The sequence below is a fragment of the Gemmatimonas sp. genome, assembly GCF_031426495.1.
GTDB lineage: Bacteria > Gemmatimonadota > Gemmatimonadetes > Gemmatimonadales > Gemmatimonadaceae > Gemmatimonas.
Map to the genome: position 1 here is coordinate 57,672 of NZ_JANPLK010000049.1, position 115,343 is coordinate 173,014.

The following is a 115,343-nucleotide window of genomic DNA, read 5'->3' on the forward strand; positions in this document are numbered from 1 at the left end:
CCGCTCTTCGCGGTGGGCGGCATGTACGTGGCGTGGCTGGGCGAGATCATGCCGGTCATGCTCGTGACCGCCGGGGCACCACCCAATCGGGTGCCGACCCCGCTCACGAATCCCGCCGAGACGAATGACCCGCGGCGACTGGCCCGCTATGCCGTGCGCGATGCGTACGGTGTGGGCTTCGCGCCGTTGGGGGCGGAGGCCGCGTTTTCCTTGGGCGAAAAGACCCAATTCTTGTTCAACGTGACGTCAGGCGTGGCGTGGTTTTCGCGGGTGGTGCCGTACGGCAAGGCGACGCAGGCCAACTTCACCGTGGCGCCAGGGCTGTTCCTTGAACGCCGTATCGGGGGCCGACAGGCGTTGGCGGTAGGGTATCAGCTGCACCATTTGTCGAATGCCAGCATGGGCGGCGCGAACCCGGGCATGAACTCGCACATCTTCTCGGTGCGCGTGTCGAAGCTGCGGTGAACACGCGGGCCCGGAGATTGCTCCGGGCCCCGCTGTGTTTACGGAACGATCACCTTCGGCTTCGCCGGCTTCGTGCCGTTCAACCGCGGTCGTGGACCATTGCCCACTTCCACCACGAGATCCTTGATGTAGTTCGCGATCTTCGCGTAGTGCGGGTAGTCGATGAACTCGGGCTCGTCGCTGCGCTGGTGGTAGTCTCCGTGCAGTCCCGTAAAGAAGAACGCGATCGGCACGCCCTGCTGCGCGTAATTGAAGTGATCGCTTCGGCCGTAGATGTTGTTGTAGCCGCTCCACGCGATCGGCTCGTCGAACTTGTAGTCGAAGGTCAGCGGCTTGCTCTGCTTGCTGTTCACCGCCTTCACGGTTTCGCCCAGATCCTTCGAGTCGAAGAACGAGCCGACCACGCCCACATAGTCAGGGCCACCACCAGGCAGGTCTTCGGCGCGGCCACGACCGATCATGTCCACGTTGAGCTGTGCCACGACCGAGTCGATGGGCACGGTGGGATTGCGCGTGAAGTACGCCGATCCTACCAGTCCGCCTTCCTCGCCGGTGTGCCAGATGAACAACGTGGAGCGCTTGGGCTTCACCGGCATGGCCATCATCGCTTCCGCGATCTCCAGCACGCCCATCGAGCCCGATCCATCGTCGTCGGCGCCGTTGTTGATGGAATCGAGCCGCGCCTTGGGATGCACCTTGCGGATGCTGTCCATATTCACGCGAATCGTCGTGAGCACTTCGGGGCCGAGGCCCTGCATGTTGTTCGCCAGCAGGCGCTTGTTCTTCTCGATGTTGAAGGCGCGAATGGAGTCCTTGTCCACCGGCGTCGTCATGCCCACGTGATCGTTGTGGGCGCCGATCGCGACGTACTGGTGTTTGAGCACAGGATCACTGCCCGGCACGACCGCCACCACGTTGCGCGCCCAGTCGGTGGGCGTATCCACGAAATCCAGCGACGCGGTCACAGTGCCACCCTTCTGGCCGGCCGAGAGTCCGTCGATGTTGCTTCGCTTGAACAAGCGCGCGGCGGCATCGCGCGTGAGACGGATCGTCGCCTGCGGCTGCAGCGTGGCGATCTGCGCTTTGAGCAGCGCAATGGAGTCCACCGGACCGCGGGTGGCACCGGCGGGCGCACCGCGTCCGGGCGCGCTCGACGTGGCCACGATCGGCTCGTTGAGGGCCACGCGCTGGGCCGGCGTAAGGGCGTCGAGATCGATCGTGGCGATAGCCACCGCATCATCGAAGCGCGAGCGGGCCGGCGCGGCCCCGCCGCGCACGGCGAAGGCTTGTCCCTGCCCCCCACGCGGGCCGTTGGGATTGGGCAGCAAGACCACGAACTTGCCCGCGGCGTCAGCGGCCGAGATCTGCGTGGTGGAGTCGCCCTGCGTGCCACCAAACACCACCTCGGCGCCGGCAATCGGGCGCGGCGCACGCTGGCCCGGCACGGCCACGAAGTCCGTGTTCCACGCGACGGGATTCCCGTCCACCGTCAGGCGCGAGTGGTCGGTGAACTTCCGCAGATGGTAGGGCAACGCCTGGAAATAGGTGCCGTTGTCACCGGCCGGCAGCAGCCCCAAACGCTTCACCTCGGCGGCGATCATGTCGGTGCCCTTCTTGTTGCCGACGCGGCCGACCTGACGGCCGAGCATGGAGTCGTCGGCGAACTGGTAGAGACGGATCTGCAAATCGCGCACGTCGATGGCCGCCTTGGTCGGCGCCGGCTTGAGCGTGGCGGGATTGCCGTATTGGTTCGTCTTGGCGGTACCCTGCGCGGAAAGCAGCGCGGGAAGGGTGACCAGGCCGCACACGGACGCAGCGAGGGACAAGCGGGCGAGCCCGAAGGATCGCATGGTTGCTCCAGGGGAGAATTGAGAGAGGGCGGGATGTCCTGAAGCATACGTAAGCCGACCACGCAGTGTTCAGCGAATCACAGCGGAAGAGGCGTGGGGGCTGACGGCGGGCCATATTGGGCGTCGACCCCTTCCCGGACATCTGTATGCGGCTGTTGGTCCCGATCCTTCTGTTGGCGGCAGGCGTTGAGGTGAGCGCGCAGACAAGCGCGCAGATAAGCGCGCAGGCACCCATTCCCGCGACGACCTACGAGCTACTCCGCGCCGAACACGCCCGTGGCACGGATATGCGGAGTATCGACGCCGCGTTGCTGAGTGGCGATTCGGTGCGGCAGCGCCTGGCCGTTCGTGCGATCGGCCGCTTCGAACAGTCTCCGCTGGAGTCGAAGATCACGCCGTTGCTGACCGCACGCGCCGCCTCGGTGCGACGGGAAGCGGTGAATGCGCTGGGGCAGATGCGCTCGCGCTACGACGTGGCCGCGCTGCTCGCCAGCGAGAACGACCCGGCCGTTCGCGCCATGATCTACGAAACGCTCGGCCGGAACCCCGACGCCGCCGCCACCAACGCGCAAACACTCACCGATGGATTGCGCGACAGCAGTGCGGTGGTGAGGTCGGGTGCCGCCCGCGGCATGGAGTCCCTGTTACGGCGCACGGCACGCACCACGGCGCCGAGCGCGGCAACGCTGCGGACCATTCGCGACGCGGTGAAGAGCAACCGGGCATCGGACACCCGCCAGTTGTTGTTGCTCGCCATGACGGCGGCGAACGATCGCGATTCGGCAACGGTCGCCGTGGCGCTCCGCGACACGAGCCCGGAGGTACGGCGGGTGGCGGTGGCGCTCGGACGCACATGGGTGAGCGACCCCGCGCCGATGGTGCGGTGGCAGGCACTCCGCGTGGCCGGCACCTGTGCCCGCGCCACCGCGCACGTCCGCGACAGCAGCGAGCATGTCGCGTTGCTGGCGATCGACCTACTTGGCGATCAGAAGTGCGCGGACGCGGCAGCGCTGGCGGCGCTCGACCGCGAGAGCCGTGCCAACGCTGCGTGGCGGCACCAGGCGCATGCCGCGGTATCGTTGGCCAAGGTGGCACCGGCCCGTGCGGCAGCGATGGTGCGGCGGCTGGCCTCGTCGACCACGTGGCAGGCCCGCGTGTACGCCGCCAACGCCGCCAAGCTGCTGAAGGACAGCACGACGCTGCGCGCGTTAGCGATGGACAAGGAGCCGAACGTCGTGATCGCGGCGATGACCACGCGCGAGCAGGCATTGCGTGCACTCACGAGCGATCATGCGGGCCTCGCGCTCGCCGCAGCGACGCGGCTCAAAGGCGACAAGGATCTCGTGAGCGCGCTGCCGCAGTTGCGGGCTGCCTTCGATCGCTTCACCGCCACGCATCGCGTGAGCCTGCGCGATCCACGCGCGGCGCTGCTGGAGCGTATCGGCGAAGCCGCCGATGGTCCAAGTACGATCTGGCTGCGTGAGCGACTGAAGGACCCGGATCCGGCGATCGCCAGTGCAGCGGCGCAGTATCTCACGAAGCGCACCGGCAGCACGGTGGCACCCACTACCGCGCGCTACGAACCCGCCGCGTTTCCAACCGTCGACGAGCTGGCGGGTCTCGACGGCGCGACCGCCACCATGCGCCTGCGCGGCATCGGCGATGTCGAACTGTCGCTGCGCTTCGACGAGGCCCCGATGGCAGTGCATACGTTCGTGACGCTCGCGAGCGCGGGGAAGTTCAACGGACTCACGTTTCATCGCATCGTGCCCAACTTCGTGATTCAAGGCGGCAGCCCCGGCGCCGACGAGTACGATCCGATCACCGACAGCTTCATGCGCGATGAAGTCGGCCTGGCTCGCAACGCGCGGGGCAGTTTCGGCATCAGCACGCGTGGCCGCGACACCGGCGACGGACAGATCTATGTGAACCTCGTGAATAACTTCCGGCTCGATCACGATTACACCGTGTTCGCCAGCGTCACGGGTGGCCTCGACCTCATCGACCGTGTGCAGGAAGGCGACGTGATCGAGTCGATCACCGTGCGCCGCGCCAAAACCTCTGCCCCTCGCCGTCCGTGATGACTATGTCTGTGCTCTCTCCGTTGCTCCTCGCGGCCACGCTCGCCTCACAAGGCGCTGTGCAGCCTGACACGGCGGCATTGCGCGGTGCGCGGCAGCCGGCCACCTCAGCGAATGGGGCGGTGGTCTTCGCGCACGACGGCCAGCTGTATCTGCAGCGTAGCATCGGCGGCGCGGCGGTGCGCATCACCAGCAGCACGGCCTGGCATCGCGATCCCGCCTTTACCGCCGACGGCAGCGCCATCGTGTACGCCTCCGACTCCCTGGGCAACTACGACCTGTGGCAGATGCCGGTGAACACGACCGGCAGCGGCACCGGCAGCGTGCAGAATGGCGCGATCACGCGCCTCACCAGCAGTGCCGCGCATGAAACGTCGCCGAGTGTCGGCCCGGACGCGCGCATGGCCTTCGTGCGCGGCAGCGGCGGCGCCACGCGCGTGTGGATCCGCAACGCCGATGGTACGGAGCGGCGACTGTCCAGCACTGAGCAAACCGAGCGCGCGCCGCGGCTATCACCCAACGGCAAGCGTATTGCCTTCATCGTGATCAACGAAGCGGGTCGACGCGTGATGGTGCACCCCGTCGAAGGCGGTGCATCGTCAACCGCCGGCACAACGGCTAGCAGCGACGCGACGGTGGAATCGCTGGATTGGTCGCCCGACGGACGGCTCGCGGTATCCACGCGAAGCGGCGTGTACGCCGTCGCCACCGATGGGTCGTACAGCGCGCTGGTGTCGAAGTCACACGGTGATGTGGACTGGTCGGCCGACGGCTTGTTCATCACGATTGCCGAGTACTCGGAGGTCGTGGTGGGCTACAACGGCGATCCCGATCGCGGTCTCGATCGCAGCGCCGTCGAGCGGTTCAGTGGTGCCACCGCCGCGCCGGCGAAAGGCGATGCGATGATCCGCGTACTCGCACCGGCGGCCCCCGATGCGGGACGCATGGCGGCGGTGACTTCGTTGCCCGACGGCCGCGCGGTGCGCAACGCGGCGGCCTTCGATCGGCTGTGGGATCGACTCGCGCGCACGTACTTCAGCGGCGCCGACGCCACGGCACGCCGCGCGCAATGGGACGCGGTGCGCGCCACGCAGCGCCCGCGTGCACTCGCCGCCGCCAACGACAGCGTGCTGCAACAGGTGCTGTATGACACGCAGCAAGCGCGCCCGCCGCTGCGCGCCGACGCGACGGGGCGCGCTGCCGTCTCGAGCGCGCATCCGGTGGCGACCGAGGCCGGCCTTGAAATGATGCGTCGCGGCGGCAATGTGATCGACGCCGCCGTGGCCGTGAGCTTCGCCCTCGGTGTGGTGGAGCCCGATGCGAGTGGCATCGCCGGCTACGGCGAGATGGTCATCGCACTCAAGGGTCGCGTCACGCCCACGGTGATCGAGTTCATGAGCCGCGTGCCGGAAGAAGGCGGCCTGAGCAACACCGCGCTGCTCGTGAACGGTCGCTACCCGATCGACGGTCCGGTGCTGGTGAATGTGCCGGGCACCGTGGCCGGCATGTATACCGCTTGGCAGAAATACGGCAGCAAGAAGGTGCCGTGGGCTGATTTGCTGGCGCCGGCCATCCGTGCGGCGCGCAACGGCTACGAAGTGAGTCAGGGACTCGCCACCACACTCGCCACGGAACGCGAACACTTCGCGAAGTACGAGGGCAGTCGCACCCTCTTCTTCCGCAACGGGCAGCCACTCGTAGCCGGCGACACGCTCAAGAATCCTGATCTCGCCTGGGTGCTCGAGCAGATCGCGGCCAAGGGGGCCGATGGCTTCTACAAGGGCGAGGTGGCCACCAAATGGGTGACCGACCTGCGCGGCAAGGGCAACGCCATGAAGCTCTCCGATCTCGCGCGCTATTTCGCACCCGAGCGTGAGTCAATCAGCGGCACCTATCGCAACTACACGATCTACTCCAGCGCACCACCGGTGAGCGGCGGCGCGGAACTGGTGGCGCGGCTCAATCTGCTCGAGCAGTCCCCTGCCCCGTCGCGCACAGGCAAACGGTACACCGACGATCCGGCGTCGCTGCATGCCGCACTGTCGGCGTGGTTCTTGGTCCCGTCGTCGCGCAATCGCATCGCCGATCCGGCCATGTGGCCCATCGACATCGCGCCCATCGTGGACAAGGACACGGCGCGCCTGCGCTGGCGCTGCTTCGATGCGAACAAGGCGCTCACGCCGGCGTCGGTGCGCGGCGATACGCTGCCGTGCTTGCCGAAGACCGCACCCGCAACCGTACCGACGAAGCCGGCCGACGCTGCGGATGTCGCCGTAACGGATGTGACCGCGGCCGCGTCACCATGCGGCGATGAACATGCGGCCGAGATGACCGTCTGCCATGCCGCCGGCACCACGTCGTTTGCCGTCGCCGACAACGACGGCAATGCGGTGTCCGTCACGCAAACGCTCGGCACGTGGGGCGGCAACTTCTATGTCACACCAGGGCTCGGCTTCCTGAGCAACGATAAACTCACGAGCTACGGCACCGACCCCACGCAGTACGGATCGCGCCTTCCCTTCGCGCGTCATGGCAGCACGCTCGCGCCCACAATTGCCTACAAGAACGGTAAGCCGTTCTTCGCGGTGGGTGCCGCCGGCAATGCCTGGATCACTTCGGCCGTGTACCAAACGTTGCTCGGCGCGCTCGACTACAACCTCGGCCCGCAGGCAGCGCTCGAACTGCCGCGGTATCTACCCGGCGGGGGATTCGGCGGCGTACCGGGAGCGGCTGCAGGAACACCGGTCCCATACACGCTGCAACTCGAAGACGGATTCTCACCAACGGTCATCGCCCGCCTTCGCGCGTTGGGGTACGACATCAACTTCGTGTCGCTCCCGGGAGAACTGCGCGAAGGTTATGGCGCCGCGGTGCGCATGGATGGCAAGGTGGTCACCGCCGGTGCCGATCCACGACGGACCGGCGCGGCGGGCGCCATCACGGGAGCCAAGAAGTAGCGCTACTGCTTCATGCTCGGCGCCTTCTCCTTGTTCCACACGAACCGCTTGAGGAATACGCCCATGCGGTCGAACGTGTCGATCCAATTGCTATGCAGCATCGACTCGTGCAGGTCATCCGGCACCACGATCAGCTCGTGATACACATCGCGGGCCCGGAGGAGCTGCACGAGTCCAACCGTTTGTGCGAAGTCCACGTTGCGGTCGTCGTCGCCGTGCACCAGGAACACCGGTGACTTCCAGCCGTCGATGGCGCCGACCGCGCTGGACTTGAAGGCGAGATTCGTCGTGTCGATCACGTTGCCGTACAGGTGCACGCCAGCAAGGTCGGCACCGGCCACGAAGATATCGGAGTTGCGCGCCAGCGCCTGCGACGTAAGCAGGCCGCCGTACGACAATCCCCAGATGCCCACGCGCGTGGGATCGACGTCAGCGCGTCCTTGCAGATACTTGGCGCCGGCCACCACATCCTGATACTCGGAGTTGCCGCGTCCCTGCGTATTCGGCGCATTGGCAAAACTCTTCCCGTAGCCGACGCCGCTGCGGTAGTTGATGGAGAGCACCACGTAGCCCTGATCGGCCAGCCACTGGTTCACGGCGTACGCCCAGTGGTAGAACTGCATGTAGTGGTAGCCGGGCATCATCTGCCGACGCGGTCCACCGTGCACGAAGATCAGGGCGGGCCGCTTCTCGCCCGGCTTCATGTCCTTCGGCATGAACAGCGTATTGCTGATCTCGAGCCCGTCGGCCGCCTTCGTTTTCACGATCTCCGGCACGACGTGCGCCGCCGTCGGAAAGCTCGACGCGAGCGTTGGGAATACGCGCTTCGGCGCGCCACCGGCAGTAGGCACGATCGCAATCGACGCCGGCGTCTTCGCGTCGAAGTAGATCACCGCCAGCGACTTGCCGCTGGCAAGCGGCTGCGGATGCGTCTCGATGCCCTCACCACTCGAGACACGACGCGGCGTACCACCCGACGTGGGCACCGCCCAGACGTGCCGACGTTCGATATCCGTGGCGTTCGTGCAGTAGTACAGTGTGCTGCCGCCATCCTTCGATAACGCCACCGACGTGGCATCCTCGATCATGCCGTCGGTCGTGGTGAGCAAGGTGGGTTCGCCACCGCTCACGGGAATCGAGTACCAACGATCCCACTCATCCTTCGGCACGTTCACCGGGAAGATCACGCTCGTGCCGGCCCACGCCATGTTGTTGAGCGACGTGAATACACTGTCGCGCGGGGCATTGCGCCAGACGCGCTTCGCCTCGCCCGTGGTGACATCAGCGATCATGAGTTCGAGCGTGTGACCTGCGGCGAAGGTGGCCGTGTAGAAGCCGGGCGAGCGACGCAGGCCGACGCGTGTCGTATCCTGTCGCGCTTCGGCGCCGGCGCGCGCGGCCGCACCACCACTGCCAGGTCCCGCCGCGCAACCACCCGCTGGATTTCCGACCAACGGTGCGTTCAGGTTCGCCGCGGCTCCCGACGGATTGCCGATACCACCCGTGCCGCGTTGCTGCTGCATGCCGAACGGCGTGCCTGGCCGGCGATAGAACGCAATGCGCTTGCTGTCGGGTGACCACGTGGGTCCGCCGTCGCAGTCCACACTTGGCGCGATGTACTTCACCGTGCGCGTGGCCACGTCGTACACGGCGATGAAGGCGTGATTCTCGCGGTCGCTCACGAACGCGATACGCTTCCCGTCAGGCGACCATTTGGGTACGCCGTTGCGGCCCCACGCTTGAATGAACGGCACTCCGCCCGTATCCATGGCAGTGACCGTTGCACCGCGCATGACGCGCGCGCGATAGATCTGTCCGTCGCGCGTAAAGAGCACCGTACGGCCATCGGGGGACAATTCGGGCGCCGAGCCGACGGCCACGCGCCACGCCGGGCCGCCGGTGGATCGCACCGCCCAGATCGCGCGCTCGGCGCCGTTCGGATCATGCGACGGATTGGCGACCCAGCCATACCGATTCGGCGCCGAGCCACGCACGAACACGATGATGCTGCCGTCGTCCGACAGCTCGAGGTCACTCAGGTCGGTGCCGTCGTCTTTCAGAAAGTTCGTCACACGCACCGCGCGGAAGTTCGGTGCGGCGGCCGTGTACACATTGCGGAGTCCGCGGTCGTACACCATCCACGCCATGCGATCGGCCTTCCGCGCGGAGGCCAACGTAAGCGGCGAAGCCGGCGACATGAATTGTTCGATGGTCGCCTTGCCAGCTCCCTGCGCCTGCGCGCGGGACGGCCACGCCAACACGAAGCTCGTCAACACGAAGCTCGCCAACACGGAGCTCGCCAGCGCGCCGATGGTGAGCGCACAACGCAGCACGCGAACCTGCAAACTCGCGAATGTCATGGACGGATGGGTAAGAGGTCTACCCGAAACTACGTCCCGCCGCTGCGCATCGCTGACGCTCGCCCCACCGACAGCACGATCGACTGTTCGGCCTTCTGCACACGCGTCACGACTTGCACGCGCACCCGCAGCGTGACGCGTCCACTGTCGGGCGACGTGATCGCGGCCTCGGGAACCGCTTCGCGCATGGCGGGCGGAGTCGCGGCGGGCGGCGCTTCGTCAAAGGAAAGCTGTACCGTCCCCTCGCCGAGCAACGCGCGCGCACGAACACGATCACCACGCTGCACGGGGACACGCAGCTTCTGATCGATGCGCGCCAGCACGGGCAGCAGTACGGTGGCCTGTGGACAGGCGTTACTCAGCAAGAACGGCTGGTCGGGGAAGTCGCGAACGAGGGGCATTGCCATCGCCCGCGCCGAGTCAGCGGGCGGCAGCGCGCTCAGGTCACGGCTCGTGGCTCCGCTCCCGAGCCGCATACTGCGCATGGCGCTGTCGAGCATGTACGGATTGGGAGTGATCGCCGCCTCGATCAGCGAATCCGACGCACTAGCCGGAATGGGCCGTGTCGGATCTGAAGTCACCGGCCACCGCACGCTGATGCGGCGTGATCCGTCCCGACTCACGCCTTCGAACAGATAGTATCCCTGCGCACCTGGCACGAGATAGCGCAGCCCCGTCACGCTGTCCCCGTCCACTAGGCGGATGGCCAGCGGCGGCATGGTCGTGTCGATCGGCAACCCAAACGGGATTGCGACGGCGGCCACGCTGCGGGTCACCACGTGCCCACAGAGGCGCGCGGTCATTTGATCGTCGCGGCGCGGCACCACCAGCACGCGAACAGCGCTGTCGCCGGCGACGCGGGCCTCCCAGCGTTCATCCGCGGGCACGACGGTGAGCGCCAGGGTTGACGGCATGTGCGGTACGGATCGCAAAGGCTGCTGGGCTCGTGACGTAACCGGTGCGCGGTCCCCACACGCGGTGATGGACGCACCGCACGCCAGCGCCGCGGCGAACCGGATGGAGTGCGAGCGGCAACGGAGAGAGATCGAGAGCGCCATGCGCCAAAGAAACCAACAAGAGGCCGAAATAACCAGAGAGGCCGAACGCATGTGCGCTCGGCCTCTCTGTACTCACCACCTGATCACGAGAGAGTGATCGGACGTACCCGACGCATCACGGCGGGGTCGGGCTGTTGGCGAGTCCCGTGCCGCCGAACGTGTAGAACTCCTGGTTCTTCACGGCGAGTTCCTTGGCGGGTACCGGCATTTCGCGCGGTGTACCGACCAGCAGGCCGCCGGTGACACGGCGACGCTGGTAGTAGGGTGCTGCGCCCAGGCCGAGCAGTTCGATTTCCTGCTCGTAAATGAGCTTCGTGACCAGGGACGCCTGACCTTCACCCGCCGTCGCGGCCGAGAGGCCGCCGCGATCGACGCGCGTGTTGTTGATGAGGTTCGCCGCCGTGGTCAGGTTGCCGCCCGAACGACGCAGCTCGGCTTCCGCCCAGAGCAGATCGTTCTGGTTGCGGCTGATGACCGGCGCCACACCGAAGCCGCCGTAAATGCCGTTCGGCGACTGCTCACCGGACTTGTCGTACCTGATGTGGCCGATGTTCGACTGGTGGTACATGCCGCGATCCGGACGGAAGATCTCTCCGGTGGAGTACACAAAGTCGGTGCCGGCGTTCGCGGTTCTTGGGATCACGCCGAACTCTCTGGAAAAGTCCGGATCATTCGGGCCGAACGATCCGTCACCGAGGCGCTTGTCGGGCGAATTCGGACGGGCATTGCCGCCGGCCGGATACGGCGTACGCTGGGTGGCCGGATCGAGCAGGTTGGCGACGCGCGTGCTCACACGACCGCCATCGAAACCGTTGAACCAGTACAGCATTTCGTGACACCAGGATGAGCAGCCGTCGCCAGTGAAGTTGAAATCGAACTTCGCTCCCGACGAGATACCACCGGCCGCGAGCGCTGACACAGCCGCCCAATCAACCGTCGTGTTTTCTTCCGGCGTGCGCGGATAGTACGCCAGCGTCATCGCGGCCATGGTCCTTGCCAACTGCGCGACTTGTACATTCGTGTACGACGTGCCGTTGGTCCACGCACTTGGCGTGGTGAAGGTATTCGCCGCGGCCAACGTAGCCGCTTCGGCGAGCGATGCAACGGCGGCATCTCTGACCTGCTTGCGCGTTTTATACTCGAGCGTGGTGAGGTCCGTGTTCTCGTCGATCACGTACCCCTTGTCGTAGTTGAGCGCGATGCCCATCAGCGAGGCCCCGCGCATCAGCTGCGCAATTGTTTCTGCTCGCTTCGTGTTGGCCGGGCTGGTGATGACAAGGTTGTTCTTGCGGATGGCCGTCAGCACGTCTACGGCGGACGACATCGTGCTGTAGTAGCCCTGCCAGTAGCCGATCATGGTGGAGCGACCGGCCGAGGCCAGATCGTTCTGATATGGCCGCGAGTTGCGCGTCCCATCAGCGTCGATCGACGAGTAGAAGTTCATGTTGAAGTTGTTCCACGAGGCCGAGTAGGTACGAGCCATCGTGCTGAGCGGACCGCCCCCTTCCATGCCGTCGTAAGTGTTGAACCACGACCGCAGGGTGCCACCCGCCACCGCTTCAATGGCAGCCGGATCGGCGAGCGCGCGCTTGGAGTCGGGCGCGTTGGGGTTTTCCACATCGAGGGTGTTGCAGCCGGCGAGGAACAACGCCCCCATGCCGACCGCGAGTGTGCGATGTCGCATGAATTCATAACCCCGGTTGACGGCGCTCACAGTCCGAGCTCCAGCATGAACGTGAACGTCTTGAAAATTGGATACGTGAAGTAGTCGACGCGATACGCGAACGGGTTGGAACCGCCGCCCGACACATCCGGATCATAACCGGAGTACTTGGTGGAGGTGAACAGATTACGACCGACGATGCCAAGGCGTGCCGTGCGTCCATCACCCATGCCTACGCGCTTCACGAGCGAGGCCGGCAATTCGTAGTTCACGGCGAGTTCACGCAGACGCACGTAGCTGCCGCCTTCCACGAAGTAGTCGTTGGCGTCGAAGTTGTTGTAGAACGTGGCGTAGTACGTGGTCGGCTTCTTTTCGACTTCTGGCTTGCCGCGCTGGTCGAAAGCGGGGTCGCGCTGGTCGAAGAACGGCCACTGACGCGTGTAATTGTAGATGTCACCGCCCTGCACCCAGTTCACCACCGCCGTGACCGCGAACTTCTTCCAGTTCATCTGGGTATTGAAGTTCAGATTGAAGTCGGGATTGACGTCGCCGATCTCAAACAGCGTGTTGCCCTTGGCGTCGGCGAACTTGAGCGGACGCTCTGCTGACGTGCGCCAGCCGGTCTTGGCGACGTAATAGCCTTCTTCGTTCTGCACGTAATCGGCCGCTGTGCCCGAGAGTCGCTTCGACGCGATCATCTCGTTGACCTGCTCGGCCGAGCGGAGCCACCGGCTGCCGTACACGATACCGAACGGCTGTCCGGCGGCGAGACGGAAGATGGTGGTGTTGGCCACCGGTCCCACCAAGTACGGCGGCACGTCGAGGCTGCGCACGATCTGACGTGTGCGGTCACCGGCGACGTTCACACGCCACAGGAAGTCCTTCTTGCTGGCCAGCACCGCGCCGAGCAGGACTTCATGCGTCTTGCCGCCGAGCGAGCCGGCGTTGAGCCACTGACTCCGGAACCCTGTTGCCGCCGACACGGGCACGTTCAGGATCTGGTCGTCGGTGATCTTGCTGGAGTAGCTGTATTCGAAGGTGAAATTCTTGAGGAAGTTCACGTTCAAGCCGGCTTCGATCTCACGCGAGAACGCCGGACGGAGATTCGGGTTGCCAAGCGTGATCTTGACCGGGCTGCCCCCTTGAATGGCGAACTGCTCGTATTGCGCGTCGAACACTGGGCGAAGTCCTGCCTCACCGTAGGACATGCGGAGCTTGAGTTCGTCGACACCGGGAAGCTTGAAATCTTCCGATACGCGATAGGCGCCAGACAGACGTTTGAAGAGCCTCGAGCGCTGATCGGCCCCGAACAGCGAAGACTCGTCGCGACGAATGAGACCATCGACGATGAACTTGTCCTTGATGTCGAACGTGGTGATGGCGAAGAAGTTCTGGTTACGAATCGGCTGCGTATACGAGTCCGGGATGATCGGACTGTCGGGATCGCGCGAGGCGGCCGAGAACTCGGTCACGCGCGGCACCGTCAGCGACGAGGCGACGATACTCGTGCCGGTATTGTTCTGATCTTCATACACCCACGCCAACTTGGTGGTGTTGGTGAACCAGGACGTGGCCTTGGTGGCCGTCAGCGTGCTGCCGAGGTTGTAGGCCTTGGTCTGGTCGACATCGCTGGAAATGTTGCCCTTGTTGACCGTGCCCGTGGAGCCGATGTAGCCGAGCGGCGTGTAGCGGCGTAGTTCACGCGAGCCGCGATCGAAGTTCGTGTTGGCTTCGTACGTGAGCCACTGGAACGGGCGGTAGCGCACCTTGAGCGTGCCCGTAAAGCGGTTGCGGTCGTTCAGGTTCTGGATGTTCGACCAGTTGTACAGCGGGTTGGACACGTTGCCCGATGCCGGCGTTTGACGAATGGCGGCTTTGTACGGCGACCCGTTCGGGTTGTTCTCCAGCAGGTTGATGTTCGGCTCGAGGAAGCGGAGTCCGAAGAAGGCGTCGCCCGAGCTGTCATCGGCCGCGTCGGCCTTCGACTGGCCGAAGAACGCGCCCGTCTGCAGGTCGAGCTTGGGGTGCAGTTCGAGATCGAGGTTCATGCGAAAGTTCTGGCGGTTGAAGCCGCTGAGCAGATTCGCAATACCCTGATCCTTGGAGTTTTGAAACGATGCGTTGAAGTTCGACTTCTCGTTGCGCTGGCCGACCGAGATGTAGTTCGTCATGAACTGTCCCGAGCGGAACACTTCGCCGAGCTGGTCGAAGACCACCGGGTACGAATTGTCGGAAATCCGGTCGTCTTCTTGGATGCGATTGCCGTTCCCGTCGCGCGCGAACTCGCCTGACGCGGTGACTTTATACGGGTGCGAGAAGTTGTTCGGGATGGTTTTGCGGAGATCGTTGCTGCCGATCTCGTTGCGCACCGTCACGCTGGTCTGACCGGCGGCCAGGGTCGCGCCACGCTTGGTGAAGATCTGCACCACGCCGTTGGCCGCGTCGGAGCCATACAGCGAGCTCGCGGCCGCGCCCTTGATGACTTCGATGCGCTCGATGTCTTCGGAGTTGATGTCCGCGAGCGACAAGCGCGAGATCGTGCCGTCGACAATGATGAGCGGATCCTGGCTGCCCGTGAGCGACGTCGGACCACGGAGGCGGATACGCGGCGCGGAACCTGGCTCACCGTTCACCGCGGTCACGCTGGCGCCGGCCACGCGGCCGCTGAGTGCGCCGAGCGGAGAGGAGGCCGGCGCTTCTTTGATCTGTGCATTGTCGACAGCCGCCACGGCGAACGTGGTCTTCTTCTGCGACGTCGCTTCCGACACACCGGTCGTGACGATCGTTTCCAGATTGAGCACGTCCTTCTCGAGCTCGAAGTTCTGCTCACTGCGTCCGGCCGCGAGCGTGATCGAGCGGCGGATCGGCCGATAGCCGATAGTCCGCGCGAGGAGACTGACCGGTCTGCTGGCACGCGCAGGATCGACCGTGAAGGAGTAACGTCCTTGCTGATCGGTGACGGCCCCGGCCGACAGCTCTGTAATGCCGACCTGCGTCCCACCCAACGGTTGACCGTTCGAGGTGACGCGACCCGTGATGGTCATCGTCGCCTGTGCTTGCGCGGCGTCGGGTTTCAGTAAGAAGATCAATGAGGCGGCGGCGGCGGCGATGAACCGACGCGAAACATGTTGCATTCGTGCTCCTGGCCTTGGGAGTTTGTCCCGGTGGAGTGCGGCTTGTCGCCGTACCAAGTCGCTTGGACCCATGTTGCTATGTTAACCACGAACGTCACACTCTCGTCACCATTTGTCGACCTTTTTGTGGGACCAAGTGTATAAACTTGGTTCGACACCCCAATCTGGGACCAACTATGTCGGCTTTCCGACCCGCTTCCGCCCGTCGCACGCTATGGTTGTGCTCGCTTCGCTGCCCACGCGTGATCACGTGCTGCGTGGCGCTCGCCCTCCTGTCGACGCCCCTCGTCGCGCAGACCGGCAACCAAGCGGCAACCCTGCGCGGCCGGATCCTTGATGCCGTCTCCGGCGCGCCGCTTGTCGGAGCCACCGTGGCGGCGACCACCACCGGCGCGAGCGTGCAGACGGACTCAGCCGGACGGTATCGGATCGATGGCTTGAAAGTTGGAATTCACCGTTTTTTGGTGAGCGCGGCGGGGTACAGCCGGGGGTCGGTCACGCTCGCGTTCGCGCCACGCGAAGTAATGGAGCGCGATCTCGAGCTCGATCCGGTGGGACGCACGCTCTCGGCGGAGGACAGCGCCAAGGCGCAGGTGCTTCCCACGGTTCCCGTCACGGCGCCGATGTCGGCCGGACGGCGGTTCGACGACTTCGAGCGCCGTCGCACCACGGGGCGTGGGCAGTACCTCACACGCACTCAGCTCGAAGAGGGGCATTTCAGCACCCTGCAAGATGCCATGCGACCGCTGCGCGGCGTGCGCTACTCCTGCGCCGGTTCGACCTGCCTTGTGCAGATGGCCCGTGCCCCGTTGGGCTGCTCACCCGACTACGTGGTGGACGAGCGCGTGGACAACATGTTCGGGCCACTGGTGCCGGTGCGCGACATTCAGGCGATCGAGGTCTACACGGGCGCGAGTGACGTGCCGGGCGAGTTCGCCGGCACCAACGCCGGTTGCGGCGTGATCGTCATCTGGACCGCGAACGGTCGCGCGGCGAAGCGGAAGTAGGGTGCCGCGCCGCGTCATCGTGCTCGTGGCGGCCGTACTCACGGCGAGCATCGCGGCGGTCACCCCGCTGCTCGCGCAGCGCACGGCTCAGGCGCCAGGAAGAGCGTCCGTTGCCGCCGACAGCCTCGGCATCGACCAGTTCGCCGCCCTCGTTCGTCGACTCTCCGACAGCGGTGGCTACTTCGACACCGACAACTTGATCTCGAACGAATCGAGCTATCTGCATCCGCTCACCACGCTCGAGCGGCTCGGCGTGCGCGGCGGTGCCTACATCGGCGTCGGCCCCGATCAGAACTTCAGTGTCATCGCGCGCGTGACCCCGCACATCGTGTTCATCACCGATATCCGGCGCGACAACCTGCTGCATCACCTGTTGTTCAAAGCGCTGTTCGAGCAGGCGCGCAACCGCACCGAATACGTGGCGCGCTGGCTGGGTCGCACTGTCCCTTCCAACGTCGACGCGCTGCGCGACCAGCCGATTGATTCCATCGTCGCGTGGGCGGCACGCACGCCGGCCACGTCGGCCAGTGCCGATGCCGCCGTGCGCGACGTACGGACGCGCGTCATGCGCTATGACCTGGCCCTCTCCAGCGGCGACCTGGCCACGATCGAACGGTTTCATCGTGCGTTCATTGCACAGGGGCCGGCCCTGCGCTTCACCAGCACCGGCCGCGCGCCCCGCGAGTACTATCCCACGCTCGGTCAATTGATGCTGGAGCGGGATTTGAGCGGTCGGCAGGCCAGCTATCTCGCCAGCGACCGCCACTTTCAGGTGGTGAAATCACTCGAACGTCGCAATCTGATCGTCCCTGTGGTGGGTGATCTGTCCGATGCGAACACCCTGCCGCGCATCGGCACCGTGCTGCGCGAGCGTGGGGATTCACTCGCGGTGCTGTATGCCTCGAACGTCGAGGACTACCTCATTCGCGATGGCCGCTTCGCGGCGTATGCGGAGCATGTGGCGCTTCTGCCGCGCCGCGCCAACAGCGTGATCATCCGCAGCTGGTTCGGCGGTCCCGGGTCGCATCCGGCGTCGGTCCGCGGCTACTACACCACGCAGCTCGTGCAAACCGTCGCGTCATTCGCCGCCGACAGCATGGTGGCCCGTGTACGCAGCTATCGCGAACTGGTGCAGCGAAAATGGGAGCGATAGTCTCGCGCGGGTCGTACGGTGAATGATTTTGCGTTCACAGAGTCCCGCAGAGTCCGTCACACACCGCCGGTCTCAGCTTTGAGCGGAGCGAGCATTGTATACCCCAATCTTGCGATTCCGCACATTTGACGTAGCGTCTAAAGCTTCGCTCCCTCAGTTCGCCCACCTGTGGATGTAGTGGAGGATTTATGACGACTAGCACTCGATCCCCGGCTCACTGGTTTTTCTTGGTGGGCGCCGCACTCTCAATCACCGCATCGTGTTCACCGGCGGATCCGGCGGCGCCGAGCGTGGATGACGCCGCATCGGCCACCGACGTTGCGCCAGCTGCCTCGCGCCTCGGCGCCGACGTGTCCAAGTCGCTCGCAGCACTGCGTAGCGCCACGGCGGGCTTTCACGACGTGAACGTGGCCATCGCGGCTGGATACGCAAACCCCTCAGGTATTCCCTGCGTAGACAGTCCGCAAGGCACGATGGGCGTGCATGTCGTGAAGGCATCGCTACTGGATCAGGCAGTGACACCGAATGCACCGGAACTCCTGCTCTACCTACCGAAAGCCAACGGCGGCTTCAAGCTCGTCGCCGTCGAATATCTGGTACCAGTGCTCGTGCGCAACCTTTCGACCGGGGTCGTGTCGCCGTGGTTTGCGATGACTCCGTGGGGCGCCGGCTACGCGGTAGTTACACCGCGGCCATCGGTGTTCGGCGAGGCGTTCGAGGGTCCCATGCCGGGCCATGAACCTGGGATGCCGTGGCACTACGACAAGCATGTGTGGCTCTGGAACACGAATCCCAATGGGATGTTCAGCCAGTGGAATCCGTCGATTGCCTGCCCCTGACGCACGATGTCTTTTGCTCGCGACTTGAGCGGGACAATGTCTTCACGCGGGAAGGAACACCGGTCGTCGTGAGCAGGACTCACGCCGACCGGTGATTCTTCGTCGAGAACTCGACAAACACATTATTTCACCGAAGGTTCGAGGTTGTGTCCGTCACCTCGATCGCTTTCCACTTGCCCTGTTCGAAACGCCACACGCTGAGCGCACATCGCAGTGCGTGGCCCAGCACGATCGCCAACCAGATGTCGCGGGGCAGCAACGGCCGCGTGGCCTGCAGCGCCGTGAGCATGCCGATCGGAAGCGCGAACTGCGACACGAGCGTGATGAACAGCGGACTACGCGTATCGCCCGTGCCCTGGAGTCCGCCCGTGAAGGTGAGCGCAACGGTGATGAAGAGGCCCGACACGCTCAGATACGCCAACAGCTCGGTGCCGATCCGCACGGTGTCGGGCTGCGTGAGGCCGAACAGTCCGAGCAGCACCCCTGGAATCGTGAGGAACAGGATCCCCACCACCACGGCGATCACGAGCCCCATGCGGGCCGCCTGCCACACCGCCTGTCGGCTGCGCTCCGGCTGCTTGGCACCAAGATTCTGCCCCGCAATGGCCGCCGCCGCGCCCATGAGTCCGACCGAAGTCCAGGTGACGAGGGAGAACAGCTGTGAGTATCCGACGGCGTACGACGCCTGTGCTTCGGCGCTCATGCTAGTGGCGCCGATAAAGCGCAGCAGCATCACGCCGGCGATGTTCATGGCGATGCCCTGCAACCCGGTGGGCAATCCGAAGCGGAAGAGCGCGCGGATGATCTCCCAGTCGGGCTTCCAGCTCACGTGGCGGAAGTCGATGACCCAGCTGCCGTTGAACAGCTTGTAGATCGCGTACGCCCCCACGAGGCCGCTCGACAACACCGTGCCCATCGCGGCCCCGCGCGTGCCGAAGGCCGGCACGGGTCCAAAGCCGCGAATGAACAGCACGTTGAAGACGATGTTGCCGATGGTGACGGCGAGACCAAGCTTGAGCGGCGTGCGCGAGTCACCGGCCGAGCGCAGCGCGCCACCCAGCATGAAGAACAGCATCATGCCGAAGCCGAACACGAACATGATGCGCAGGAACGGCAGCGACTCCTTGAGCACCGCCGGCGTGGCGTTCACGAGACCAAGCAACCACGGCGCGGCGAAGTACCCGATGGGCGCCAGCACCCCGACGGACATGACCACCGCCAGCAGGAACGCCTGCGACGCGGCGCGATTCACACCAGCCTCATCTCCGGCACCGGCAAAGCGCGCAATGAGCACCCCCATGCCGCTGAACAACGACGCCAGAAAGACCATCACCACGAGAAAGATTTGCAGACCAACACCAATACCCGCGTTGCCGGCGAAGCCCACGAAGTGACCGACCATGGCGTGGTCGATCATGCCTTGCAGTCCGCCGATCATGTTCTGCAACACGGTCGGCCAGGCCATGCGCCACATAGCCGGGCCGATCGGTCCATCGATGATGGACCGATCCAGCTTACGCGCGGACGTGGTGGAACTAGCCAACGAGCGCCGGCTCACTCCGGCGCACGAGCGTGAGGATCGAGTATACCGCGACCGCCTCGCTCTCCTGATTCATCACCTCCACATCCCACTCCACGACGCCCTGCGGAATGGTGCCCTCCGGCGTGTCCTTCGCCGTCTTCTGCTTCACCGTGAGGCGCACGTGAATGGTGTCTCCCGGATACACCGGCTTGGTAAAGCGCAGCTTTTCCATGCCGTAGTTCGCCAGTACGGGGCCCAACGCCGGCTCCACAAACAAGCCGGCCGCCGCCGATACGATGAAGTACCCGTGCGCCACCCGCCCTTCGAAGACGCCGTTGCTGCGCGCGTCATCGTCGTTCATGTGCGCGTAGAACGTGTCGCCGCTGAGATTGGCGAACGCTTCGATGTCACCGAGCGTGATCGTGCGCGATTTCGTGATCAGGGTGTCGCCGATCTCGAGCTCGTCGAACGTCTTGCGGAACGGATGCACCGTGTCGGCATGCTCGTCCGCGCCCTTCGTCCACTCGCGCGTGATCGCCGTGATCATGCTGGGGCTGCCCTGCAACGCCACGCGCTGCATGTAGTGCGTCACGCCGCGCGCGCCGCCCATTTCCTCGCCACCACCCGCCCGTCCCGGTCCGCCGTGCACCAGCTGCGGCAGCGGTGATCCGTGCCCAGTGCTTTCCTTTGCGCTCGTGCGATCGAGCACGAGCATGCGGCCGTGAAAGGCAGCCGCTCCGAGAATGATGTCGCGCGCCACCTTCGGATCGGCGGTCACCAGCGAGCCCACCAGCGAGCCCTTGCCCAGGCGCGCCAACTGCACGGCTTCCTCGATCGAGTGATACGGCATGACCGTGTTCACTGGACCGAACGCTTCGATGTCGTGCGCTTCGAGACGCGTGAGCGGATTGTCGCACACCATCAGCATCGGCGCGAAGAATGCGCCCTTCTCACGGTCAGCACCGACCACGTCGAAGTCGCCGCCACCGAACACCAACTCCGCGCCATGCCGAATCATCTCGGCGGCGGAACGCACCGCATTGACCTGCGCGCGACTAGCGAGCGGGCCCATGCGCACCCCCTCGGCCGTCGGTGCGCCAATGGTCGTAGACGCGAGCCGCTTCGAGAGGGCCTTGATCACGTCTTCCTCCAGACCGGCGGGCACGATCGACCGACGGATCGCGGTGCACTTCTGACCCGCCTTCGTGGTCATTTCGCGCGTGACTTCCTTGATGAACAGGTCGAACTCTTCGGTGCCCGGTACCGCATCGGGGCCAAGAATCGAGCAGTTGAGCGAGTCGGCTTCCATGTTGAAGCGCACGGAATTCTTCACCACCGCCGCGCCGCTCTTGAGCTTCTGGCCAGTAGCCGCCGACCCGGTAAACGCGACGACGTCCTGCTCTTCGAGATGATCGAGCATGTCGCCGGCACTGCCGCACACGAGCTGAATGGCACCATCAGGGAGAATGCCGGTGTCCACGATGGTGCGGAACACCGCTTCGGCCAGATGACTGCCCGCCGTGGCCGGCTTCACGATGCACGGCACACCGGCCAACAGCGCTGGGGCGAGCTTCTCGAGCATGCCCCACACCGGGAAGTTGAACGCGTTGATGTGCACCGCCACGCCTTCGATGGGCACCAAGATGTGCCGCCCCACGAACGTGCCGTTTTTCGACAGCGGCTCGGTGGGGCCTTCCACGTGGAAGCACTCGTTGGGAAACTCGCGGCGTCCACGACTGGAATAGGCGAAGAAGGTGCCGATGCCACCTTCGATATCGACCCACGAATCGGTCTTCGTCGCACCGGTGAGATACGACAGCGCGTAGAAGTCGTCCTTGCGCTCCATCAGCACCTTGGCGATCGCCTTCAGCATCGCCGCGCGCTGATGGAACGTGAGCGCGCGCATCTTCGGGCCGCCCACCGAGCGGGCGTAGTGCATCATGGCCTTGAAATCGAGGCCGTCGCTGGACGACTCGCCGATCTTCTCACCGGTCACGGCGTCGAACAGGTCCGCCTTGCGGCCGGTGCCTTCGACCCACTGACCCATCGCATAGTTCTTGAGCAGGTACATCACGTAGTTCCTCCCTCGCGGGTGTCCTTCCAGTTCTTCAACACGCTCGATTGCGTGGGGCGATCAACGGGGATTTCGCGGAGCGGCTCGACCGCGCGCCAACTCGCGCGCATCGCCGCCGGCAACTGCTGATACAACTGTGTGCCCGACGTCTTCCACTCCAGCATGTCGTCGGTCACGTCCTTCACGATCTTGGCCGGATTCCCCACCACCACTTTGCGCGGCGGAATCTCCATGCCGGTCGGCACGAAGCAGAGCGCACCGACCACGCACCCCGCACCAACCACGGCGTTGTCCATGATCACCGCGTTCATGCCGATCAGGGCGTTCGCACCGATGTGCGCGCCATGCACGATGGCGCCATGTCCGATGTGCGCGCTGGCCTCGAGCCGCACGACCACACCCGGGAACATGTGAATCGTGCAATTCTCCTGCACGTTGCAGCCGTCCTCGATCACGATGCCGCCCCAGTCGCCACGAATGGCGGCACCGGGTCCGACATATACGTCACGACCGATGGTCACGTTGCCGGTAACCGACGCCTGCGGATGCACGAATGCCGATTCATGCACCACCGGGATGAAGCCGTCAAACGCGTAAATCACGGCGGTTAGACCCGCTCGATGATCATGGCGAAGCCCTGCCCCACGCCGATGCACATCGTGCACAGCGCATAGCGCCCGTTGCGACGCTGCAGCTCGCGCGCGGCGGTGAGCGCCAGGCGGGCGCCGCTCATGCCGAGCGGGTGACCGAGGGCGATCGCACCGCCATTGGGGTTCACCCGCGCATCGTCGTCGGCGACACCGAGTTCTCGAAGACAGGCCAGCCCCTGCGCGGCGAAGGCTTCGTTCAGTTCGATCAGGTCGATCTGATCGAGCCGGAGCCCCGCTCTCGACAACGCCAATCGCGTGGAGGGCACCGGGCCCATCCCCATGATGCGCGGCTCCACGCCGGCCGCCGCACTCGACACGATCCGCGCCATCGGCGTGAGGCCGTACTGCGACGCCGCCACGCCCGACGCGATCAGCAACGCCGCGGCGCCGTCGTTGAGGCCGCTGGCGTTACCCGCCGTGACCGAGCCCATGCCGTCGTGGCGGAACGCCGGCTTGAGCTTGGCGAGCGTCTGCATCGAGGTATCGGGGCGCAGGAACTCGTCCTGGGACACCACGACCGCATCGCCCTTCCGCTGCGGGATCGACACCGACACGATCTCCTCGGCTAACCGTCCCTCGCGCTGTGCCGCCGCGGCTTTTTGCTGCGACCGTACGGCGAAGGCATCCTGATCATCGCGCGACACGCCGTACTGCGCCGCCACGTTCTCGGCCGTCTCACCCATCGAGTCGGTGCCGTGCAGCTGCTTCATCTTCGGATTCACGAAGCGCCAGCCGAGGCTCGTGTCGAACAGCTGTACGTCGCGGGCGAAGGGCGTAGCGCCCTTCGACATCACGTACGGCGCGCGCGTCATGCTCTCCACACCTCCGGCGACATAAAGATCGCCTTCGCCGGCCTTGATGGCACGAGCCGCGCTCGCCACCGCGTTCAGCCCCGATGCGCACAATCGGTTCACCGTCTCACCGGGCACCGTGACCGGCAATCCGGCCAACAGCGACGCCATGCGCGCCACATTGCGGTTATCTTCGCCGGCCTGATTGGCGCAGCCGAGAATGACATCGGCGATCTGCGCCGGATCGAAGCTCGCCGAGGTCGCACTCACGCGCGCGAGCAGCGACACGATCGCGTGCGCCGCCAGATCGTCGGCGCGCACGGAACTGAGCGCACCGCCAATGTTGCCGATGGGCGTACGTAGGCCTTCAATGATGAATGCGTCGTTCATGAGGTCCGGGTCACAGCTGATGAGGAGTCGCCGTACGGTACACCGTGCCGCGAAAGTGTCCGACCAGTACGTCGGCCTGATTGCGAACGCTGACGTCGCAGAACGCCAGACGCTTCGTGGTGCTCTGTTCGACAGCGGTAGCGGTCAGCACATCACCCGGCCGCACGGCGACGGGAAAGCTGATGGAACAGTCGACGGCCACGCTTAGCATGCCACAGGCATTGGTGGCAAAGGCGAGCGCGCTATCGGCGAGCGAAAACATGATGCCGCCATGCGACGTGCCGAACCCGTTCACCATCTCGTCGCGAATGGTCATGCGCAGCACCGACGTGCCCACCTTGGACTCGACGACCTCGATGCCGAGCCACTGCGAGTACAGATCTCGCGCCATCAACGTGTTGACGACGTCGACGGCTGAGGGCGTGCTCACGAGTACCGCCGCGGGTCGAGCAGTGACGCGCCGGCCTGAACGGCGCGGCGCAAGCGGATGCTCGGGCGATAGCGATCGTCGCCGGTTTCCGACTGCAGCACCTGCAACTGGGCCAGCACGTTGGGGGCACCGATCTCATCGCCCCACTGCAGCAGGCCACGGGGATAGTTCACGCCGGTGGTCATGGCGAGTTCGATATCCTGCACCGACGCGAGCTGCAGATGCACCGCATCCACGGCTTCGTTCACGAGCATCGCCAGCACGCGATCCACGATGCGTTGCCCGAGGGCGGGATCGTCGTGAGGCGCCGGCGCCACCGCACCGTCGCGGTAGTCGTAGAACCCACGCTGGGTTTTCCGGCCCAGCCAACCGGCTTCCACCAGGCGCTGTTGGGCGTGCGACGGCCGATAGCGCGGATCGAGGAACATGCCTTCGAACACCGATCGTGTGACGGCGAAATTCACGTCGAGCCCGATGAAGTCCATGAGTTCGAACGGCCCCATGCGGAAGCCACCGATCGTACGCAGTGCCCAGTCGATGGTGGCGCAGTCGGCGATGCCTTCTTCGCGAATGCGCAGCGATTCACCGTAGAACGAGCGCGCCACCCGATTCACCAGAAACCCGGGCGTGTCGGCGGCGAGAACCGTGGTCTTGTCCCACGCCGTCGCGAGTGCGCGCGCCTCGGCGATCACCGTGTCCGCCGTGGTGATCGCCGGAATGATCTCCACCAGCGGCATGATCGGCGCCGGGTTGAAGAAGTGGACGCCCACGACGCGCTTCGAGTGCGTACACGATCCGGCCAGGGCCGCAATCGACAGCGACGACGTATTCGACGCCAGGATGGCCGTCGGGGCCACGATCGCTTCGAGTGCGCGCAACAGCTGCTGCTTGGCCGCGAGCTGCTCGATGATCGCTTCGATCACGAATCCGCAGGGAGCGAAAGCGGAAAGCTGCTCCGGGCTCACACCATCCACGTACGAGATGCGCGCCAGCACGGCGTCGGCCTGCTCGCGCGTCATGCGCCCCTTCTCCACCTCGCGGCTCAACGCTTTCGTATGGCCCGACCGCGCGCGCGCGGTCGACGCGGCCTGGGCATCGGCGAGCACCACGCTGTGTCCGTGTATGGCCGCGACCTGCGCGATCCCCGCGCCCATGGCGCCGGCACCGACCACGCCGACGACGGACTTCACCGTGTCCGTTGTCATGTCGCTCATGCGCCGCGGTACAGAGGCGCCCGCTTGTCGAGAAAGGCGCGCACGCCTTCTTCGTAGTCGGCCGTACGACCGGCTTCATGCATCGCGTTCGCCTCGACCTCGAGCTGTTCGTCGAGCGTATGCGAGAAGCTGGTCAGCATCGCGCGCTTGGTGAGACCGAAGCCGCGCGTGGCCTGCGTGGCCATCGAGGCGGCCATCGCCTGCACCGTCGCCATCAGCTCGGCCTTCGGCGCCACGTCCCAGATGAGTCCCCACTCTTTCGCCTTGAGGGCGGGAATCTTCTCGGCGAGGAAGAACATGCCCGTGGCGCGCTGCGTGCCCACCAGTCGCGGCACGAAGAATGTGCCACTGGTGTCAGGGATGAGACCGAGTTTTGCAAAGCTCTCCACGAAGCTGGTGTCGTCGGCCGCGATCGTGAGATCACAGGCGAAGGCCAGATTCGCGCCGGCGCCGGCGGCAATGCCGTTCACGGCGCACAACACCGGCTTCTCGATGGTGCGAATGGCACGGATGATCGGGTTGTAGCAGGTCCGCACGATCTCGCCGATATCCGGCATCGGTCCGTCGCCCTGCGGCAGCGCTTCGGCGAGATCCTGACCGGCGCAGAAGCCACGACCGGAACCAGTCAGCACGATGGCGCGCACGGCGCTGTCGCTCGACGCATCGGTGAGCGCCGCATGCAACGCAGCCGCCATCTCGCGGTTGAAGCTGTTGAGGACGTCGGGGCGATTCAGCGTCAGGGTGAGGACACCTTCACGCTGGTCGATCAGGAGGGAGGGAGTGGGTGAGGACATCTCTAAAAATACCATTCTCCCCGCGCGCGGGGGCCTCGAACGCGATTCACGGCTCCGTCCTCGAAATTGAACGTCCTGCACTCGCCAAGTGGGCTTCCTCGCGGTAGGATTGCCGTCAGCGACACGTTCGGGACCAACATCGGCCTGGAGTTCACGCATGGACGTCACCGTTTTGAGCTGGCTACAGAGCATCGGCTGGAGCGCGTTCACTTGGGCGCTCGGCGGCGTGCTGCTGGTGAACGGCGTGGCCTTGCTCGCCTTCATCTGGAAGGGCGAGCGCTCGCTGGTGAACGCCTGGACCGGCCCGGTGCTCGCCATCAACATCGTGCTCGTCGCGATCGGCATCGGCGTACCGATGGTCACGTCGGTGGCGCGGCTGGCAATTATCGGGATGCGCGGCGTGATCCCCGGCATCTCGATGTCTTCGCAATGATGGCGGCTCCGCTCCCGATCTGGGGGCCTGTTCGGCAGATTAATAGGCTATGCCTGCCAAGCCCGCTGTCCGGCCAGTCACCCGCGCCTCGTCTGCTTCACTGACGACTCCCCGCGCCGGGTTCGACTGGCGTCGCATCGCCTACGACACACTCGTGTCGCGCTCGCTCGACGAGGTCGAAGAGTCGACGAACAAGCTGCGCAATTCTGTGCCGCGTGAGCATCTGGTGCTCTACCAGTTCTCGGCGCGCGGCCACGACATGGCGCAAGTGATTCTGGGGTCGCTGATCGACGGCGTACACGACGGTGCCGGTGCGTATTACCGCTCGCGTCCGTTCCTGCTGTCGGTCGGCCTCTCGATTCCGGATGCGTTCGGCAGTCCACTCGGGCGCGCGGGCGGCTTCAGTGACGGTCGCGATATCGGGGTGGTGTGCAACCTGCCCAATCGCGCCGGGTGCACCGTCCTCCCGATGTCGGGCGACGTCGGCTCGCAGTACACGCCGGCCGCCGGATGGGCGCAGTCGATCACGTATCATCGCGACAGCTTGGGCGACGCGAGCTACGCCGGCTGCATGAGTGTCGCACTTGGCGGCGACGCGTCGGTGGCGACGAGCGGCTTCTGGGCATCGCTCACGATGGCGACCACGCTCAAGCTGCCGATGTTGTTCTACATCGAAGACAACGACCTCGGCATCAGTGTGCGTGGCGACATGCAGACGCCTGGTGGCGACATCGCGCGCAATCTCGCGTCATTCACGAATCTGTTTATCCGAAACGGTAGCGGCACCGACCCGCACGAAGCGGCCGGTCTGCTGCAGGAAGCGGTGGCGCACGTGCGCAGCGGCGAGGGGCCGGCACTGGTGCGGCTCACGGTTCCGCGCCTCTGCAGCCACTCGGGACCCGACAACCAGAAGGGCTATCGCACCGACGCCGAGCTCGCAGCCGATCAGGCGCGCGATCCACTGCCGAAGCTGCACGACTATCTCGTGCCCGCGTTCATGTCTGTGGCCGAGTGGGCGGAGCTTGAAGCGGAAGTGGCGCGTGACATCGCCGCCGGTCTCGATGAAGCGCGGGCGCGGGCCATCCCGAATCCCGCCACGATCGCACAGCACGTGATGGCCGACGAATCGCCCGATGTGGCGGAGGCGATGGGTGGATTGTCGCGCGCCGAGCGTGCCGCGCTGCCCAGCACCGAGATACCGAGCGACGACGGCGAATTGCTGCGTTACGCCGAAGCGATCCGTCGGACGTTGCGCCACGAGCTTGCCGTCAACCCAAAGGTCGTGGTGTTCGGCGAGGATGTTGGTCGCAAGGGTGGCGTTCACCTCGTAACGGAAGGGCTGCAGAAACAGTTTGGCAACGCACGGGTGTTCGACACGAGCCTGTCGGAAGAAGGCATCATTGGTCGCGCGGTGGCGATGGCGATCAGTGGCTTGATGCCGGTGGCCGAGATTCAGTTCCGGAAGTACGCCGATCCGGCCACAGAACAGCTGAACAACACCGGCACGATGCGGTGGCGTACGGCCAACCGATTTGCCGCGCCGATCGTGGTCCGTATGCCGGGCGGATTCGGTAAGGATGTTGGCGATCCGTGGCACAGCCTCAGCGACGAAGTGCGCTTTGCGCACGCGTATGGCTGGCAGGTGGCGATGCCCTCGAACGCGGCCGATGCGGTGGGTTTGCTGCGCGCCGCGATGCGGAGCCCCAACCCGACCATTTTCTTCGAGCACCGGTCGTTGCTGATGACCGGCGACGGCAGCGCCCGCTATCCGGGCGACGACTACGTGGTGCCTTTCGGCAAGGCGCGCATGGTCCGGGAAGGCACCGACCTCACGGTGGTGTCGTGGAGTGCCATGGTGCACCGATGCAACGAGGCGGCGGAATCGTTCGGTGATCGGGTCGAGTTAATTGATCTTCGTACCATCTCGCCGTGGGACCGGCAGTCGGTGCTTGCCTCGGTGCGGAAGACGGGCCGCTGCCTGATCGTGCACGAAGACAACATCACGGCCGGCTTTGGCGCCGAGATCGCCAGCGTGCTCGCGCAGGAGGCGTTCTGGCATCTCGACGCGCCGGTACGTCGGCTCGCCCCAATGGATATCCCGGTCCCGTATCACACGGTGCTACTGGACGCCGTCGTCCCCGGTGTGGAGTCGATCCAGGCCGAGATCGAGTCGCTGCTGGGCGTGTAATGGCTCATGGGGGTCGCCTGACGACCCCGACCATATCACCGCTGGTCCCGGTCCCAATGACCGCCGGGACCAACTGTGACGTATCGCACCGCTCCCATATGTCTTACGATTCAGTCGCCCTGCCCGGACAATTCCCTGGCGGGCGACCGGGCTATTGCTGTTCCCGTTCTTTGGCACTTACCACAGGATTCTATGACAAAACGACTGATCGGTCTCTCGCTGCTGACGGCGATGGCGGCGGTCCCCACGGCCCAGGCGCAAAACCTCGGCGAACGCATCGAAGTGGGTGTGTTCGGGCAGTACACCAAGATCGACGACAAGCTTCGCATCGATAACGTGGCCGGTATCGGCGCGCGCGCGGGTCTCTCCGTCTACAAGTGGTTGGGTGTCGAAGGTGACATTCAGGTCGGCAGCACGAAGGCCAACCGTGCCCCGAACGAAGACATCACCTATCGCCCGTTCCGCGGTCTGGCCACCATGACCGTTCCGTTCGTCCCGTCCAAGAAAGCGGCCCTGGTGCTCGGTGCCGGCTACGTGAACTCGGTGTACGCGGGCCGGAGCACGGCGAACGAATACGAGGAGGGCTTCTCGGCGCTCGTCGGTTTGAAGCTGTGCGGCAGCGGAAAGTGGGGCGCTCGTCTGGACGGCATCATGGACAACAATCCGTCGCCGAACGAGCAGAACCTCGAGGGCACGTCGCGCAACTTCGGCATCCGTGCCGGCGTGACGTATGCGCTGCGCGGCGGCTGCGCGTCGGTCGAGCAGTTCGACTGGGCGCTCAAGATCGATCCGGCCACGGCCACGATCAATCGCGGCAGCAATCGTCAGTTCGCGCTGTCGGCCGCCGACATGAAGGCGCGTCCGATTGAGATGCGGAAGGTGATGAACCTGACGTGCTCGTCGAGCGATGCGTCGGTGGCAACGGTGGACAACACTGCGAAGGTGACGGCCGTGAAGAACGGCACCGCCACCATCACGTGCAAGGGCATCGTCAAGAAGATCGAGCGTTCGGCCTCGAGCACGGTCACGGTTCCGGCGCCGGCGTGGAATCTCACGCTCACGCCGACCAGCGGTTCGACGGATGTCGGCAAGACGCTCTCGTTCGCGTCGAAGGCCACCGACGCCGATAACGTCGATCTCGGCGCGATCACGTGGAGCTCGGCCAACGCGTCGATCGCGTCGGTCAGCAACGGCACGGTGACGTGTAACGCCGCCGGCAGCACGACCATCACGGTCACCAAGACCGCCTACGGCACCACGCAGACGCAGTCGGCGACGGTGGCATGCAAGGCGCTTCCGGCGGCGCGTGTCGCGCTCGACGAGACGCTGTTCAACTTCGACAAGGCCGTCGTGCTGAAGTCGGGTATGGACACGCTCAAGGTCGTGCTCGACGCCATGAAGCGCATCCCGACGCTCCGTATTTCGGTGGAAGGACACACCGACTGGTACGGCGACGAAGGGTATAACAACAATCTCGCCAAGACGCGCGCCGCCGCCGTGATGGCGACGCTGCTCAAGCTCGCCGGCCCTGACGCCGCGTCGATCAAAGATCGCATTGTGTCGTCGAGCTTCGGCGAACAGTGCATCATCGCGCCGAATGGCGACGCCGATCCCGGCCCGCCGCGTCCGCGTGTCTCGGCGGCCAACAAGACCGCCCAGGCGCCGAACCGTCGCGTGGAGATCTGGCAGCTCCTGGACGGCAAGGGTGCGCCGAGCGCCTGCCGCTCAGCCGACGAGCGCGCGGGTCACGTGCCGTTTGGTGACCTGAAGTAGACGAACAACAACTGCAACCTCCCTAGTGAGCAGGGGGGAGGGTATCAGGAAGGAGGGTGCAGGAACCGCGAGCGGTTCACCTGCTTCCTGCCCCCTGATACCCTCCCCCCTGCTCACTAGGGAGTTTTCAGTCCAGAGATTTCAGTTCAGAGTGCCTTGAACTCGTCAAACGGCTGCCGACACGAATGACATACGTGAATCGCCTTGCACGCCGTGCTGCCGAACTCACTTTGCAGGCGCGTGTCATTCGAGCGGCAGAACGGACACTGCACCGCCACGCGTGAGCGTGTGAGCGTAATCAGTCCCTGCGGTTCGGCGCGCCCTGGCGGCGCGATGCCGTAGGCGCGGAGCTTTTCGCGCGCGTCGGGGCCGATCCAATCGGTGGTCCACGCCGGCGAGAGCACGAGCTTCACGTGCACATCGTGCACACCGCGAGCGACCAACGCCGTGCGGATGTCGGCTTCGATTTCGCGCATGGCCGGACATCCCGAGTACGTCGGCGTGATCGTGATCGTGACCGCGTCGTTCTGAATGGCGACGTCACGCACGATGCCCAGCTCAACAACGCTGATGACCGGGACCTCGGGGTCCATCACCGTGTTGAGGACCCCGTATATCTCGTTGGGACTCAGCATGCGTGGCGGCCTACCAGGAGGCGCCAGGATGCGAGCGCGCCACGATCTGCATGGCCGCCAGCATATGTCCCAGAGATTCGGTGTGAAAGCCGCGACGTCCGCCGCGACGCATGGCCGGGTCGGTCGGCAACGTGAGCGTAGCGCGCTGCACGACGTCCTTCACCATCGTGAGCCACAACGAATGCAGTGCGTCGTGATCGATAGCGATGAACGCCTCGGCGGCCACGGCGTCATCGACCGCGTCGTGGTCGAAGAGTTCGCCCGTGTAACGCCAGAGCGAGTCAAGCGCCTGCTGCGCGCGCTGATGACTCTCTTCGGTGCCGTCACCCAATCGCACCACCCACTCGCTACTGTGGCGCAGGTGGTACTTGTCTTCCTTGAGCGACTTGGCGGCGATGGCGGCGAGCCCTTCGTGTTCGCAGCGCGACAGCGCGTCCCACAGCAGCACGCTGTAGGCATCGAACAGGAACTGCCGCACCATCGTCACGGCGAAGTCGCCGTTCGGGATCTCCACCAGCAACGCATTGCGGTATGCCACGGCGTCGCGGAAGTACGCGAGCTTGTCGGCATCGCGGCCCTGCCTTTCGATTTCACCGGCGAGCGCCAGCAACGACGTGGCGTGTCCGATCAGATCGAGCGCCATGTTGGAAAGCGCGATGTCCTCCTCGAGGATCGGCCCGTGACCGCACCACTCCGACAGCCGATGCCCGAGCACCAGACGATCATCGCCGAGACGCAGCAGGTACTCGAACAGCGGGTTGGCAATCGGCGTACTGCGCGGAGCGGCCACCTGGAACGACGGTTCGGTCATCAGCGACTCAGAAGATGCGCACGCCACGCGGCGCGATATAGAACTGCGGATGGCGATACGGCTTGTCGTTACCCGGGTCGAAGAACGGACCGGCATCCGACGGCGCCGAGGCCACGATCGCAGCACTGGGCACCACCCACAGATTCACCGCTTCACCGCGACGCGCGTACACGTCGCGGGCGTTCTGCAGCGCGAGCTCGCCGTCGGGCGCATGCACGCTGCCCGCGTGTTCGAACGGCTCACCCTTGTTGGGCTGCGTGAAGACTTCCCAGAGGGGCCACTGACTGTCTGACATGGTCGAAATCCTCGGGTCAGGCCGCAGCCGTGGACGAACGCGCCTTCTGCTTGTCGGCGTAGGCCAATGCCGCGGCCCGCACCCAGGCACCGTCTTCGTGCGCCTTGCGACGCGCGTCGAGGCGTTCACGGTTGCACGGACCATTGCCCTTCAGCACTTCGAAGAACTCGCTCCAGTCGATCTCACCGAACTCCCAGTTGCCGGTCTCGGCATCGAGATGCAGATCAGGATCGGGCACGGTGATGCCGATCGCGATCGCCTGCGGCACCGTGAGATTCACGAAGCGCTGGCGCAGTTCATCGTTGGTCTTTCGCTTCACGCGCCACTTCAGCAGTTCGGCGCTGTTCGGCGAGTCGGTATCGCTCGGACCGAACATCATGAGCGATGGCCACCAGAAGCGGTTGAACGCTTCCTGCACCATGGCCTTCTGGTCCGGCGTGCCGTTGGCCAGCACCGAGCAGATCTCGTAGCCCTGACGCTTGTGGAAGTTCTCTTCCTTGCAGATGCGGACCATCGCGCGGGCATACGGACCATACGATGCCTTCGCCAGCACGGTCTGGTTCACGATCGCGGCGCCGTCGACCAACCACCCGATCACGCCCATGTCCGCCCACGACAGCGTGGGATAGTTGAAGATACTGGAATATTTCGCACGACCATCGAGCAACGCTTCGACGAGGTCGTGACGATCGACGCCGAGCGTCTCCGTGCCGCAGTAGATGTACAACCCATGCCCGGCTTCGTCCTGCACCTTGGCAATGAGCGACATCTTGCGACGCAGCGACGGCGCGCGCGTGATCCAGTTGCCTTCGGGCAACATGCCGACGATTTCGGAGTGCGCATGTTGCGACATCATCCGCGTCAGCTGCTTACGATAGCGCTCCGGCATCCAGTCCTTCGGCTCGATGCTTTCGCCAGCGGCGATGCGAGCTTCGAAGGCAGCCAGGAGGGCCGGATCCTCGGTGGGGGCGATCGGTTTCTGGTCCATACTTGGAATCTACCCACCGTAAACAGGGTTCGACAATCGGAGCGCGACGCTATTTTCCCTGTATGACGACAGACGCTCCCCGCCCCGCCAACAGTCCGGACGGTTACGTTCGTACCGCCATCGCCGACGGCATCGCCCGTATCGAATTCTTTCACCCGAAGAGCAACGCGCTGCCGAGTGCCATTCTGCGTGATCTCGCGGCCGCCGTCACGGCGGCCGGCGCGGATTCGTCGGCACGCGTGATCGTGTTGCAGAGCGGTGGCACTGGTCCCTTCTGCGCCGGCGCATCGTTCGACGAGCTCACCGCGATCGCCAGTCCGGAACAGGGTCAGGAGTTCTTCAGTGGGTTCGCCCGTGTGATCCTCGCCATGATCCGTGCGCCGAAGTTCGTGATCAGCCGTGTGCATGGCAAAGCGGCCGGCGGCGCCGTCGGCCTCATAGCCGCCTCCGATTTCAGTATGGCGGTCACCAAAGCGTCGGCCAAGCTCAGTGAACTGGCCGTCGGGATCGGTCCGTTCGTGGTCGGTCCCGTGATCGAAAAAAAGATCGGACTGGCCGCTTTCGGCGCGATGTCGGTCGATGCTGACTGGCGCGACGCCGCGTGGGGCGAGCGGCATGGCCTCTACGCCAAGCTGTTCGACGACGTGGCTGCCATGGATGACGCCGTCACCGCGCTGGCCACCACGCTCGCTGCCTCGAACCCCGAAGCGATGGCGATGCTCAAGCGGGTGTTCTGGGCAGGCACGGAGCAGTGGGAAACGCTGCTGGCCGAACGCGCGGGCATGAGCGGTACGCTGGTGCTGTCCGAGTTCACGCGGAACGCGATTGGCGCCTTCAAGACGCGGTGATCTCGTGACGAGACCACCGATTGTCGTCCTGCACGGCGCGTTAGGCAGCGCCGCGCAGATGCAGCCGATGGCCGACGCGCTGTCGGCGATCGGCGAGGTGCACTGTCTCGAGTTGCCGGGCCACGGTGACACGCAGCTGCCGGACGCCGCCACCTTCTCCATGGCGACCTTCGCGAACGCGTTGCGCGATGCGATCACATTGCGTGGATGGCATCAGCCGTTGGTGTTCGGCTACTCGATGGGTGGCTATGTGGCGCTGCTGCTCGAATCGCTGTCGCCCGGCACACTCGGCGGCATCGTGACGTTGGGCACGAAGTTCGAGTGGACGCCCGACGTAGCCGCCGGCGCAGCCGCGCGTCTCGACGCCGCGGTGTTGCAGTCCAAGGCGCCAGCGTTCGCCGAACAGTTGCGCGTGCGGCATGCGGGCGCTGGCGGATGGGAGCAGATGATGGTCCGAACCGCCGCACTGCTCGTCGCGCTCGGCGCCACGCCGCTGCTCACCGCAGAGACGTTGGCCTCGGTGCAGATCCCGCTACGCGTGGCCGCCGGGTCGCGCGATGACACGCTCGCGGAGGGGGAAGCCGGGCGCTTGGCGGCGCTGTTGCCGAACGCCACGTGTACGCCGCTGCCCGATGTGCCGCATCCGATCGAACGCGTCCCGACGGCCCTCGTCGTGGATCTGGTTGGTGGTCTCCTGCGCGACCTTTCCCGGAGCTGACGGTGTTTCGTTCCTTTCGCGTTCCCGAGAAGCTGTTTGCGCTGGCGATGTGGGCCGTTTCGATCACGTTCGCCGGCTTTCTGATCGGATTGGGCGGCAAGATCGTCGGAGAACTGCCCGGCGTCGATCAGCAGATCTCGCTGTCGGAGTTCGTCGATCCGCTCAAGCGCGTGCCGTTGATCAGCGCCCGCGATTCGCTGGTTGCGCTGCAGCGCTCCACGCAGGACGAGCGCGAGCGCGCTTCGCAGAGTCACCTGGTAGCGCGCAATGCGTATTCGTCGCAGCGCGAAACGTTCGACACCTGGATCGCCACGCGAACGGCTACTACCGATCCGTCGCAAGATCCCGAAGTGGTGTCGCGCACGCGTTTGCTCGACTCGCTCAAGCGCAGTGAGCGGGATGCCGAGTCGGCGGTCGAGCAACTCGACGAGCGACTGCTTGCCATCGCGCAAACGATCGAGAACAATCGGGAACGTGAGATGGAACTCGAACTTGCCGCTCGCGGGCAGTTCGAGACCGCACGCTTCTCGCAGGAATTGCGGGTGTTCGGCGTGCGACTGGCGCTCACGTTGCCGCTGCTCCTGATCGCCGGCTGGCTGGTGGCCCGCAAGCGACGCAGTGAGTACTGGCCGCTGCTACGTGGTTTCGTGCTGTTCGCCGTGTTCGCGTTTTTCGTGGAGCTCGTGCCGTACCTGCCGAGTTACGGCGGGTATGTGCGCTACGGCGTGGGCATCATTGCCAGTGCGGTGGCCGGCGTGTACGTAATCCGCGCGATGCGCCGCTATCTGGCGCAGCGGCAGCGCGTCGAGCAGCAGAGCGAGGGGGAACGCCGTCGGGCGCTGCCGTACGAAGAGGCGCTGCGCCGTATCGGCGCGGGTGTCTGCCCGGGATGCGAACGATCCATCGCCGGCGGACCGGCGAACCCCAGCAACTTCTGCGTGCACTGCGGCCTGCGCCTGTACGACCATTGCGCCAGCTGTCACACGCGGAAGAATGCGTTCTACCCGTATTGCCCCACCTGCGGTGTGCCGGCCGTCGATGTCGACTCGCCGACACCGACCAGCACCGCCTCCATTTCCCGCTGACATGATGCCCCTCCGCACCTCTCCGACGCGATCGTCGCTGCACGGTCTTCGCGCGCTGGCACTGCTGGCACTGGCGCTGCCCACGTGGACATCACCGCTCGCGGCCCAGCGCAACGCCACGCGCAACGCCAAGCGGCCTGCCGCGAATGCCGCACCCGCGGCCCCGGCACTCACCGCCGAAGCCATGCAAGGCATTCAGTTCCGCTCGATCGGTCCGGGCCTCGTGACGGGGCGCATCGCCGACATCAAGATCGATCCGAAGCATCCGAGCACGTGGTACATCGCTACCGCATTCGGCGGCATCTGGAAGACCACGAATCGCGGCGCCTCGTTCACGCCGATCTTCGACAACGGCGGCACGCACAACTCGTGCTGCATCGTGATCGATCCGAAGAACAGCGATGTACTGTGGCTCGGCACCGGTGAGAATCACAGTCAGCGCAGTGCACACTTCGGCGATGGCCTGTACAAGTCGACCGACGCCGGCAAGACGTGGACGCGCAGCGGGCTGGCGCAGTCGGAGCACATCGGACAGATCGTGGTCGATCCGCGCAACTCCGACGTGGTCTATGTCGCGTCGCAGGGACCGCTCTTCTCGGCCGGCGGCGAACGTGGCCTGTACAAGACCACCGACGGCGGCGCGACCTGGACGCGCAGCCTGTTCATCAGTGAGAACACTGGCATCACCGATGTCGTACTCGACCCGAAGAACCCGGACGTGGTGTATGCCGCGGCGTATCCGCGTCGCCGGCACGTGGGTCAGGCCATCGGCGGCAGTCCGGAAGGTGGCCTGCACAAGTCGACCGATGGCGGCAAGACGTGGACGAAGCTCGTGAACGGCTTGCCCACGGGCGACGTGGGACGCGCGGCGCTGGCCGTGGAAGGGCGCACCTCGCCGACGCAACTGTTCGCGTTCATCGAGGCCTCGGGCACACAGTCAGGCCTGTACCGCTCAACCGATGACGGCGCGACATGGGCGCGTTTCGGCAAGAATGCGGCGGCGGCCGGTGGCCGTGGCCCGGCGGCTGGAGGTGCGGGCGCTGCCGGTGGCCGTCCGGGCGCCCCGGTAGACAGTGCGCGGGCGGCGGCGGTGCGCGAGAACTGGTTCACGAGCGGACTCGGACAGTACTACAGCGAATTGTTCATCGATCCGCATCGCGTGGGGCACATCTACGAAGTGGCGACGAATCTGGCGCGCAGCACAGACGGCGGCGCCACGTGGGCCAACACGAACTGGGAGAACAAGGGCGTGCACGTGGATCATCACGCGCTCGAGTTCGATCCGCTCGACAAGAACCACATGCTGCTGGGCAACGATGGTGGCTTGTATGAAACGTACGACGCGGGCGAGACGTGGAAATTCCACGCCACGCTGCCGATCACACAGTACTATCGCGTCGGCATCAACAACGCGAAGCCGTTCTACTACGTGTGCGGTGGTACGCAGGACAACTTCTCGCAGTGCGGCCCGTCGCGCACCACGAACAGCTGGGGCATCCGCAACAGCGACTGGTTCAACATCGTGGGCGGCGACGGCTTCCAGGCGCGCGGCGACATGGAAGACCAGAATATTTTCTATGGCGAGTCGCAGAACGGCGGCCTGTCGCGCTTCGACATGCGCACCGGCCGTGGCCAGGCCATCCGCCCCACCACGGCGTCGGCCGGCGGAGACGATGCGGGCGCGGCCGCCACGCCGGATTCCACGCGCGCGGCGCCGACAGCGCGCATTCGCGACCGCACCAACTGGGATGCGCCGTTCGTGATGAGCCCGCACAATGCGGCGCGCATCTATTTCGCGAGCCAGTTCGTGTATCGCAGCGATGATCGCGGCGACACCTGGACGCGCATCAGCCCTGACCTGTCGCGCAATCTGAGTCGCGATTCACTGCCGATCATGGGCAAAGTGTGGCCGCGTGGATCGGTGGCGCTGAACGTGTCGACCACGGAGCTCAGTAACGCGGTCGCGGTGGATGAATCGCCGGTGATGGAAGGGCTGTTGTGGGTGGGCACCGACGACGGCCTGGTGCAGGTCAGCGAAGACGGCGGTAAGAACTGGCGCCGTATCGACGCCTTCCCGGGCGTGCCCAAGTTCACGTACGTGAGCGATGTGCATGCCTCGCCGCGCGATGCCAACACGGTGTTCGTCACGCTCAACAACTGGCAGCGCGGTGACTATGCGCCGTACATCGTGAAGAGCAGTGATCGCGGTCGCACCTGGACCAACATCTCGGCCAATCTACCGGCGCGTCATGACGTGTGGGCCATAGCGCAGGACCACGTGAATGGCGACCTGCTGTTCGTGGGCACCGAGTTCGGTTTGTTCACCAGCGTGGACGGCGGCAGGAGCTACGTGCAGCTCAAGGGCGGGTTGCCGATCACGCAGGTGCGCGACCTCACGCTGCACAAGCGCGAGAACGACGTCGTGCTGGCCACGTTCGGCCGCGGCTTCTATGTGCTCGACGACTATTCGTCGCTGCGCGAGATCACGCCGGCCTCGATGACGGAGGAGGCGCGCCTCTACCCCATGCGTCACGCGTACGCGTTCACGCCGGGTGGCTTGGCGCCGGCCGGCGCCGCCGGCGTACTGGCGATCAGCGGCAACTACAGCACGCCGAATCCGCCGGTGGGCGCGTGGGTGACCTACCACGTGAAGGAGGCGCTGCCCGCCGATGCGAAGCTGGTGCTTGCGATCAGCGACAACGCCGGCAAGGTGTGGCGCCGCTGTGAGCTCGACCGAACGGCCGGACTGCGCCGGTTCACGTGGAATCTGAATGGAGATCCAGTGGCACCGGCGGCGGCCGCTGCAGCCGTTCCGGCCGGCTCGCAACGGCCGGCGGGCGCGCCGGTGCCTGCCGACAGCAGCGCACGCGCGCCGCGCCCCGCACAAAACACGCTGCCGCTGTGCGTTCCGCCGGCGCCGCTTGGACCGGGCGGCTTCGTGTTCGCCGGTGGATTCGGCGGCCGCGGTGGCCAGGCCCAGCGGGTGCCCATGGGCGTGTATAAGGCGATCATTTCCAAGTTGGTGGGTACGACCAGCATACCGATCGGACCGAGCCAGTCGTTCGCGGTACTTTCGCTCCTCCAATAATCGCGTTGCTCAACAACATCGCTGGTCTTCGTGCGTCCATGTTGCTTGCGCTCGGGCTGCTGCTGCCCGGGCGCGAGTTGGCCGTCGGCCGGTCCGCGATAGCGCATACGCCGGCGCCGGCGCCGGGAGAACGGCGCGTGGCGGTGGCGCCGGCTGAGACGCTAAGTGTGAGCGGCGGCGCCGTGGGCATGTCGCGCGGCGATGTGGTGGTGCTGCTGCTTCCCGGCCCCGTCGGTTCGGCCTTCTCCATGCGCAGCGTGATGCGGGAGCTGCAGGCCCGCGGCATCCAACCCCTGGTGGTCGATGCCTTGGGTATGGGTGCGTCTACGCGACCCAAGGGCGCCGACTACACACTCAGCGCGCAAGCGGCCCGCATCGCGCGCGTTCTCGAGGCGGAACTGCCGCCAGGCGTGGCGGTCGTCGTGGCCGCGCAGGGTACCAGTGCCACGATTGCGTTGCATCTCGCCGCCACCGATACCGCGCGCGTTCGCGGCGTGGTGTCGATGGCGGGCGGCCCGATCGATAAGCAGGGCACCTCGGGCATACGCACGGCCCTCACCTTTGCGGCGTTGCTCGACAACCCGATCGGACGTGGATTCGCCAAGCGACGGTTCGTGTCGGCGCTGCGCGATCAGAGCGCCGATGACCGGTGGCTCACCAGCGATGTCGTGAAGCAGTATGTCGCGCCCATCGAAAATGACCTGCGCGGCCTGCTGCGCACGCTGGGCGCCATGCAGGCGGCCGTCGAGCAGTTTCCGATCGAATCACGACTCGCGCGGATCACGGTGCCAGTGCGGCTGCTGGTCGGCGACAAGCCGTCGCCCAGCGCGCCGAGTGCGGCGCAGGTGGCCCTGCTGCAGACGCACGTGAAGCGGTTCGCCGTCGACACGTTGCGGCCCGGCGGCACGATGCTGCACGAGGAGCGCGCGGCTGACGTGGCCCGCGCGATCGACGAGATGGTGCGCGGCGCGCGAAAGTAGCGCGGCGCTGGCGTTACTTCTTGCGCGTGCCGTTGAACGTCGCGCCGCCCTGACCGCCGAAGTCCAGATCGCCCTTGAGATGATCGGCATCGACGATGGAGCCGCTGAACGTGAACGTCGCTCCGCCTGACGTGTTGGCGGCGAACGTGAACGTCTGTCCCTTCACGATGCCCTTGAACGGCAGCGTGCCCATCCGGCCCGACGTGTAGGTGCCGGACAGCGAATCGCCCTGCTGCGTCATCGCGACGGCCGATACGCCGGTCCCGTTTTCGGTGACGACTTCAAAGGTCCAGCTGCCGGTGAGATCGACCGCAAGGCGCTGCGCAGCAGCCGCGACCGACGTGGATACGGCGATGAGCGAGGCGGTGGCGACGGCAATGACGCGCGAAGAAAACTGCATAACAGGTTCCGTGAGGAGAGTGAATCGAAGCGCGGATTGATCAGCGACGCAGGCCGGCGCCGAAGGGCGCCACGCCGGGAATCGTGATCGGCAACTGGCCGGTGATCGGCGCCTTGCCGAGCAGTGCACGCGCCGCCGCCCGTTGCGAGAGCGACCACGGGCTCCAGGCAAGCAGATGCGCTTCGGTGAGGGGCAAACCGAGCTGCAGGTACGGATTGTTGAACGACACCAGCACGACTTTCGTGTTCGCCGCGCGCAAGCCGTTCAGCAGCTCCGGCAACCCACGTGTAGGAACCATCGACGCGGTGTTGGTACTCGCTCCGATGTAGCTCGACACGATCACGAGATCGGCGCCACGCGCGATGGCCAGCGCGTTGTCGACCGACGCCGGCAACAGCGCCGGTTCCGGATTGATCTTGTACGTTCCGGTGCCGCCGGCGGCCGCGCCCGCGGTGTTGTCCGCCACCGTTTCCGGGCTGAGCGTGAGCGACAAGAGATTGGCGAAGGTGCCCTTCAGCTCCGCATCGAAGATGCGACCGGCGCTGAGATCCACTCGCGGCGTGACCGTGATGCTGACCACGCGGCTGGCGGCCGGCATCTTGAAGGGCACCAGCGCCATGGAGTCGCGCACGAGCGTGATCGCCTTTTCGGCGGCGACGCGAGCCGGCGCCGTATTGGCCGCGACACCGACGCGAGCCCGCACGCCTTCCACACTCACGAAGCGCTCGCGGTCGAGTCCGAATTCGTGCTTGGCCATGAGCAGCTTCTTCACCGAGGCATCGATGCGCGCTTCGGTGAACCGCCCCGACGCCACACCGTCCACCACCGCCTGAATCGAGACTTTGGCATCACTGGGCATCAGCAACACATCGTTGCCCGCCACCACGGCGCGCTGTGTGGCTTCCGCCATCGTCATGTTGCCGAGCACGCCATTCATATCGAGCGCGTCGGTCACCAGCAGGCCGGTGAAGCCCATCTTGGTGCGCAACAGATCGGTCATCACCGTCGCGCTCAGCGTGGCCGCCGTATGCGTGGTGTCGAGCGCCGGCAGGTCGCCATGAAACGTCATCATGCCGCGCACGCCGGCGTTGATGGCCGCCTGAAACGGCCGCAGCTCCACGCTGTCGAGCCGCGCGCGCGACACGTTCACGCGCGAGAGTTCGAGGTGCGAGTTCTGCTCGGTGTCGCCATGTCCCGGAAAGTGCTTGCCGGTGGCCATCATGCCGTGTTCCTGGATCCCGCGCACCAAGGCCGCGCCCATGCGCGACACGAGCGCCGGATCTTCACCGAACGATCGGGCGGCAATCACCGGGTTCTTCGGATTGTTGTTCACGTCGAGCACCGGCGCGAACGCCATGTGGATGCCCATGGCACGTCCTTCGATGGCCGTGACACGCCCCATCTCGTAGGCGAGCGCGGTATCGCGCGACGCACCGATGCCCATCTGATACGGGAACGATGTCGCCCCACCGAGTTCGATGGCATTGGGCAGGAACCAGCCGCCGCGGGCGCGGAAGGCCGCCCCGGTCTCGAGGTCGGCACCGACCAACAGCGGCAGCTTGGACACCGCTTGCAGCGCGTTCACCTTGGAAGCGATATCGAGCGGCCCGCCCACCGACACGATGATGCCACCGAGCTCCTGCTCGCGAATCAGACGTTCGATGTTCGTGTACGCGGCCGCGTCGGTGGCGGTGTAATCACCCAGCGTCCAGATCCATACCATCTGCGCCGCTTTCTGGCGCAGCGTCAGCGTCTTGAGCACCGAATCGGCCCAAAAGGCATCGGCGGCGGCATTTTTCGGCGCCGCCGCGATCTCCATGATCGGGGTGATCGGCTCCGAACGTCGCGAGGTCGGCGCGGCCGCCGGACCACGACCGGTCTGGGCGGCGGAAGCACACGCGGCGCTGACGAGCACCGCCGACAAGGATAGGCGGGCGAGTGGCGAAGTCTTCACGATCGAGGGCAGGCGTAGTCGGGCGGGAATGGATGCTGTTCTGTCAGAAATCTACCCCATACGAGCCAATTCGTGGCCGGCCGAGTATCGTCCCCCATGGCCTGTCGCGTCCCCTTCCCTCGAGCCGTCGTCGGCGCCCTGCTTCTCGCCGCGGCGACGTTGCGTGCCCAGTCGACCCCGACGGCGGCCGCCGCGACCGCGCACACGTGGAGCGATCGGCTCAAGAAGATTCCGCTTTACGAGGGGTGGCCGCTCACGCTGACGCTGTCTGGTCAGGCGCGCTGGCGCGAAGAGTTCATGCGGGGCTACAACGTGGGCACGCTGCACGACGACTACGGCTTCACCCGCCTCATGGTGGGCCTCGACGTGCAGGCCGGCCAATCCAAAGGGCTGCACGGGCGCGTGCTCGCGGAGCTGCGTGACGCGCAGGCGCTGAGCCGTACGTTACCGGGAGGCACGCGAACGACCGACGGTGACCGTCACGACATTCAGAATCTTTACGCCGACATCGGCTACGGCCGCTCGTTTGTCCGCTACGGACGTCAGGAGGTCTCGCTCAACCGTGAGCGACTGGTGGGCGTGCCCGACTGGGCCAACACGCGTCGTGGTTCAGAGGGTACGCGCGCGCAGCTTGTGCGTGGACGGCTGGTGCTGGAGGGTGCCGACATCCGCCCGATGATCGTGCGACTCGATCGCGGCAATCGCCCCGATAGCACGGCACGACTTCGCACGCTGTCGCTGGGCTCCGCGACCGGCGCGTCGCGATTCGCGCGCGGGGTACCGACGCAGTGGAACGGCTATTGGTACGAACAGACCATCCGCACCTCGTCGTCGTTCACACGGCGGCTCACCACCGGTGCCCGCACGCTCTGGCAGTTCGGCACCCCCGCGGCCTCGCGCCTCGTGACAGCGATGGAACTCGAAGGCGCGGTGCAACGAGGGCATGCCGGCACACGTGAGCTGCAGGCGTGGTTCTGGGTGGCCGAAGCGCAGCTGCAATGGCGACGCGTGCGCGGCACGCCGTCGCTCGCCCTCGGCCTCGAGGAAGCCAGCAGCGATCGACCAGCCACACCGGGCAACGAAGCGTTTGCGGTGCTCTATCCGGCGGCGCATCAGCATGGGGGATTTGCCGATGTGATCGGACGCCCCAATGTGACCGAGGTCCATGCCATCAGCAGTTGGGACCCGCTGCCGTCGCTCTCGCTGCGCGGCGCGTGGTACCGGTTCGACCGGCGCCGACTCGACGATGGCGTCTACAACAAACAGAACGCACTCTTCCGGGCGGCCAGCGGCTCGACCGCCCGTCATGTGGCCGACGAAGTCGATCTCACGGCCGCCTGGAAGGCGACCACCCATCTGCGCGTGCTCGTTGGTGGTGCCACCGTGCTACCCGGCGCGTTTCTCTCCAGCACGCCCGGGGGAGCCCACGTGGAGCATTGGGGGTATCTCGGTACGACGTTCGCTTTCTAGTTCACATCTCCCCGTCCATCTCTCCGATGTTTCGATCACTCTTCGCGTTCATGATGGCCGTACCTGCGGTGCTCGGTGCGCAGGTGCGTCCGGCTACGCCGGTGCCGCCACCCACCCGCGCGCGCATTGTCGGCAGCGTGTTCGACAGCGCGGCGACGCAGTGGCTGGGCGGGGCCACGGTGCAGTTGGTGGACGCGGCCAATCCATCGAACGTGCGTACCGCCATCGCCGCCGCCAACGGACGCTTCGCGATGGATTCCGTCGCCGTGGGCACGTATCTGATCGGCTTCTTTCATCAGCGACTCGACCAGCTCGCGATTGAAGCGCCGCTGTTTCGGGTGAACATCACCACGCCGGAAGAGCTCGACGTCCCGCTGGCAATACCATCGGCCGAGTCGATCATCACCAAGCGATGCGGCCCCGGTGACCCCGAACAACCGATGGGGCTCTATATGGGCTTCGTACGCAACGCGGCCACGAATCAGCAGGTGCCGGCGTCGCGCGTGCGCGCTCAATACACCGAGGTCACGGTCGGATCGCGCGGCGTGGAACGTCGCTATCCATCGCGCTTCGGCAGCAGCACCGACGATGGTCTGTTCACGCTCTGCGGTGTGCCGCGCAACGCGCCGATCACGGCGCGCGCCTATGCAGGCACCGACTCCACCGGGTTCATCGAGCTGCGCGTACCACGCAACGGCTTGCTGGTGCGTGATCTCGTGATCGGCTCGACTAACAAGGGCACGGGTGCGCTGCGCGGTACCGTGAAGAGCACGAGCGGTAAGGAGATCGCCAGCGCACGCGTGGTGCTCTGGGGGGCCAGCGGCAATGGCACCAATACGACGAGCGGCCAGTATTCGCTGGACGGGCTCCCCACAGGTACCCAAATGGTGGAAGCGCGCGCCATCGGCTACCAGCCGATGCGGCTCGTGGTCGACGTCCCCGCCAGCGACGCCGCGACGGCCGACATCACGCTCGAAACGCTGGTCGCCACGGTCGACACCGTGCGCGTGCGCGGTGACCGCGTCTCCAATCAGATTGCCGAATTCGAGAAACGTCGCCGCGCCGGTTTCGGGTCATTCATCGACGAGAATCAGTTGAACGCGCGCGCCCCGATCTTCATGGCCGACATCTTCCGCTCGGTGCCGGGTGTGGTGATCGCCAGTGGTCAGTCCCCGCAGGGACGCGTGATGATGCGCAACAACGGCGGCACCTGTGCGCCGGCGGTGTTCCTGAATGGGATGAACGTGCAGGTACCAGATGGCAATCTTGACGCAATCATGAATTCGCAGGAAGTCCTGGCGGTGGAGGTGTACTCACGCACGTCCAGCGTGCCCCCCCAGTTCGACTCACGGAATGGTTGCGGCTCGATCGTCGTCTGGACGGGCCCGCGGAAGCAGCGCCGCTGAGTTCACCACGAAGTCGGTGTGCGTGCTTGAGCTTTCGGCGACCAAGACGCACACTGTAACATGGTTTATCCGTCGAAGCTGTCGCGCGAGAGCGTTGTCGGGGCGGCCCTCTCCCTGATCCGGGAACAGGGCGCCGACGCACTCGGCATGCGAGCGGTAGCGCTACGCTTGACCGTTCGCCCCGCGTCCTTGTACAAGCATGTGATCGATCTGGCTGGTCTGCAGGCCCTACTGGCCGAGCATGCCGCGGCCGAGCTGCTGGCGGCGATAGACGGCGCGATCGCGCGCGCGCCACGCTCGGCGGCCGTCGAATCACAGAAGATGCCGATGCTGTTCATGGCGAATGAGTATCTGCGGTTCGCCCGCGAGCAGCCAGCGCTGTACGCCATGCTCACCACGCCGGGGGGCCTGCTGACGTCGGCAACCCCGACGTCCGTGACAACGGCGGCGATCGCGAATGCGATCGCGCATACGATTCCGCAGACCGCGCGCGCGGCGCTCTCGAAGCGTCTGATGCAGGTCGTCGGGGAGCTGACCGGCGCCACCGACGACGCCGAGGCGGCCGTCGCCCTGTGGGCCTTCCTGCACGGGTTCATCACGCTCGAACGGGCCGGCATGTTTGGCGCGAGCAGCCCCAAGGGCGGTTTCGCGCGCGGTGTGCGCGCGATGGCCGCCGGCTTGCGCCGTCCCGCGTCGGGGGGACATCCGGCGATCGCCGAACCCGAGCCCTCGCGAACAGCCGACGGCGCGACGGGGTAGAATAGCGAAGCGGTGCCAAATGATTCGAACGGGCTGCCCCGCTTCCCGGTGCGATGCCCGTCTTCCCAATGGGTCGGAGAGCCCGATGCCTGCCATGCTGACCGAACCGAACCGTTGCACGCGAGACGTCGCTGGCCTGCCGCGGCTGACCGCGTGGCTGGCGTCTTTCCTGATGGTCGCCCTGCTCTCCGCGTGCTCGCTCACCAAACTCGGCGGACGCGGCTCGCCTCAGGGCACCGTCTCACTGGTCGTGGAGAACCGCGGCTACTACGACGTGAACGTGTACGTGGTGCGCAGCGAAGGCGCGCGCGGTGCCCGGCTGGGCACGGTGAACGGGGGCGCCACGGTCACGTTCAAGGTACGTGAAACGGACCTGCAAGCCGGCGGACTGCTGCAGCTGCAAGCCCGCGCGATCGCCGGTCGTTCCTCGTGGTTGTCACCAACGCTGGTCGTGAGCAACGGTGGCGTCGTGAAGTTGGACCTCATCGCGATCGGTACCACCGACCTGAGTCAGAGCCAGATCTACATCGTCCAGTAGGCTAGCGCTTGAGACCACGCGCCGTCGCACCGGCTTTCATGATGCGACCACGATCGTCCAGTCGCGCAATGTTTACCTCGATCTTGCGCACGTAGTCCAGCGTTTCCAGGTGACGCCAGCGCGGCACCGACGCTGCGATCTTCTCGATGTTGCGCCACTGTCGCGGATCGAGCTGACGCTGACGGGCGCGTCGCTGGGCATTCAGCAGCGTGCCACGTCCGGCGTTGTAGCTCGCGAACATGAACTGTCGTCGGTCCTCGGCGATCGAATCGTTTTCCCACCGTAGCCAGAGTCGTCGATCGTAGGCGATGCCGGCCTCGATGTTCAGCTCGGGATTGTCGATCAGCGCGAGGTCGGCGTTCTCCGACGCGATTTCGCGATACGTGCTCGGCATGAGCTGCATCAGGCCGCGCGCCCCGACTCGACTGCGCGCCATCGGATCGAGATTGCTCTCGGCCATGCCCTGCGCTTTAAACAGTCGCCAGTCGAAGGCCGGTCCGAAGGAGCGCTTCGCCGCCTTCCGAAACGTGTCGTCGTATCGGTCGGCTGGATCGTGCGGCTGCGCCGACGCGGTCGGCGCCTGCAGGGCACCCGCGACGACCAGGGCCAGCAGCCGCCAAAACACGCGGCGCCTCAATTCAGCGCACCGCCCACGACGATCGCCACCGAGACGAAGATCGCCGCCACGAACAGCCCCACCGCCACGTTCCCCTTCTTCAACTCCTCCGCGAAGTCGACCTGCGGCGTGAGGATGTCGATGATGCGATACGCCGCGAACATGAGCACCACACCGAGCGTGGCGTACAGGATATTGAGCCCGACGATCGACCATTGCATGCATGAACTGGCAGAAGGAGAAGGATGAGCCCGCGTCCGGAAAATACCCGGGAATCAGCGGCGGCGCGCTGTGATCAGCACGGCAATGTCATCCGGACGCGGGTTGATGAAATCAAGCCGCACGCGTCCATCGGGCATGGTACTCACGGTTGCCGGAATGGCGCTGTTGGTAAGCACCCAGCCAGTCGGCAGCACCACGGCATTGGCCGGACGCCCAAAGCTGCGGTCCCACACCAGCTCATCGCCGGTCACGCGGTATCGGACACTATCAGTGTATGTCTCCGACATGCGCAGGCGCGTGGTCGCGCCCGGGGCCACCGGAGCGAACCGAAACACTACAATCTCCGTGTTCGGTGTGACCGCTTCCCCGATGTCGAGCTTGGCCGCCGTGATCGCGGCGCCCTTCAACACATCGAGCCGCAGCGGTTCACCGGTATCGAGATTGCGTGCCGACGGATTCGACACGCGGCTACCGGCGCGCACCACGTTGATGTAGTGATCCGTTCCGGCGCGCGACTCGGTGTAGTCGTGATACAGGTCGAAGGCATGCGTTTCCGGCTGCTGCAGGAAGTACACGATCTCCCGCGACTGCACGGCGCGCTCACTGAGCCGCGCCTGCACGGTCGATCGCACGGCCCCCGTCGGCGCGGCCATGGATGCGACCGGACGCGCGCGCAGGATCAACGGCGCTTCGGCAGGCGTGCTGTTCCAGAAGCTGATGGCGATGCGGCCGTCGGCCTCCTGCAACACCTGCGACGGATAGTTGCACGATTCGAGCTCATAGCCCTTCGGTAACACCACCGCATTACGCTTGATGCCAAGCGGACGACTGAACACGAGGGTCGTGCCGTCGGTGAAGTAGCTCTTGGCGTCTTCGTAGGTCTTGTCGATCAGCACACGCGCTTCGCCACCGTTGGCGGGCACGGGTCGCGCCAGGGTGACGCGGATGTATTGCTGCAAACTGTCGGACACGCGCACACCACCGGCTCGTGCCGCGGCCGCCCCGACCACGTCGAACACCAGCGGCTTTCCCGTGGTGCGGTCGCTCACGCGTTCGTCGGTGGCGATACTGCCCATCCGAATCGGATTGAAGTAATGCGTGGCGCCGGCTGTCGTCGCGGTCACGTCGTATACAATGCGAAACTTGGCCGTACCGGGCGCCAGCAGTTCGTAACGCGTATATGCATCGGCCTCCGTCTGCCGTGGCGGCGCCGTCTGTGCGCCAACGCGCACAGAGGGCACCAGCGCTATCGCGATGGAGAGCGCACGGACCCGCCTGAGGAGTACAGCGTTCATGAGGGTTGCACGAGATGAGGAAGTAGCCTGACGGTGTGATCGAACGGCAAAACTGCGGCCCAACGACCGGCAGCGGAAGGCGAGCGCCTCCGCTCGCCGGGCGACCAGCTCGGATATATTTACTCCCGGAAACCGCACCGCTCGCCCCCTACCCGAGCCTCCTGTTTATGAAGTGTTCGATCACCGTTGCGCCGCTTGTCCTGGCACTGGCGACTCCGCTGGCCGCCCTTCAGGCGCAAGCGACGCCGAAGATTGCCCGTCTCGTGATCACACCCGCCAGCCGGACGATCACCGCCGGCGACACCATGCGCCTGCGCACGGAAGCGCGTGATGCGCAGGGGAACGTCCTGTCCGGCGTTACCGTCCGCTATCGTTTGGGCGGCTCGGCGCGATTCGAAGGTCGGGTGGATTCCCTTGGCCTCGTCACGGCCAGCGCCACGGCGATCCTGCCGGTCACGGTCACGGCCACCATGCCGGGTGCCGCGCCCGCATTCGAAGTCATCGAGATTACGGCCGTACCGGGACCGGCCGCCCGCATCGACCTGTCGCCCAGCACCCCGAAGCTCGTGGTGGGTCAACGCGTCCGGGCGACGGCGCGCGCGTATTCCGCGAACGACGACGCACGCGGCGACCGCGTGACGTGGAAGAGTGAGAACCCGGCCATCGCGAGCGTGAGTGCGACCGGCGTCATCACGGCGCGGCGGGCCGGGAGTACGGCGATCGTGGCCACCACCGGCAGCGCATCGGAGCGCCTTCGCGTTACGGTCGCGACGGCGGCGTTGTCGTCGTTGACGCTCACTCCCGGCCACGTGGAAGCGCGCACTGGTGACGTGCTGCGCTTCGCCATCACGGCCAAGGATGCGACCGGTAAGGCCATCACCGGACTCACACCCACCTGGAGCTTTTCACCGGGTCAGGGGCAAATCGATGCCGACGGCGCGTTCGTAGGCTACGAGCCGGGCGACTACACCATTACCGCGTCGTTCGGGGCGCGCAGCGTGGAGAGCACCATCACGCTGGCGCCGCGCGATGTACGTCGCCCGCTGTCGTTGGTGGGCCGTCTGCCGCGCACGCGCTTCACCACCGAAGAAGTGTGGATTCACCCCGATGGCAAGCACGCGTATCTCGGTTCGGGCGGTGGCGGCGATGTGTTGTACGCCCTCGACATCAGCAACCCGGCCGATCCCAAGGTGACCGACTCGATCATCTCGAACACGCGCCGCGTGAACGATGTGATGACGTTCCCCGACGGCAAGTTCCTGGTGTTCACACGCGAAGGCGCGAGCGATCGTAAGAACGGGATCGTGATCGCGTCGCTGGACGATCCGGCGCACCCCAAGCCGATCGCCGAATTCACCGATGGGGTGACCGGTGGCGTGCACTCGGCGTTCGTGTACAAGCAGGACAAGTTCGGCACGTTCATCTTTCTCACGAACGACGGCACTGGTGCCTTGCACGTGATCGACGTGAACGATCCGTATCATCCGAAGGAAGTGGCGCGGTGGAAAACGGAAGGACGTCCCGATGCCGGCCGCTCGTTGCACGACATCGATTTGCGCGACGGCCTGTTGTACGCGAGCTACTGGAACGACGGCCTGATCGTGCTCGACGTGGGCAACGGCATCAAGGGCGGCTCGCCGTCGAATCCGGTAAAGGTGTCGCAGTTCAAGTACGACCTGAACGCGATGTACAAGCAGGTGGAAGTGGACGGCGGCCCGGGGTTCATTCGCGGTACGCACACCGCGTGGCGTCACAAGAACTACGTCTTCATCGCCGACGAAGTGTTTCCCGCAGCTGGCCCCAAGGGCGCGAAAGACGCGGCCGCCGGCCGTGCATATGGCCGCTTGCAGGTGGTCGACGTGTCCGACATCGCCAACCCGAAAGCGGTGGCGTTCTACGAGCCGGAGTACGGCGGTGTGCACAACGTGTGGGTGGCTGGTGATTCGCTGTACATGGGCGCGTACAACGCCGGCTTCCGCGTGTTCGACATCTCCGGCGAGCTGCGGGGCGACCTGCGCGCGCAGGGACGCGAGATCGGCCACCTGAACACGGCCGACATGGACGGCCACGTGAAGAACGCGGCGATGACGTGGGGCGTGGTGGTGAATCCGAAAGACGGTCTGGCCTACGTGAACGACGACAACAACGGCTTGTGGATCATCCGGATCGAACCCAAGCCGGTGAAGAAGGTTATTCCGTGACGGTACGCGCCATGCGCGCCGCCGTATTGACGACGATGCTGTGCGCGGCGTCGACCGCGCGCGCACAGCCGACGGCGCTGCCACCGGTACGAGACTACCTCGTGCTGGTGGCCAGCGAATCGGTGGACCGCGTGGCGCTGGTGCGCTTCGGGCCCACCGGCGCGCGCGTGGAGCGTGAGAAGTACGTGGGCTGGTCGAAGATGGAAGTGGCTGGTCCGCACGGCGTCGCGATTACGCCGAATGCGAAGGAGTACTTCGTGACCATCGCGCACGGCACGCCGTTCGGAAAGCTGGTGAAGTACGATGCTGCCACCGACACGCAGCTGGGCAGCGTGATGCTGGGAAACTTTCCGGCCACGGCACAGGTATCGCCCGATGGTGCGCTGGTATTCGTGGTGAATTTCAATTTGCACGGCGACATGGAGACGAGCGATGTGTCGGTCGTCGCCGCGAAAGAGATGGTGGAGATCGCGCGCATCCGTACGTGCACGATGCCGCACGGGTCGCGGCTCACGAGCGACGGCACCAAGCACTATTCGGCGTGCATGATGGACGAAACGCTGGCCGAGATCGATGCCAGCACGTTGACGGTGAGCCGGCATTTCTTTCTCACGAAGGGGAAGGAAATGGGCATGACGGGCGCGCCGGCCGAGCGCGGGGCGAATGAACATGCGGCGCATGGCGGTGCGGCCGCCGACATGTCGGGGCACGGGATGGAGCCCCCGAAGCCTGGCGACATCTCCTGCTCGCCCACCTGGGCGCAACCATCGCGCGACGGCTCACGCGTGTGGGTGGCGTGCAACAAGTCGAGTGATCTGGTGGAGATCGACACGAAGTCGTGGACCCTCGTGCGTCGCATTGCGGCCGGCCCCGGCGTGTACAACCTGGCCACTACCCACAACGGTGCGCGCCTCATCGCCACCAATAAGCGTGATGCCTCGGTGTCGGTGTTCGATGCGACGACGGCCAAGGAACTCGCGCGCATTCCCACCACACGTAAGGTGGTACACGGCATCGCGGTGTCCGACGACGATCGGTACGCCTTCATCTCGGTGGAAGGCGTCGGTTCGGAACCTGGCACGGTGGATGTGATCGACTTGACGTCGCTCAGAAAAGTGGCGTCGGTGGATGTAGGACAGCAGGCGGGAGGCATCGACTTTCTGCGGTCGGAGCCGGTGAAACGCTAGCCTGAGGAGCTGGCGGGGCAACCCATCCTGGTTCGAGTCCGGGCGTTCGCATTGAAGATTGGCTGCGTGGACCAGCACGGGTTACCCCGTAATCCAGGAGTTTGGTAAAAGTATGGTTGACGAACTTTTGGTTCTTGTGACGTCCCGCTTGGATCGCCGACCCATCACTAGCAGCGGCCGTGCGTGGTGGCGTTTAGGCGGAGCGATTGTGACGCTCACAGCCTGTGGGCAGCCTACTGATATCACGTGTCCTGCTACGAGCGGCTGCGCGGAATATTCGCCGGTGAACGTCAGCCTTAGACCCATATCCGTTTCTCTGAAAGTGGGGGCTACGGCAACGCTGACCGTCTCCATTGCAGGCGGGAACCCGACGCCGACTTTGTCGTCATGCACGAGCGGAAATAGCGCCTTGGTCGTCACCGCTGTCCTGGACGGGGGATGCCAAATCACGGGCGTCGCGCCGGGAACGACCGCCGTGACGGCCACGACATCGAAGGGGCCGTCGGCCACGTCGAGCATCGTCGTCGTGCCCTAGGCTTCACGAAGAGCGTTGCGCAGCCGAGGCAGCCCCGAGCAATAGGACCAGCTGGCGACACCCAGAGAATACGCTTATGTTATCTTCATAGCCCATAGTTGAATTTAGCGTTACCTGAAGATACCGTAACAATGCCTACTCCAGCTCCACCTGTCCCTTCGGAGGTCAAGCGCGCCCTCGAGCGCCTCGGCGCCGATGTCAGTGAGGCTCGGCGCCGCCGCCGTCTTCCCATGGAGGTGGTTGCCGATCGCGCGCTGACCACCCGACAAACGATAGCCCGGATCGAGCTCGGGGACCCGCGGGTCGCGATCGGGACATGGGCCAGTGTGCTGTTCGCCCTCGGGCTCGCGAACCGCTTGGGAGAGCTAGCTGCGCCGGCCGGCGACCGCGAGGGACTGGCGCTTGAGGCCGAGCGCTTACCCAAGCGCATTCGGGTGCCTCGAACGGATCGGGGGAATCCATGAGCACCCCGACCGCCTACGTCTACATCGACACGGACGGGGCTCCGCGGTTGGCGGGGCGCCTGTACGTCACCGCGCATCGCGGCCGCGAGACCGCGACGTTCCAGTACCACGACGCATGGATCGCGAGCGGCGACAGCTTTGCCCTCGAACCGGCGCTGTCGGTATCCCGCGCCCCGCACTACGCCGGCGAAGATCGCCGCATGTTCGGCGCGCTCGGCGATTCCGCGCCCGACCGCTGGGGCCAGACGCTCCTTCGCCGCGCCGAACGCCGACAGGCCAAGGCCGAGAACCGGGCCCCGCGGGCCCTGCGCGAAGTCGACTTTCTGCTCGGGGTCACGGACAGTGTCCGGCAGGGCGCGCTGCGTCTCGCACTCACGGAGGGCGGCCCGTTCGTGGCGCCCGAACGTCCCTCGGGCGTACCCCCGCTCGTCGAGCTCCCGGCCCTGCTCGCGGCGTCCGATCGGTATCTGTCCGACCAGGAAACCGCCGAGGATCTGCGCCTCCTCCTCGCCCCGGGGTCGTCGCTTGGCGGTGCCCGCCCAAAGGCGTCGGTACGCGACACCAGTGGTGCGCTGCTGATCGCCAAATTCCCCAAGAGGAATGAGGATGACTATCGGGTCGTCGCATGGGAGGCGGTGGCTCTGCAGCTCGCCCGCGACGCCGGCCTTCGCACGACGGAATCACGCCTGGATAGGGTCGCCGATAACGACGTGTTGCTCGTGACCCGTTTCGACCGCCAGGTGACCGACCAAGGCGTGCGTCGCATTCCGTACCTCTCCGCCATGAGCATGCTCGGCGCCGTAGACGGTGAGCGGCGGAGCTACGTCGAGATCGCGGACGCGTTGCGCGCGCATGGCGCAGCTGCCACGCAGGATCTGGCCGAACTCTGGCGGCGCATCGTGTTCTCGGTGTTCATCTCCAACACCGATGACCACCTGCGCAATCACGGGTTCCTCTACGCGGGCGCCACGGGTTGGCGCCTATCGCCGGTGTTCGATGTGAATCCAGTTCCGACGGACATCAAGGACCGCGTGCTGTCGACGGCGATCAGCACCGACGGCGACCCCACGGCGTCACTCGACATCGCGTTCGAGGTCGCGCCGCAGTTTGGATTGAAGGCGACCGACGCCAAGCGCATCGCCGCCGAGGTGGGTGCCGCGACGGCGTGTTGGACCACCGTGGCCGCGCGCTTCGGCATTGCGGCGTCGGAGATCGAGCGAATGCGCTCGGCGTTCGAGCACGATACGCTTTCTTGACTTGACCGAAAAAGAACTTGACTGAACAGGCAAGTCCTCCGTTCACGCTCGCTTCGTCATCGCCGACGCCCCCAGCATCGCCGCGTGATGTCGAGTGTGCGCGTCAAGCAGATGCCATCCTATTAAGAACGGAAGGCCGCCGAAGTAGACGTGAAGAGCGCGTCGTCGGTGGGGCGATTACCGCCCCTCTCAGGCCCTGTGCGCGAAGGCCCCGTTATCCCTAGCCAATCAGCCTGAGGAGCCGGCGCGGCGACCCGTCCCGGTTCGAGTCCGGCGTTCGCATGTGGAGTAAGCCTAGCGGACGCCGTGACACCAGCGCGCGGGACGGGGCCGGGAACGCGCGTTGACTGTAAAGTAGTCATATGACTATTTTACTACATGCCTTTACTACCACCGCCGTCTTTGCATGAACCGCTCGGTGTGGTGCTCGGCACACGGGCCAAGGTGGACCTCGTGCGCGTACTGACCGCCGGTGGCGCGCCGATCTCGCAGCGGGAGTTGGCGCGTCGCGCGGGGGTGACCCTGCGCAGTGCGCAGGCCGCGCTCGCCGACCTGTATGCGGTTGGCCTCGCGAAAAAGCTCGAAGGCGGCCGTGATCATCTGACGCTGCTGAACGAACGGCACCGGCTCGCGCCAGCGCTGATCGCGTTGTTTAGCGCGGAGGCCGAGCTCGCCCTCGGGATGCGGCAGGCGCTTGCAGCGCTCGCACGAGGTGACCGCAAGCCACCACTCGGCCTGTACCTCTTCGGGAGCGTTGCGCGCGCCGACGAGACCCCCACGAGCGACGTGGACGTACTGCTCATCGCGCGTGATGCCGCCCATCGCGAACTCCTGATGGATCGCCTGCTGGCGGGCGTCGACACGCTGCGTGTGCAGTACGGCGCGACGGCGAGTCCGGTCGCCTACACCATTCGGGAGGCTCGGCGCGGGTGGGGCGAGCGCGCGGCACCCTGGCCGGACATCGCTCGCGACGTGGTGCCCATTCTCGGACCGCCCCTGTCGGAGCTCCTCACATGATGGCGAGAACAGATCGTGCCAAGCGCACCGACCCTGCCCGCGCCGACAGTTATGCCGAGGTCGGCCGTCGCCTGTTGCACGCGGCACGTGCGATCACCGAACAGGGCGACGCCCGCCACGCCAGCGCCCTTGCGATCCTCGCGGTCCACAGTGTGATCGCCCATGCCGACGCCGTCGCGATTCACAGTGGAGGGAAACGATCTACCGCGGCCGAGCACGCGGCGGTGCTCGCGCTCCTCCGCGATGTGCTGGGCAATCGCCTGACCGACCGGATCGCCAAGGAGATCCAGCGCGTCCTCGCCGAGCAGGACAAGTTCGAATATCAAGGCGACGTTGCCACCTTGACCGAGGCCCGGGCCCTGCTTGACCGCGCCGAACGGATTGGAGCGTGGTGCGAAGAGTGGCTCAGCGTGACGCCCCGACTACGATCCTGAGGCGACGACACCGCCGCCAGAGGAATCGTCGATGAAGGCGCTGGCCCCTCTCAACCGCCGGCCAATCAGCCTTTGCATGCCGGCAGCACGATACGTACGATACGTACGATACTGCGATCGGCGTCGTGCAGCAGTTCGACGCGACCATGATGTGAGACGGCGACCCAGCGCACGATCGAGAGCCCAAGCCCTCGGTCGTGCGCTTGCGCTTTCACATCACACATCGCTGCATCGGAGAATGGCGGGCCGTCGTTGCAGACCTCGAGCTGTGCTTCACTGGTCTGCGCGCCCTCGCCCTTCACCACTCGACACGAGACCGTGATCGGTGCGGTCGGCAGGCCGTGTCGACAGGCGTTCTCGATCAGTTCGAGCAACGCTTCCTGAAGCAGCGCGGCATTGCCCAGCACCGTGACCGGTTCAGCGTCGCCGATCGCGAGCGCGTGTCCCGTGCCCGACGCTCGGGCGCGCATCAGATCCGTACACTCGAGCACGAGACTATCGAGCTCGACGCGTTCCTCGAGCCGGACCACTTCGCCGGCACGCGCTTCAGCCAAGAGGAACAGCTCATCCACGCGACGGCGCATCTGCTCGGCCGCTGTTCGCACGCGCGCAAGCGACGACCGTAACCGTTCGGCGTCCGGCGCATCCGTGCGCGAGTCGGTCCCCGCGTCGAGCGCCAGTGCGGCTTCACCGAGCACGAGCGTGAGCGGTGTGCGAATCTGGTGTGCCGCTTCGCGCACGAACTGCCGATTGCGCTGCTGCGCTTCGTCGAGACGGATCATGAGCGCATCAAACTCCGCCGCCAACGCCCCGAGCTCGTCCCCATCGTACTGCGGTAACAGGCGACGAGAGAGATCGGATGGCGCGATCGCCGCAATGTCTTGCGATAGCGATCGGACCGGTTCCATTGCACGTCCGGCCAGCAGATAGCCGACCAGCAGACTTGCCAGCAAAGTGAGCGGGACGCCAACGGCGATGGCGCCGAGCAGCAGCTCGGTGTCGGCCTCGATGCCTTCGGTCGAGCCGAATGTAACGATGCGGAACGTGTGCATGGCCGTCGCGGCGTCACCGGTCACCACGATCGTGGTATCGATTACACGACCGCGAAGATCCGGACCACCTCGATCCACGTCGAAGCGCGCGGCACGGTTGGCCGGCACCACGTTGAACACTCGCTGGCTGGCGCCGTCGGGATCACGACGCGCCGCCAACGTGCCGCTCGCGTCGAGCAGCAGAAATGCGCCACCGTTCTCGGGCCATTCGGCCGCGACGTCTCCCGCGACGACCGCAAATGATGAGTCGGGCGTCTCTGCGTACTCGCGCCCCACGGCAGAGATCACGCCGGCGCCGATCCCGTCGAGACGCGCGTCAAACCGCCGCGTCGATTCGCGCGCCATGAAGGCGAGACCGCCAGCGGCCAACAGGCCCGTTCCGACGGCGAACGCCATCGCGAAGCCAAACGCGAGACGAAGTCGAATCCGACTAACGGGCATAGTCACCGCCGATTCGGTCTGTCAGGACATACCCGCTACCACGGACGGTGTGCAGCAGCGGGAGCAGTCCATCGCCATCGATTTTACGTCGCAGTCGGCCTACGAGCACATCGATGGCGTTGGCCACCGGATCGAAGTTATCGTCCCAGACGTGATCGAGAATCTGCGATCGGCTCACCACCCGTCGTGCGTTGCGCAGCAGATATTCCAACAAGGCCACTTCTCGCGGCGTGAGCACGAGCGGCTCACCCGCCCGGGTCGCCTGACGCGTGGCGCTGTCCAACGCGAGATCCGCCAATCGCAGCACGGGCTCGAGCGCGGCAGCCGGGCGTCTCGCCAGGGCGCGAAGCCGGGCCAGCAGCTCACTGACCGCGAACGGTTTGGCGAGATAGTCATCGGCACCGGCATCGAGTCCGCAAACGCGGTCGTTGACGGCGTTCCGCGCGGTGAGCACGAGCACCGGCGTGCGATCACCGCGTGCCCGCAGTGCGCGACACACCGCGAACCCGTCCATGTCCGGCAATCCGACGTCGAGTACCACGAGATCGTAGGGGCCGCGAGCGAGCGCAACGAGCGCCGCCTGACCATCCGACACACCGTCGGGCGCCCAGGCGGCCTCGCGAATGACTCGAAGCAGGAAGTCGCGAACCTCCGCATCGTCCTCGACCACCAGGACTCGCATACGGATCAAGCTAGCGGTCTGCCTTGTAACGGCTACGCGCCCGGCTTCTTCACCGCTGGCGGAACTTTGGACTTGGCCTTCTTGGCCAAGTCCTCCTTGGCTTCCTTCGCCTCGTCGGCGGGCGTCTCATGCTCGACACTGACCACCGCACCCGTCATCGCATCGACGAGCACCTCATCGATGCCACTCTTCCCTACGACCTTGATGTCAAAGGAGTACACCAGCTTCCCGTCTTCCTTTTCGATTTCGGCGCTCTGCACTTTTCCACCCGGCACCTTCGTCAGCGCAGTGGCAGTGGCGGCGGTGGGCGTGACCTTGGCCAGCTTGAGCATCCCCGTTTTCTCTTCCTTCACGGTCACCGCCTGCGCTGAAGCGACGGTCGAACCCAACGTCAGCGCGAGCATACCGCACGCGATCCGGTTACGCATAGAGAAACACCTCGATCAGAGAGTAGCCGTGGGCATGAGTCGATAGCCTCGCCCGCGCACGGCCACGAGCAGGTTGGGTACAGCGAACAGGGTGATCGGAGGACCGAACGCCATCGAGAGTCGGTGGTGCGTCGCATCAGGGTTCGGGCTGAAATGGGGGAGACGCCTTGAGCATTTAGCCTAGGCCTCGATCATGTCAGAATCGTGACAGGCGGCGCGGCTATTCCCGAAACGCACGCGGGACTCGATCTTCTCCGTCATGCCTCTCCGGGACCGCATCCTCGAACGCGATTACCTCGGCGCGTTCTGCAAGCACACCCACGTGTATCGCGCCGGCGCTGGCAGCGGGCCACTACGCGGCCTTACGTTCGGCCTCAAGGACATCTTCGATGTGTCGGGCCATCGCACGGGCTTCGGCAGCCCCGATTGGTTTGCGTCGCACGGCGAAGCGTCGAGCACCGCCACGGTGGCCAGGCACTTGCTCGAGGCCGGCGCCACCCTCGCGGGCAAGACGCACACCGAAGAGCTGGCATTCAGCCTCACCGGCGAGAACGCGCACTACGGGACGCCGCTGAATCCCGCCGCACCACACCGCGTGCCCGGTGGGTCATCTAGCGGCTCCGCGGCGGCCGTAGCGGGCCGTCTGGTCGACTTCGCCATCGGCAGCGATACCGGTGGATCGGTACGGGCACCGGCGAGCTTCTGCGGCATATACGGCATCCGCCCCACGCACGGCCGGATCTCCCTGGACGGCGTGTGCCCGCTGGCTCCGATCTTCGACACGGTCGGATGGTTCGCGCGGGACGCGGCGCTGCTCGCGCAGGTTGGCGACGTGCTGTTGGGCGGCACGCCCGCAACGCCCGGTCGTCTGTTACTCGCGACGGACGCGTTTGCCCTGGCGCTCCCAGGGGCCGCCGACGCACTCGCGCCGGCGCTCGCGTCTCTGACCGCACTCCTCGGCGAGGCCGAACCAGTCACGGTGAGCGCCGAAGGACTGTCGGCCTGGTTCGACGTATTCCGCGTGCTGCAGTACGACGATATCTGGACGACGCATCGATCATGGGTCACGCGCGTACGCCCGACGTTCGGCCCGCAGGTTGGCCCGCGCTTCGACGCGGTGGCGCTGGTGCAGCCACACGAGGTCGCGGTCATGCGCGAACGGCGCGTGGAGATCGTGGCGCTATTGGACGAGATGCTCGCGGACAATGCGGTGCTGGTGCTACCCACCGTACCCGATATCGCCCCGCTGCTGCGGTTGCCGCCGGCTGAAACGATCGCGTTCCGCGAGCGCGCACTGGCGCTGCTCTGCATCGCCGGATTGGGCGGACTGCCGCAGGTGAATTTGCCGTTCGGCACGCTGCACGGCTGCCCGCTCGGCCTATCCATCATCGCGGCGCGGGGGAACGACGAAATGCTGCTGGACATCGCGATGCGGCTTGCACCTGCTTCCGCTCGAGATCGCTGAACTGATCACACAGAGACAAGGAGAGAAGGAGACAAGGAGAAAATCGTCGTGCTCTTTGTCTCTTTTTCTCCTTGTCTCTGTGTGATCATTTCCCGAATCGCTCAATTCGCCAAGTCGCCAGTTGATTCACCGCCTTCCCGCCCACCATGGGTGGCGTGAATCGCACCGACGCCAGTATCTCCGCGACGGCATCACGTGCGCGAGCCGAGGCGCGCGCGCCGTCGGCATAGAGCAGCTTGAGCGAGCTCGTGTCCGCCCGACCGTCTGATTCAACGATGAACTGCACCACCACGACCTCCGGGCGATCCGTGCGCGCATCCGAGTTCTCGTGACGCCCCAGCGCGCGCATCGACCGCACGCCCTTCGGCAGTTTCACACCGGCGGCCAGCGCCGCCGGCCGTTCCACTTGAAACTCGAGGTACGGCTGCTTCCCCCGCTCCCAGCTGCGCGGGATGCGCGTCGTGATCGGCAACGTGGCCCAGTCCGCCTGACACGGAGTGCGTGAGAGCGTCACCGCCACCTGCAGCGGTGCCGCATTCGCTACGAGGACGTCGGTGAGATACGTGGCCGTGCCCTGCATCGCCACAGGCAGTCGGCGGGCGGAGAGCTCAGCACGCCACCCTTGAAGGCCGGTGAACACTTGAACTTCGACCGAGTCACGATGCGCCTCCCAGTAGCTGCGCGCCTCCCACATCACGCGCTCGCGGTCGTTGAGCCGTGGCAGCACGACGCGACCGCTGTCGCGCAGCACAATCGTCGTAAAAGGCGCGTCCCGCGGAACGGACAGTGCTCCGCCGGTGGGCCCAAGCGGTCGCGACGCCTGCCAGCATCCGGTGACCGACGGCACGCGTTTGCCGGATTGCGCCTGCGCGGGGGCCATCGTGATCACGAGCATCGCCGACACGGCCCAAAGCGGCACGACACCTGCTCTGCATTGGACGGAGCACTTCATTCGAACATTCCCGGAGATGACATGAGCGAACAGAGCGAACAAGAGAAGCGAATCGACGAACTATACGACTTGGTCGACGGCATCGAAACCGCCATGTTCGTGACCCAGCGCGAAGACGGGCAACTGGTGTCGCGACCGATGGCCACGCAGAAGCGGAATCCGGTGGCCGACCTCTGGTTCGTGACCGACGTCGAATCGAACAAGATCGACGAGCTGGACCAGAACCCGAACATCAACCTCAGCTATTTCAGCACGAAGTCGAAGGAATGGGTCTCCGTGTCGGGGACCGCGACTATCTCTACGGACCGCGCCGCGATTCGTGCACTCTACGAGCCCGACTGGAAGATGTACTTTGGCGCGCTCGACGACGTGCGCAACGGTGGCCCCGACGATCCCCGTCTCGCCCTCATTCTCGTGAATGCGGACAGCGTGATTTACCTGAAGCAGGACAAGTCCACGCCGGCGGTGCTCTTCGAACTGTTGAAGGGCCGAATCACCGGAGACCGCCCGGATCTCGGCACTGTGAAGTCGGTGACGCTGTAAGCGCAAGCAAAACGGTGCCCCATCGCACGCTCGCGATGCGGCACCGTTTCTTTTCAGTGCCGCGAACCGGTTACTGCCGGATGCCCGCCGCTGCCGTAGGCACCGTGTAGCTCCACGGCTGACGCACCAGCGGCTTCTTCCGCGGATACACTTCATCCAGCGTGTTGCCGTCGAACAGTCGGCCGTTCACCATCACCATCGACACGCTGTTGCTGTTGCGGATGTTCACCAAGGGATCACGGTCGAGCACGATCAGGTCGGCGAACTTGCCGGCCTCGAGCGATCCGATTTCACCACCAAGTCCAATGGCTTCGGCACCTACGATCGTGGCTGAACGCAGCGCGTCGTGCGTGGAGAGTCCGCCCGACTGGATCAGCCACAACTCCCAGTGCATGCCCAGTCCCTGCAACTGGCCGTGACTGCCTACACCAATGCGACCGCCGGCCGCCACCGTTTTCGCGATGTCCTCCGCATGTTGCCACATGGCGTACTCTTCCTTCACGGCGAAGCCGGCCGGTCCGGGTGCATTGCCGGCGCCGCGGCGACGCACCTTGCCGTCGAAATCGACCGGATGCGTGAAGCGACGAAGCTTGGCGTCGTTCATCAGGTCTTCCGTCTGGTAGAACCAGCCTTCACCGAACGGACCGCCGTACTCTACGATCAGGGTCGGCGAGTTGGTCACCTGCGTCGCCTTGTACCACTCGAAAATGTCTTCGAACTTGGGCGTGATCGGCAGCGTGTGCTCGATGCCGGGATAGCCATCAATGCCGTGCGTGAGGTTGAGTTTCTGATCGAGGCCGCCTTCGGTGGTCGGCATGATGCCGAGCTCCTTCGCCGCCATGATCAGCCACTGCCGCTGCTGACGGTTCCCACTCATGTACATCTTGAGCGTCTTCGTGTCGTAGTACTTGGCGTACCGCGTCATGATGTCCTTCGCATGCGCATAGTCGCGCACCGGCTCGGCCGAGAAAACACCGGGGCCCGTGGTATAAATGCGAGGGCCGATCATCTCACCCGACTCCACGCGATCCGTATACGCCAGGAAGTCGGTGCTCGACGTTTGCGGATCGCGCGTGGTGGTGGTGCCGTAGGCCAGCGTGGCGAGATACTGCCACGTTTGCGTGTTATGGATCTGCGGCGTGAGCCATTGCGGGTGGTAGTGTGTATCCACCATGCCGGGCATGATCGTCTTGCCGCTCACGTCGAAGATCTGCGCGCCGGCAGGAATGGTCATGCTACCGCGCGCACCGACGGCCACGATGCGACTGTCGCGCACCACGATGTCAGCGTTCTCGATGATCTCGTTCCCCTTCATCGTGATCGCCTTCGCCCCGCGGAACACCGCCACGCCACGCGGCGTGTCACGAGGCGACATCACCGTGATCTTCATTTCCGCCGGCGTATAGGCCGGCAACGGCTTCTTCTTGGTGGTGTCGGCCTTCGCGATGGAGTCGCCGCGCATGATGCTGTCCTTTACCGACTTCGTGGTATCGGCTCGCAGGCGCGCTTTCATCTTTGCATCGGCCTTGGCCGAGTCCTCCGCCACCTTCGCGCGGTCGAGATCGTACGACCACACCGAATTGCCGAGCGCCCAGTGCACCACCCGGCCGGTGCTGTTCCACGTGGGGAACTCGCCACCGATCGTGTTCAGCTTCTTCACCGGCGCCGAGGCTGCCGCCGGCATCGACACGTTCACCGTGGGCGCGACGGCACCCACCTGCGCCACCGTGATCGTGTAGAGGTCCATGCCGACCATCGCCAACGCCTGATCGCCACTCGGCGCCATCAGCACCAACGACGCTGGCGGCGGCTGCGGCGGTGTGGGCTCAGCGGGATCGAGGTGCGTATCGGTACCCAGTGGACGCGCGGCGCGTCCGCCGATGTAGTGCCGCGACTCCTTCTCGACCAGCGCCGCATCGAGACCGGGTTCACCGCCGGCGCCCGGCGGCAACGGGCCCGTGACCTTGAGGTGCGTCTTGATATCGGTGCCGTCCCAGCGAAACGACTGCAGCCCCGCACGTCCGTACGCGAAGATGCGTGTGGCATCCCGGGTGAAGTGCGGCGTGCCCAATCCGCCACTGGGCATAATCACCGACAGTGCGCCACCCGTAACCGGGAGCCACACAATGTCGGCTGCCGCGGGACCGAAGAACGCCGCACCCGCTTCCTGCATCTCGCGGGCCGCGGCACGCACCGCGACAATCCGATCGCCCGCGGGCGACCATGCGAGATCCGTGTACAAACCAGCCGACGTGGTGAGCGTCTGCGTGGTCCAACCTTTCTTCGCGTCGAAGGTGGCACGCATGATCTGGCCACCGACGGCGTCGTCCCAGGTGACCCACGCCAACGACTTGCCATCGGGCGACCACACGGGGCCGAACTCACCCGTCGTGTTCTTGCTCACGCGCGTCGGCGTGCCGCCGGGCAACGCCATCACCTGTATGTGCCCCAACGACGAGAACGCGAGTTGTTTGCCATCGGGCGACGGCTGAATATCGCGTACTTGTCGCGAGGTGAACGTGGCCGCCGTGTCGATCTTCCAGGCAAACTTCACCTCGGGTCCCATCTCGAGCTTCACTTCGGCTTCGAAAGGAATCTTGGTCGCGGCCGACTTGTCGACCGGTACCCGCCAGATCTCACCACCGTACGACACGACCACCGACTTCGAGTCGGGCATGAAGCTGAAGCCCGGATACGCATCCATCGGCGCGCGCGACTCGGTGTCATCGCGCTGCACGGGAAAGGCCAGCCAGTCTTCCTTCTGCGTCTCGAGATTGCGAAGGCGCAGTCCCGTCTTGGTTTCGAAGCGCGTGCCGTACACCAAGTACTTGCCGTCGGGCGACAAGGTTGGACGGAAGCCGGATCCGAAGCGCGTCGTCATCTGCGACACGCGTCCCGTTTCCTTGTCCCACACATGGAGCTGGAATTGCGCGCCGATGCTGTTGTACTGCCAGTCGCCGGTGCGGGCAGCGAACCACATGTAGCGCGGGTCCTTGCCGAAGGCGGCGCCAAGCAGCTTCAGCGTGGCCGGCAGCGTGGGCTCCGTCGTGATGGGCAGGCCATTGCCGCCGTTCACGTTGTACATCCACAGCTTCGCCGCGCCGCCCAATCCGCCACCGCGCGAACTCACCACGTAGGCACCGTCCGGCGTCCACTCCGGCGACACGTACATGTTGTTGTTGCCCTTGGTGACCTGCGTGGTGTCCTTGCCGTCGAGCGACTGAATCCAGACGTTCTCGCCGCCCGAGCGATCGGAGATGAACACGATCTTCCGGCCATCGGGCGAGAAGCGCGGCTGCGCATCGAATCCCATACCGCTGGTGAGGCGCGTAGCCTTACCGCCGGCGATTGGCATCGTGTACAGATCGCCGAGCAGATCGAACACGAGCTGCGAGCCGTCGGGCGACACGTCGAGGGACAGCCAGCTGCCCTTCGTCGTGGTGAAGATGTGGGTGCGCGCCGTCTTGAGCGGCAGCGTCTCGGCGGCGGACGAGGGGCCGTCTTGCGCGTGCAGCAACGCGCCAGGCAGCGCGCTCGACGCGATCAGCGCCAGCGCCGCGAGAGGTACGAAACGTGGGGTCAGACGGTGCGGCAGGCGATGCGTCACGCGAGCGTCTCCGACGAGGGGGAAGGAAGGGATTCGGAAAGATACGCCACCGTCCGGTCTGCCGGATGCCAGCCTATCAGCTACGAACGCGCTGCCGAGCGAGTCACGGCGGGCATGGACTGCCGGGTGCGGCGCCCGAGAACTGCTGCGCAAAAAACGGCAACACGCGCTGCTCGAACCGTTGTCGCGTACGATCGGTGTGCCCGCCGGCGAACGCATCGAGGCGATAGGGGATCTTGGCGCGGGCCAGTGCGTCGGCGTAGGCGCGCGACCCCAACGGCACACTGGCGATGGCGTCGTCGAGCCCGTACTCGATGACCACGGCGCAGCTGCGGCGCAGGCCCGTGGCGTCTTTGGTGAGCTGATCGACCGGCAGAAACTTTGACCACGCGCCGGGCTGGTCGAACGGCGCCGCGAAGGCGGCGGTCATGGCGCGGGCGAGGCGCACACTGCCAGCGATTGGTTGCGGCGGCGTGAGTGTGGAGTCACGCACGTACGGCCAGATTTCACTTGTGGGCGCGAGCTCACCCACCAACGCCGTGCAACACGGACTCATGGCGTACACCGCGCCGAATACGTCGCTGTGCTTCTGCGCGAGATACAGCGCACCAAAGCCGCCCATTGATTGTCCGGCCACTCCACGCGACGCACGGTCGGGGCGCGTGCGATAGCGCGCATCGATGTAGCGCACCAACTCCTGCGATACAAAGTCATCCCATTTACCGAACGCTGACGAGTTCACATAAAAGCTGCCGCCCATCGCGTTGTCGGCACTCGGCATCACCACCAGGAACTCGCCGGCATCGACGCGCCAGAGACTGTCCATCGTTTGCTGCAGGTCGAGCCCCTGGTACGAGCCATCGAGCCATTCACGCGGATGCGACGTGAAGCCATGCAGCAAGTACAGCACGGGGAAGCGGCGGTTCGGTGTGCGGTCGTAGCTGGGCGGCGTGTAGACGAACACTTCACGATTCGGCGTGTCGCCGATGGCGTTGCCGGCGAGTGCCTTGGAGCGGATCGTGTCGACGAGAATGCGTCCCTGCGCCGTGAGCGGCGCGGGGAGGCAGAGCACGAGGAGGAAGAGGCGGAGGGCGAACAGGATTGATCGGCGCATGCGGCTATTCTAGCGTGAAGCGCTTAGCGCTGAGCAGAAACAGTGATCATCCCGGCGCCCTCGAGCGCGCGCGAGCACAGGGCCCGTGAGGAACTGGCGAGGCCCGCAGGTGGAACGTCCGGCTTGGGAAGCCGACGCGCCTCACGTGGGTCGGTGTCGACCTGAAACGCAAAGGCCAGACACACCTGTCGGCGCACGGGGACATTGCCCACGTGAGAGACGCGGAAATTCCCGACCGTCAGCCATTGTTCGACGGAGCGGACGAAATCCGCATGGGTTCCCGCGAACAGGCGCACACTGTTCTTCTCGGGGCGGCCGGTCGTATCGACCACAAACATCGCGAACACCGACCCGCGCGCACCAGCGAGTCGCTGCGCGTTGGGGAACGCCGGACCGCGTCCTCCCTTCGGAAAGAGCGACGCTGCATCCACATCCACGTCCACATACGGCCGCGTGTCCGACTCGCGTTGGATCGGCAACGGGAAATCCTTCGGCGTCGGCGCTACTCCCGCTTCGATCTCGACCGGTACGCGATGCACGCGCGGCGCGGTTTTCCCGAACGAGAGCACGTAGCTCCCCGCGCTCGGCGCGACCACCGTGAACTGCCCCGTGGCATCGGTGGTCGTTTCGTCGAGCGCCACCAGTCCGGTGTCGGACATCTGCACGAGGCGCACCACGTAGTCGACGGCCGGCTTCATGGTGCGGTCATCCGTCACGCGGCCGCCGATGACCTGGGCGGAGAGCCTGTCGGGGAATGCGGACGCGGCCGTGGTCAACAATGCCGCCGCGAGAACGGAAGAACGCCAATATTCCATGACCGTACATTACATTCTGTCCCGTGTCCTCGCCTCTCTTCGTCATCGCCCAGTACCTGCTGCCCAAGCGGGCCCTCACGTCGCTGGCCGGCGCCTTCGCGTCGGCCCGGCGCGGCGAACAGACGACCTCGGTGATCCGCTGGTTCGTGGCCAAGTACGGCGTCAACATGAGCGAGGCGGCCGAGCCGGACATCACCACGTATGCCACGTTCAACGACTTCTTCACGCGTGCACTGAAGCCAGGCGCGCGATCCATTGCCCAGGCCGAGTTCGTGTGTCCGGTGGACGGCGCGATCAGTCAGCTCGGTCCCATCACCGGCGATCAGATCTTTCAGGCGAAGGGGCACAGTTACTCCACCACGGCGCTGGTCGGTGGCGATGCATCACTGGCCGCGCCCTACGCCAACGGGGACTTCGCCACGATCTATCTGAGCCCCAGGGATTACCATCGCATTCACATGCCGTGCGATGGGCGTCTGGTGCGCATGATTCACGTGCCTGGCGACTTGTTCTCAGTGAATCCCACCACCGCGCGCGGCGTGCCAGGACTGTTCGCGCGCAACGAACGCGTGGTGTGCCTGTTCGAGGGCGCCCACGGGCCGTTCGTGATGGTGCTGGTGGGCGCCACGATCGTGGGCAGCATGGCCACCGTGTGGCACGGTATCGTGAACCCGCCGCGCCCGGGCACGGTGCGCGAGTGGGACTACACCGACCAGACCATCCATCTCGCCCAAGGCGACGAGATGGGACGTTTCCTGCTAGGCTCTACGGTGGTGATGCTCTTCCCGCCGAAGACCGTCACGTTCACCGCGCCGTGGGCCGCCGAACGGCCCGTGCGCATGGGTGAACCGATGGGGACGCGGCCGTAACTACGCGGTCTTCTTGGTGCCGAACGACACGAACATCGGCACGAACATCATCGCCGCCGCCAGCAGCAACGAGATCACGCTGATCATTTTGCCACGCGCGTAGGTCGGCGAGTCGAACCACAACCGCACCTCCTTCGCCCCCGGCGGAATATCCACGCTGATCAGCGTGTGATCGGCGCGACGCACGATGCCCGGCTTGCCATCCACTTCGGCGTGCCAATCCGGATACCAGTTCTCCGATACCAGCAACTGACTAGTCGCTGCTTCGGCACCGGTGAGCGATATGCGCATCTTGCCGGCGCTCCACTCGGTCACCGTGGCCTTCACCTGCGGCGTGGGGAACGGCGGCGTGGCGTTTGGCGACGTGGCGGTGGACGTATCAGGCAACAACGCCACGTTGCTGATCGGGAAGCGTGGATCGATCACCGTGGCCATCCCCTGCTCTTCGGTCAGCTTGGCCGACACCGGCAGCACGCGCGCATACGCCGGCGTGGTGTCGCTTTCGTACAGCGTGGCCGTGGTGCCGAAGGCCGTGGGCGACGGCGGCACGACCAAGTGGAAGCCGGGCACCGGCTGCGTGTCGGGCAGGATGAGATACCGGATCGACAGCAGGTCGAACATGTTCGGCGTGAGCAGGTTGCGGAATCCTTCCTTCGCTCCGGCCAGCTCGTTGTAGCGCTGCAACTGGAAGCCGTGGTAGCCCATCGCACTCGGGATGCGATACGCCATCAGGATCGACTGCTGATAACTGGCACCGCCGTCTATCAAGCGATACGGCGGCGGTACTTTCCGGAGGTATCCCGTAACTGCATCATCGGCGAATTGCGTGCTGGCCCGCGGCGAGAACGTAAAGAACAGCTTGTCGAAGCTCCACAGGTCGATTCCAACAAGAGTCACCAGGGCGACCGTCGCGACCCGAGGTACAATTTTTCCGGCCGTCGTGGCCCAGAGCACAGCACCGCCGAGCACCACGAACACCAGCAACCGCACCGCACCACTTTGAAGATTAGGCGCGTTGGCGGCAACACCCTCCAGTCGCTCCGGAATCGCCAACGACTGGGCGAGCCCCTGCAATCCGCCGACAGCACCAAGCAGCGCAAACGCCGCCGTGCCACCGACCACGATCAATACCGTACGCATCGGGACAGCTCGCGCGAACAGCCGATCAACGCCAACGCCCGCTAGCACGCATACAAAGAACGCCGGAAGATAGAACACCATGCCCATCGCACGAATCTTTTTCACGAGCGGCAGCAGCTCGTAGAAGGGCTTGTAGAACGGTGTGTACCCCGCAAATGAGAACATCAGGAAGAACAGCGCGCTCGCCCCAAGCACAATCACCAGTCGACGACGTGCTTTGTCGCCCAGCGCCAGCGCTGCCAGAGCCAGCGGCAGAAAGCTCATGTACTCGGTGTGAAACTTGATGGGGTTGCGACCCCAGTACTGATCGAGCACGCCGTTGAACTGCGGCAACAGCAAGCCGAAGATCTCGGATGGTGGCAGTGCATAGCTCGTCGCAAACTGCCAGCCGGTATCCGGTCCCCCCTCGGCGCGCGGTGAGTACGGCACGTACTCCAGAAACGGCAGCACCTGCAGCGCGGTAATGCCGCAGCCAATGACCACGGCTATCAATGAGAATCCCAGCGCTTTCACAGGATTTACATCAGTCGGTCGCTGGGGATCGAAGAACACGAGGTACAACGCCCAGATGCCGAGCGCGAGCAACAGGAAGTACGCCGGGTGGTAATGTCCGAGTACCATAAGGGCGACCACGAAGGCAAACGCCCCGTAGCACCACGTCTTGCCGTGCCGGATAGCGCCAAGCAGCGTCCAGAATGCCAATGGCGCGATGGCGGCCACGAACAACTTGCCGTCATGCCCCGGGCTCATCTGCGACGCCACGATACCCGTGAGTTCGTACGCCACCCCGGCAATCACACTCGCATTCCACGAGAGCCCGAGCGACCGACAGAAGCGATAGGTGAACCACCCGGTCAGCACGAAGTGAATCGCCATACCGAGCGTGATCGCGACATCCACCGGCATGATCCATCGGAGCCACGCGGTCGGATAGAAAATGTCGCCGTGCATCGCTGCGATGTACGGCAGGCCGCCGTACAGATACGGATTCCACTGCGGAATAGCGCCGTCTTTCAGGAACGATTCGGCGCCGAACAGGCGGAACGAGTAGCCGGCGATGAACATGTCGGAGCGACTCCCACCGAACAGCATCTGTCCGGTGAGGAGCGGCCAGAGCAACAGCATCGCGGCGCCGAGACACAGCGCGAAGGCGAGCGTGTGGTCGAGCGTATACGAACGCGTCGGCCCGGCACTCGGCGTGGCCGAAATGGTGGAATTGGCGGAAGGCATCGGGGAAAAGTAGACCGCCATTTATGATTCATCTATGCATTGCCCTCCACTGGCTGCCGTTTTCGCGCTTTCGATCATGATCGCCGCCTCGCTGGGCGGCCAAGGCCGGCCACTCGTGGGCAGCGTGGGCCCGCAGGCGTTCGGACCGCCCGCCCCGGCGCCCAAGCCGATCGGAGGTCTTTCGTCGCGTCCCATACCGCGCGGAGAGCCCAGGGTGGGGTACCTGCCCTACCGCGTGGCCGACGCACCCCGGTTCCGCGGCGGCGTTGCGGTAAGCGCCCCCAGCGCCCCCGAGCGCGCGCCACGCCGCCCCACCTGGACGCCCACCGCCGAGAAGCCGAAGTGGGTGATCGACACCACGCTCACGCCGGTGCAGTCGCAGCGGGATCTCCTCGTGACCGACGTGGTGTGCAACTACGCGGGGGCCTGCCGAGCAAGAACCCAGCGCGTGGCGGCCCGTTGGGTGGCACGCTGCGGCTGCTATGCCTTCGCCGACGGGTGGAATCGCGTGTGGCGCGTGGAGTAAGTTCCGCCGCACTATGACACGACGTATTCTAGCGATCGCCGCTGCCGTGGCCCTCATCGCGGCCGGCGTGGCCCTGTACACCCCCGATGCTGACCAAGACACGCTCCGCGCCCGCTACCTCGCCAGCGCAAGCGACTTACGCACGATCGAAGGCACGTCGTTGCACGTCCGCGATACCGGACCACGCGATGCACCGGCGCTGATCCTGCTGCACGGCTTCGGCTCGAGCTTGCATACGTGGGAGCCGTGGGCCCGCGCGCTCGATAGCACCTATCGCGTGATTCGCTTCGACTTTCCCGGCAGCGGCCTGAGTGCGCCCGACGCCACCGGCGACTACGCCGACATGCGCAGCATGCAGCTACTGGCCACGCTCATGGACACGCTGGGGGTGCAGCGCGCCACGCTTATCGGCAACTCGATGGGCGGCCGGATCGCCTGGGCGTTCGCCGCCCGATATCCCGAGCGCGTGGAGACGCTGGTGCTGATCTCGCCCGACGGCTTTGCGAGTCCGGGCTTCGAGTATGACAAACCAGCCGACGTACCGCTCGTCCTGCCACTCATGCGCTACGTGATGCCGAGATCGGTGTTTCGCATGAGTCTCGAGCCGGCGTATGCCGATCAGCGTGTACTCACCGACGGCCTGGTGGCTCGCTACTACGATCTCATGCTCGCGCCGGGCGCGCGCGACGCGATGCTGCAGCGCCTGCGTCAGACGATTCTCATCAATCCCATTCCGCAGCTCCGGCAGATTCAGGCACCAACGTTGCTGTTGTGGGGACAACAGGATCAGATGATCCCCTTCAGCAATGCCGCCGACTACATGAAGGCATTGCCGCAGGCCACGCTGGTGCCGCTGCCCAACGTGGGGCATCTCCCGTTCGAGGAGACGCCGACGGCCGCGCTCGTGCCGTTGCGTCAGTTCCTCTCGCAGCGCCTCTCTCACTGAGACATCTCATGGCTCGACGGGTCGCCATAATCGGCACCGGCTGGGTAGGATCGAGCGTGGCCATCTCCACGCTGCAACTAGGCGTGGCCGACGAACTCCTGCTGTACGACGCCCGCACCGAGGTCGCCGAAGGGGAGGCGATGGATCTCGCGCAGGGGAGTTCGTTCTACCCCGGCGCCACCGTGCGCACGGCGTCGATCGAGGAGATGATCGACGCCGACGCGATCGTGATCGCGGCCGGGCGCAACGGCAAGCCCGGCGAATCGCGACTGGCCTTGCTGCGCGACAACGCCGCGTTGGCGCAGGAACTCGGCGCGCGCCTTTCGGCCGCGCGCGGCGTGATCGTCGTGGTCACCAATCCGGTCGACGTGCTCACGCGCGTGGTCCTCGAAGCCTCGGGACTGCCGCCAGCGCGCGTGATCGGGACCGGCACCATGCTTGACACGGCACGCCTTCGCGAGGCACTCGGACGCGCGCTCGACCTCGACCCGCGCTCAGTACATGCGCAGGTCGTCGGCGAACACGGCGACTCCGAAGTGGTGCTCTGGTCGAGTGTGCAGATAGGCGGCGTGCCGCTGGCGCAGTGGCCCGGGTGGAGTGCCGATCGCGAAACGCCCATGGCCAACGAGGTGCGCACCGCCGCCTACGAGATCATCAAGCGCAAAGGCGCCACCAATCACGCCATCGGCTTGGTCACCGCCACGTTGCTGCGCACGATCCTGCGCGGTGAGCGTCGCGTGCTGACGGTATCACGATGGCAGGAGGGCGCGTCGGGCGTGCGCGACGTGGCGCTTTCCATGCCGACCATCGTGGGCAGTGGCGGCGCGGAGATCGTGCTCGAGCCGGAAATGCTGCCACAAGAACGCGAACGCCTCGAGCGTTCGGCTCAGGTGCTGCGCGATGCGTATGCGAGTGTGCGCGACGCGTAGGGGACCGTAGCGAACGCGCGTACGGGAAAGGTCCCCACGCCCACCAGCTTGGGCGGCACGGCGGTAAAGCTGAAGCCTGAATCGGGCAGCAGCTGCAGATTGCACAGATGCTCGGCGATCAGGATCTCCTTGCGCAGCAACACCGTGTGCACCGGACGCGTACCGCGCTCGGTATTGTCGATGTTCATCGAGTCGATCCCCACCAGCACCGCGCCGGCATCGCGCAACCAGATCGCGGCCTGCTCGGTGAGATACGGATGCCCCTCGAAGTAGGCATCGGTGCCCCAGTGCGCGTCCCACCCCGTGTGCACGAGCACCGCCTTGCCACGCACTTCGGGCAGCGAGAGTTGCGCCGACAATTGCGCGACATCGATCGCGCGCTCCGCACGCGTGGTCGCGCGCACCACGAGTGCGGATTGATCGACAAACCGTTCCAGCGGCATCGACGCCGTGTCGCGTCCATCGGCGTAGCGATGGAACGGACAGTCGATGTACGTGCCGGTGTTGGTGATCAGCTCCACGCGACCGATCTGAAACTCGGTACCCGGTTCGTACAACGCACGTGAGTCTTCCCGACTCAGGTAGTCGCAGATCACCGGCGCTGGCAGACCTTTGTAGTACACCACGCCATCCTCGATGGCGTGGCTCAGGTCTACCAGTGTATGCGCCTGCACATTCACGGTCGCGTCACTCCTCGTTCAGGAGCCGGAGGCCACGCCGCAGGCAATGCGAGCACCCGAGTTTCCCGACGGATCCGTCTTGTAGTCGTCGGCGGTGGCATGAATCACGATGGCGGCACCATCGGCGTCGAGCAGTGGGTTTTCGCCACGCAGCGAACCGGCCGGCGTCGACATCTTCACCACGGCGCTGCTGTCGGCACCGACGGTGACGTTCATGAGATCGCCGTGATGCGGACCGGCTTCGTTCGTGCTGCCGTGCTGCTTGGGCGTGGGGCTCCAGTGCGGTCCGGCGCTGGCGAAATCAGGAGCGTCGCAACGACCGACGGCATGGATATGCATGCCGTGCACACCCGGCGGCAGGCCGCGCAGCGTGCCGTCCACCGAAATCGCGGCGCCGGCGTCGGCGAACGTCAGCACGCCGAGTTCACGGCCGCCCGCATCGACCACCCTCGCGGTCACGCCAGCGCTGGCGCCGGCCGTCGCGGTGGAATCGAGTGTCAACGACGCGGCGGAATCGGCCGCCATGGCCGAATCCTTGGCTGAGGCATCCTCGGCCTTACTGCAAGCCGCGAAGAGGAGCGCGACGCCGAGCGCGGCGGAGGCGCGGCGAGCGAGGCGGGGCGAGGCGGAGCGCATAGGCGTGTCCTGGCGGTTTGGGAGATCGGGGCAGAGCAACAAGTCTACTGCACGGGCCGTGCTAGGCGAGTCGATTTGCGGTAGCTTGCCCGCCCAATGCACGAAACCCGCCCCGTTGCACCCATGCTCTTCGACACCGACGTTGCCGTGGTGGGCGGCGGCCTCGCCGGCCTGACCGCCGCCTGCCGCCTTGCCGCGTCGGGACAGCGCGTGACCCTGCTCGAGGCCCGCTCGCGCCTCGGCGGCCGCGTACTCACCGTCCCCGCCGTCCCGTTCGCCGACGGCGCCTGGCTTGATCTCGGCCCCGCGTGGTTCTGGCCGCACCAGCAGCACATTCGCGCGCTGGTCGCCCAATTGGCGCTTCCCGTGTTCGCGCAGCACCGTGAGGGGCTCGCGAGGTACGAAGCCGACGCCGGGCGTGCCCCGGAGTCGTTCGACGCATCCGGACAGTCCGATCCGTCGTATCGCCTGGCCGGAGGCATGACTGCCCTCACGCATGCACTTCACGCCGCGTCGCAGGCCGCGCCCACACCAGTCACCGTACATCTCAACGCGGCAGTGCACACGGTGACCCTGCAACCACACGGCGTGACCGTCGACGGGACTGGCTTCCGCGGAACGGCTCGTCGTATCATCGTCGCCGCTCCGCCGCGGGTCGTGTCGCGTGACATCGTGTTCGCGCCGCCGCTCTCCCACGCGATGCGGGCGACGCTCATCGACACGGTCACGTGGATGGGGCACGCGATGAAGTGCGTCGTGACCTACGACGTGCCGTTCTGGCGCAACGCGGGGCGCTCGGGGTACGCCGTGAGTTGGGGCGGACCGCTGCAGGAGATTCACGACGCGTGCGTGCCGCCGCAGGATGGAGTGCCGGCCGGCTCCGCGCTCATGGGCTTCGTGGCACCGCGCACCAGTGCTGCCGCTCGGGCATTCCGTGACGCGAGTCTCGAGGAACGCCGCGCGGCGGTGCTGGCACAACTGGCGCGACTCTTCGGCCCCGAGGCCTTCGATGCGACTGGCTACGCGGAGTATGACTGGACGCGAGACCGGCTCAGCTGCGGACCGCACGATGATACGCCACCGGCGGCCCATCCCGACTACGGGCTCGCCCTCTTCACTGGCGATGCATGGAATGGTCGCCTGATCTGGGCCGGCTCGGAAACCTCCGAGATCGGTGGCGGGTATCTCGACGGAGCCGTGGCGTCGGGATGGCGCGCCGCCCACGCGGTCCTCTCCTTCGCCGAGTCGTCGTGAACGTGTCTGCCCCGCTGCACGCCGCCTTGGCGCTCGGACTGTTGCTCACGTTCGGCCACACTCATCGGGTGCAAACGCGCGCCTGCCCACTGCCGTCCGACTTCGCTTGGCAGCCGGCGTCACCGAAGGCCGGCTCGCTCTTTCGCGTGACGACGTCGGCGCGCACCGTCGGCGCCACCGTCGCCGCCACCGTTGCCGGTGAAACGCTGCACTTCCGCGTATCCGGCGACTCGGCGGTTGCGATCGCGGCGGTGCCGATCGATTCCACAACGGGTATCACGATGACGTGGTCTTGCAGCGGCGAGGCGTCGGGGAACGTGCGCATTCCCACCCTGGCCGGGAGTTATAAGCTCGAGCGACTGCGGGTCGCGCCGCGATTCGGTGCTTCACCCGATGCAGCCACGGCCGAACGCATGCGCGTCGAAGCCGAGCGCGCGGCCGCCGTCTCACGCGACGCGCACAACACCCCGCGACTCTGGTCGTCGCCATTTCTTTCGCCGCGGTCGTCGCGCATCACCAGCCCGTTCGGCGGTGGTCGCACATTCAACGGTGCCGTGACCAGTCGGCATATGGGCACAGACTACGCCGGCGCTGTGGGTGCACCGGTGCGTGCGGCCAACCGCGGCGTGGTCCGCATCGTCGATGCGTTCACGCTCGGCGGCAACGTGGTGTACGTCGATCACGGCGAAGGACTCGTCACGGCGTATTTGCATCTCAGCAAACAGCTGGTGTCGGTCGGTGACACCGTGGCGCGCGGCGACACGATCGGACGCGTCGGCGCCACGGGTCGCGTGACGGGGCCGCATCTGCACTTCATTGCGCGCTTCGGCACCATTACCGTGGACCCAGCGGGGCTCAACACACTCGCGCGCAGCGCACAACGACCGCGCTGAAACGGCGGCGACTAGCGCTGCAGTTCGCTCAGATAGCGCCGAATGCGGGCGGCGTTCGCGCCCACATCACTGCGGCCCACGCGGGACACCGAGCGCACATCAATGCGAGATCCGCCGTTTTCGGCGCGGATACGCACGACAACGTCGTCCTTGAAGCCAAACCAGGTCGTGGTGGCGGTGGCTTCGAGGCGACCGCTGGGTGAGTCGCCGGCAACGACCTCCCATCCCATCACCTTCGCCGCGGCCACGGCACGTTCGAAGGCCGCCAGCGGCGGCACCGGAAGCATGAGCGGCTGCACGTCGGGGTATGCCGTCCGCTGCAGCGCGGCGATGCTGTCACCGGCATACACGGCGGAATTCGGAGCCGATGCACGCAGCGGCAGAATTGCCACGAATGCCGGCGGGTCCGTCATGTCCGTCGTGATGTCATGAATCGGCGGCACCTGCTTCGCGGTCTGCGAGAAGCGGTACGGCACGCCGACCGTGACCGCCGCCAGCAGCAGACCAAGCACCAGCGTGACACGACTGCCTCCGCTCGCTCGTGTGAGCAGCAGCGCCAGCACACATGTGATGGCGGCCGCCACACCGACGTACGCCGAGTAGCGCAGCATCGAGAGCCCGGTGCGGTAGTGCCACACACCGAAGCGCGTCCCAAGGCCCGACGCGGCCAGCATCACGATGCTGGCCACCGCGAGCAGGACTGCCAACGCACGGAGCAGTTTCACGTCGCGTCTCCGGCGTTGGCGGGCATCACCGTGTTACGCCGCCTGGACGTCGCTGAAGCGCACGAGGCGCTTCGTGTCTTCGTCGTACAACGCCAGACGCAGCGCCTTCACACCCATGCCGATCGTCATCAAGGGCGCGGCCTCGAAGATCGGATTGTCGTCGTGCGCTTCCTGCAACCGGAAGTTCGGGATCTTCGGGCCGATGTGGTGCACGTGGTGCAACCCGATGCTGCCGGTGAACCACTGCAGGATCGGATGAAGCCGCAGATGCGAACTGCCCGTGATCGCGGCCGTGGCGTAGTCCCACTCGTCGTGCGTTTCCCAGTAGGCATCTTCGAACTGGTGCTGCACGTAGAACAGCCAGATGCCGGCGGCGGCGGCGACGTACATGCACGGCAGATACACCAGCAGGACGGCGCGCGGCCCCCAGAGCAAAATCGCCACGGTGATCGCGGCGGCGATCGCGAGATTCGTATACCACACGCTGTACAGCTGCTTGGTTTTCGTGGCCTTGCTACGACCACGGAATCGCTGATTCAGCATGAGGTGCAACGGACCGACCAGCATCAGCGACAGCGGATGACGAATGAGCCGGTAAATCAGGCGGCCACGCGCGTCGCGCTCGAGATACTCCTTCACCGTAATCGTGGGCACGTCGCCATGACCGCGACGATCAAGATCGCCCGACGACGCATGATGCAACGCATGGTCGCGGCGCCACTGCGCAAACGGCGTCAGCGTCATCACGCCGGTCACGAAGCCGAGCGCATCGTTGACTTTGGGCCACGGCAAGAACGACGAATGGGCGCAGTCGTGCATGATGATGAACGTGCGCACCAGCAACCCCGCGCCGGGCAATACGAGCAACGCCGTAACCCACGGGGCGACCTCGATGAAGTAATACATCGCCCACAACAGCGCACCCAACGGAACGAGCGTGTTCACGACTTGCCACACGGCGCGACGAACATCGGCGCCGGCGTACTTCGCAACGATCGCGGTCCACTCCGAACGGGGGACCTCCAACGTGCGGGACTGGAGCAACTCAGCCATGCAGGAAATGACCTGAAAACGAGGGCGGGAAGGCGCAGCACCGGCGCGCCGATACAGTATGAACTATCGCAGGAACACCGAACTCGGCGATAGCCCTAGTGGTAAGGAATACGCGCCGCCAGTGGTTCCCGCTGACGTGATACACCCGTAATCCCGACAGTTACGGTCGTTTCTCACGATCGGTCCGAATGACACAGTCATGGAGCAACAGCTCATACAACGCGATGGCCTGGTGACCATCGCCGCCGCAAGACGCGGGACTGCGAGGCCGTCGCGCCAGCGGGGAAACACGCGAACATCGCGGGTGAGCGGCGCCACCGGCGGCTGTTTGCGGCATTCCTCCACGCGTGGCACGTGACTGCCGAGACCGCGTTCGGCTACGGCAGGATGTCGTCGTCGTAGGGGAAAGTGAGAGGACCTGCGCGTCACTGCCTTCGAGCCTCATAGAGTACAGCGAAGCTGCGTGATGGCCTACCAAACGATGTCCGCCATGGTATCCCCGAGCGCCGCCTCGACCGCTTCCGTCGTACCCGTCTAACCCTGTGCTCCGCCGCTTGCCAAGACCGCAACTACCGGTTGATCGAGTTATCGAGGAACGGGCGATTGACCAGCGTACCGGTGGGGGACAGCGTCATGTCACCACGTAGCGTAATGGTGTACACACGCCCAGCTAGGAACGACACATTCGTTCGGGTCACGACGTTGGTGGGCGATCCCGGCAAACGCAGGATCAAGTCGTACGCCCCCTGCGGCGCCGCGGTAAAGCTCCCCGCACTCTTGAACGCGGTCGCCGCCGCGCCGACGGCCGTTTCCGTGGCCGCCGTGGTGTTGCTGAGAAAAAGCTGCATCGGTTGCGCATTCGGGCTGGCATTCACGAAGCGCACGAGCGCCTGCGTGAAGTCGAAGGTATCGGGGAACTGATCTTCGACGACAAAGCCGTCCACGCGCTTGGCCGTGGCATCGTACACGCCCGCCATGTACACCGAGTAGGCCTTACCCGAAACGACCGTAGCCGGGATGGTCGACACGGGAAGGTCCTTGTCGACCGTGGCCGAGATACGGCCAGAGAACGTGTAATCACCGGCCGCGATGCCAGTGTACAGGTTGCCCGCCGCCACCGCACCGTACGCCACACCGACCGTCGACTCCACTCCGGTCACAGAGGAGATCGCCGAAATCTTGTTGGTGTTGGCGTAGAAGTTTACCTGCGGCGCGTTGATGCCGAAGTTGAAGAACTTCACGCGCGCACCAGACAGTGGCGCGGTGATGTCATCCAACTGAATCGCGTCTTTGGTACAGGCTGCCAGGACCAAGGCCCCCAGCAGCACTCCAGTGAATCGAAGGGGTCGCATGGGCGGTTACGGTTGAGTGATCCAGAGCGGCTTCGTATGGAAATCGGGCGCGAGGCCACCGATTTTGTCGAGCGACGGACGGTTCCACACGTATTCCGAGTTGTACCGGGCGCGCACCCGTTGCGCGATCTTGTTGCCGTTATCCGCGAACAAGACCAACGGCGTAGCGAAACCGGGGAACACCTGTCGGCCGGTAGCCGGATCGAGGCCGGTGTAGTTGTAGCGACGCAGATCCGTCCACGTTTCGACATGCGCCCACGCCCACTGGGCGATGTACTTCTGCGACATCACCATCGACAGCGTCAGCTGCGCCGGATTCGTCGGCACGACGGCCGTGTTGGCGAGGTAGGCCGACCGCTCCGCTGGCGTGATCTGCGCCACGGCTTGCGCGTCGTCGCTGTTGCGCGCGTTCACGAAGTCAATGTGTGCCGCTACGCCCCTCGAGTACGCATCGAGGGCGACCGCACGGTTCCCCGAACGGAGCGCCGCCTCGGCCTTGATGAACTGCAACTGTGCATACGTCATGATCGGAAAGCGAGACCGATCGGCGAACAAATACCGCGAGGGCTGCCCTGCGCCGGCCGTTCCGACGTAGCCGAAAAAGTTGTTCGGCAACTGCGCGGCCGGCAGCGCGAGGGTTCCGGAATTCGGGTCCCACGCGCGGAAGGTACCGTCGGGTGACGGTGCCAACATGCGCGACACGCGGGGGTCTAAGGCCCCTGCGAAGACCGTGCCGTTCATCAAATTCAGGACGAACTGCGTCTGCCGGTACGAATTCAGGTTACCGCGACGCGGCCCCCAGAAGTTGGCGTCGGCATTGTCGGCGCTGGTGCCGCTGTACGGTAGCAAGGCATCGTCGGCATTGCCGGTAAAGGCGTTGTCGACAGCGTCAATCACCGCCTGCGGCCGATAGGTCCCCTTATTGGAGAAGTGGTTGAGCGCCATCGCGCGCAGCCCGGACGCAAACCGCAACCAGCGCACGCGATCACCGCTATACACACGATCAAAGCGCGAGATGTACGCCGAGCTCACACCGCCATCGGTGCGCGCCAGATAGACCGCGGCCGAGTCGAGATTCCGGAAGATCTCCTGATACGCGTACTCTTCGGTATCGTAGTCAAACGCAAAGCGGGTGGCATCAAAGGACTGCTGAATGATGCTTTCACCGTGCATGTTGGTGAGTTTGAGCCATCCCCACGCCTTGATGGTGAAGCCAATGCCCAGCAGGTCCCATCGCTCCGCCTCACGCGCCTTCCGCATGAGGTCGACGACGTTCTGGCCGAGCACGAAGTACACGTCACGCCACAGCTGCCCACCGTTGTCGCTTGGCGGGATGTCGTAGCCCATGCGATCCCATACACTGGGCAGCGCCGCGCCGGAGGGCAGTGTCCAGTTTTGCGTGTACCGCCCCACGAACCGTCCGTCGAACTGCTCGGAGGTGGCCATCGAGCTCAGGATGGGCGGCAGATATAGATTCGGCTCGACCTCCTGCGGGGCGTTGGGATTGACGTTGACGTCGAGGAAGTTTTGGCAGCCGGCGACACCGACGAGCGCACCCGTGAGAAGGGCGCCCCGCAGCAGCACGCGAGGGCGGCGCAAAAATGATAAGGAACTCCGGAGTATGTGCATGATCAGTATCCCACCGTGATGCCGAACGAGAAGCCGCGCGGCATGGGGACGTTACCGTAGTCGATGCCGACGCCGCCCGACCCACCGACCGCGGCCGTCGTGCCGTTAACAATCGGATCGAGACCCGTGTAATTCGTGAAGAGGAACAAGTCAGTCCCGCGGATGAAGGCGCTCGCATTGCGCGCGTTCAGCGCACGGCCCGGGAGCGGGAAGCGGACCGTCACGTCACGCAAACGCACCCAGTTGATGTTTCTTTCGATGAACAGTTCTTCGCTGATGCCCGTGTAGAAACCCGGCTGAACGGCGGGGATGACGACAATGTTGTTGGCCGTCGGCGTGGCGCTGTTCTCTTTGCCGTCACGTAACACGCCGGGGATCACCCGCGGGCGCTCGCGATCGAGTGTCAGCGGAGTCAGACCACGGGTGGTCAGGAAGTGCTGCGTGGCGTTGAACACATCACCGCCGTTCCGGAAGTCCCACAGCATCGACACCCGCACTTTACGGATGGTCAGGTTGTTGGTCACGCCCATCGTCCAGCGCGGCGTACGGTCGTACCCGGCATCGACGAAGTTGCCGTTGCGCGCCGGCAATCCGGTGGTGGGGTCGATGACCAGCTGATTCTGGTTGTTGCGGAGGTAAAACGTACCCGTGAGCGATCGCGTGGACAGCCCCGCCGAGGTGCCGTTCCGCACGTTACCGTACAACCACGTGTCGGAGACGTACGCTTCCGGGAACTCGTTCGGCAACTTGATGACCTTGCCGCGCGACTGATCGTAGTTGGCAATGACTTCCCACGTCACGTTGCGGCTCTGGATCGGCATCGCCCGACCAACCAGTTCCACGCCCACGTTGCGCGTCTCTCCACCATTGAGATTCAACAGAATGAATCCCGTGCCGTAGCTGCTGCGCGTGTCGTTCACAATCTGGTCGGTGTTGCGCTTGCTGTAATACGTGGCGTCAAGGCTGAGGCGATCGTTCAGCGACGCGATCTCAAAGCCACCCTCAGTCGACTTCGTAAACTCCGGACGCAGATTCAGGTTCGGACCCGTGAAGCCGTAGCCGTAACCGCCGCCAGTGGATGTCTTCGACTCGAGGAACGACCGATACGCGTAGGGCCTCGCGTCGCGACCCACCTCGGCGTACGTGGAACGGAGCTTCGCCGTCATGTGCCGGCCGATCATCGGCACGGCGTCGGACAGCACGAACGAGCCGGCGATGGACGGGTAGAAGAACGAATTCCGTTCGGCCGGAATGGTGGACGTCCAGTCGTTTCGCCCCGTGACCGTCAGGAAGGCGTAATTGCGGTAGCCGAGCTGCGCCTGACCGAACGCACCCACGAGGCGCCGTTGCGCGATGCTCGTACGAGCGAACCGGGTCGACACGTCGGTGTTATTGATCGAGATAAAGTTCGGCTCAAGGAATTGGCGCCCGCTTTCTCCGTTGACCGTGCTCTTGGTATCCTGGATCGCGTTTCCGACGAAGCCACTGAGCGTGAAGTTCTTGGGCAGGCTGACCTGCTTGAACGTGAACACGTTCTGCATGTTGATGCTACGCGACACGTCCACCGAGTTGTCGAGAATGCCGTTGTTGGCGAAGCCCAAGGCACTCTCCGGATGCCGCGCGATCACGTTGCTGTTGGTGTAGCCGTCTACGCCGAGATTGGTCTTGAAAAAGCCCCACGAAAACGGCGTAATCGTGAGCCCCAGGTTGGGGTACAACCGAACCTGCTTCGAATTCAACAAGTTTTTCGAGGTGCTGAAATACGGGTTGTCCGTTTCACCGTTCTGGGCCAGCGCGGTGACCCGTCGCCGCTGCCCCTGCGGCGTCAGAAAGTCACTCGCTTTGTCGGTCGACGGCCACAGCAACAAGCCGAGTAACGGACCGCCGTCACCCCGCAGTGGCTGATCATTGTTCGATTGCATGTAGATCAACGACAGGTCGGCATTCAGGTACTTATTCACCTGAGCCGTCGACCGACCCGTCAGATTGATTCTGTCAAGGCCGGCGCCAGGAAGCACACCGAGATTCTGGTTGAAATTGCCCGACACCCGGTAGCTCACTCGACTGTCGTTCGTGGCACCGCTAACGGTCAGCGTATGCTGCTGCGACACGCCGGTCTTGAAAAAGCCATCCACGTTGTCATAAAACGTGGTGCCGGCCGGGTAGGGATTCCCGAAGTACTGGAAAGAACCAAGCGCTGCACCAACCGCGCTCGTGGGGCCGTATGTGCGCTGCGACTCGGGGGCGACGCGCACGCGGTCCATGCGCACAAAGTTGCTGTACTCAAATCGACCGGCGCCGGCCTTACCTTTTTTGGTGGTGATAACGATCGCGCCGTTCGCGGCATCAATGCCATACAGCGCGGCGGCCTCAGCGCCCTTGAGGACCACGAGCGTCTCGATGTCCTCCGGGTTGATATCGGCCGACCGGTTGGTAAAGTCCACGCCGCGGTTGCTGAAGGCCGTGGCAGAGCCGGGGTTGTCCGACGCCAGTGACCCGGTGTTGAGCGTCTTGTTGTCGAGCGGTAGGCCGTCGATGATCATCAGCGGTTGGCTGCTGGAGCTGATCGAGCTCACACCGCGAATCGTGATGACCGTAGAAGCACCGGGCACGCCCGACGAACTGCTCACCTCGACGCCCGCCACGCGCCCCGCGAGCGCATTGATGAAGTTCTCACGCCCCGTCTGCGCGATCTCGGCCCCGGACACCGTCTGCTGCGCGGCGCCAATGGTGCGCTTGGCCGATTCCTGGCCAAGGGCAGTGACGACGACAGCGTCGAGGTTGGAGGCCGTTTTCTCGAGACTCACCTCATAGCGCGACGCCGCGCCCACGGTTCGCGTGACCGGCACGTAGCCGATCATGCGGAACTGGAGGACCTGCCCCACCTCCGCCAGGATCGAGTATTCGCCGGTGGACGCGGTGGTCGCCGCAGTCGCTGTACCGCGAACGGTGACCGACACGCCCGACAGCGGGAGCGTCTGGTCCCGCGTCACTTTTCCTGTGATGACTTTGGGCTGCGCTGCCAGCGGTGCCGCCAGCAACCACGTGCCCGCCAACACCGCGAGGATGTGTGGCCTGTTCATAGAGAGGGGGGAGGAGGGAACAGCCGTGCTCAATTACGCTACACTAGGCGGGAGCCAGCATCAGCGCTAGAGGGTTGGACCCGATTCATCGAGCTCCACCAGCGGCAATCGCCACGTTTTCCGCCCATGACCTGCTCTTGACAAGCAACGGCGGGCGATAGAACGCCAGGAAACGTCTCGGCCGGCTCGTTCGTCTATACCGGCTTGCCCGTAGCCTGTGAATGTCGCCCAGAGGACACATGGCCCAACACTCCGCCCCGGACGCCCTGTTTCTGGCGTTCCAGACCGCCGTCGCGGGGCGCTATTCGATTGATCGTGAACTGGGCCGCGGTGGTATGGGGGTCGTGTACCTCGCTCGCGAGGTGCACCTCGATCGACTGGTGGCCATCAAGCTATTGCCGCCCGAGCGTGCGAAGGACCCGACGCTGCGGGATCGCTTTCTCCGAGAGGCACAACTCGCCGCCAAGCTATCGCACCCGCACGTCATCCCGATCCATGCCGTCGATATCGCTGGTGACTTCGCATACTATGTGATGATGTACGTCGACGGTGAAACGCTGTCGCAACTCGTGCAATCACAGGGTCCCCTTGCCGCGCGCGAGGCATCGCGCCTCTTGCGTGAGGTCGCTTGGGCGCTCGGGTACGCCCACGCGCAAGGCCTCGTGCACCGCGACGTGAAGCCTGAGAACATCCTGATCGAGCGCGAGAGTGGCCGCGCGATCGTGTGTGATTTCGGTATCGCCGCGGCTCTTGGGCAAGACCCCTCGACGGACCGTGCAGTCAGCGGCACGCCGGAGTTCATGAGTCCAGAACAGGCACTCGGGCACGATGTCGACGCACGCAGCGACCTGTATTCACTCGGCATCACTTCGTACTACGCGCTCACCGCGCGGCTGCCGTTTACCGGGATCAGCGCTACGGAGGTTCTGGCCAAACAGGTGACCGAAGCGCCGCGCCCGCTCTCGTCATTGGGCATTGCCGTTCCGCGTCGACTCGCGCAGCTCGTGGAGCAATGTCTCGCCAAACATCCGAGCGATCGGCCCGCGCGCGCGGATGCGCTTGCTGAAGCACTCGGCGTCGCCATCGAACAGCGACGCGAGCTGCCCGCGGCGCTTCGCGCCTTCGTCAAACGGGACGGTCGAATGGATGGTGGGGGTACGCTGCTCGGACTCATCACCGCCTTGGTCTCGGCCGTCGGGCTTTCGGCCTCGGCCGGGCCTTCGGCTGGAGTCGTGGCACTCGTGACCATGTTGGCGTTGATGCCGGCAGTGTTCGGCGTATTGGCGGCGCGAGATCTTTTGAGTAGAGGCTTTGCTCTAGCGGACCTTCCGCAGGCCTTTCGTGTCGAGCGGGAAAGCGCGCGCGAGGAGCGCGCCGTACGTCAGCCGCGGTGGCGCACCCTGTTGACCCGCACGTTAGGTGCGACGACGCGCGTGGTGGCGTCGACAACCGCCCTCATTACCCCGCTGACGTTCTTCGGAGGCACATCTCCGCGGCTCTCCGCCGTCGCGTCGCTTGCGTTGGTGGGCACCGTGGCGAGCATCGCACTCACGATCACGTGGCTCGGTGTCATGCAGCGTCAGCGTGATGTCGACGTGGAGTTCTGGGGCGCTGCATGGACTGGCCGTTTCGGCGGACTCGCGTTCAGCGCGGCGAAACGACTGCGTGGCGCACAACGCGCGGCGCCCGCGATGACCCATCGGGCAACGGAGCTCTCGCTCGGTTTGGCCGCCGAACAGCTATTCGAGACGTTGCCAGCTTCGTCGCGGGCAGCCTTGTCAGATCTGCCATCAGTGCTGAAACGCCTGCAGCAGGATGCACAGCGACTCCGCGAGCGACTCGATCAACTCACGGACGCCATTGGCCATCATACACACGATGGAAATCATGGCGTCGACGGACTGCGCGGCGAGCGTGATGCCGCGCTGGCGCGACTTCGCGACGCGGTGACGGCACTGGAGACGCTGCGACTGGGCTTACTGCGCCTGCACGCGGGATCAGCCTCACTGGAAAGTCTCACCACGCACCTGGAACTGGCGGCCGACGTTTCGGCTGAGGTCGATCGACTGGTTGCAGCGCAGCAGGAAGTCGAAGCTGCGCTGACGTACCCACTGCGCCCCGCACTCACTCCGGCGTGATCTCCATGCATACACCCTCGAGTACATCGCACCCCAACACGCATCGCGACGCCGGAGCACCTGAAACACGGGCGTCGGCGTGGTCCTCACTCGGCGGCGCGCGCGCGATGGTCGCGAACGACGCTGCCGCTCATCCGATGCGTGATCCATCGACGGATACCGGCTCGCACCGTGGAGGCTGGCCACGGTCATTGCTCGGCGTGCTGCGGAACGCTGTTGTCGGCCTCGCGCTATTGTCGGCCATTCCGCTGGCGCTGATTGGAAGCGGCCGAGCGGTGGTGACCAGGGATTCTGTTCGCCTTGCTGCACAAATTTCGCGCGTCGATCATCTACGCGTGTTGCGGGCCCCCATCAATCCTGCGATCTCGCCACAAGAGGCGGGTGCAGCACTGCGTCGCCTGTCCACCACCACACCGACAGACTATTTGCCGCTGCAGTCGGGTTCCGCAGTGCACGACCGCCCGTGGCAACGCATTGAGTTGAGCAGTGACATCTTTCCCACAATGCGTACGCCGCAGTTTAAAGGTCCTGCCCATTTCATGGTGATTGCGAAGACGGTCAATGGCTACAACGCCAAAGAAATGGCGTATCTGCGGGAGATCGCGAACGCCCCCATTTGGAAAGACTTCGATGCCGTCGCAACGGCCGCCAGCGTCGACCTCGTGGGAGGTATGTCGGGCACGACATCGTCCTCCGAAGTCCCCATAAGCCGGTACCCGAGCATCGGCTTCAGCGGCAACAAGCAACTCGCCTTTGCCGCCGTCTCGCGCGCCGCCTACTACGAGGCCTCGGGCGATCATGCCGAGGCGGAACGTATGCTGCGCACGCTGGTGTCGTACGGATTCACGCTCATCGACCAAGGCGCCGGCGCCATTGACGCGATGCTCGGACGGATCATCGTCGACATCGGCCGCGATGGACTGTGGCATTTGTACACGATACGTGGTCGCAACGAGGAGTCCGTCCTCGTAAAACCACTACCACTCGCGGCGTCGGTCACCGCGCCCGTATGGCGCAGCGCGACAGATATCGCGGCCGATAGCCGCCTCCCTCGTTCCGTACGTCTCGACGCCCTGAGTTCGCTCAGCCTCCAAAGCTGCGGTTCACTCCGCAGTGTGCTGACCGGTCCGAGCGCGGCAACGAAAAGCGCCATCAGCGGCGCGCGCGCCTCGATGGTTCGGTATCCCTCTGAGCATGCCCTGTTCGACCTGATCGAACGCTCCGTCGAGCACGGACCGGAGCTCGATTATCTGAACGCGTACAATCCGATCGTCGGTATCGCCCAAGTTGTCAGCGCGGTCACCGGTAATCCACGCGTCGCCAACTGCACGGTCCTCGCCGCCAGTATCAAACCGAACTAGCCCGTCGCTCACGCATTACAGTCGGGATCGCACGCGGGACGAGCAACGCGAACCCGTTGAGCCACGTCACGCCCGCGCCATCGCGAACATCTAGTTCGAACTCCCGTGAGCTGCGCACGAACGCTGCGATCGCTTCGTGTAGCAGCATGCGCACGATGCCCGCGCCCACGCAGCCATGCGCACCGGCGCCGAACGCCAGATGCCCCGACTCGGCGCGCTGCACGTTGAGCCGCTCCGGATCAGTGAAGATCGCGGGGTCGCGATTCGCTTGGCGTAGCCGCAGCACGACCTCGTCACCGGTCTCGATCGCATTCCCGTTAAGCATCATCGGCGCGAGCGCCGTGCGAAACACCGCGCACGACGGCCCAGCATAACGCAATAGTTCATGGGTGGCCACCGCGAGCGTGTGCTCATCACAATGCGCCCGAAGCCATGTGAGCTGCGCCGGATGCTGGAGCAGCGCCAGCATCGCGCCTCCTACTACCGCGGGCACCGTGTGCATGAGTGCCACGAAGCTCTGCACCGTGCCGGCGCCGCCGTATCCCTCGAGCAGCACCGCCAACTGTGTGGCCGCGTGCGACAGCGCCGTACTGGGCGCACCACTCCGGGCCACCGCCGACTCTTCGAACAGCGTGCATGCTATTGGCATGCAGTCGTCCACCACAGACGCCGGAAGACCAAGCACCTGCTGCGCCGCCTCGTGTGCCCACGGCTGGGCCACGTCGCGCATCAGATCGACGGCGCCGTCCGACGGAAGCGCAGCCAGCCGTTCGACAGCCCGCGCTCCGAGCGAGTCGCGCCATCGCGCCAGCAGAGCCGGTGGTAGCTCCTGCTGTATCGCCGCGCGCACGACGCGGTGCGTCTCGTCGCCGAGCGCGTTCACACCATGCGGCGCGAGGCGTTCGTCCCGCAGCGCCGCGTGGACGTCGGCGTACGTGCACAACGTCCACACCGCGCGCGCGGTCACGGAATCAGCTTTGGTGCTCCGCCAGAGCGCAGGAAGTCCATCGCCATGTTCGTCATGGCGCGCACACCAACGGTCAACGCCCGGTCGTCACCCTGAAACAGCGGCGAGTGATTACTGGCCACCGTCTTCAAATCGATATTCGGCGGCGTGACGCTCAGGTTGAAGAAGAAGCCCGGCGCGAGTTCGGAGAAACGCGAGAAATCCTCACCGGCCATGGTCACATCACCTTCAGTCGCCCCCGCCGCACCCGCGACGCGCTTGAGCGTGGGAAAGAACTTGGCGACCATCGCGTCGTTGTTCACCGAACTCGGATAGCCGATGTCCACGATCACATCGGCGGTGGCCCCGTGCGCCTCCGCGATATGGGTCGCGATACGCTTCATACGCGCGTGAATCGTCTTCCGCGCCTCGGGGTCGAACGCGCGGATGGTGCCGATCATCCACACCGAATCGGGGATGATGTTTTCGCGCAGGCCGCCGTGAATTGCACCGACCGTGACCACCGCCGGCGCCTTCGACAAGTCGAGCTGACGTGACACGATCGTCTGCAGCGCCGTCACGATCTCCGCGCTCACCACGATCGGATCGACGGTGTTCGACGGCATCGCGCCGTGCCCCTGTCGTCCGTGCACTACGATGCGCCAGCCGTCGGCGCTGGCCGAGATCGCGCCGGCGCGATAGCGCATGGCGCCAAGCGGTCCGGGACCGACGTGCAATCCAAACACGCCGTTTACACCCTTCATCACGCCGGCGTCGATCATCGGCTGCGCGCCACCGCGCGGCGGCACTTCCTCGGCCGGCTGGAACAGGAACTTCACCGTGCCGGGAATGCGATCCTTGAGGCCGGCCAATACTTCGGCGGTGCCCATCAGCATCGCGGTGTGCATGTCATGTCCGCAGGCGTGCATCACGCCCGTCTCCTGCCCGTTGTACACCGTGCGCACCGTCGACTTGAAGGGCACGTCAACCAGTTCGGTGACCGGCAGCGCGTCCATGTCCGCGCGCAGCGCCACCGTGGGGCCCGGTTTGCCGCCCTTGAGAATCCCCACCACGCCGGGAATGCCCCCCACGTTCTCCTGCACCTCCATCCCCAGCGCCTTGAGGTGCGCCGCCACCAACGCGGCCGTGCGCTTTTCGGCGTAGCCGAGTTCCGGATGCTGGTGAATGTCGTGGCGCCAGGCGGTGACCTTGTCGGCGATCGCCGCCGTCCGGCGATCGATCTCGGCGGCCAGTGCGGGGTCGGCGACGACGGGTTGCGCACGGAGCGACGGCGTAACGCTCAGTGTAGCCGCGAACAGCAGAGCAGCGAAGAATCGTGAGGAGCGCATGGCAGAATCGGGGAACGGGGAGCGCGTGAGACAGGGGTCAGCACAGAGCGAACGGCTAAATCTGTTCGATCAACAGCTTGATCTTCATCGTGCTCGCCGTCGGCCACTTACGCTCCGTCGTGATCAGCCGTTCGGCGTCGTGATGCACTGCCGTCGCGATGACGAGCGCGTCAGGTAGGCGCAGGCCGACGTGCTGAGCGCGAACACGTGCTGCGGTCGACGCGGTTTCGGCGTCGAGCGAAACGACGGTGATCGGAAGACGTTCGATCAAACTATGTACGACGAGGACGCTCGCCTTGCCGCGGCGGTAGGGGCCGACCAAGCACTCCGCGAATGCGGAGGCCGCTATCGCCAGCCCATGACCGTCACGCAATACGTCGGCGATGGCACGATGCGCGCTGCTGTGATGCGCGTCGTTCGCATCGAGCAGACCGATCACCACGCCGGCGTCAAGGTGGACTACTCCCACTCGGCACGCAACGTGTTCAGTTCGTCACGCTGATACACGCCAGTCAGCGCGCCAACGAACGCTGAGAGGACATCGCTTTCGCGCATCAGCACGACGCGACCGGCGCCATCGCAGGTGGCCGTCACCCGCTCGCCGACCTTGAGCCCCGCAGCACGCAGCGTGTCGACCGGGATCGTAATCTGGTGCTTACTGCTGATGCGACTCGTCTTGACGGGCCCATCCTTTACCTTTTTCATAAAGTAAAGCTATGCGTTTCACCGGCGGGCGCAACCGTGCCGTGCACCCTACGGCACGATCACCGGCGTCGCAAAGAAACTGTTCGCCCGCCACGCCGGGCGGGTTTTCCGGTTCGCCACACCCAGCGCCAACTCGGCATACAGCGCATTGAACCCCGCGGCCGCTTCGAAGTCGATGGGCTGCGCCAAGTCATCGGACATCTTGTGGTACCGCTCACGCACCCAGCCGGTGAACGTCTTCTCCTCCACAGTGCCCGGCGTGTACCCCAACTTGAACGCCAGCGACGGCACGCCACGGCGAATGAAGCTGTACTGATCGCTGCGCACAAACCGCATCTCCTGCGGCTCCGGATCAGGCAACACCTGCAGCCCGCGCGCCGTCAGCACACCACCCACGTCGTCGGCCAGGTCCGATTCGTCCACGCCATACACGAAGAGTCCTTTCAGCGGAAAGAGCGGCAGAAACATGTCGGTGTTGAGGTTGGCCACGATCGTGCCGCGCATGATCGACGGTCGCGCCGCAAAGTAGCGCGAACCCAGCAATCCCTTCTCCTCGGCCGTGACTGCCACGAACAGTAGTGTGCGCTTGTTGCCGCCGCGCGCGGCGACCGCCTTGGCCGTTTCCATCAGCGTAGCCGCTCCGGTGGCATTGTCCATCGTGCCGTTGAAGATGCTATCACCGGTGAGCGCCGGTCCCTTGAACGTGCCCACATGATCGAGGTGCGCGCTCAACACCACCACTTCGTCGCGCAGCGTGCGATCGGTGCCCGGCAACATGCCCACGACGTTCGGCGAGATAATATCGCGACGCACCGTGGGCAGCGTGGCGCGGAGCGACACGGTGAGCGCTGCCGTCGGAAGCGGCTCGCCGCGCGCGGCGATGGCCGCAACGCTGTCCCACACGATGCCGCTGCCGGCCAGCAGCCGCGGCATAAGCGCCGGATTCAACACACTGTTGATTCGCTGCCCCCCCAGATCGTCGAGCGACGTATCGGCCAACGACACGGAGCTCCCAAGACGCGTGTTCTCGTTATCCACCCACGCACCGCCAGCTCCGACGGCCATCACACCAACCGCCCCGGCTTGCCGCATGGCGGCCCATCGCGTGCGCGTGCCATGCGCCAGCAGCGGCGCCGAGAGGCCTTTTGGGTTGGCGTTCACATACAGCACGATCTTGCCGCGCAGATCGAGGCCCTTGAGGTCGTCCATGCCCGCCTGCGGCAGCGAGACGCCGTACCCCGCGAACACCAGAGGTGCCTCCACGTGGTCGGTAGCAAGTCTCGCCGTGACACGCACATCACGACCCACCGCCAGCGGTGTCCACGCGTCACCTTCGCGCAGCGCCAGCGCAACGCCCTCCTTCGCCATACCGACCTCGATGAAGCGCACCGGCTGATACCAGCCATCGGTGCCGGCCGGCGTGAGACCCGCCAACCGGAACTGCTCGGCCACGTATCGCGCTGCGGCTTCATGCCCGGGGCTGCCCGTGTCACGGCCTTTCAACGAGTCATTGGACAGCACCTGCACGTGGCGCCACCAGGCCTCGGCGGGCTGCTGCGCAGCGAGCGACACGGGCATCGCCATGTGCGTGGCGATGACTGCGGCCGTGAAGGCGACGAACGTCGTGGAACGTGTCATGAGATCGGGTCGGTGGAAGCAAATGAACATGGGCTACCGCGACAGCAAACGCTTCAACAATTCCGGCATGGCGTGCAGCTGATCAATGTGGTCCGGCGCCGTCGTGCCCGCGAATCCCAGCGCGCGGAAGTGCCTCGCGTGGACTTCGCTGAGCTGCTGCATGCCACGCGGGCCCCAGCGCAACACCGGCGTGCGGCGCAGTCCCAACGCAGTAATGGTCCAGTCGGCGGTCTCGGTGGTGCTGGCGTACGTGCCCGGGAAAATCTCCGAGTGCGCGATCAGCATGCGCTTCTCGCCGCGCGCCGCCGTCCGCGCGAACGCGGTGAGTGACACCAGATTCATCGTGTCGAGCATGCCGCCAGCCGCGAGCACCTGCCCCTCCGGCACGTATGACGTGTGCATGCCGTCCAGCAGCAGGACCGCATCCACCCGGGCCAGGTGCCGCGGCTCACGCAGGATCGAGCGCACCGCCCCGTGACCGGCGGAAAAACCCACGAGCGTTACACGGGCCATGCGCGAGGGGCGACCGGTCACCGCCGCGACCTCGCGCGTGACGGTGGCCCGCAGCGTGTCGAACGCCACCGGGTCGGCGAAGCTGCGATCGTAGATGCCGGAACCGGCTCCGAGGTTGAGCACGACGGCCACCGTGCGTGTTCCGAGAGCGGCCACGGCCTTCTGCGGCAACCATGCTGCGCCGTGGAAGTGGACCACGACATCGAACGCATCGCGAGACCGCACGCGATCGGGGACCCAAAGCTCGACCGGCTTGCCGGCTGGTCCGTTGAAGGACCGCGCCGTGCCGCCCAGCAGACGCGGTGTGAGCCGCTCGTGCACCCGTGTAGACTCCACCATGGGCGACGCTTGCTGCGACGGCTGCTGCGGCGACGGTGTGGGCGGTGGCACGGCGAGCACGCCCTGCGCCGACGCCGCCAGCAGCGGCCACAGGTGCGCGACGATGCCAACGCTGCTGGCGGTCTTCTCGAACCAATTCATGACCTCTCCGCGCAGCCAACCGTGAACACGTGACGCATCACCGGCAATGTACCGACGACGTCGGCAGACGCGACTTTCTCAAGCGGCTGGATCGGTGGACAACTCACGCAGCAGCCAGTCTCATCCGATGAAAATGTGTGCACCCGCAGCTATCTAGCATTACGGACCGGCATGCGCGACTACTACCACGCACAGACGCCATTTGTGAATCCTTCGCCACGACGCGGCAGTGACGGCCGAGGTAGATCGTGATCGCACACACGGGGCAAACCCCATAGGTGCTCCGCGACAAATCCCCCTCCGTATCCCGAGCCCTTTGTGAGAGCGTTCCGTTTCCCGGGATGGGAATTTCGATCGGGCTGGGTCGACGATCCGTCGAGCATACGGCGCGATCGCCGACCTCGCCAGCACTGCGTGACGGGCGTCGGCGACGTCACAGCATTGCAGCATCCCGCCGGAATGTTCGCGGCTCGCTGTCACGCCCCGAGCACATGCACGAACGGCAGTGAGCGTGCGCACCGTGCGCGACACCCTATCGAAGCGTAGCGCGAGTGCCGCGCGTTGCTTGCGCCGGCTGCGCCGGATCTGTATGGTGGGCTGAGCATTTACACACTCTCTCCTCCAGCACCGGTATACGAATGAAGCGAATCTCCATTGCCACGCTCGCACTTTGCCTCGTCGCGACGCAGGCAAGTGCGCAGCTACAGAACGGAAGCTTTGAATCGCCCGGATGCCCCAATGAGTTCTTCTGCACCAACGGGCCGATCACGTCGTGGCAGACCTACGGAAGCATTGATGTCGTCAACATGTACTGGCCTGCGGGCGACGGCTCCATCTCGCTCGATTTGAATGGTGCTACACAGGGGGGCGTCGGACAAACGCTTGCGGGGCTCACGGTCGGTGCGACCTACGACCTGTCGTTCCTGCTGTCCAAGAATCCCGGCATTGGATCAGCAACGCTCGACGTGCTGTGGCTCGATGCCACACCTGTGAACGAGCTGGCATTCTTTCTGACGCCCATCGGCAACTCCTTCACGTTCGCCACGCCGAACTCGCGCACGGACATGTTGTGGGGGCAGCGATCGATGCAGCTCACCGCGACGAACACCACGATGTTTCTCGGCTTTCGATCGCTGGAGATCATCTCCACTGCAGGGCCGGCACTGGATCGCGTCTCACTCACGCAGACGAGTACCACCGTTCCCGAGCCCGGTACGTACGCGCTAATGGCATCGGGACTGCTGGCGCTCGGCGTGATCCGTCGGCGACGCATCACGCGGTAGGAGTTCGGTGGACACCGTGAGCCGGGTGGCGAAGGGACGATCGTCCTCTGCGACCCACACGTCGATGTGCACGTAGAACCTGGCGTGCGGCCACGTCAGCTTCCCGGCGGCCTGGATCCCGCCATAATGCCGGTTGGCCCGCGGCCACAGGAGCGCCACGAAGCCAACGCGCTGGCATTCTTTCCTGCACCAAGGCATGACGTCTCCACGCCGACGTTGGTGAGCATGTGACCAGTCACCAGAAATGCACCGACGGCGTGGGCCGACGCGACTTTCTCAAGCGACTGGCCGTTGTCGCGCCTTTGATGTGGGCCGCGCCGGCATGTGTCGCGGGTCGACCACATCGGTCGCCTGCGGCTGCCGACGAACTCGTCGCCGACCTCGTGATCATCGGCGGTGGCCTCGGCGGCTGCGCGGCGGCGCTGGCGGCTGCGCGACGCGGACTCCGCGTGATCATGACGGAAGAAACCGACTGGATCGGCGGACAGCTCACGCAGCAAGCGGTGCCGCCCGACGAGAATGCGTGGATCGAAACGATCGGCGGCACGCGCAGCTATCTGGCACTACGGACCGGCATCCGTGACTACTACCGCGCGCAGACGCCGTTGACCGCGCGCGCCATGGCCAACCCGCGGCTCAATCCCGGCAACTGCTGGGTGTCGCGGATTGGGTGCGAGCCGCGTGTTGCGCTCACCGTGCTCGAAGCCATGCTCGCCCCGTATGTGGCGAGTGGGCAATTGCGCATTCTGCGCCACTACACGGCGGTTGCGGCAAGCGTGGATCGTGACCGCGTGCACGCGGTGCGCGTACGGCAGCGCAACACCGGCCACGACATCGAGCTACGCGCTCCCTACTTCGCCGACGCCACCGAACTCGGTGACCTCCTGCCGCTCACGCGGACGGAGTACGTCACGGGCGCGGAGTCCGTCGCGCAGACCGGCGAGCCGCACGCCATGCGCACGGCCGAGCCGGACAACGTGCAGGCGTTCACGATGTGTTTCGCGCTCGAGCATCGCAGCGGTGAACAGCATGTGATCGATCGGCCCAGCGACTACGCGTCCTGGCGCGATCTCGCGATTCCGGCCGCCGACGGCGTGACGTATCGCCTGCTCAGCTTTGACGAACCAGCAAACCAGCGCATCGGCTTCGATCCCGAACGGCGTACCGGCTACTGGTCGTATCGTCGCGTGATCGATCGCGATCTGTTCGCGCTTCAACCCGCCGATGATGCGCGATACCGGCACGACGTGAGCATCGTGAACTGGGGGCAGAACGACTACTCGTTTGGATCACTGATCGACGTGAGCGCGGCCACCGCGCAGCAGCACGTCGCGCGGGCGAAAGCGCAGAGCATGTCCCTGCTCTACTGGCTGCAGACCGAAGCCCCTCGTCCCGATGGCGGCGCCGGATGGCCGGGACTTCGCCTGCGCCCCGATGTCATGGGCACCGACGACGGCTTCGCGAAGTATCCGTATATTCGCGAAAGCCGTCGCATCGCCGCCGAGTTCACCGTGTGCGAGCAGCATGTGACCACTGAGTCGCGTCCGGATGCCACGCGTGCGGCCGACTTCCCCGACAGCGTGGGCATCGGGCACTACAGCATGGATCTGCACCGCACTACCCGCGGTGACTACGGGCGCTACGGCGCGACCTTTCCCTTTCAGATTCCGCTGGGTGCGCTGCTGCCGCAGCGCGTGGAGAACCTGCTGCCGGCGTGCAAGAACCTTGGCGTCACGCACCTCACAAACGGCTGCTATCGCCTGCATCCGATCGAGTGGAACATCGGCGAGAGCGTGGGAAACCTCGTGGCGTTCTGTTTAGCGAAGCGCTGCGCGCCGCGTGCGGTACGCCAGCAGGCGAAGCTATTGCAGGACTTTCAGCGGGAGCTCGCGCGCGTCGGGGTGCCGTTGCAGTGGCCGCTGCCGGGCTGAGCGGACTCCACTATGCGTTCGACGCTCGCCCGACGGGGATTCGCGATCAGTACCGTTTCGCCGAGTCCCCCTGCTGCCCTTCGACGCGGGCCCCATTTTGTCCAGGAGCTCTCAATGGCGAAGTCGCATAATTGCATTCTGGCAGGCCGAGTAGGGACGAGCGGCAAAGGCTGGGTGCTGCTGGACGGTCTCCGCCGCCGGACATACCTTGGCACGGTTCACCGGCATACCCATCGGGTCGAGTGCCTGGCCCGTCAACGAGTGGGCCCGGCCCAGTACGCCGTGTCACGCTGCCCACAAAACGGCACCGCATTTGGCTGACATCACCGAACACCTCGCAGCCGCCCTCGGCGACCGGTACCGCATCGAGCGTCGACTCGGTGAGGGCGGCATGGCTATCGTGTACCTCGCCGAGGATCTCAAGCACGACCGCAAGGTAGCGCTGAAGGTGCTGCGCCCCGAACTCGGCGTGGTACTTGGCGCCGAGCGGTTCTTGCAGGAGATCAAGACGACGGCGCGCTTTCAGCATCCGCACATTCTGCCGCTTTACGACAGTGGTCGAACAATGGCGGCGCATGGCGACGGCACGGGATTCCTGTACTACGTCATGCCGTACGTGGAAGGGGAAACACTCCGGGACAAGCTCGATCACGAGCAGCAGCTCGGGATCGACGAAGCGGTGAGCATTGCCAGCGAAGTCGCCGACGCGTTGCAGTACGCGCACGAGCAAGGGGTCATTCACCGGGACATCAAGCCAGAGAATATTCTCCTGCGCAACGGGCACGCGTTCGTCGCGGACTTCGGCATCGCGCTGGCGGTGAGCGCGGCAGCCGGCGGACGGATGACGGAGACGGGTCTGTCGCTGGGCACACCGCATTACATGTCGCCCGAGCAAGCGACGGCCGACAGAAGCATCACCAACCGCTCGGACATCTACGCACTGGGCTCCGTGCTGTTCGAAATGCTGACGGGTGAACCCCCGCATACCGGCCCATCGGCGCAGGCGATCATCATGAAGATCGTGTCGGACGAGGCGCGGCCGGTCAGAACGCTCCGCAAGGCGGTGCCGCCGAACGTCGCTGACGCAGTCGCCATGGCGTTGGAGAAATTCCCGGCCGATCGTTTCGACAGTGCGAAAGCGTTTGCCGATGCGCTACGCAGTCCCACGTTCGCGCTGCCCGCTTCACGTACTACCGTCACCGGTGCCTCGCGTACGGTGTCCCGTCGGATGGTGCTCCCTGCGTTGGCGGTCGTCGCGCTGGTGAGCGTCGCGCTGGTAGGCGTCGCGCTGGCCGCCCAGCGGTGGATTCGCCCGAGTCGAAGCACGTCCGTCGCGCGCTACGCGACAACGCTCGGCGCGCCCGGTGCGCTCGATGGCATCACGTTTGGGGTCGAGGCCGCGCTCTCACCCGATGGCGCGTCGTTGGTTTTTCGCAGTCCGCTCACTGGTCCCGGTCAGCTCTACATCAAGCGTCGCGATGAAGTCGTCGCACGGCCACTGGCCGGCACGGAAGGCGGCTCGGGACCCTTCTTCTCGCCCGACGGCGCGTTTATCGCGTTCGTTGCCAACGGACAATTGCGGCGAATTCCGAGCGCTGGTGGCGCGCCGCTCAAACTCGCGGACTCCGTCAACGCGACCTTCAACCGCGGTGCGTGGTTGGAAGACGGGTCGATCGTGTACTACGACGCCCCGTCTCGTACGCTCCGCCGCCTCCGTACCGGAGACGCCGCGTCGCAGGTGATCGTCTCGCGCGAGACGCTGGAGGGGCGCTTTCCGTGGCTGCCCACGCCGCTCCCACGCTCACGCGGCGTGCTCTTCACAGCGCATCGCACCGAGTGCGTGGGACCAGTGAGCTGCCGTCCGAGCCGCGTGTACGTGTACGACGCACGCAAGGATACCGTGCGCGCGCTCTTCGAAGACGCCATCGGCGCCTGGTACGTCCCTACGGGACACGTGCTGTACCTGACCAGCGCGGGGACGCTGATGGCTGCGCCGTGGGACGACGAGACCCTTACCGCGACCGCTCGACCGGTGCCGGTGTTGGACGGCATTCAGGCTCCGGGCTTTGTGATCTCCGACGATGGGACGGCGTACTATCTGCTCGGTCGCTCGGAATTCGCGCCGGGCCCGGTGCCGAACGCGAAAGTCGTGTGGGTCGATCGCGCTGGGCAGGTCGAGCCGGTGGATTCCGCATGGCAGGTGAACACCAGCGGCACGTTCCGCGGCATGACGGAAATTGACTGGGGACTCGCCCTGTCGCCCGACGGACGACGCATCGCACTCACGCTGCTCACGGAGCTTGGCACCGATATTTGGATCAAGCAGCTCCCTACCGGGCCGGTGTCACGGCTCACGCAGCATGCGGGCGTGGACCGCGCGCCGGCGTGGACGCCTGACGGGAAGTCCGTCACGTTTCTCTCGGATCGACCGATCGGGACCGGTTCGAGGGCGAACGGGAATTCGTACCACCGGTGGGAGCAGGTCGCCGACGGCACGGGTGAGGCAAGACTCACCGGCAACTCGGGAGTGGATAGCCTGACCCGTGGCATCGTAGCCAACGGATCCAACGCGAGCGGCGCGGTGCTGTCGCCCGATTCCCGTTGGCTCGCGTATGTGTCGAATGAGCAGGGCGCGAACGAAGTGTTCGTCCGTCCGTTCCCCAATGTGAACGGCGGAAAGTGGCAGGTGTCGCGCGGTGGTGGTAGTGCTCCGCTCTGGGCGCACAACGGGCGCGAGTTGTTCTACGTCGCCAACGGCAAGATGCATCTCGTGAGCATCCGTTCGGGTCCGCCATTTTCAGCGGAGCCCCCGCGCACCTTGTTCACGATCCCGGAGTACATCCGCGCGGGATCACCGGTCGGTGGCACGTTTGCGATCACGCCCGACGATCAGCGGTTTCTCATGGTGCGCGACAACAAGTGGGAAGATATGGCGGGGACGCCAACGCTCGTGGTGGTACAGAACTTCTTCGACGAACTGCGGGCGAAGCTGAAGCAATGATGCAAACCGACTACGTGGTCATCGGTGCGGGTGCAGCCGGTATGGCCATCACCGATGCGTTGCTCACCCATACCGACGCCACCGTTACGATGGTGGACCGCCGTCACGCGCCCGGCGGACACTGGATCGATGCCTACCCGTACGTGCGACTGCACCAGCCGTCGGCATTTTACGGAGTGGATTCCACACCACTCGGACGGACCACGATCGACGTTACCGGCTTGAATGCCGGGTTCTACGAGCGCGCCAGTGCAGACGATATCCGCTCGTACTATGGGCAGGTCATGCAGCGCCGTTTTCTCGCCAGTGGACGCGTCCGGTACTTCCCGAACTGTGAGTACCTGACCGAACAACGCGTGCATTCACGAGTGACTGGGGCGACCTGGGAGGTACGCGCCGCGCGCAAGGTCATCGACACGACGTACCTCGAGGGCGACATCCCCGCCACGAGTCCGCCACCGTTTGCGGTGGCAGACGGCGTGCAGTGTGTCCCCGCGGGTGCCATTGCGCGCCTTGACGAGCGACCGGACGAGTTTGTCGTCATCGGCGGCGGAAAGACGGCGCTTGACGCGTGTATCTGGTTGCTCGAGCAAGGCGTTGAGCCAGCAGACATCCGCTGGGTCAAGCCGCGCGAGAGCTGGTGGATCAACCGCAAGTATGTGCAGCCGGCCACACTCCTGCCCGATCTTTTTCGCGGCCATGCGCTCCACTTGGAAGCCGCGGCGCAGGCCACGTCAATTCGCGACCTGTTTGCCCGCCTGGAGGCGAAGCGCTTCATGCTGCGCGTCGACACTGAGGTGGAGCCGATCATGTATCGCGGCGCGTTCATCAGTGAGACCGAACTCGATCTGGTCCGTACGATCAAGAACGTCGTACGACTCGGTCACGTGCGGCGGATCGATCACCACACCATCACGCTCGATCAGGGTCAGGTACCAACCAGCCCGCGCAGCCTGCACATTCACTGTGCGGCGCGTGCCCTTCCGCGGCCCGAATTACGGCCGATGTTTGAACCTGGCCGAATTACCGTGCAGCCGTTCATGAGAGGACTCGCCTGCTTCCAGTTTGCGATGGTGGGAGTTGCCGAGGCGTTGTTGAACACGGACGAAGAGAAGAACCACGTGTTGCCTCCGATCAACTACTGGGACTCGACCAGAGATTCCCTCACCAGCCTGCTGGCTGGCGTCGCCCATGCGAAGGCTCGTGCCGACTTCCCAGCGCTCGCCGCGTGGGCGAATACGTCGCGTCTCAATCCGATGGGAGATCTCGGGCCGTATGGTGATCACCCCGACGTGCTTGAGGCGCGAGCACTGATCCAACGTCATAGTGCTGCGGCCTACGGCAACATGTCGCGACTGACTGCTCTCTGACTGCCGGTGGCGACGCCTCCCCTCCCCTCACCCGTCCCGCTATGAGTGAGAACCCACCGATGGTCCCCGCTGGCACTGGCGCGCATCCCATCATGCTGGTGGTTATCGCGGCCAATGCGCTGCGCGCATCGAGCGCCTTCTATGCGGAGCTGTTCGGCTGGACGCTGATGCCGATGTCGGGCGAACTCATGGTGGGCACCACGTCCGGCGGACCGACCGTCGCGTTGCGGGCCAACGTTCCAAATGGGGCGCCGGCCTCGGTGCCCTTTCTCGGCGTCACGGATGTCGAGGCCACACTCGCCCGCGTCGTCGAGACCGGTGGCAGCATCGACCGCTCCCCGCGGAGCATGCCGATGATGGGTACCATGGCGCGCTTCACGGATCCGTCGGGTACCATCTACGGGCTCACCAGTGCGAGTTCGTCGGCGCCCGTGGCATCGATGCCGCCGGCGGCAAGCGCATGGGCGACGCGATGACTATGCCGGGCTTCGCGACGTTCGGTTACTTCACTGACCCGTCGGGCACGGTGATGGGACTGATCGGCTAAGCGTAAGGCCGCATATTGCGGACGGCCACTCATACCAGGAGCGTGATCGTCCCAAGCACTCGCCCAAGCACCTGAATGTGCGCTGGGCTATTCGTTCACCAATGAAATGTGTTGAGCGACGATTTGCCAACCGTGGCCCCAGGAGACCCAAGTTCTGGTGTAGCGCTTGATAATAATGATCGGCTTCCCGGCATCTAAAGCAACGTATCTGACCTTTCCACTTTCGACGGCAGCGTTGTTGTCGATGGCGAGTACCTTCTGCTCAGAGAGTTCCGCTGATTGGAAGCTTATATGACTGGTTTTGTAGCTCTCGAGCTCCTGAGCCTTGCCGACACTGTCCCCGTCCCCACACGTACAGATGTATTCGGTGGCTAGCACCCGTTGGAGCGCAGCGAGGTCGCCACTCGTTTCCAGCTCCGCGTAGCTGCGGCCGTCGTTCAGGCGTTTCATCAAGTCGTTGAAATCGCGTCCGGCCTTCGTGACTTGGCGCTCCATCAGTTTGTCGTCGTGCGTCTGTTCGGTGTCCTGTTCCGCGATAACCATCCAGCGACCGTTACGCTTCTCAAAAACACCGGTATGGCGCCCTGTGTACGTGGTCGGCTCAGCAGTAGGCGCGTCGATGGGAGTTGTTTGCGATGTGTAGTCGTTGGTCACAACCGCCATATTGCCAACGGCACGCACAAGCACATTCTCGTGCTTAAGGGAAATCATTCGCGCCGACGGTTTGTCTCGCTGCTGCGTAAAAAAGTTCAACACCTGCGCGCGGTCAGACTTGCGCCCGCTTGCGCCCGTGAAGACGTAGTCGTCCGGTATGACATGCTGGAGGAACGTGATGTCACGGCTCGCAACTGCTTTGTCGTATGCGGCGACGAACGCACGCACCTCTTGCTCCGCTTTGCTGCTTTGGGCGGCGACTGCAAAAGGCGAAATAACGATCGAAAGTGCGATCGTGAGTGACTTTTGGATCTTCATTGCTGGTCCTCGCGAGATTGCCGCCCAGCGACAAGCTTATGCAGCGGGCGCTCCACTGAAAAACTCGCGTAGCGCGCTACCGACTACGCCCGACTGCGGCGAGCATCATTATGCAGCGACCTCGATCACCGTCGCATACGCATGCGGCTCTGGCACAGCCATACCCTCGGCGCGAAGCCCTTCCAGATGAAATTCGATGGCCTCACGCATGGTGCGCTCCACCGCGTCGCGCGTGGAACCCGTCGCCACACAGCCCAGGACGTCCGGCGCGTACGCCGAGAATCCTGAGGCCGTCTGCTCAACAACGATCAGTAGCTTCATGACGTCAGCCCTGCCTGCTTGAGGATGCTGTTCAACGTGCCGGGTGCCAGATCGTCGCGCGGATGGCCTGCGACGGTGACCAACCCCGCCTTGGTGGGATGCTTGTACTGCTGTTGACTTCCCCGCGTTCGCACGAGAAACCAGCCATCGTCGGTCAGCAGGCGAAGTACATCGCGAACCTTCATGCAAGCAAGATCGGGCAGGGCTTCCAGAGGGTCAAGCTGCGGGGCAACCGACCTCGCCCGACTACCCGCGACTTGCCCGGATAATCTCCAGCATCTCGGCCACATTCGTGATCTTCACCCGCGGCCGCCCTACGGCCGCTCCGCGTGCCTGCTCTTCCCGGTCGAGCGTCTGCCAATCGCTCCAGCTGGTGACGGTCACCTGCCGTTCCGCGAGCAGCGCGTCAATCGAGGACACGTCAACTCGGTGTGCAGGAAGGGCGCCGGCCGCGACATCGGCGAGCACCTGCGTCACGGTGTCCGTTGCACACAGCTTATTCGTGCCGATGATCCCCTGCGGGCCGCGCTTGATCCATCCCGCCACGTACAGCCCCGGCACGGGCGTCGCGCTCCCCACCTGCTCCACCACTCGGCCGTTCAGGTTTGGCACCACACCGTTTCGCTCGTCGAAGGGCACACCGGGAATGGCCCTCCCCTTATAGCCAACCGAGCGAAACACGACCCCCACTGGCAGCGTGAACGTTTCGTCGGTCGCCACCGCGCGCACGCTACCGCGCCCGTCCGATTCGAGGCGATTGCGCACGATGGTCATGCCGTCCACGCGCTCCGTTCCCGACAAGGCGACGGGTGACGCATTGAAGTGCAGCACCACCTGCCGTGCAGCGCCGGTTCGCGGCCGCGCGGCCCAGTCGCGCAGCACGTCGAGATTCTTGGCCGGGTTGCGGTCTTCCATAGCCGCCAGCTGCGCTTCGCTCGCTGCATCGAGTTCCAGATCGCGCGGGTTTACCACCACATCTACGCCTTCGAGTTCACCCAGCTCACGCAGTTCCGGGGTGGTGCAGGCCGCCTGCACCGGACCACGACGGGCGACGAGGTGAATGGTGTGCACCGCCGCCTGGGCGAGCGCCTGCAGCGCGTGATCGGCGAGATCGGTACCCGCGAGCACGCTCGTGGGCTTGGCGAGAATGCGCGCCACGTCCATGGCCACGTTGCCGATCCCCACCACCGCCACCTCGCGCTGCGCCAAGTCGAAGTGGGCATCGGCGTAGTCGGGGTTCCCGTTGTACCAGGCGACGAACTCCGTGGCGGCATGGCTGCCGGGCAACGATTCACCGGGAATACCAAGCAGGCGGTCGGTATCCGCACCGTAGGCGAGCAGCACTACGTGGTAGCGCTCGCGCAACTCGTCGAGGCTCACGTCGGTGCCGACGCGCACGTGGCCGAGGTAACGGAACCCCACATGCGAGGCGATGCGGTCGAAGATGCGGGTGACGGACTTGATCTTGGGATGGTCCGGCGCCACGCCGCCGCGCACCAAGCCAAAGGGCGTGGGAAGGCGGTCGATCAGGTCGATGGCGATATCGGGCGCGGCCTTTTGAAGCGCCTCCGCCGCGTAAAAACCGGCTGGGCCCGATCCGACGATCGCGACCCGGACGTTGGCAAGTGGAATGGACATAAAGCGAAAAATAGCCGAACGACAACGGCGTGGTACCTTCAACGCATGCCTGACGACGCATTGCATTTCGAGGCCCTCACCGGCGCCGTGCTGCACGACAAATATCGGGTGGGACGTCGTCTTGGTCAGGGTGGAATGGGCGCGGTGTATCTGGCCGAACACCTCGGGATCGGCCGCGCCGTCGCCCTCAAGGTGGTGCGCCCCGATCTGCTGGCCGATCCCACAGCAGCCGAGCGATTCATGCGCGAGGCGCGGGCCGCCGGTGGAATTCAGCATCGCCACGTCGTCAATGTCACCGACTTCGGCGTGGATCGGGTGGCCGGCCACGACGTGGCCTATCTCGTGATGGAGCAGCTCCACGGCGAGACGCTCGAGGCCGTGCTCGAGGCGCAGCCTCGCTTGCCGCTCCCACTCGTCGTCGATATCGTCGAACAGGTATCGGCCGCACTCGCTGCGGCGCACGCGCGGGGCGTCGTCCATCGCGATCTCAAGCCGGCAAACATCTGGCTCACACCCGACGCACGGGGCGGCTTTCACGTGACGTTGCTCGACTTCGGGATCGCGAAGCTGCGCGACGATACCTTTGCCCGGCGTGACGCCGTACTGCCGATGGCGGTGAGCACCAACCCGACCGAGCACACCGCTACGCAGGTGGGGGAATCGATCGGGACGCCCGCGTACATGTCGCCGGAGCAGTGCGTTGGCGACGACGTCGATCGGCGCAGCGATCTCTATAGCCTCGGCGTCGTGGTCTATCAGATGATCGCCGGCACCCTCCCCTTTCGCGGTGACACCCGTGCCTTGTTGCGCGCGCATTTCGTCGCCGAGATCCCATCGTTTCCCCTCGAGGCGGGTGTCCCCGCGGCGGTGGAGGCGGTGGTGCGACGTGCGCTCGCCAAGGAGCCTGCCGCCCGCTTCGCGTCGGCACCGGCCTTCGCCGCGGCGCTGCGCGCGCACGCCTCGGGCTTCGGCGAAAGCATGCGACGCGCGTTGGTCATGTTCGCCGAACGTCTGCCAGAGTTGTCCATCCTTGGTGGCTACTTCGCGCTCCCCGGGCTGGTAGCGACGGTCCTCGGCGTGCTCGGCTCGCAGCTGCCCGGCTTTGCGCAGCCGATCGTCTGGGTGGTGGTGCTCATGACGGCGATGCTGCTCGTGACACCCGTTGCGATGGCGGGTATCGCCGCGATCTTCGGTGATTTGCGCGAACGGCCGTTCGTCCGGATCGACTGGCGCCGCGTCGCGCGCGCGGTGATCGGCGCGGGTGACGGAACGTCACGCGGTGATACGGTGCTGTATGTGGCGTGGGTGCGCACGGCCCTCCGCCGCTATCTCGCGACCAGTCGCGCGACCAAGGGCAACGGCATGAAGAACATGCTCACGTTCGTCGACGTGTTCCGACATGGCGGCGCGCCGAGCCCGCCCGAACGGCTTGAGGCGATGGCACTGGTGCTTCCTACGCGCGCGTTCGCGATCATGGCCTTCGCGCAGATCGGTGCCATGCTGTTGCTTCCCGCCGGTGCGATGTTGGCCGCGCTCGGCCTGACCTCGGCGCTGTCGATCCCGCCGTCGCGCGCGATGCCGCTGCTGGCGCTCTCGGGCGGCCTCGCGTTTACGGCGGTGTTGTTTCTGCAGGTGTTCATCGCACTGGTAGACGTCATGCTGTACGATCTCGCGTACGACATGACGGAGGGCTAGGCCGAAGTACGCGTGCACGCGCGTGCCTCCTCACGCACACCGACGTTTCCACACCCATGCGCCGAATCGCTCTCGCTCTCGTCAGTCTATCATTGCTGTCCGGCTGTCACCGCCAGATTACGCGGCAGGCCAACGCGCCGCGTAAAGCGGTGTTCATTCTGCTCGACGGCATCCCTGCCGACGTCGTCGAGCGGGTGGCCACGCCAAACATCGACGCCATCGCCGCGGCGGGTGGCTATGCGCGTGCGTATGTCGGTGGTGCGCTTGGAACACCGACCGAGACGCCTACGATTTCAGCGCCGGGCTACATGAGTTTGCTCACGTCAACGTGGGCCAACAAACACAACGTCTGGGGGAACAGCAACCTGTCCCCCAACTACGCCTTCTGGAACAGCTTCCGCATCGTCGAAGCCGTCGACTCTACGCGCCACACCGCGATCTTCTCCACGTGGCTGGACAATCGCACCGTGCTGATTGGGGCGGGCCGCACGGGGGCGGGCACCTTCACGCTCGATCACGCCGTCGACGGACTCGAGCTCGACACGGTCGCCTACCCGCACGACAAGGCATCACGATATATCCTCGCCATCGATGACCGCGTATCGCGCGATGCGGCGGCGTACATCGCGGCGAAGGGTCCCGACTTGAGTTGGGTATATCTGCAGCACACCGACGACGTCGCCCATGCGAACGGTGACAGCGAACCGTTCGATGCCGCGGTGCGCCAAGCCGATGAGTTCGTGGGACGCATCTGGGCAGCGGTGAAGCAGCGCGAGGCGATGGGTGAGCACTGGATGATCGTGATCACCACCGACCACGGTCGCGATGCCGTGAGCGGCAGAGGGCACGGCGGCAAGTCGGTGCGCGAGCGCACGACGTGGATCGCGACCAATCGGCCCGGGCTCGATGCGCGATTCACCAGCGGTGCGGCCGCGATCGTGGATATCGCTCCATCCATCCTGCACCACCTGCGCATCCCCATTCCAGCAGCGGTGGCGAAGGAGATGGAGGGCGTCTCGTTTCTACGATAAGCACGCTCACCCTCTCGTCATCGCCTCGCCGACGGCGATGTCGATACGGATGATGAGAACGCGCCTTACCGTTTTGGCAGCATCGCCCGGTAGGCGGTGATCGCGTTGATCGTCGTGGTCACGCGCAAGTCGGCCACTTTGCGGCCGAGCTCCTGCAGCCACGTCAGCGACTCGAACGTGATGCCATTGATCTCCGCCTGCCCGGCCTTCACGCGCTGCGCGAAACGAATCGACTGCGGATCCGCCAGCGCCATCGTGGCGTCGATGCCGAGCTCCTCGTGCAGTCCGCTGGTGCCGGTGCTCGCGCCGATCTTGATGCCTTCGGGGATCTTGAGTTCGTTCTGGATGTACGGCTGCACCACACTGGTGTGGTTGTAGAACTCGGGGATGTGCTTGAACCACACTTTGTCCGGACTGTCGGCGTACACTTTCGTGAGTGAATCGGCCGCCGTCTGCATGCCACGACCGTTACCGCCACTGTCGCCCATGTAGTAGATTTCCTTGAAGCCCATGCTGCGCAGGAAGTTCCCCATGTCGAACAGCAGCGCCGCGTATGTCGCCTGCGAGAGCATCGGGCCCGCGCGACCGGGCTGAATGTTGGGCCCGGCATTTCCGGGTTCGAGCGTGACCAGCGGCGCGAGCAGCGTCTTGCCCATCTTCCGCGCCATCATCTCGCCCAGCAGCTTGATATTGATGTTGTGCTTGTTCATCTGGAGGTTTCCGTCGTTATTCTCGACGCCTCCCGTCATGATCAACACCGTCGTGTAGCCGTCCTTGATCATGTCGCGGAACTCAGGCTGCGTGAGTTCCTCCAGCCACACGGTGTTGATGCCGTCGATGGTGCGCGGCTTGTTCGCCGCCGCCTGCCGCTGAGCCGCCTGACCCGCCTGCGCCGCGCCCCCGGCACTACCTGCACCGCCGGCGCCTCCCGTTACTTGCGCCGATGCGCTCGCCGCCAGCAGTGGCATCGTCAACAGCACCATCAGTCGTGCTCGCATGTCATCTCCTGGGGCGGGGCCATGTGCAGTTCAACGAGAGGTACTCACACGAACGTGCGGCCCGCGTGGGTCGTTGAACAGACGCCGACGTTACTTCCCGGTGGACACCCACGCCAGCGCGCGCGAGAACAGCTCCGACTCGCCCTCAATGCGCTCAGTGGGCTCGATTGGCCCGCGATACACCCGCCCGTCGCGGTCCTGCACCCGAAACGCCGACAGCGAGAACTCGGCGCCGTCCTTCAACTTCTGCGGCACTAGTCGCATGGGCGGAATGCCACAGGTCGGTGTCCCGAACACCCGCGTGTTGCTGCGCCCCATGAACGCGATGGCCAGCAACTCGCCGACACCGGCGGTGCCTCCGTCCACCAGCACGGCGATGCGCCGCTTCTGACTCGACAACTTGAACCTGCCGAGGTCTATCTGCAGCTCGTCCCCGTTGGACTTGATGGACGATTCGTTGGCGTTGAATGGGACGACATTGTTGGCGTATTGCATCTTGAAGACGGTGCCATCGCCCATGATCGGCGAGAGCCCGATCACAGCGGCTGGCAGCGTGCCCATGAAGTACCCGCGCAGGTCGATGATCCAGTGCACGGCGCCGTTGTCGTCACCCGATTTGAGTTTGGTACGTACCGCCACCGCCGCCTCGCGCTCGGCGCGGATTCCACGGTTGGGCGTCGGCGTCGCCTTCAGATATCCAACATCGGCCGGCACTGACGGCGCGGTGGCAGTGGTGCGCACACAACGCGGCTGATCAGGGCCAACGACCTGACCGGAGGCGGAACGGTAGACGGCCCACGGATCGCGGATCTCGACAAGGGCCGCGCGAATGCCGGGGTGGGCGTCGGTGATCGTCTGCGCGCCGGCGGCGGCCGCCAGCGCCTTGGATTCGACCTGTCCCCAATCCACTTCGTCGCTGCCGACCCGGAACTCACGCAGCTTGTTGACGAACTGGCGCAGGTACGCTTTGACGTCCGACGCGATGGGCTGGTCTTGCGCCGCAAGCGCACGGGGCGCACTGGCTGCGGCGAGGGTGAGCATACCGGCAAGCAACAACGGACGAATGATCAACGGGGCGGTCATTGTGCGATTTCGGTTCTGCAGTGAGTTCGTTGGCGGCATTCACTCCCACATTCGAAATGTAGCCGCGTGCGAACTTCTGCGTACGCAATCCTATGCGACGACAGGGAGCGTGAGTCGACATCCGGTTCCAGCAAATTGTATGCGCTGCGCTCCCGAAGCGGGCACGCGCTCGAAGCTCGGCGCATCGGCGCCAGCGATAGAAAGGCGGAGTGACCATCCAGCCGGCAGCTCGAATGCCACCGGCCTGATACGAACCGCAACCGCGCCCTGACGAATGCGTTGCGTACCTTCCGTGAGTAGCCGCACGCGCTGCGCCGGATCGACCGACTCCACGTACACGTGGAGCGCTGCCTCCGGCGCATCCAGCGTCACGTCACAGACGAACTGCGAATCGCCGAACACCGAGAGCGGAGCGTCGAGTGGCGCCGTGCGCCATGACACGACACCACGGACATGCGCGCGATCGGGCGCGTCGACCGGTCGCGCCAATCCCGTCGTCCATCGCGTGTTTCGCCCGGTCGTGGCGGCGAAGTCCACTGACAGCGATCGCGCATCACCCGCCGCTGCATGATCACGCAAATGCGCACCCACGAGGTGCAGCGTGTGTGGCGCGGTGGTCGGCCACTGTTCCGATGACCGCCAGCGCTCGGCTCCAGCGACATACCACGACACGCGTGGCACCGAAGGCGTCGGCGCCGCGCTGCGCTGAGTCAGGTGACGCCGGAAGAACGCCACCACGGCATCGAGATCGACGGTCGCACGTTCACTGTTATCGCCACGCAATGGGCTGGCGTTCGTGGTGCCTTCGTGCGCCCACGGCCCGATGAGGGCCTCGCGGACGGGCATCTGCTGTTGCGCACGCAGCACCGCGTCGGCCGTCGCTCCGTCCCACCAGCTGCCCCAAATAGCGACCACCGCCGTGGATGTCGCCAGCGTTGCCGCATGTCCGGCCGGACCGAGTGAGTCCGATGGCGGACCATCGGGGCCGAATCGATCGTATCCATGTCGCACGGCGCGTACGCGACCCGCCACGTCGGCCGACGGGCGCTGACGCTGCACTTCGCGCAGCACCTCGCCTTTCGGGTCGTCGTCCGTGGGGTGCACACCGTGAATGCCGAGACGGGCGAGTGCTGGAAAGAGTTCAGGTAGCCGTCCGTGATCCAGCGCATCGACCGCGCGGCTCCACGCGCCGACGAAGCCGACATTGCGCACCTGACCGGGCGCGATGATCTCGTCGACGAGGCTCCATTCAATCTCACGGGCCAGGATCGCACGTAAAGCGGGGCGGCCGGCCGTGGCCGATAGCAGCGCCGTCGTGCCCTCGTAGGACACGCCCGTCGCGCCCACCGCACCGTTGGACCAGCGCTGCGTCGTGATCCAGTCGATGACGTGCCCCATGTCGCGGACCTCGCCCTCGGACCACGGCCAGCGCCACGTGCCTCCCGACGCGCCGGTCCCACGCGCGTCGGTCACCACTACGCCAAATCCGGCGGTCACGAGTCGCTCGACGATCGCCTCGCGTGGACCCATTGGCACCCGGTCGCGCGAAGTCCCTCCGCGCAGACGGAAGCTTCGCCAGTATCGCGTTTGGATGAGCACGACCGGGACGCCGCCCTCGGGAATCACCAAGGGTAGGATCACGTCCGCGGCGATCGGAACGCCGGCGTCGGCGGCGATCCGTGGGTGCGAAACGGTCGCCGGCGTCGATTTGCAGGCGGCGAACGCGAGAAGAAGGCCGAGGCCGAACACTGACGTCTGCACAAGCTTTATGGATATGGGATACTTCTACTATATGCGGTTACATATATGGTGTATGACTTATATTTGAAGGAGAGCAAGACGTTTCGCAACCCTCGGTTTGGTGCACGGATGTCGCTGAAGCACGCCATTCTCGGTTTCCTGTCGATGCGTCCACTCAGTGGCTACGACCTGAAACGGTATTTCGACAATTCGGTACGCCATTTCTGGAGCGCGGATCAGGCGGCGATTTACCGCACTTTGGCGGAGCTCGAATCAGCCGAGCTCGTGGAGCATGAACGCGTCGCGCAGCTGACACGCCCGGACCGCAAGCTCTACCACATCACGCCTGCGGGCAGTGAGTTGCTCGACCGCTGGCTCGCGCTCCCGGCACCGAGTGTGGTACGCCGCGAGCCGTTGCTGCTCAAGCTCTTCTTTCAGAGCCGGCTGTCGGAAGAGGACCTATCTGAGCTCATAAAGGCCGAGCTCGGCGCTGTCGAGGAGGAGCTCGCGGTCTTCAGATCGATCCTGTCGTCGATTGACCACGACCGGAGTCAGTTTCATGAGCAGGCCGAGCATGATGAGGCCCGCGAAGTCTACGATGGCATCCTGGTCGGTCCACTCATCACGCTCACCAACGGCGTGCAGCTTGGCGTGGCGTATCGCGATTGGCTCCGCGCATTGCTACGGGCCCATGAGAGTCAGGAGCTGACGGCGGCTGCACTGCTGGCCGAACTGCACCGAGTGACGAACTCGCTGTAGCTCCGCATCGTCTGCGCGATGCACGCGCGATTCTTCACCGACCGGCGACGCTGGACATGCCTTTCAATGGGCCGCATGTTGGCCAAATGGGCTGAGCCGCTTCAGCGCCGACGCTTACGCGATTCGGCCCACTTCCCATGCATGGAGTGTCGATGCGTCGCTTACTCACCACCGCCGCCATTGTAGTGCTTGCCGGATGCGCCGACAGTTCCATCGCTTCGACTGACGCGAATGCACCCGACCTCGATGGACCGCGCCTCGTGAGAAACGGAGCGCTCGACGGCAAAACCCATCCGCAAGTCGGCCTGATGATCGCGAAGGACGCCGCCGGCAATCCCATGTGGCGCTGCAGCGGGACGCTCATCTCACCGACCGTGTACCTGACCGCCGGTCACTGCACCTCGGGTGCGGCCACCGTCGAGCTGTGGTTCACCGCCGATCTCGAAGCCAGCTTGCCGACCAACGGCTATCCGTACACGGGTGAAGTCGCGGGTACGCCCTACACGCACCCTGAGTACAACGACGCGGCCTTCTTCGTCATGGACGTCGGCGTCGTGGTGCTAAGCGCGCCGGTTAACGCGGCCGCGTTCGGCACGCTACCCGACGAGAACTCGCTTGAAGTGATGGCGCGCGCCCGCGGCCAACAGAACCAGACGTTTACCGCCGTTGGCTATGGCTTGCAGCAGACCAACCCGGTGTTCACGGTCGCCCAGCGGATTCGCATGAGCGCGTCTCCGCGTTTGGTGCAAATCAACTCCGGTCTCACCGGCGCGCACTCGCTGCTGCTCTCCAACAACACGGCGACCGGTGGCACCTGCTTCGGCGATTCAGGCGGACCAAACTTCGTGGGCAACTCCCTCGTGATTGGAGGGGTCACGTCGTTCGGACTGAACGGCAATTGTGCCGGCACCGGCGGCGTGTTCCGCCTCGATCGGAAGGTTGCCCGCGACTGGGTGCTGAGCATGATGGAAGCGGCGCCGTAAGCTCAGTCCGCGACGCGTTATGGCTTCTTCGCGAACGTGGCCTCCATCAGCACCCACAGGTTCGGATCCAGGCGTACGCTGTCGGGGGCCGTCGGGGTGTTGATGGTAAAGCTGTTGGATTTGGCCGTTACCCGCACCCGCTCCATCGCGGGTACCGGCTGACCTTTGGAATACACGCCGATCTCGATCGGCATCGTGAACAGGCTACCGTCGTTCTGCACCTGATCAAGCGCAATGCGCACTTGGCGGGCAGCGGCGTCGTATGTCCACGTGCCCGCGACCTTGAGCGCGCCGGGCTTGTAGAGCCACTGCTCGAAGAACCAGCCGAGCTCCTGCCCCGACGCGTCCTCCATGGCGCGGCGGAAGTCGGCGGTGGTCGCATTCCCGTTAAAGTGCTGCGCGTAGTACGCGCGAATGCCGCGCTGGAACGCGACCTCGCCGATCACGCCGCGCAGCATATGCAGCGTCCAGCTCCCCTTTTGGTAGGTGTGGGAACTGGTGACATCCTCCATGCGGCTCAGGTTCTTGTGGATGATGGTATACGCCGGATTCTTCGCCGCGAAGCTCATGACCGTGCTGCGGCTGGACTGCAGCCCGCGCACGAATTCGTCGCGGCCATACGCGTGCTCGATGTACAGCAGCGTGAAGTAGGTGGCGAAGCCCTCGCTGAGCCACACATCGTCCCAGTCCGCCTCGGTCACGGCGTTGCCGAACCACTGATGGGCGATCTCGTGAATCACCACATTCCGCCAGCGCACACTGCCGGTGCCGGTGACCGAGCTCTCACTGTACAGAATGGCGGATGCCGCTTCCATGCCACCACTCACACTGTTCGACTGGATATTCGCCAGCCGTTCATAGGCGAAGGGTCCCACGTAGTCGCTGTAGTACGCCAGCACGTCCTTCGTCGGTGTGGAGAAGTCGGCAAACCCGGCGTCACGATCCTGCGCATAGACCCAGGTCTCGATCGATTTCCCCTCGAACGTCCCTACCTGTTGCACCGCAAAGCGCGCCGCGCCCAGCACGTAGAGCCACGGCGCGATCGGCACTGAGTTCTTCCAGTGCGTGCGCCGACGTCCGCCGGGCACGTCGCTGATCTCGACCTGCAGACCATTGGACACGACCTGATAATGACTGGGGGCCGTCACGATGAACTCGCTGGTGGCCTTGTCGTACGGATGATCGATCGTGGGCAACCAATGGCGGCCCTTGTCGGGCCAGTTGTCGCTGAAGAAGGTGCGATCGCCGTACTTGTTCTTTCCGATTTTGAGTCCCGACGCGGGCGTGCCCTGATAGCGCACCACCAACCGCGCGCGCTGATTCACTGACGGCGCTGATGCCAGCGGCACCAGCAACACATCGTCAACGTGCGTGAACGGCGTCGCGGCGCCGTTCATCGTCACGCCCGACACGCGCATCCCCTTACCCCCCTGCGCCGCACTCGCGCTGATGAGATCGAGTCGTACGGCACGCACGCCCGGACCCACGAAGCGGACGTCGAGCGCCAACTCCCCGACGATCAGGTCGGTCGTATCCGACAGCTCGATCGTGAACGCGTAATTGAGCGCGTCGATGTTGGGATTCTTGGGATACGTGTCCGCCCTCGTCGGTGGCGACAGGAACGCGCCCACGACAGCCAGCGCGGTGGCGACGTGATATCTCATTTGCGGAATTGAAGGACGCCGGCTTCGCCGATCGTACGTTGCACATCAGTGATACGCGACGGCACGAATCCGCTCAGATTCTCCACGCCGTCGGCCGTGACGAGCGCCATGTCTTCAATACGGATGTAGAGCTGTTCCTCGGGAATCCAGATCATCGGATCGATGGTGAATACCATGCCGGCTTTAAGTGGCACCCCGCGCACGCGCCCCACGTCATGCACGGCCATGCCGACCGGATGCTGGAAGTGACCGCGGAACGCCAACCCTCGCTCGACCGCGCTGCGATGCGCGGGCGACGCAAACGTTTTCCCCACCAGATACTGCCGCATGTCGGCCGCAGCACGGTCGAGCACCTCGTCGGCGGTGACACCGGGTTTGATATACCGGAAGAGCGCGTCACGATACGCCACGATGTACTCGTACAGCGCCGCGTGTGCCGCGCTGTACTTCCCGTTCACCGGCCAGATGCGCGTCACGTCACTCGTGTAGTAGCGGTAGTCGGGCGCATAGTCCATGAGCACCAGGTCGCCGTCGCGCAGCACATCCGACTTACGGAAGTAATGCCCCAGAAACGCGTTCGTGCCGCCGCCGATGATCGAGGCGTAGCCATCGCCGCGTGCGCCGCCGGCATGGAACACATGCTTGGCAGTGGCGTCGAGCTGATATTCGTACACGCCGGGCATGGTGGAGCGCATCGCTTCCATGATGCCAAGTCCAGCCAGTTGCGTCGCCTGGCGAATGAGCGCGATCTCTGCGGTGCTCTTGATTACGCGCATGGCATCGAGCGCCGGCGACAGATCGCGCACCTCGAACTGCGGGAAGCGCTCGTGCACGAGCCGCACAAAGTGCGCCTCACGCGACGGTCGGCCGTCCCACGGATCACTGGCGGCACGCGCCTGACCGGCCAGCAATTCATCACGACTGTCGTTGCCGGTCTCCATGGGGCTGAGCGGCGTGTAGAGCGCCAACGCCGGTGGACGAATGAGGTCGGCGCTCACGAGGTCGAGCGAAAGACTCTCCAGTCCCTTCACCTGTTGGACACCGGTGAGTCGAGCAACGAGCGCCGAATCCTCCGCCGAGAGAATCTTCCCCTCTGAGCGTTCCCGTCCTTCATCGCGATGCGGC

94 protein-coding genes and 1 tRNA gene (2 of these 95 cut by a window edge) are annotated in these 115,343 nt (G+C 65.1%); 44 read left to right on the forward strand and 51 right to left on the reverse strand.

Annotated elements, in window-relative coordinates; all coding sequences use genetic code 11:
• Window positions 1-465: the 3' portion of an acyloxyacyl hydrolase gene (locus tag RMP10_RS12700; protein ID WP_310570614.1), read on the forward strand. The gene continues 207 nt to the left of window position 1, outside the view; 465 of the gene's 672 nt are visible here — the last part of the coding sequence; the start codon falls outside the window, past its left edge; it ends in the stop codon at window positions 463-465.
• 38 nt (window positions 466-503) lie between these two features.
• Here RMP10_RS12700 and RMP10_RS12705 read toward each other — a convergent pair whose 3' ends face one another.
• Window positions 504-2,315 (reverse strand): M28 family peptidase, encoded by a 1,812-nt coding sequence (locus RMP10_RS12705; RefSeq protein ID WP_310570615.1) that lies wholly within the window; start codon window positions 2,313-2,315, stop codon window positions 504-506.
• Window positions 2,316-2,461: 146 nt separating this feature from the next.
• Here RMP10_RS12705 and RMP10_RS12710 point away from each other — a divergent pair, with 146 nt between their 5' ends.
• On the forward strand, window positions 2,462-4,396 hold the full coding sequence (locus RMP10_RS12710; protein WP_310570616.1) for a peptidylprolyl isomerase: 1,935 nt from the start codon (window positions 2,462-2,464) through the stop codon (window positions 4,394-4,396).
• 5 nt (window positions 4,397-4,401) lie between these two features.
• Window positions 4,402-7,353: a gamma-glutamyltransferase gene (locus tag RMP10_RS12715; protein ID WP_310570617.1), complete on the forward strand. Its 2,952-nt coding sequence runs from the start codon at window positions 4,402-4,404 to the stop codon at window positions 7,351-7,353.
• A 2-nt stretch (window positions 7,354-7,355) separates the two neighbouring features.
• Here the strand turns inward: RMP10_RS12715 and RMP10_RS12720 are convergent, their stop codons facing one another.
• From RMP10_RS12720 to RMP10_RS12735, 4 genes are all read right to left on the reverse strand, one after another.
• Window positions 7,356-9,713, reverse strand: a complete 2,358-nt coding sequence (locus RMP10_RS12720; RefSeq protein WP_310570618.1) for a prolyl oligopeptidase family serine peptidase — start codon at window positions 9,711-9,713, stop codon at window positions 7,356-7,358.
• Window positions 9,714-9,742: 29 nt separating this feature from the next.
• Window positions 9,743-10,627, reverse strand: a complete 885-nt coding sequence (locus RMP10_RS12725) for a hypothetical protein (RefSeq protein ID WP_310570619.1) — start codon at window positions 10,625-10,627, stop codon at window positions 9,743-9,745.
• A 259-nt stretch (window positions 10,628-10,886) separates the two neighbouring features.
• Window positions 10,887-12,485, reverse strand: coding sequence for a hypothetical protein (locus RMP10_RS12730; RefSeq protein ID WP_310570620.1), 1,599 nt, complete (start codon window positions 12,483-12,485; stop codon window positions 10,887-10,889).
• Entirely contained in the window at window positions 12,482-15,568 is a 3,087-nt protein-coding gene (locus tag RMP10_RS12735) for a SusC/RagA family TonB-linked outer membrane protein (protein WP_310570621.1), read from the reverse strand. The genes RMP10_RS12730 and RMP10_RS12735 overlap by 4 nt, the downstream gene beginning before the upstream one ends.
• A gap of 257 nt (window positions 15,569-15,825) precedes the next feature.
• On the opposite strand from RMP10_RS12735, the gene RMP10_RS12740 reads away from it, so the two are divergent.
• The 3 genes from RMP10_RS12740 (at window position 15,826) to RMP10_RS12750 (ending at window position 18,567) form a co-directional block, all read left to right on the forward strand.
• Complete coding sequence (locus RMP10_RS12740) at window positions 15,826-16,575, forward strand: carboxypeptidase-like regulatory domain-containing protein (RefSeq protein ID WP_310570622.1); 750 nt, start codon at window positions 15,826-15,828, stop codon at window positions 16,573-16,575.
• A gap of 1 nt (window position 16,576) precedes the next feature.
• Entirely contained in the window at window positions 16,577-17,728 is a 1,152-nt protein-coding gene (locus RMP10_RS12745) for a hypothetical protein (protein ID WP_310570623.1), read from the forward strand.
• 188 nt (window positions 17,729-17,916) lie between these two features.
• On the forward strand, window positions 17,917-18,567 hold the full coding sequence (locus tag RMP10_RS12750) for a hypothetical protein (RefSeq protein ID WP_310570624.1): 651 nt from the start codon (window positions 17,917-17,919) through the stop codon (window positions 18,565-18,567).
• Window positions 18,568-18,694: 127 nt separating this feature from the next.
• On the opposite strand, the gene RMP10_RS12755 is transcribed toward RMP10_RS12750, so the two are convergent.
• The 7 genes from RMP10_RS12755 to RMP10_RS12785 are packed head-to-tail and all read right to left on the reverse strand — an operon-like array spanning window position 18,695 to window position 26,432.
• Window positions 18,695-20,110 carry an MATE family efflux transporter gene (locus RMP10_RS12755; protein WP_310570625.1) on the reverse strand — a complete coding sequence of 472 codons (1,416 nt, stop codon included), beginning with the start codon at window positions 20,108-20,110 and terminating at the stop codon, window positions 18,695-18,697.
• Window positions 20,103-22,160, reverse strand: a complete 2,058-nt coding sequence (gene paaZ / locus RMP10_RS12760) for a phenylacetic acid degradation bifunctional protein PaaZ (RefSeq protein ID WP_310570743.1) — start codon at window positions 22,158-22,160, stop codon at window positions 20,103-20,105. The genes RMP10_RS12755 and paaZ overlap by 8 nt, the downstream gene beginning before the upstream one ends.
• The gene (locus RMP10_RS12765; RefSeq protein ID WP_310570626.1) at window positions 22,160-22,765 is read right to left on the reverse strand and encodes a transferase hexapeptide repeat family protein; all 606 of its coding nucleotides are present in this window, start codon (window positions 22,763-22,765) and stop codon (window positions 22,160-22,162) included. Before RMP10_RS12765 ends, paaZ begins: the two co-directional genes overlap by 1 nt.
• Before the next feature lie 5 nt (window positions 22,766-22,770).
• Window positions 22,771-23,994 carry a 3-oxoadipyl-CoA thiolase gene (pcaF, locus tag RMP10_RS12770; protein WP_310570627.1) on the reverse strand — a complete coding sequence of 408 codons (1,224 nt, stop codon included), beginning with the start codon at window positions 23,992-23,994 and terminating at the stop codon, window positions 22,771-22,773.
• A 10-nt stretch (window positions 23,995-24,004) separates the two neighbouring features.
• Window positions 24,005-24,424, reverse strand: a complete 420-nt coding sequence (locus RMP10_RS12775; RefSeq protein WP_310570628.1) for a hotdog fold thioesterase — start codon at window positions 24,422-24,424, stop codon at window positions 24,005-24,007.
• Complete coding sequence (locus RMP10_RS12780; RefSeq protein WP_310570629.1) at window positions 24,421-25,638, reverse strand: 3-hydroxyacyl-CoA dehydrogenase NAD-binding domain-containing protein; 1,218 nt, start codon at window positions 25,636-25,638, stop codon at window positions 24,421-24,423. The genes RMP10_RS12775 and RMP10_RS12780 overlap by 4 nt, the downstream gene beginning before the upstream one ends.
• Window positions 25,635-26,432 (reverse strand): enoyl-CoA hydratase-related protein, encoded by a 798-nt coding sequence (locus tag RMP10_RS12785; RefSeq protein WP_310570630.1) that lies wholly within the window; start codon window positions 26,430-26,432, stop codon window positions 25,635-25,637. The genes RMP10_RS12780 and RMP10_RS12785 overlap by 4 nt, the downstream gene beginning before the upstream one ends.
• A gap of 157 nt (window positions 26,433-26,589) precedes the next feature.
• Here RMP10_RS12785 and RMP10_RS12790 point away from each other — a divergent pair, with 157 nt between their 5' ends.
• The 3 genes from RMP10_RS12790 (at window position 26,590) to RMP10_RS12800 (ending at window position 30,826) form a co-directional block, all read left to right on the forward strand.
• The gene (locus RMP10_RS12790) at window positions 26,590-26,865 is read left to right on the forward strand and encodes a hypothetical protein (protein WP_310570631.1); all 276 of its coding nucleotides are present in this window, start codon (window positions 26,590-26,592) and stop codon (window positions 26,863-26,865) included.
• Window positions 26,866-26,914: 49 nt separating this feature from the next.
• Window positions 26,915-29,053 (forward strand): transketolase C-terminal domain-containing protein, encoded by a 2,139-nt coding sequence (locus RMP10_RS12795; RefSeq protein WP_310570632.1) that lies wholly within the window; start codon window positions 26,915-26,917, stop codon window positions 29,051-29,053.
• Window positions 29,054-29,245: 192 nt separating this feature from the next.
• Window positions 29,246-30,826, forward strand: a complete 1,581-nt coding sequence (locus RMP10_RS12800) for an Ig-like domain-containing protein (RefSeq protein ID WP_310570633.1) — start codon at window positions 29,246-29,248, stop codon at window positions 30,824-30,826.
• A 146-nt stretch (window positions 30,827-30,972) separates the two neighbouring features.
• Here RMP10_RS12800 and paaD read toward each other — a convergent pair whose 3' ends face one another.
• From paaD to paaA, 4 genes are read right to left on the reverse strand one after another with little or no spacing between them, the layout of a single operon-like run.
• Entirely contained in the window at window positions 30,973-31,461 is a 489-nt protein-coding gene (gene paaD / locus RMP10_RS12805) for a 1,2-phenylacetyl-CoA epoxidase subunit PaaD (protein WP_310570634.1), read from the reverse strand.
• A 10-nt stretch (window positions 31,462-31,471) separates the two neighbouring features.
• A complete protein-coding gene (paaC, locus tag RMP10_RS12810; RefSeq protein ID WP_310570635.1) occupies window positions 31,472-32,272 on the reverse strand; it encodes a 1,2-phenylacetyl-CoA epoxidase subunit PaaC in 801 nt (266 codons plus the stop codon).
• Between the two features lie 7 nt (window positions 32,273-32,279).
• Window positions 32,280-32,567 (reverse strand): 1,2-phenylacetyl-CoA epoxidase subunit PaaB, encoded by a 288-nt coding sequence (gene paaB, locus RMP10_RS12815; protein WP_171225156.1) that lies wholly within the window; start codon window positions 32,565-32,567, stop codon window positions 32,280-32,282.
• Window positions 32,568-32,583: 16 nt separating this feature from the next.
• Window positions 32,584-33,555 carry a 1,2-phenylacetyl-CoA epoxidase subunit PaaA gene (gene paaA / locus RMP10_RS12820; protein ID WP_309672104.1) on the reverse strand — a complete coding sequence of 324 codons (972 nt, stop codon included), beginning with the start codon at window positions 33,553-33,555 and terminating at the stop codon, window positions 32,584-32,586.
• A 62-nt stretch (window positions 33,556-33,617) separates the two neighbouring features.
• On the opposite strand from paaA, the gene RMP10_RS12825 reads away from it, so the two are divergent.
• From RMP10_RS12825 to RMP10_RS12845, 5 genes are read left to right on the forward strand one after another with little or no spacing between them, the layout of a single operon-like run.
• The gene (locus RMP10_RS12825) at window positions 33,618-34,403 is read left to right on the forward strand and encodes an enoyl-CoA hydratase/isomerase family protein (RefSeq protein WP_309672105.1); all 786 of its coding nucleotides are present in this window, start codon (window positions 33,618-33,620) and stop codon (window positions 34,401-34,403) included.
• Window positions 34,404-34,407: 4 nt separating this feature from the next.
• Window positions 34,408-35,121, forward strand: coding sequence for an alpha/beta fold hydrolase (locus tag RMP10_RS12830; RefSeq protein WP_310570636.1), 714 nt, complete (start codon window positions 34,408-34,410; stop codon window positions 35,119-35,121).
• 2 nt (window positions 35,122-35,123) lie between these two features.
• Window positions 35,124-36,206 (forward strand): zinc ribbon domain-containing protein, encoded by a 1,083-nt coding sequence (locus tag RMP10_RS12835; RefSeq protein ID WP_309672107.1) that lies wholly within the window; start codon window positions 35,124-35,126, stop codon window positions 36,204-36,206.
• 1 nt (window position 36,207) lies between these two features.
• Window positions 36,208-39,294, forward strand: a complete 3,087-nt coding sequence (locus RMP10_RS12840) for a hypothetical protein (protein WP_310570637.1) — start codon at window positions 36,208-36,210, stop codon at window positions 39,292-39,294.
• 38 nt (window positions 39,295-39,332) lie between these two features.
• Window positions 39,333-40,274 carry an alpha/beta hydrolase gene (locus tag RMP10_RS12845; RefSeq protein WP_309672109.1) on the forward strand — a complete coding sequence of 314 codons (942 nt, stop codon included), beginning with the start codon at window positions 39,333-39,335 and terminating at the stop codon, window positions 40,272-40,274.
• Window positions 40,275-40,287: 13 nt separating this feature from the next.
• Here RMP10_RS12845 and RMP10_RS12850 read toward each other — a convergent pair whose 3' ends face one another.
• Together RMP10_RS12850 and RMP10_RS12855 are read right to left on the reverse strand one after the other, a co-directional pair.
• The gene (locus tag RMP10_RS12850) at window positions 40,288-40,674 is read right to left on the reverse strand and encodes a hypothetical protein (RefSeq protein ID WP_309672110.1); all 387 of its coding nucleotides are present in this window, start codon (window positions 40,672-40,674) and stop codon (window positions 40,288-40,290) included.
• Between the two features lie 40 nt (window positions 40,675-40,714).
• Window positions 40,715-42,628 (reverse strand): glycoside hydrolase family 3 N-terminal domain-containing protein, encoded by a 1,914-nt coding sequence (locus tag RMP10_RS12855; protein WP_310570638.1) that lies wholly within the window; start codon window positions 42,626-42,628, stop codon window positions 40,715-40,717.
• A 96-nt stretch (window positions 42,629-42,724) separates the two neighbouring features.
• On the opposite strand from RMP10_RS12855, the gene RMP10_RS12860 reads away from it, so the two are divergent.
• The 4 genes from RMP10_RS12860 (at window position 42,725) to RMP10_RS12875 (ending at window position 46,801) form a co-directional block, all read left to right on the forward strand.
• Window positions 42,725-44,098 (forward strand): alginate export family protein, encoded by a 1,374-nt coding sequence (locus RMP10_RS12860; RefSeq protein ID WP_310570639.1) that lies wholly within the window; start codon window positions 42,725-42,727, stop codon window positions 44,096-44,098.
• Window positions 44,099-44,124: 26 nt separating this feature from the next.
• On the forward strand, window positions 44,125-45,504 hold the full coding sequence (locus RMP10_RS12865; RefSeq protein ID WP_310570640.1) for a carboxypeptidase-like regulatory domain-containing protein: 1,380 nt from the start codon (window positions 44,125-44,127) through the stop codon (window positions 45,502-45,504).
• 60 nt (window positions 45,505-45,564) lie between these two features.
• Window positions 45,565-46,263: a WHG domain-containing protein gene (locus tag RMP10_RS12870; RefSeq protein WP_310570641.1), complete on the forward strand. Its 699-nt coding sequence runs from the start codon at window positions 45,565-45,567 to the stop codon at window positions 46,261-46,263.
• A gap of 85 nt (window positions 46,264-46,348) precedes the next feature.
• Window positions 46,349-46,801, forward strand: a complete 453-nt coding sequence (locus RMP10_RS12875; protein ID WP_309672115.1) for a hypothetical protein — start codon at window positions 46,349-46,351, stop codon at window positions 46,799-46,801.
• 1 nt (window position 46,802) lies between these two features.
• Here the strand turns inward: RMP10_RS12875 and RMP10_RS12880 are convergent, their stop codons facing one another.
• From RMP10_RS12880 to RMP10_RS12890, 3 genes are read right to left on the reverse strand one after another with little or no spacing between them, the layout of a single operon-like run.
• A complete protein-coding gene (locus RMP10_RS12880; RefSeq protein WP_310570642.1) occupies window positions 46,803-47,426 on the reverse strand; it encodes a transglycosylase SLT domain-containing protein in 624 nt (207 codons plus the stop codon).
• 8 nt (window positions 47,427-47,434) lie between these two features.
• On the reverse strand, window positions 47,435-47,638 hold the full coding sequence (locus RMP10_RS12885; RefSeq protein ID WP_309672117.1) for a DUF350 domain-containing protein: 204 nt from the start codon (window positions 47,636-47,638) through the stop codon (window positions 47,435-47,437).
• 54 nt (window positions 47,639-47,692) lie between these two features.
• Window positions 47,693-48,934, reverse strand: a complete 1,242-nt coding sequence (locus tag RMP10_RS12890; RefSeq protein ID WP_310570643.1) for a hypothetical protein — start codon at window positions 48,932-48,934, stop codon at window positions 47,693-47,695.
• A gap of 167 nt (window positions 48,935-49,101) precedes the next feature.
• Between RMP10_RS12890 and RMP10_RS12895 the strand changes: the two genes are divergently transcribed.
• The 7 genes from RMP10_RS12895 (at window position 49,102) to RMP10_RS12925 (ending at window position 56,028) form a co-directional block, all read left to right on the forward strand.
• The gene (locus RMP10_RS12895; protein ID WP_310570644.1) at window positions 49,102-51,135 is read left to right on the forward strand and encodes an Ig-like domain-containing protein; all 2,034 of its coding nucleotides are present in this window, start codon (window positions 49,102-49,104) and stop codon (window positions 51,133-51,135) included.
• Complete coding sequence (locus RMP10_RS12900) at window positions 51,132-52,322, forward strand: YncE family protein (RefSeq protein ID WP_310570645.1); 1,191 nt, start codon at window positions 51,132-51,134, stop codon at window positions 52,320-52,322. The genes RMP10_RS12895 and RMP10_RS12900 overlap by 4 nt, the downstream gene beginning before the upstream one ends.
• Window positions 52,298-52,373 (forward strand) — tRNA-OTHER (locus tag RMP10_RS12905). Before RMP10_RS12900 ends, RMP10_RS12905 begins: the two co-directional genes overlap by 25 nt.
• Window positions 52,374-52,988: 615 nt before the next feature.
• Complete coding sequence (locus RMP10_RS12910) at window positions 52,989-53,321, forward strand: hypothetical protein (protein WP_310570646.1); 333 nt, start codon at window positions 52,989-52,991, stop codon at window positions 53,319-53,321.
• A complete protein-coding gene (locus tag RMP10_RS12915) occupies window positions 53,318-54,577 on the forward strand; it encodes a type II toxin-antitoxin system HipA family toxin (protein WP_309672121.1) in 1,260 nt (419 codons plus the stop codon). Before RMP10_RS12910 ends, RMP10_RS12915 begins: the two co-directional genes overlap by 4 nt.
• 378 nt (window positions 54,578-54,955) lie before the next feature.
• Window positions 54,956-55,594 carry a nucleotidyltransferase domain-containing protein gene (locus RMP10_RS12920; protein ID WP_310570647.1) on the forward strand — a complete coding sequence of 213 codons (639 nt, stop codon included), beginning with the start codon at window positions 54,956-54,958 and terminating at the stop codon, window positions 55,592-55,594.
• Window positions 55,591-56,028, forward strand: coding sequence for a hypothetical protein (locus tag RMP10_RS12925; RefSeq protein ID WP_310570648.1), 438 nt, complete (start codon window positions 55,591-55,593; stop codon window positions 56,026-56,028). The genes RMP10_RS12920 and RMP10_RS12925 overlap by 4 nt, the downstream gene beginning before the upstream one ends.
• 65 nt (window positions 56,029-56,093) lie before the next feature.
• Here the strand turns inward: RMP10_RS12925 and RMP10_RS12930 are convergent, their stop codons facing one another.
• Genes RMP10_RS12930 through RMP10_RS12940 form a run of 3 tightly spaced genes read right to left on the reverse strand, consistent with a single transcriptional unit; the run spans window position 56,094 to window position 58,631 of the window.
• Window positions 56,094-57,521 (reverse strand): HAMP domain-containing sensor histidine kinase, encoded by a 1,428-nt coding sequence (locus RMP10_RS12930; protein WP_310570744.1) that lies wholly within the window; start codon window positions 57,519-57,521, stop codon window positions 56,094-56,096.
• Window positions 57,511-58,203 (reverse strand): response regulator transcription factor, encoded by a 693-nt coding sequence (locus tag RMP10_RS12935; RefSeq protein ID WP_310570649.1) that lies wholly within the window; start codon window positions 58,201-58,203, stop codon window positions 57,511-57,513. Before RMP10_RS12935 ends, RMP10_RS12930 begins: the two co-directional genes overlap by 11 nt.
• A gap of 32 nt (window positions 58,204-58,235) precedes the next feature.
• Window positions 58,236-58,631: a PepSY domain-containing protein gene (locus tag RMP10_RS12940; RefSeq protein ID WP_310570650.1), complete on the reverse strand. Its 396-nt coding sequence runs from the start codon at window positions 58,629-58,631 to the stop codon at window positions 58,236-58,238.
• A 259-nt stretch (window positions 58,632-58,890) separates the two neighbouring features.
• On the opposite strand from RMP10_RS12940, the gene RMP10_RS12945 reads away from it, so the two are divergent.
• Window positions 58,891-60,096, forward strand: coding sequence for an amidase (locus RMP10_RS12945; RefSeq protein WP_310570651.1), 1,206 nt, complete (start codon window positions 58,891-58,893; stop codon window positions 60,094-60,096).
• 85 nt (window positions 60,097-60,181) lie between these two features.
• Here RMP10_RS12945 and RMP10_RS12950 read toward each other — a convergent pair whose 3' ends face one another.
• Window positions 60,182-61,000: a hypothetical protein gene (locus RMP10_RS12950; protein WP_310570652.1), complete on the reverse strand. Its 819-nt coding sequence runs from the start codon at window positions 60,998-61,000 to the stop codon at window positions 60,182-60,184.
• 69 nt (window positions 61,001-61,069) lie between these two features.
• Between RMP10_RS12950 and RMP10_RS12955 the strand changes: the two genes are divergently transcribed.
• Complete coding sequence (locus RMP10_RS12955) at window positions 61,070-61,591, forward strand: pyridoxamine 5'-phosphate oxidase family protein (protein ID WP_309672128.1); 522 nt, start codon at window positions 61,070-61,072, stop codon at window positions 61,589-61,591.
• A 70-nt stretch (window positions 61,592-61,661) separates the two neighbouring features.
• Here the strand turns inward: RMP10_RS12955 and RMP10_RS12960 are convergent, their stop codons facing one another.
• The 3 genes from RMP10_RS12960 to RMP10_RS12970 form a co-directional block, all read right to left on the reverse strand.
• The gene (locus tag RMP10_RS12960; protein ID WP_310570653.1) at window positions 61,662-65,198 is read right to left on the reverse strand and encodes an amidohydrolase family protein; all 3,537 of its coding nucleotides are present in this window, start codon (window positions 65,196-65,198) and stop codon (window positions 61,662-61,664) included.
• 103 nt (window positions 65,199-65,301) lie between these two features.
• Window positions 65,302-66,312: an alpha/beta hydrolase-fold protein gene (locus RMP10_RS12965; protein ID WP_310570654.1), complete on the reverse strand. Its 1,011-nt coding sequence runs from the start codon at window positions 66,310-66,312 to the stop codon at window positions 65,302-65,304.
• A 23-nt stretch (window positions 66,313-66,335) separates the two neighbouring features.
• The gene (locus RMP10_RS12970; RefSeq protein ID WP_310570655.1) at window positions 66,336-67,127 is read right to left on the reverse strand and encodes a hypothetical protein; all 792 of its coding nucleotides are present in this window, start codon (window positions 67,125-67,127) and stop codon (window positions 66,336-66,338) included.
• A 23-nt stretch (window positions 67,128-67,150) separates the two neighbouring features.
• Here RMP10_RS12970 and asd point away from each other — a divergent pair, with 23 nt between their 5' ends.
• Window positions 67,151-67,996: an archaetidylserine decarboxylase gene (gene asd / locus RMP10_RS12975; RefSeq protein WP_310570656.1), complete on the forward strand. Its 846-nt coding sequence runs from the start codon at window positions 67,151-67,153 to the stop codon at window positions 67,994-67,996.
• Here asd and RMP10_RS12980 read toward each other — a convergent pair whose 3' ends face one another.
• Entirely contained in the window at window positions 67,997-70,366 is a 2,370-nt protein-coding gene (locus RMP10_RS12980) for a hypothetical protein (RefSeq protein WP_310570657.1), read from the reverse strand. It lies immediately after the preceding gene.
• Window positions 70,367-70,442: 76 nt separating this feature from the next.
• On the opposite strand from RMP10_RS12980, the gene RMP10_RS12985 reads away from it, so the two are divergent.
• Genes RMP10_RS12985 through RMP10_RS12995 form a run of 3 tightly spaced genes read left to right on the forward strand, consistent with a single transcriptional unit; the run spans window position 70,443 to window position 72,767 of the window.
• A complete protein-coding gene (locus RMP10_RS12985; RefSeq protein WP_310570658.1) occupies window positions 70,443-70,892 on the forward strand; it encodes a hypothetical protein in 450 nt (149 codons plus the stop codon).
• 13 nt (window positions 70,893-70,905) lie between these two features.
• Window positions 70,906-71,838 carry an alpha/beta fold hydrolase gene (locus RMP10_RS12990; RefSeq protein WP_310570659.1) on the forward strand — a complete coding sequence of 311 codons (933 nt, stop codon included), beginning with the start codon at window positions 70,906-70,908 and terminating at the stop codon, window positions 71,836-71,838.
• Window positions 71,839-71,846: 8 nt separating this feature from the next.
• Window positions 71,847-72,767, forward strand: a complete 921-nt coding sequence (locus RMP10_RS12995) for an L-lactate dehydrogenase (RefSeq protein WP_310570660.1) — start codon at window positions 71,847-71,849, stop codon at window positions 72,765-72,767.
• Here the strand turns inward: RMP10_RS12995 and RMP10_RS13000 are convergent.
• A complete protein-coding gene (locus RMP10_RS13000) occupies window positions 72,725-73,447 on the reverse strand; it encodes a cyclase family protein (protein ID WP_310570661.1) in 723 nt (240 codons plus the stop codon). The genes RMP10_RS12995 and RMP10_RS13000 overlap by 43 nt on opposite strands.
• 18 nt (window positions 73,448-73,465) lie before the next feature.
• A complete protein-coding gene (locus RMP10_RS13005) occupies window positions 73,466-74,083 on the reverse strand; it encodes a superoxide dismutase family protein (RefSeq protein WP_310570662.1) in 618 nt (205 codons plus the stop codon).
• 96 nt (window positions 74,084-74,179) lie between these two features.
• Between RMP10_RS13005 and RMP10_RS13010 the strand changes: the two genes are divergently transcribed.
• Both RMP10_RS13010 and RMP10_RS13015 read left to right on the forward strand, forming a co-directional pair.
• Window positions 74,180-75,337 carry an FAD-dependent oxidoreductase gene (locus tag RMP10_RS13010; protein WP_310570663.1) on the forward strand — a complete coding sequence of 386 codons (1,158 nt, stop codon included), beginning with the start codon at window positions 74,180-74,182 and terminating at the stop codon, window positions 75,335-75,337.
• Complete coding sequence (locus RMP10_RS13015; protein WP_310570664.1) at window positions 75,334-76,230, forward strand: M23 family metallopeptidase; 897 nt, start codon at window positions 75,334-75,336, stop codon at window positions 76,228-76,230. Before RMP10_RS13010 ends, RMP10_RS13015 begins: the two co-directional genes overlap by 4 nt.
• A gap of 11 nt (window positions 76,231-76,241) precedes the next feature.
• On the opposite strand, the gene RMP10_RS13020 is transcribed toward RMP10_RS13015, so the two are convergent.
• The 5 genes from RMP10_RS13020 to RMP10_RS13040 all read right to left on the reverse strand — a co-directional run bounded on the left by RMP10_RS13020 (window position 76,242) and on the right by RMP10_RS13040 (window position 84,072).
• Window positions 76,242-76,955 (reverse strand): DUF1499 domain-containing protein, encoded by a 714-nt coding sequence (locus RMP10_RS13020; protein ID WP_310570665.1) that lies wholly within the window; start codon window positions 76,953-76,955, stop codon window positions 76,242-76,244.
• A 33-nt stretch (window positions 76,956-76,988) separates the two neighbouring features.
• A complete protein-coding gene (locus RMP10_RS13025; protein ID WP_310570666.1) occupies window positions 76,989-78,008 on the reverse strand; it encodes a fatty acid desaturase in 1,020 nt (339 codons plus the stop codon).
• A gap of 569 nt (window positions 78,009-78,577) precedes the next feature.
• A complete protein-coding gene (locus RMP10_RS13030; RefSeq protein WP_310570667.1) occupies window positions 78,578-79,360 on the reverse strand; it encodes a DUF4397 domain-containing protein in 783 nt (260 codons plus the stop codon).
• A 6-nt stretch (window positions 79,361-79,366) separates the two neighbouring features.
• Window positions 79,367-80,959, reverse strand: coding sequence for a SusD/RagB family nutrient-binding outer membrane lipoprotein (locus RMP10_RS13035; protein WP_310570668.1), 1,593 nt, complete (start codon window positions 80,957-80,959; stop codon window positions 79,367-79,369).
• Window positions 80,960-80,991: 32 nt separating this feature from the next.
• The gene (locus RMP10_RS13040) at window positions 80,992-84,072 is read right to left on the reverse strand and encodes a SusC/RagA family TonB-linked outer membrane protein (protein WP_310570669.1); all 3,081 of its coding nucleotides are present in this window, start codon (window positions 84,070-84,072) and stop codon (window positions 80,992-80,994) included.
• Window positions 84,073-84,311: 239 nt separating this feature from the next.
• Here RMP10_RS13040 and RMP10_RS13045 point away from each other — a divergent pair, with 239 nt between their 5' ends.
• Both RMP10_RS13045 and RMP10_RS13050 read left to right on the forward strand, forming a co-directional pair.
• Window positions 84,312-86,210 (forward strand): serine/threonine-protein kinase, encoded by a 1,899-nt coding sequence (locus RMP10_RS13045; protein ID WP_310570670.1) that lies wholly within the window; start codon window positions 84,312-84,314, stop codon window positions 86,208-86,210.
• Between the two features lie 5 nt (window positions 86,211-86,215).
• Complete coding sequence (locus RMP10_RS13050; protein WP_310570671.1) at window positions 86,216-87,571, forward strand: hypothetical protein; 1,356 nt, start codon at window positions 86,216-86,218, stop codon at window positions 87,569-87,571.
• On the opposite strand, the gene RMP10_RS13055 is transcribed toward RMP10_RS13050, so the two are convergent.
• From RMP10_RS13055 to RMP10_RS13080, 6 genes are read right to left on the reverse strand one after another with little or no spacing between them, the layout of a single operon-like run.
• Window positions 87,558-88,538, reverse strand: coding sequence for a cytochrome P450 (locus RMP10_RS13055; protein ID WP_310570672.1), 981 nt, complete (start codon window positions 88,536-88,538; stop codon window positions 87,558-87,560). The two genes, RMP10_RS13050 and RMP10_RS13055, sit on opposite strands and share 14 nt — an antisense overlap.
• Complete coding sequence (locus RMP10_RS13060) at window positions 88,535-89,866, reverse strand: amidohydrolase (RefSeq protein ID WP_310570673.1); 1,332 nt, start codon at window positions 89,864-89,866, stop codon at window positions 88,535-88,537. Before RMP10_RS13060 ends, RMP10_RS13055 begins: the two co-directional genes overlap by 4 nt.
• A 55-nt stretch (window positions 89,867-89,921) precedes the next feature.
• The gene (locus tag RMP10_RS13065) at window positions 89,922-90,335 is read right to left on the reverse strand and encodes a PIN domain-containing protein (RefSeq protein ID WP_310570674.1); all 414 of its coding nucleotides are present in this window, start codon (window positions 90,333-90,335) and stop codon (window positions 89,922-89,924) included.
• Window positions 90,326-90,571 (reverse strand): hypothetical protein, encoded by a 246-nt coding sequence (locus RMP10_RS13070; RefSeq protein WP_309672669.1) that lies wholly within the window; start codon window positions 90,569-90,571, stop codon window positions 90,326-90,328. The genes RMP10_RS13065 and RMP10_RS13070 overlap by 10 nt, the downstream gene beginning before the upstream one ends.
• 48 nt (window positions 90,572-90,619) lie before the next feature.
• Window positions 90,620-92,209 (reverse strand): M28 family peptidase, encoded by a 1,590-nt coding sequence (locus RMP10_RS13075; RefSeq protein ID WP_310570675.1) that lies wholly within the window; start codon window positions 92,207-92,209, stop codon window positions 90,620-90,622.
• Between the two features lie 33 nt (window positions 92,210-92,242).
• Window positions 92,243-93,202 (reverse strand): hypothetical protein, encoded by a 960-nt coding sequence (locus RMP10_RS13080; RefSeq protein ID WP_310570676.1) that lies wholly within the window; start codon window positions 93,200-93,202, stop codon window positions 92,243-92,245.
• Window positions 93,203-93,840: 638 nt separating this feature from the next.
• Between RMP10_RS13080 and RMP10_RS13085 the strand changes: the two genes are divergently transcribed.
• From RMP10_RS13085 to RMP10_RS13105, 5 genes are all read left to right on the forward strand, one after another.
• The gene (locus tag RMP10_RS13085; protein WP_310570677.1) at window positions 93,841-94,485 is read left to right on the forward strand and encodes a DUF642 domain-containing protein; all 645 of its coding nucleotides are present in this window, start codon (window positions 93,841-93,843) and stop codon (window positions 94,483-94,485) included.
• A gap of 227 nt (window positions 94,486-94,712) precedes the next feature.
• Window positions 94,713-96,416, forward strand: coding sequence for an FAD-dependent oxidoreductase (locus tag RMP10_RS13090; RefSeq protein ID WP_310570678.1), 1,704 nt, complete (start codon window positions 94,713-94,715; stop codon window positions 96,414-96,416).
• Between the two features lie 313 nt (window positions 96,417-96,729).
• Complete coding sequence (locus RMP10_RS13095) at window positions 96,730-99,417, forward strand: protein kinase (RefSeq protein WP_310570679.1); 2,688 nt, start codon at window positions 96,730-96,732, stop codon at window positions 99,415-99,417.
• Window positions 99,414-100,787 (forward strand): NAD(P)-binding protein, encoded by a 1,374-nt coding sequence (locus tag RMP10_RS13100; protein ID WP_310570680.1) that lies wholly within the window; start codon window positions 99,414-99,416, stop codon window positions 100,785-100,787. The genes RMP10_RS13095 and RMP10_RS13100 overlap by 4 nt, the downstream gene beginning before the upstream one ends.
• A 41-nt stretch (window positions 100,788-100,828) precedes the next feature.
• Window positions 100,829-101,263, forward strand: coding sequence for a VOC family protein (locus RMP10_RS13105; protein ID WP_310570681.1), 435 nt, complete (start codon window positions 100,829-100,831; stop codon window positions 101,261-101,263).
• A 158-nt stretch (window positions 101,264-101,421) separates the two neighbouring features.
• Here RMP10_RS13105 and RMP10_RS13110 read toward each other — a convergent pair whose 3' ends face one another.
• The 4 genes from RMP10_RS13110 to RMP10_RS13125 form a co-directional block, all read right to left on the reverse strand.
• Window positions 101,422-102,306, reverse strand: coding sequence for a nuclear transport factor 2 family protein (locus tag RMP10_RS13110; RefSeq protein WP_310570682.1), 885 nt, complete (start codon window positions 102,304-102,306; stop codon window positions 101,422-101,424).
• 108 nt (window positions 102,307-102,414) lie between these two features.
• On the reverse strand, window positions 102,415-102,627 hold the full coding sequence (locus RMP10_RS13115; RefSeq protein WP_310570683.1) for a type II toxin-antitoxin system HicB family antitoxin: 213 nt from the start codon (window positions 102,625-102,627) through the stop codon (window positions 102,415-102,417).
• Window positions 102,624-102,812 (reverse strand): type II toxin-antitoxin system HicA family toxin, encoded by a 189-nt coding sequence (locus RMP10_RS13120; protein WP_310570684.1) that lies wholly within the window; start codon window positions 102,810-102,812, stop codon window positions 102,624-102,626. Before RMP10_RS13120 ends, RMP10_RS13115 begins: the two co-directional genes overlap by 4 nt.
• A 61-nt stretch (window positions 102,813-102,873) precedes the next feature.
• Window positions 102,874-104,265: an FAD-dependent oxidoreductase gene (locus RMP10_RS13125; RefSeq protein WP_310570685.1), complete on the reverse strand. Its 1,392-nt coding sequence runs from the start codon at window positions 104,263-104,265 to the stop codon at window positions 102,874-102,876.
• Between the two features lie 45 nt (window positions 104,266-104,310).
• Here RMP10_RS13125 and RMP10_RS13130 point away from each other — a divergent pair, with 45 nt between their 5' ends.
• Together RMP10_RS13130 and RMP10_RS13135 are read left to right on the forward strand one after the other, a co-directional pair.
• Entirely contained in the window at window positions 104,311-105,960 is a 1,650-nt protein-coding gene (locus tag RMP10_RS13130; protein WP_310570686.1) for a serine/threonine-protein kinase, read from the forward strand.
• Window positions 105,961-106,016: 56 nt separating this feature from the next.
• Entirely contained in the window at window positions 106,017-106,991 is a 975-nt protein-coding gene (locus RMP10_RS13135; RefSeq protein WP_310570687.1) for an alkaline phosphatase family protein, read from the forward strand.
• Between the two features lie 65 nt (window positions 106,992-107,056).
• Here RMP10_RS13135 and RMP10_RS13140 read toward each other — a convergent pair whose 3' ends face one another.
• The 3 genes from RMP10_RS13140 to RMP10_RS13150 all read right to left on the reverse strand — a co-directional run bounded on the left by RMP10_RS13140 (window position 107,057) and on the right by RMP10_RS13150 (window position 110,833).
• A complete protein-coding gene (locus RMP10_RS13140) occupies window positions 107,057-107,989 on the reverse strand; it encodes a creatininase family protein (RefSeq protein ID WP_310570688.1) in 933 nt (310 codons plus the stop codon).
• 90 nt (window positions 107,990-108,079) lie between these two features.
• Complete coding sequence (locus RMP10_RS13145) at window positions 108,080-109,072, reverse strand: S41 family peptidase (protein WP_310570689.1); 993 nt, start codon at window positions 109,070-109,072, stop codon at window positions 108,080-108,082.
• A 90-nt stretch (window positions 109,073-109,162) separates the two neighbouring features.
• Window positions 109,163-110,833 carry a CocE/NonD family hydrolase gene (locus RMP10_RS13150; RefSeq protein ID WP_310570690.1) on the reverse strand — a complete coding sequence of 557 codons (1,671 nt, stop codon included), beginning with the start codon at window positions 110,831-110,833 and terminating at the stop codon, window positions 109,163-109,165.
• A 108-nt stretch (window positions 110,834-110,941) separates the two neighbouring features.
• Between RMP10_RS13150 and RMP10_RS13155 the strand changes: the two genes are divergently transcribed.
• Entirely contained in the window at window positions 110,942-111,571 is a 630-nt protein-coding gene (locus tag RMP10_RS13155) for a PadR family transcriptional regulator (protein ID WP_310570691.1), read from the forward strand.
• A gap of 152 nt (window positions 111,572-111,723) precedes the next feature.
• Window positions 111,724-112,554 (forward strand): trypsin-like serine protease, encoded by an 831-nt coding sequence (locus tag RMP10_RS13160; protein WP_310570692.1) that lies wholly within the window; start codon window positions 111,724-111,726, stop codon window positions 112,552-112,554.
• Between the two features lie 17 nt (window positions 112,555-112,571).
• On the opposite strand, the gene RMP10_RS13165 is transcribed toward RMP10_RS13160, so the two are convergent.
• The gene (locus RMP10_RS13165; protein WP_310570693.1) at window positions 112,572-114,218 is read right to left on the reverse strand and encodes a M1 family metallopeptidase; all 1,647 of its coding nucleotides are present in this window, start codon (window positions 114,216-114,218) and stop codon (window positions 112,572-112,574) included.
• Window positions 114,215-115,343 carry the 3' portion of a Xaa-Pro peptidase family protein gene (locus RMP10_RS13170; protein WP_310570694.1) on the reverse strand. 263 nt of this gene lie beyond the right edge of the window, so the window shows 1,129 of its 1,392 coding nt (coding positions 264-1,392); the start codon falls outside the window, past its right edge; it ends in the stop codon at window positions 114,215-114,217. The genes RMP10_RS13165 and RMP10_RS13170 overlap by 4 nt, the downstream gene beginning before the upstream one ends.

Excerpts from the sequence above, each read along its gene's own strand:
- RMP10_RS12705 (WP_310570615.1), bottom strand. The coding sequence starts at position 2,315 with ATGCGATCCTTCGGGCTCGCCCGCTTGTCCCTCGCTGCGTCCGTGTGC.
- RMP10_RS12710 (WP_310570616.1), top strand. The coding sequence starts at position 2,462 with ATGCGGCTGTTGGTCCCGATCCTTCTGTTGGCGGCAGGCGTTGAGGTG.
- RMP10_RS12715 (WP_310570617.1), top strand. The coding sequence starts at position 4,402 with ATGTCTGTGCTCTCTCCGTTGCTCCTCGCGGCCACGCTCGCCTCACAA.
- RMP10_RS12720 (WP_310570618.1), bottom strand. The coding sequence starts at position 9,713 with ATGACATTCGCGAGTTTGCAGGTTCGCGTGCTGCGTTGTGCGCTCACC.
- RMP10_RS12725 (WP_310570619.1), bottom strand. The coding sequence starts at position 10,627 with ATGCCGTCAACCCTGGCGCTCACCGTCGTGCCCGCGGATGAACGCTGG.
- RMP10_RS12735 (WP_310570621.1), bottom strand. The coding sequence starts at position 15,568 with ATGCAACATGTTTCGCGTCGGTTCATCGCCGCCGCCGCCGCCTCATTG.
- RMP10_RS12750 (WP_310570624.1), top strand. The coding sequence starts at position 17,917 with ATGACGACTAGCACTCGATCCCCGGCTCACTGGTTTTTCTTGGTGGGC.
- paaZ (WP_310570743.1), bottom strand. The coding sequence starts at position 22,160 with ATGTACCTGCTCAAGAACTATGCGATGGGTCAGTGGGTCGAAGGCACC.
- pcaF (WP_310570627.1), bottom strand. The coding sequence starts at position 23,994 with ATGAACGACGCATTCATCATTGAAGGCCTACGTACGCCCATCGGCAAC.
- RMP10_RS12780 (WP_310570629.1), bottom strand. The coding sequence starts at position 25,638 with ATGAGCGACATGACAACGGACACGGTGAAGTCCGTCGTCGGCGTGGTC.
- RMP10_RS12785 (WP_310570630.1), bottom strand. The coding sequence starts at position 26,432 with ATGTCCTCACCCACTCCCTCCCTCCTGATCGACCAGCGTGAAGGTGTC.
- RMP10_RS12790 (WP_310570631.1), top strand. The coding sequence starts at position 26,590 with ATGGACGTCACCGTTTTGAGCTGGCTACAGAGCATCGGCTGGAGCGCG.
- RMP10_RS12795 (WP_310570632.1), top strand. The coding sequence starts at position 26,915 with ATGCCTGCCAAGCCCGCTGTCCGGCCAGTCACCCGCGCCTCGTCTGCT.
- RMP10_RS12800 (WP_310570633.1), top strand. The coding sequence starts at position 29,246 with ATGACAAAACGACTGATCGGTCTCTCGCTGCTGACGGCGATGGCGGCG.
- paaD (WP_310570634.1), bottom strand. The coding sequence starts at position 31,461 with ATGCTGAGTCCCAACGAGATATACGGGGTCCTCAACACGGTGATGGAC.
- paaC (WP_310570635.1), bottom strand. The coding sequence starts at position 32,272 with ATGACCGAACCGTCGTTCCAGGTGGCCGCTCCGCGCAGTACGCCGATT.
- paaB (WP_171225156.1), bottom strand. The coding sequence starts at position 32,567 with ATGTCAGACAGTCAGTGGCCCCTCTGGGAAGTCTTCACGCAGCCCAAC.
- paaA (WP_309672104.1), bottom strand. The coding sequence starts at position 33,555 with ATGGACCAGAAACCGATCGCCCCCACCGAGGATCCGGCCCTCCTGGCT.
- RMP10_RS12825 (WP_309672105.1), top strand. The coding sequence starts at position 33,618 with ATGACGACAGACGCTCCCCGCCCCGCCAACAGTCCGGACGGTTACGTT.
- RMP10_RS12840 (WP_310570637.1), top strand. The coding sequence starts at position 36,208 with ATGATGCCCCTCCGCACCTCTCCGACGCGATCGTCGCTGCACGGTCTT.
- RMP10_RS12845 (WP_309672109.1), top strand. The coding sequence starts at position 39,333 with ATGTTGCTTGCGCTCGGGCTGCTGCTGCCCGGGCGCGAGTTGGCCGTC.
- RMP10_RS12850 (WP_309672110.1), bottom strand. The coding sequence starts at position 40,674 with ATGCAGTTTTCTTCGCGCGTCATTGCCGTCGCCACCGCCTCGCTCATC.
- RMP10_RS12860 (WP_310570639.1), top strand. The coding sequence starts at position 42,725 with ATGGCCTGTCGCGTCCCCTTCCCTCGAGCCGTCGTCGGCGCCCTGCTT.
- RMP10_RS12865 (WP_310570640.1), top strand. The coding sequence starts at position 44,125 with ATGTTTCGATCACTCTTCGCGTTCATGATGGCCGTACCTGCGGTGCTC.
- RMP10_RS12870 (WP_310570641.1), top strand. The coding sequence starts at position 45,565 with ATGGTTTATCCGTCGAAGCTGTCGCGCGAGAGCGTTGTCGGGGCGGCC.
- RMP10_RS12875 (WP_309672115.1), top strand. The coding sequence starts at position 46,349 with ATGCCTGCCATGCTGACCGAACCGAACCGTTGCACGCGAGACGTCGCT.
- RMP10_RS12885 (WP_309672117.1), bottom strand. The coding sequence starts at position 47,638 with ATGCAATGGTCGATCGTCGGGCTCAATATCCTGTACGCCACGCTCGGT.
- RMP10_RS12890 (WP_310570643.1), bottom strand. The coding sequence starts at position 48,934 with ATGAACGCTGTACTCCTCAGGCGGGTCCGTGCGCTCTCCATCGCGATA.
- RMP10_RS12895 (WP_310570644.1), top strand. The coding sequence starts at position 49,102 with ATGAAGTGTTCGATCACCGTTGCGCCGCTTGTCCTGGCACTGGCGACT.
- RMP10_RS12910 (WP_310570646.1), top strand. The coding sequence starts at position 52,989 with ATGCCTACTCCAGCTCCACCTGTCCCTTCGGAGGTCAAGCGCGCCCTC.
- RMP10_RS12915 (WP_309672121.1), top strand. The coding sequence starts at position 53,318 with ATGAGCACCCCGACCGCCTACGTCTACATCGACACGGACGGGGCTCCG.
- RMP10_RS12920 (WP_310570647.1), top strand. The coding sequence starts at position 54,956 with ATGCCTTTACTACCACCGCCGTCTTTGCATGAACCGCTCGGTGTGGTG.
- RMP10_RS12925 (WP_310570648.1), top strand. The coding sequence starts at position 55,591 with ATGATGGCGAGAACAGATCGTGCCAAGCGCACCGACCCTGCCCGCGCC.
- RMP10_RS12930 (WP_310570744.1), bottom strand. The coding sequence starts at position 57,521 with ATGCCCGTTAGTCGGATTCGACTTCGTCTCGCGTTTGGCTTCGCGATG.
- RMP10_RS12935 (WP_310570649.1), bottom strand. The coding sequence starts at position 58,203 with ATGCGAGTCCTGGTGGTCGAGGACGATGCGGAGGTTCGCGACTTCCTG.
- RMP10_RS12940 (WP_310570650.1), bottom strand. The coding sequence starts at position 58,631 with ATGCGTAACCGGATCGCGTGCGGTATGCTCGCGCTGACGTTGGGTTCG.
- RMP10_RS12945 (WP_310570651.1), top strand. The coding sequence starts at position 58,891 with ATGCCTCTCCGGGACCGCATCCTCGAACGCGATTACCTCGGCGCGTTC.
- RMP10_RS12955 (WP_309672128.1), top strand. The coding sequence starts at position 61,070 with ATGAGCGAACAGAGCGAACAAGAGAAGCGAATCGACGAACTATACGAC.
- RMP10_RS12965 (WP_310570654.1), bottom strand. The coding sequence starts at position 66,312 with ATGCGCCGATCAATCCTGTTCGCCCTCCGCCTCTTCCTCCTCGTGCTC.
- RMP10_RS12970 (WP_310570655.1), bottom strand. The coding sequence starts at position 67,127 with ATGGAATATTGGCGTTCTTCCGTTCTCGCGGCGGCATTGTTGACCACG.
- RMP10_RS12980 (WP_310570657.1), bottom strand. The coding sequence starts at position 70,366 with ATGCCTTCCGCCAATTCCACCATTTCGGCCACGCCGAGTGCCGGGCCG.
- RMP10_RS12985 (WP_310570658.1), top strand. The coding sequence starts at position 70,443 with ATGATCGCCGCCTCGCTGGGCGGCCAAGGCCGGCCACTCGTGGGCAGC.
- RMP10_RS12990 (WP_310570659.1), top strand. The coding sequence starts at position 70,906 with ATGACACGACGTATTCTAGCGATCGCCGCTGCCGTGGCCCTCATCGCG.
- RMP10_RS12995 (WP_310570660.1), top strand. The coding sequence starts at position 71,847 with ATGGCTCGACGGGTCGCCATAATCGGCACCGGCTGGGTAGGATCGAGC.
- RMP10_RS13005 (WP_310570662.1), bottom strand. The coding sequence starts at position 74,083 with ATGCGCTCCGCCTCGCCCCGCCTCGCTCGCCGCGCCTCCGCCGCGCTC.
- RMP10_RS13010 (WP_310570663.1), top strand. The coding sequence starts at position 74,180 with ATGCACGAAACCCGCCCCGTTGCACCCATGCTCTTCGACACCGACGTT.
- RMP10_RS13025 (WP_310570666.1), bottom strand. The coding sequence starts at position 78,008 with ATGGCTGAGTTGCTCCAGTCCCGCACGTTGGAGGTCCCCCGTTCGGAG.
- RMP10_RS13030 (WP_310570667.1), bottom strand. The coding sequence starts at position 79,360 with ATGCGACCCCTTCGATTCACTGGAGTGCTGCTGGGGGCCTTGGTCCTG.
- RMP10_RS13040 (WP_310570669.1), bottom strand. The coding sequence starts at position 84,072 with ATGAACAGGCCACACATCCTCGCGGTGTTGGCGGGCACGTGGTTGCTG.
- RMP10_RS13045 (WP_310570670.1), top strand. The coding sequence starts at position 84,312 with ATGGCCCAACACTCCGCCCCGGACGCCCTGTTTCTGGCGTTCCAGACC.
- RMP10_RS13050 (WP_310570671.1), top strand. The coding sequence starts at position 86,216 with ATGCATACACCCTCGAGTACATCGCACCCCAACACGCATCGCGACGCC.
- RMP10_RS13060 (WP_310570673.1), bottom strand. The coding sequence starts at position 89,866 with ATGCGCTCCTCACGATTCTTCGCTGCTCTGCTGTTCGCGGCTACACTG.
- RMP10_RS13070 (WP_309672669.1), bottom strand. The coding sequence starts at position 90,571 with ATGAAAAAGGTAAAGGATGGGCCCGTCAAGACGAGTCGCATCAGCAGT.
- RMP10_RS13075 (WP_310570675.1), bottom strand. The coding sequence starts at position 92,209 with ATGACACGTTCCACGACGTTCGTCGCCTTCACGGCCGCAGTCATCGCC.
- RMP10_RS13080 (WP_310570676.1), bottom strand. The coding sequence starts at position 93,202 with ATGAATTGGTTCGAGAAGACCGCCAGCAGCGTTGGCATCGTCGCGCAC.
- RMP10_RS13085 (WP_310570677.1), top strand. The coding sequence starts at position 93,841 with ATGAAGCGAATCTCCATTGCCACGCTCGCACTTTGCCTCGTCGCGACG.
- RMP10_RS13100 (WP_310570680.1), top strand. The coding sequence starts at position 99,414 with ATGATGCAAACCGACTACGTGGTCATCGGTGCGGGTGCAGCCGGTATG.
- RMP10_RS13105 (WP_310570681.1), top strand. The coding sequence starts at position 100,829 with ATGAGTGAGAACCCACCGATGGTCCCCGCTGGCACTGGCGCGCATCCC.
- RMP10_RS13110 (WP_310570682.1), bottom strand. The coding sequence starts at position 102,306 with ATGAAGATCCAAAAGTCACTCACGATCGCACTTTCGATCGTTATTTCG.
- RMP10_RS13115 (WP_310570683.1), bottom strand. The coding sequence starts at position 102,627 with ATGAAGCTACTGATCGTTGTTGAGCAGACGGCCTCAGGATTCTCGGCG.
- RMP10_RS13120 (WP_310570684.1), bottom strand. The coding sequence starts at position 102,812 with ATGAAGGTTCGCGATGTACTTCGCCTGCTGACCGACGATGGCTGGTTT.
- RMP10_RS13125 (WP_310570685.1), bottom strand. The coding sequence starts at position 104,265 with ATGTCCATTCCACTTGCCAACGTCCGGGTCGCGATCGTCGGATCGGGC.
- RMP10_RS13130 (WP_310570686.1), top strand. The coding sequence starts at position 104,311 with ATGCCTGACGACGCATTGCATTTCGAGGCCCTCACCGGCGCCGTGCTG.
- RMP10_RS13135 (WP_310570687.1), top strand. The coding sequence starts at position 106,017 with ATGCGCCGAATCGCTCTCGCTCTCGTCAGTCTATCATTGCTGTCCGGC.
- RMP10_RS13140 (WP_310570688.1), bottom strand. The coding sequence starts at position 107,989 with ATGCGAGCACGACTGATGGTGCTGTTGACGATGCCACTGCTGGCGGCG.
- RMP10_RS13145 (WP_310570689.1), bottom strand. The coding sequence starts at position 109,072 with ATGACCGCCCCGTTGATCATTCGTCCGTTGTTGCTTGCCGGTATGCTC.
- RMP10_RS13155 (WP_310570691.1), top strand. The coding sequence starts at position 110,942 with ATGTCGCTGAAGCACGCCATTCTCGGTTTCCTGTCGATGCGTCCACTC.
- RMP10_RS13160 (WP_310570692.1), top strand. The coding sequence starts at position 111,724 with ATGCGTCGCTTACTCACCACCGCCGCCATTGTAGTGCTTGCCGGATGC.
- RMP10_RS13165 (WP_310570693.1), bottom strand. The coding sequence starts at position 114,218 with ATGAGATATCACGTCGCCACCGCGCTGGCTGTCGTGGGCGCGTTCCTG.